The 115,343-nt window shown below is 40.4% G+C and carries 101 protein-coding genes, 7 tRNA genes, 1 other RNA gene and 2 pseudogenes (1 of these 111 running past the window's edge); 68 read left to right on the top strand and 43 right to left on the bottom strand.

Annotated features, from left to right (window positions below; genetic code table 11):
- The 7 genes from E4T92_RS04460 to rpoH all read left to right on the top strand — a co-directional run.
- Window positions 1–543, top strand: partial view of a DeoR family transcriptional regulator gene (locus tag E4T92_RS04460; protein ID WP_135093605.1) — the 3' portion only. The gene continues 231 nt to the left of window position 1, outside the view; only the last 543 of its 774 coding nucleotides appear in the window; its start codon lies off the left edge, out of view; the stop codon is at window positions 541–543.
- A 56-nt stretch (window positions 544–599) separates the two neighbouring features.
- Window positions 600–2,432, top strand: a complete 1,833-nt coding sequence (gene glmS / locus E4T92_RS04455; protein WP_135093604.1) for a glutamine--fructose-6-phosphate transaminase (isomerizing) — start codon at window positions 600–602, stop codon at window positions 2,430–2,432.
- A 183-nt stretch (window positions 2,433–2,615) separates the two neighbouring features.
- On the top strand, window positions 2,616–3,833 hold the full coding sequence (locus E4T92_RS04450) for an MFS transporter (protein ID WP_135093603.1): 1,218 nt from the start codon (window positions 2,616–2,618) through the stop codon (window positions 3,831–3,833).
- A gap of 122 nt (window positions 3,834–3,955) precedes the next feature.
- Window positions 3,956–5,659, top strand: a complete 1,704-nt coding sequence (gene narQ / locus E4T92_RS04445) for a nitrate/nitrite two-component system sensor histidine kinase NarQ (protein ID WP_135093704.1) — start codon at window positions 3,956–3,958, stop codon at window positions 5,657–5,659.
- A 9-nt stretch (window positions 5,660–5,668) separates the two neighbouring features.
- Window positions 5,669–6,694, top strand: a complete 1,026-nt coding sequence (murB, locus tag E4T92_RS04440; protein WP_077542482.1) for a UDP-N-acetylmuramate dehydrogenase — start codon at window positions 5,669–5,671, stop codon at window positions 6,692–6,694.
- A gap of 68 nt (window positions 6,695–6,762) precedes the next feature.
- Window positions 6,763–7,077: a DUF2322 family protein gene (locus tag E4T92_RS04435; protein ID WP_135093602.1), complete on the top strand. Its 315-nt coding sequence runs from the start codon at window positions 6,763–6,765 to the stop codon at window positions 7,075–7,077.
- A 122-nt stretch (window positions 7,078–7,199) separates the two neighbouring features.
- Window positions 7,200–8,045, top strand: coding sequence for an RNA polymerase sigma factor RpoH (gene rpoH, locus E4T92_RS04430; RefSeq protein ID WP_135093601.1), 846 nt, complete (start codon window positions 7,200–7,202; stop codon window positions 8,043–8,045).
- Between the two features lie 38 nt (window positions 8,046–8,083).
- On the opposite strand, the gene plsY is transcribed toward rpoH, so the two are convergent.
- Entirely contained in the window at window positions 8,084–8,683 is a 600-nt protein-coding gene (gene plsY / locus E4T92_RS04425; RefSeq protein ID WP_135093600.1) for a glycerol-3-phosphate 1-O-acyltransferase PlsY, read from the bottom strand.
- Between the two features lie 86 nt (window positions 8,684–8,769).
- On the opposite strand from plsY, the gene folB reads away from it, so the two are divergent.
- Window positions 8,770–9,138, top strand: coding sequence for a dihydroneopterin aldolase (folB, locus tag E4T92_RS04420; RefSeq protein ID WP_135093599.1), 369 nt, complete (start codon window positions 8,770–8,772; stop codon window positions 9,136–9,138).
- Between the two features lie 59 nt (window positions 9,139–9,197).
- On the opposite strand, the gene cpxA is transcribed toward folB, so the two are convergent.
- From cpxA to yejK, 4 genes are all read right to left on the bottom strand, one after another.
- Complete coding sequence (cpxA, locus tag E4T92_RS04415) at window positions 9,198–10,619, bottom strand: envelope stress sensor histidine kinase CpxA (protein WP_135093598.1); 1,422 nt, start codon at window positions 10,617–10,619, stop codon at window positions 9,198–9,200.
- 5 nt (window positions 10,620–10,624) lie between these two features.
- Window positions 10,625–11,335, bottom strand: a complete 711-nt coding sequence (locus tag E4T92_RS04410; protein ID WP_135093597.1) for a response regulator — start codon at window positions 11,333–11,335, stop codon at window positions 10,625–10,627.
- 70 nt (window positions 11,336–11,405) lie between these two features.
- The gene (bamE, locus tag E4T92_RS04405) at window positions 11,406–11,819 is read right to left on the bottom strand and encodes an outer membrane protein assembly factor BamE (RefSeq protein WP_077542475.1); all 414 of its coding nucleotides are present in this window, start codon (window positions 11,817–11,819) and stop codon (window positions 11,406–11,408) included.
- A 63-nt stretch (window positions 11,820–11,882) separates the two neighbouring features.
- Complete coding sequence (gene yejK, locus E4T92_RS04400) at window positions 11,883–12,899, bottom strand: nucleoid-associated protein YejK (protein ID WP_135093596.1); 1,017 nt, start codon at window positions 12,897–12,899, stop codon at window positions 11,883–11,885.
- Window positions 12,900–13,032: 133 nt separating this feature from the next.
- Between yejK and E4T92_RS04395 the strand changes: the two genes are divergently transcribed.
- The 3 genes from E4T92_RS04395 (at window position 13,033) to E4T92_RS04385 (ending at window position 16,178) form a co-directional block, all read left to right on the top strand.
- Window positions 13,033–13,251: a YejL family protein gene (locus tag E4T92_RS04395; RefSeq protein ID WP_077542473.1), complete on the top strand. Its 219-nt coding sequence runs from the start codon at window positions 13,033–13,035 to the stop codon at window positions 13,249–13,251.
- Between the two features lie 3 nt (window positions 13,252–13,254).
- Window positions 13,255–15,003, top strand: a complete 1,749-nt coding sequence (locus tag E4T92_RS04390) for a DUF3413 domain-containing protein (RefSeq protein ID WP_135093595.1) — start codon at window positions 13,255–13,257, stop codon at window positions 15,001–15,003.
- A 182-nt stretch (window positions 15,004–15,185) separates the two neighbouring features.
- Window positions 15,186–16,178 (top strand): amidohydrolase family protein, encoded by a 993-nt coding sequence (locus E4T92_RS04385; RefSeq protein WP_077420279.1) that lies wholly within the window; start codon window positions 15,186–15,188, stop codon window positions 16,176–16,178.
- Window positions 16,179–16,278: 100 nt separating this feature from the next.
- Here the strand turns inward: E4T92_RS04385 and E4T92_RS04380 are convergent.
- The 4 genes from E4T92_RS04380 to E4T92_RS04365 form a co-directional block, all read right to left on the bottom strand.
- Window positions 16,279–16,354, bottom strand: a tRNA-Val gene (locus tag E4T92_RS04380).
- 54 nt (window positions 16,355–16,408) lie between these two features.
- Window positions 16,409–16,484: transfer RNA gene (locus E4T92_RS04375), tRNA-Val, on the bottom strand.
- Window positions 16,485–16,547: 63 nt separating this feature from the next.
- A tRNA-Val gene (locus E4T92_RS04370) sits at window positions 16,548–16,623 on the bottom strand.
- A gap of 41 nt (window positions 16,624–16,664) precedes the next feature.
- A tRNA-Val gene (locus E4T92_RS04365) sits at window positions 16,665–16,740 on the bottom strand.
- 169 nt (window positions 16,741–16,909) lie between these two features.
- Here E4T92_RS04365 and gltX point away from each other — a divergent pair.
- The 10 genes from gltX (at window position 16,910) to E4T92_RS04315 (ending at window position 25,973) form a co-directional block, all read left to right on the top strand.
- Entirely contained in the window at window positions 16,910–18,352 is a 1,443-nt protein-coding gene (gene gltX, locus E4T92_RS04360; protein ID WP_135093594.1) for a glutamate--tRNA ligase, read from the top strand.
- A gap of 78 nt (window positions 18,353–18,430) precedes the next feature.
- A tRNA-Ala gene (locus tag E4T92_RS04355) sits at window positions 18,431–18,506 on the top strand.
- A 175-nt stretch (window positions 18,507–18,681) separates the two neighbouring features.
- A complete protein-coding gene (locus tag E4T92_RS04350; RefSeq protein WP_135093593.1) occupies window positions 18,682–19,896 on the top strand; it encodes an integrase arm-type DNA-binding domain-containing protein in 1,215 nt (404 codons plus the stop codon).
- A 739-nt stretch (window positions 19,897–20,635) separates the two neighbouring features.
- Window positions 20,636–20,818 (top strand): helix-turn-helix domain-containing protein, encoded by a 183-nt coding sequence (locus E4T92_RS04345; protein WP_077542469.1) that lies wholly within the window; start codon window positions 20,636–20,638, stop codon window positions 20,816–20,818.
- Window positions 20,815–21,438, top strand: coding sequence for a host cell division inhibitor Icd-like protein (locus tag E4T92_RS04340; RefSeq protein WP_228063549.1), 624 nt, complete (start codon window positions 20,815–20,817; stop codon window positions 21,436–21,438). The genes E4T92_RS04345 and E4T92_RS04340 overlap by 4 nt, the downstream gene beginning before the upstream one ends.
- Entirely contained in the window at window positions 21,431–21,739 is a 309-nt protein-coding gene (locus tag E4T92_RS04335; RefSeq protein ID WP_135093592.1) for a hypothetical protein, read from the top strand. Before E4T92_RS04340 ends, E4T92_RS04335 begins: the two co-directional genes overlap by 8 nt.
- Window positions 21,736–23,556 carry a DUF5906 domain-containing protein gene (locus E4T92_RS04330; protein ID WP_135093591.1) on the top strand — a complete coding sequence of 607 codons (1,821 nt, stop codon included), beginning with the start codon at window positions 21,736–21,738 and terminating at the stop codon, window positions 23,554–23,556. The genes E4T92_RS04335 and E4T92_RS04330 overlap by 4 nt, the downstream gene beginning before the upstream one ends.
- 288 nt (window positions 23,557–23,844) lie before the next feature.
- Entirely contained in the window at window positions 23,845–24,174 is a 330-nt protein-coding gene (locus E4T92_RS04325) for a Mor transcription activator family protein (RefSeq protein ID WP_135093590.1), read from the top strand.
- Window positions 24,171–25,034: a peptidase gene (locus tag E4T92_RS04320; protein ID WP_135093589.1), complete on the top strand. Its 864-nt coding sequence runs from the start codon at window positions 24,171–24,173 to the stop codon at window positions 25,032–25,034. Before E4T92_RS04325 ends, E4T92_RS04320 begins: the two co-directional genes overlap by 4 nt.
- A gap of 15 nt (window positions 25,035–25,049) precedes the next feature.
- Window positions 25,050–25,973 (top strand): inorganic pyrophosphatase, encoded by a 924-nt coding sequence (locus tag E4T92_RS04315; RefSeq protein ID WP_135093588.1) that lies wholly within the window; start codon window positions 25,050–25,052, stop codon window positions 25,971–25,973.
- A gap of 327 nt (window positions 25,974–26,300) precedes the next feature.
- On the opposite strand, the gene psiE is transcribed toward E4T92_RS04315, so the two are convergent.
- The 3 genes from psiE to ispB all read right to left on the bottom strand — a co-directional run bounded on the left by psiE (window position 26,301) and on the right by ispB (window position 28,548).
- A complete protein-coding gene (gene psiE, locus E4T92_RS04310; protein ID WP_135093587.1) occupies window positions 26,301–26,717 on the bottom strand; it encodes a phosphate-starvation-inducible protein PsiE in 417 nt (138 codons plus the stop codon).
- Between the two features lie 82 nt (window positions 26,718–26,799).
- Window positions 26,800–27,510, bottom strand: coding sequence for an epoxyqueuosine reductase QueH (locus tag E4T92_RS04305; protein ID WP_135093586.1), 711 nt, complete (start codon window positions 27,508–27,510; stop codon window positions 26,800–26,802).
- Window positions 27,511–27,558: 48 nt separating this feature from the next.
- Window positions 27,559–28,548, bottom strand: coding sequence for an octaprenyl diphosphate synthase (gene ispB / locus E4T92_RS04300; RefSeq protein WP_135093585.1), 990 nt, complete (start codon window positions 28,546–28,548; stop codon window positions 27,559–27,561).
- A 216-nt stretch (window positions 28,549–28,764) separates the two neighbouring features.
- Between ispB and rplU the strand changes: the two genes are divergently transcribed.
- The 4 genes from rplU to cgtA all read left to right on the top strand — a co-directional run bounded on the left by rplU (window position 28,765) and on the right by cgtA (window position 31,562).
- Window positions 28,765–29,076, top strand: coding sequence for a 50S ribosomal protein L21 (gene rplU / locus E4T92_RS04295; protein WP_077542461.1), 312 nt, complete (start codon window positions 28,765–28,767; stop codon window positions 29,074–29,076).
- A 19-nt stretch (window positions 29,077–29,095) separates the two neighbouring features.
- Window positions 29,096–29,353 (top strand): 50S ribosomal protein L27, encoded by a 258-nt coding sequence (gene rpmA, locus E4T92_RS04290; RefSeq protein WP_077414656.1) that lies wholly within the window; start codon window positions 29,096–29,098, stop codon window positions 29,351–29,353.
- Window positions 29,354–29,432: 79 nt separating this feature from the next.
- Window positions 29,433–30,356 (top strand): DMT family transporter, encoded by a 924-nt coding sequence (locus E4T92_RS04285; RefSeq protein ID WP_077542459.1) that lies wholly within the window; start codon window positions 29,433–29,435, stop codon window positions 30,354–30,356.
- A gap of 33 nt (window positions 30,357–30,389) precedes the next feature.
- Complete coding sequence (cgtA, locus tag E4T92_RS04280; RefSeq protein WP_135093584.1) at window positions 30,390–31,562, top strand: Obg family GTPase CgtA; 1,173 nt, start codon at window positions 30,390–30,392, stop codon at window positions 31,560–31,562.
- A 68-nt stretch (window positions 31,563–31,630) separates the two neighbouring features.
- On the opposite strand, the gene smpB is transcribed toward cgtA, so the two are convergent.
- Both smpB and rpmE read right to left on the bottom strand, forming a co-directional pair.
- Window positions 31,631–32,113, bottom strand: coding sequence for an SsrA-binding protein SmpB (smpB, locus tag E4T92_RS04275; protein ID WP_135093583.1), 483 nt, complete (start codon window positions 32,111–32,113; stop codon window positions 31,631–31,633).
- A 332-nt stretch (window positions 32,114–32,445) separates the two neighbouring features.
- Window positions 32,446–32,658, bottom strand: a complete 213-nt coding sequence (gene rpmE, locus E4T92_RS04270; protein WP_005625828.1) for a 50S ribosomal protein L31 — start codon at window positions 32,656–32,658, stop codon at window positions 32,446–32,448.
- A 189-nt stretch (window positions 32,659–32,847) separates the two neighbouring features.
- Here rpmE and mutY point away from each other — a divergent pair, with 189 nt between their 5' ends.
- The 7 genes from mutY to E4T92_RS04235 all read left to right on the top strand — a co-directional run bounded on the left by mutY (window position 32,848) and on the right by E4T92_RS04235 (window position 37,151).
- On the top strand, window positions 32,848–33,966 hold the full coding sequence (gene mutY / locus E4T92_RS04265) for an A/G-specific adenine glycosylase (RefSeq protein ID WP_135093582.1): 1,119 nt from the start codon (window positions 32,848–32,850) through the stop codon (window positions 33,964–33,966).
- Window positions 33,959–34,231, top strand: a complete 273-nt coding sequence (locus E4T92_RS04260; RefSeq protein ID WP_135093581.1) for an oxidative damage protection protein — start codon at window positions 33,959–33,961, stop codon at window positions 34,229–34,231. The genes mutY and E4T92_RS04260 overlap by 8 nt, the downstream gene beginning before the upstream one ends.
- A gap of 13 nt (window positions 34,232–34,244) precedes the next feature.
- On the top strand, window positions 34,245–35,321 hold the full coding sequence (mltC, locus tag E4T92_RS04255) for a membrane-bound lytic murein transglycosylase MltC (RefSeq protein WP_135093580.1): 1,077 nt from the start codon (window positions 34,245–34,247) through the stop codon (window positions 35,319–35,321).
- 227 nt (window positions 35,322–35,548) lie between these two features.
- A tRNA-Phe gene (locus tag E4T92_RS04250) sits at window positions 35,549–35,624 on the top strand.
- A gap of 5 nt (window positions 35,625–35,629) precedes the next feature.
- Window positions 35,630–35,705 (top strand) — tRNA-Asn (locus tag E4T92_RS04245).
- A 112-nt stretch (window positions 35,706–35,817) separates the two neighbouring features.
- Complete coding sequence (locus E4T92_RS04240) at window positions 35,818–36,195, top strand: cytochrome b562 (RefSeq protein WP_135093579.1); 378 nt, start codon at window positions 35,818–35,820, stop codon at window positions 36,193–36,195.
- 128 nt (window positions 36,196–36,323) lie between these two features.
- On the top strand, window positions 36,324–37,151 hold the full coding sequence (locus E4T92_RS04235; protein ID WP_077542452.1) for a class II glutamine amidotransferase: 828 nt from the start codon (window positions 36,324–36,326) through the stop codon (window positions 37,149–37,151).
- A 109-nt stretch (window positions 37,152–37,260) separates the two neighbouring features.
- On the opposite strand, the gene E4T92_RS04230 is transcribed toward E4T92_RS04235, so the two are convergent.
- Window positions 37,261–37,764 carry a single-stranded DNA-binding protein gene (locus E4T92_RS04230; RefSeq protein WP_135093578.1) on the bottom strand — a complete coding sequence of 168 codons (504 nt, stop codon included), beginning with the start codon at window positions 37,762–37,764 and terminating at the stop codon, window positions 37,261–37,263.
- A 151-nt stretch (window positions 37,765–37,915) separates the two neighbouring features.
- On the opposite strand from E4T92_RS04230, the gene uvrA reads away from it, so the two are divergent.
- The gene (uvrA, locus tag E4T92_RS04225; protein ID WP_135093577.1) at window positions 37,916–40,747 is read left to right on the top strand and encodes an excinuclease ABC subunit UvrA; all 2,832 of its coding nucleotides are present in this window, start codon (window positions 37,916–37,918) and stop codon (window positions 40,745–40,747) included.
- Between the two features lie 101 nt (window positions 40,748–40,848).
- Here uvrA and E4T92_RS04220 read toward each other — a convergent pair whose 3' ends face one another.
- The 6 genes from E4T92_RS04220 to atoD all read right to left on the bottom strand — a co-directional run bounded on the left by E4T92_RS04220 (window position 40,849) and on the right by atoD (window position 46,948).
- Window positions 40,849–42,174 (bottom strand): GntP family permease, encoded by a 1,326-nt coding sequence (locus E4T92_RS04220; RefSeq protein ID WP_135093576.1) that lies wholly within the window; start codon window positions 42,172–42,174, stop codon window positions 40,849–40,851.
- 110 nt (window positions 42,175–42,284) lie between these two features.
- Complete coding sequence (locus tag E4T92_RS04215) at window positions 42,285–43,046, bottom strand: 3-hydroxybutyrate dehydrogenase (RefSeq protein WP_135093575.1); 762 nt, start codon at window positions 43,044–43,046, stop codon at window positions 42,285–42,287.
- Window positions 43,047–43,075: 29 nt separating this feature from the next.
- Window positions 43,076–44,257 (bottom strand): acetyl-CoA C-acetyltransferase, encoded by a 1,182-nt coding sequence (locus E4T92_RS04210; RefSeq protein WP_077551031.1) that lies wholly within the window; start codon window positions 44,255–44,257, stop codon window positions 43,076–43,078.
- A gap of 18 nt (window positions 44,258–44,275) precedes the next feature.
- Complete coding sequence (locus tag E4T92_RS04205; protein ID WP_135093574.1) at window positions 44,276–45,619, bottom strand: TIGR00366 family protein; 1,344 nt, start codon at window positions 45,617–45,619, stop codon at window positions 44,276–44,278.
- Complete coding sequence (locus tag E4T92_RS04200; protein ID WP_135093573.1) at window positions 45,616–46,287, bottom strand: 3-oxoacid CoA-transferase subunit B; 672 nt, start codon at window positions 46,285–46,287, stop codon at window positions 45,616–45,618. Before E4T92_RS04200 ends, E4T92_RS04205 begins: the two co-directional genes overlap by 4 nt.
- 10 nt (window positions 46,288–46,297) lie before the next feature.
- The gene (gene atoD, locus E4T92_RS04195; protein ID WP_135093572.1) at window positions 46,298–46,948 is read right to left on the bottom strand and encodes an acetate CoA-transferase subunit alpha; all 651 of its coding nucleotides are present in this window, start codon (window positions 46,946–46,948) and stop codon (window positions 46,298–46,300) included.
- A gap of 313 nt (window positions 46,949–47,261) precedes the next feature.
- Here atoD and E4T92_RS04190 point away from each other — a divergent pair, with 313 nt between their 5' ends.
- Window positions 47,262–48,161, top strand: coding sequence for a LysR family transcriptional regulator (locus tag E4T92_RS04190; protein WP_135093571.1), 900 nt, complete (start codon window positions 47,262–47,264; stop codon window positions 48,159–48,161).
- 49 nt (window positions 48,162–48,210) lie between these two features.
- Here the strand turns inward: E4T92_RS04190 and nhaA are convergent, their stop codons facing one another.
- Window positions 48,211–49,374 carry a Na+/H+ antiporter NhaA gene (nhaA, locus tag E4T92_RS04185; RefSeq protein WP_167754005.1) on the bottom strand — a complete coding sequence of 388 codons (1,164 nt, stop codon included), beginning with the start codon at window positions 49,372–49,374 and terminating at the stop codon, window positions 48,211–48,213.
- Window positions 49,375–49,604: 230 nt separating this feature from the next.
- On the opposite strand from nhaA, the gene brnQ reads away from it, so the two are divergent.
- On the top strand, window positions 49,605–50,903 hold the full coding sequence (brnQ, locus tag E4T92_RS04180) for a branched-chain amino acid transport system II carrier protein (protein ID WP_135093570.1): 1,299 nt from the start codon (window positions 49,605–49,607) through the stop codon (window positions 50,901–50,903).
- Window positions 50,904–50,990: 87 nt separating this feature from the next.
- Here the strand turns inward: brnQ and pgeF are convergent, their stop codons facing one another.
- Both pgeF and rluD read right to left on the bottom strand, forming a co-directional pair.
- Window positions 50,991–51,725, bottom strand: coding sequence for a peptidoglycan editing factor PgeF (gene pgeF / locus E4T92_RS04175; protein WP_135093569.1), 735 nt, complete (start codon window positions 51,723–51,725; stop codon window positions 50,991–50,993).
- 1 nt (window position 51,726) lies between these two features.
- Complete coding sequence (gene rluD, locus E4T92_RS04170; protein WP_135093568.1) at window positions 51,727–52,701, bottom strand: 23S rRNA pseudouridine(1911/1915/1917) synthase RluD; 975 nt, start codon at window positions 52,699–52,701, stop codon at window positions 51,727–51,729.
- A gap of 108 nt (window positions 52,702–52,809) precedes the next feature.
- Between rluD and E4T92_RS04165 the strand changes: the two genes are divergently transcribed.
- Window positions 52,810–53,601, top strand: a complete 792-nt coding sequence (locus E4T92_RS04165) for an outer membrane protein assembly factor BamD (protein WP_135093567.1) — start codon at window positions 52,810–52,812, stop codon at window positions 53,599–53,601.
- 57 nt (window positions 53,602–53,658) lie between these two features.
- Here E4T92_RS04165 and E4T92_RS11060 read toward each other — a convergent pair whose 3' ends face one another.
- The 5 genes from E4T92_RS11060 to pnp form a co-directional block, all read right to left on the bottom strand.
- Entirely contained in the window at window positions 53,659–53,808 is a 150-nt protein-coding gene (locus tag E4T92_RS11060) for a hypothetical protein (RefSeq protein ID WP_167366621.1), read from the bottom strand.
- A 19-nt stretch (window positions 53,809–53,827) separates the two neighbouring features.
- Complete coding sequence (mltF, locus tag E4T92_RS04160) at window positions 53,828–55,249, bottom strand: membrane-bound lytic murein transglycosylase MltF (RefSeq protein WP_135093566.1); 1,422 nt, start codon at window positions 55,247–55,249, stop codon at window positions 53,828–53,830.
- Between the two features lie 80 nt (window positions 55,250–55,329).
- Window positions 55,330–57,129, bottom strand: a complete 1,800-nt coding sequence (locus tag E4T92_RS04155; protein WP_135093565.1) for a DEAD/DEAH box helicase — start codon at window positions 57,127–57,129, stop codon at window positions 55,330–55,332.
- A gap of 69 nt (window positions 57,130–57,198) precedes the next feature.
- Window positions 57,199–58,143: a lipoprotein NlpI gene (nlpI, locus tag E4T92_RS04150; protein ID WP_077542436.1), complete on the bottom strand. Its 945-nt coding sequence runs from the start codon at window positions 58,141–58,143 to the stop codon at window positions 57,199–57,201.
- 81 nt (window positions 58,144–58,224) lie between these two features.
- A complete protein-coding gene (pnp, locus tag E4T92_RS04145) occupies window positions 58,225–60,354 on the bottom strand; it encodes a polyribonucleotide nucleotidyltransferase (protein ID WP_135093564.1) in 2,130 nt (709 codons plus the stop codon).
- Window positions 60,355–60,596: 242 nt separating this feature from the next.
- Between pnp and nanQ the strand changes: the two genes are divergently transcribed.
- Window positions 60,597–61,064, top strand: a complete 468-nt coding sequence (gene nanQ, locus E4T92_RS04140; protein ID WP_135093563.1) for an N-acetylneuraminate anomerase — start codon at window positions 60,597–60,599, stop codon at window positions 61,062–61,064.
- Window positions 61,065–61,305: 241 nt separating this feature from the next.
- On the opposite strand, the gene E4T92_RS04135 is transcribed toward nanQ, so the two are convergent.
- The 4 genes and pseudogenes from E4T92_RS04135 to polA form a co-directional block, all read right to left on the bottom strand.
- Window positions 61,306–61,527 carry a sulfurtransferase TusA family protein gene (locus E4T92_RS04135; protein WP_077414580.1) on the bottom strand — a complete coding sequence of 74 codons (222 nt, stop codon included), beginning with the start codon at window positions 61,525–61,527 and terminating at the stop codon, window positions 61,306–61,308.
- 15 nt (window positions 61,528–61,542) lie between these two features.
- A pseudogene (locus E4T92_RS04130) lies at window positions 61,543–62,584 on the bottom strand (YeeE/YedE family protein).
- Between the two features lie 256 nt (window positions 62,585–62,840).
- Window positions 62,841–64,145 (bottom strand): L-serine ammonia-lyase, iron-sulfur-dependent, subunit alpha, encoded by a 1,305-nt coding sequence (locus tag E4T92_RS04125; protein ID WP_135093562.1) that lies wholly within the window; start codon window positions 64,143–64,145, stop codon window positions 62,841–62,843.
- A 48-nt stretch (window positions 64,146–64,193) separates the two neighbouring features.
- The gene (gene polA, locus E4T92_RS04120; RefSeq protein ID WP_135093561.1) at window positions 64,194–66,992 is read right to left on the bottom strand and encodes a DNA polymerase I; all 2,799 of its coding nucleotides are present in this window, start codon (window positions 66,990–66,992) and stop codon (window positions 64,194–64,196) included.
- Between the two features lie 158 nt (window positions 66,993–67,150).
- Here polA and E4T92_RS04115 point away from each other — a divergent pair, with 158 nt between their 5' ends.
- From E4T92_RS04115 to clpB, 4 genes are all read left to right on the top strand, one after another.
- Window positions 67,151–67,447, top strand: coding sequence for a cell division protein ZapA (locus tag E4T92_RS04115; protein WP_135093560.1), 297 nt, complete (start codon window positions 67,151–67,153; stop codon window positions 67,445–67,447).
- A 76-nt stretch (window positions 67,448–67,523) separates the two neighbouring features.
- A non-coding RNA gene (ssrS, locus tag E4T92_RS04110) (6S RNA) lies at window positions 67,524–67,731 on the top strand.
- A 13-nt stretch (window positions 67,732–67,744) separates the two neighbouring features.
- Window positions 67,745–68,311, top strand: a complete 567-nt coding sequence (locus E4T92_RS04105) for a 5-formyltetrahydrofolate cyclo-ligase (protein ID WP_077494580.1) — start codon at window positions 67,745–67,747, stop codon at window positions 68,309–68,311.
- A gap of 138 nt (window positions 68,312–68,449) precedes the next feature.
- On the top strand, window positions 68,450–71,020 hold the full coding sequence (gene clpB / locus E4T92_RS04100) for an ATP-dependent chaperone ClpB (RefSeq protein WP_135093559.1): 2,571 nt from the start codon (window positions 68,450–68,452) through the stop codon (window positions 71,018–71,020).
- Between the two features lie 57 nt (window positions 71,021–71,077).
- Here the strand turns inward: clpB and E4T92_RS04095 are convergent, their stop codons facing one another.
- From E4T92_RS04095 to folA, 5 genes are all read right to left on the bottom strand, one after another.
- Entirely contained in the window at window positions 71,078–74,101 is a 3,024-nt protein-coding gene (locus E4T92_RS04095) for a DEAD/DEAH box helicase family protein (RefSeq protein WP_135093558.1), read from the bottom strand.
- Between the two features lie 119 nt (window positions 74,102–74,220).
- Window positions 74,221–75,501, bottom strand: coding sequence for a restriction endonuclease subunit S (locus E4T92_RS04090; protein WP_135093557.1), 1,281 nt, complete (start codon window positions 75,499–75,501; stop codon window positions 74,221–74,223).
- Window positions 75,502–75,589: 88 nt separating this feature from the next.
- Window positions 75,590–76,594 carry a virulence RhuM family protein gene (locus E4T92_RS04085; RefSeq protein WP_135093556.1) on the bottom strand — a complete coding sequence of 335 codons (1,005 nt, stop codon included), beginning with the start codon at window positions 76,592–76,594 and terminating at the stop codon, window positions 75,590–75,592.
- Between the two features lie 36 nt (window positions 76,595–76,630).
- Entirely contained in the window at window positions 76,631–78,988 is a 2,358-nt protein-coding gene (locus E4T92_RS04080; protein ID WP_135093555.1) for a class I SAM-dependent DNA methyltransferase, read from the bottom strand.
- 24 nt (window positions 78,989–79,012) lie between these two features.
- A complete protein-coding gene (folA, locus tag E4T92_RS04075) occupies window positions 79,013–79,495 on the bottom strand; it encodes a type 3 dihydrofolate reductase (protein ID WP_077544619.1) in 483 nt (160 codons plus the stop codon).
- 119 nt (window positions 79,496–79,614) lie between these two features.
- Between folA and proB the strand changes: the two genes are divergently transcribed.
- A complete protein-coding gene (proB, locus tag E4T92_RS04070) occupies window positions 79,615–80,715 on the top strand; it encodes a glutamate 5-kinase (protein WP_135093554.1) in 1,101 nt (366 codons plus the stop codon).
- Window positions 80,716–80,873: 158 nt separating this feature from the next.
- On the opposite strand, the gene arcA is transcribed toward proB, so the two are convergent.
- Window positions 80,874–81,587, bottom strand: coding sequence for a two-component system response regulator ArcA (gene arcA / locus E4T92_RS04065; protein ID WP_077542426.1), 714 nt, complete (start codon window positions 81,585–81,587; stop codon window positions 80,874–80,876).
- Between the two features lie 182 nt (window positions 81,588–81,769).
- On the opposite strand from arcA, the gene E4T92_RS04060 reads away from it, so the two are divergent.
- The 8 genes from E4T92_RS04060 to E4T92_RS04020 all read left to right on the top strand — a co-directional run bounded on the left by E4T92_RS04060 (window position 81,770) and on the right by E4T92_RS04020 (window position 93,182).
- Window positions 81,770–83,506: a protein-disulfide reductase DsbD gene (locus E4T92_RS04060; RefSeq protein ID WP_135093553.1), complete on the top strand. Its 1,737-nt coding sequence runs from the start codon at window positions 81,770–81,772 to the stop codon at window positions 83,504–83,506.
- Between the two features lie 112 nt (window positions 83,507–83,618).
- Complete coding sequence (locus E4T92_RS04055; protein WP_135093552.1) at window positions 83,619–84,020, top strand: DoxX family protein; 402 nt, start codon at window positions 83,619–83,621, stop codon at window positions 84,018–84,020.
- Between the two features lie 187 nt (window positions 84,021–84,207).
- Window positions 84,208–85,806 carry a bifunctional phosphoribosylaminoimidazolecarboxamide formyltransferase/IMP cyclohydrolase gene (gene purH, locus E4T92_RS04050; RefSeq protein ID WP_135093551.1) on the top strand — a complete coding sequence of 533 codons (1,599 nt, stop codon included), beginning with the start codon at window positions 84,208–84,210 and terminating at the stop codon, window positions 85,804–85,806.
- A gap of 574 nt (window positions 85,807–86,380) precedes the next feature.
- The gene (gene purD / locus E4T92_RS04040) at window positions 86,381–87,670 is read left to right on the top strand and encodes a phosphoribosylamine--glycine ligase (RefSeq protein WP_135093550.1); all 1,290 of its coding nucleotides are present in this window, start codon (window positions 86,381–86,383) and stop codon (window positions 87,668–87,670) included.
- A gap of 132 nt (window positions 87,671–87,802) precedes the next feature.
- Window positions 87,803–89,068, top strand: a complete 1,266-nt coding sequence (glyA, locus tag E4T92_RS04035) for a serine hydroxymethyltransferase (RefSeq protein WP_135093549.1) — start codon at window positions 87,803–87,805, stop codon at window positions 89,066–89,068.
- Window positions 89,069–89,304: 236 nt separating this feature from the next.
- Window positions 89,305–90,321 carry a Fe(3+) ABC transporter substrate-binding protein gene (locus E4T92_RS04030; protein WP_135093548.1) on the top strand — a complete coding sequence of 339 codons (1,017 nt, stop codon included), beginning with the start codon at window positions 89,305–89,307 and terminating at the stop codon, window positions 90,319–90,321.
- 182 nt (window positions 90,322–90,503) lie between these two features.
- The gene (locus tag E4T92_RS04025; RefSeq protein ID WP_135093547.1) at window positions 90,504–92,153 is read left to right on the top strand and encodes an iron ABC transporter permease; all 1,650 of its coding nucleotides are present in this window, start codon (window positions 90,504–90,506) and stop codon (window positions 92,151–92,153) included.
- Window positions 92,154–93,182 carry an ABC transporter ATP-binding protein gene (locus E4T92_RS04020; protein WP_135093546.1) on the top strand — a complete coding sequence of 343 codons (1,029 nt, stop codon included), beginning with the start codon at window positions 92,154–92,156 and terminating at the stop codon, window positions 93,180–93,182.
- Window positions 93,183–93,452: 270 nt separating this feature from the next.
- Here the strand turns inward: E4T92_RS04020 and E4T92_RS04015 are convergent, their stop codons facing one another.
- Both E4T92_RS04015 and asd read right to left on the bottom strand, forming a co-directional pair.
- Window positions 93,453–94,076, bottom strand: a complete 624-nt coding sequence (locus E4T92_RS04015) for an FKBP-type peptidyl-prolyl cis-trans isomerase (RefSeq protein ID WP_135093545.1) — start codon at window positions 94,074–94,076, stop codon at window positions 93,453–93,455.
- A gap of 20 nt (window positions 94,077–94,096) precedes the next feature.
- Window positions 94,097–94,966: an archaetidylserine decarboxylase gene (gene asd, locus E4T92_RS04010; protein WP_135093544.1), complete on the bottom strand. Its 870-nt coding sequence runs from the start codon at window positions 94,964–94,966 to the stop codon at window positions 94,097–94,099.
- Window positions 94,967–95,162: 196 nt separating this feature from the next.
- Here asd and tatA point away from each other — a divergent pair, with 196 nt between their 5' ends.
- The 13 genes from tatA to E4T92_RS03945 all read left to right on the top strand — a co-directional run bounded on the left by tatA (window position 95,163) and on the right by E4T92_RS03945 (window position 106,492).
- The gene (gene tatA, locus E4T92_RS04005) at window positions 95,163–95,393 is read left to right on the top strand and encodes a twin-arginine translocase TatA/TatE family subunit (protein WP_167754003.1); all 231 of its coding nucleotides are present in this window, start codon (window positions 95,163–95,165) and stop codon (window positions 95,391–95,393) included.
- 3 nt (window positions 95,394–95,396) lie between these two features.
- Window positions 95,397–95,951 (top strand): Sec-independent protein translocase protein TatB, encoded by a 555-nt coding sequence (tatB, locus tag E4T92_RS04000; RefSeq protein ID WP_135093543.1) that lies wholly within the window; start codon window positions 95,397–95,399, stop codon window positions 95,949–95,951.
- A gap of 9 nt (window positions 95,952–95,960) precedes the next feature.
- A complete protein-coding gene (tatC, locus tag E4T92_RS03995; RefSeq protein ID WP_135093542.1) occupies window positions 95,961–96,731 on the top strand; it encodes a twin-arginine translocase subunit TatC in 771 nt (256 codons plus the stop codon).
- A 55-nt stretch (window positions 96,732–96,786) separates the two neighbouring features.
- Window positions 96,787–97,809, top strand: coding sequence for a porphobilinogen synthase (gene hemB / locus E4T92_RS03990; protein ID WP_135093541.1), 1,023 nt, complete (start codon window positions 96,787–96,789; stop codon window positions 97,807–97,809).
- A gap of 223 nt (window positions 97,810–98,032) precedes the next feature.
- Window positions 98,033–99,382, top strand: a complete 1,350-nt coding sequence (gdhA, locus tag E4T92_RS03985; RefSeq protein WP_077542412.1) for an NADP-specific glutamate dehydrogenase — start codon at window positions 98,033–98,035, stop codon at window positions 99,380–99,382.
- Window positions 99,383–99,616: 234 nt separating this feature from the next.
- Window positions 99,617–99,865, top strand: a complete 249-nt coding sequence (gene rpsP / locus E4T92_RS03980; protein WP_018356451.1) for a 30S ribosomal protein S16 — start codon at window positions 99,617–99,619, stop codon at window positions 99,863–99,865.
- Between the two features lie 30 nt (window positions 99,866–99,895).
- Window positions 99,896–100,423 (top strand): ribosome maturation factor RimM, encoded by a 528-nt coding sequence (gene rimM / locus E4T92_RS03975; protein WP_077542411.1) that lies wholly within the window; start codon window positions 99,896–99,898, stop codon window positions 100,421–100,423.
- 55 nt (window positions 100,424–100,478) lie between these two features.
- Window positions 100,479–101,216: a tRNA (guanosine(37)-N1)-methyltransferase TrmD gene (trmD, locus tag E4T92_RS03970; protein ID WP_135093540.1), complete on the top strand. Its 738-nt coding sequence runs from the start codon at window positions 100,479–100,481 to the stop codon at window positions 101,214–101,216.
- Window positions 101,217–101,369: 153 nt separating this feature from the next.
- On the top strand, window positions 101,370–101,720 hold the full coding sequence (rplS, locus tag E4T92_RS03965) for a 50S ribosomal protein L19 (RefSeq protein ID WP_049358025.1): 351 nt from the start codon (window positions 101,370–101,372) through the stop codon (window positions 101,718–101,720).
- Between the two features lie 197 nt (window positions 101,721–101,917).
- The gene (gene focA, locus E4T92_RS03960) at window positions 101,918–102,769 is read left to right on the top strand and encodes a formate transporter FocA (protein WP_135093539.1); all 852 of its coding nucleotides are present in this window, start codon (window positions 101,918–101,920) and stop codon (window positions 102,767–102,769) included.
- 43 nt (window positions 102,770–102,812) lie between these two features.
- Window positions 102,813–105,125: a formate C-acetyltransferase gene (gene pflB / locus E4T92_RS03955; RefSeq protein WP_167754002.1), complete on the top strand. Its 2,313-nt coding sequence runs from the start codon at window positions 102,813–102,815 to the stop codon at window positions 105,123–105,125.
- A 120-nt stretch (window positions 105,126–105,245) separates the two neighbouring features.
- Window positions 105,246–105,986, top strand: coding sequence for a pyruvate formate lyase 1-activating protein (pflA, locus tag E4T92_RS03950; RefSeq protein WP_077542407.1), 741 nt, complete (start codon window positions 105,246–105,248; stop codon window positions 105,984–105,986).
- 38 nt (window positions 105,987–106,024) lie between these two features.
- Window positions 106,025–106,492: a surface-adhesin E family protein gene (locus E4T92_RS03945; RefSeq protein WP_135093537.1), complete on the top strand. Its 468-nt coding sequence runs from the start codon at window positions 106,025–106,027 to the stop codon at window positions 106,490–106,492.
- Window positions 106,493–106,533: 41 nt separating this feature from the next.
- Here the strand turns inward: E4T92_RS03945 and E4T92_RS03940 are convergent, their stop codons facing one another.
- Complete coding sequence (locus E4T92_RS03940; protein ID WP_077542405.1) at window positions 106,534–106,875, bottom strand: helix-hairpin-helix domain-containing protein; 342 nt, start codon at window positions 106,873–106,875, stop codon at window positions 106,534–106,536.
- Between the two features lie 186 nt (window positions 106,876–107,061).
- On the opposite strand from E4T92_RS03940, the gene E4T92_RS03935 reads away from it, so the two are divergent.
- The 3 genes from E4T92_RS03935 (at window position 107,062) to E4T92_RS03925 (ending at window position 109,650) form a co-directional block, all read left to right on the top strand.
- Window positions 107,062–107,862 (top strand): helical backbone metal receptor, encoded by an 801-nt coding sequence (locus tag E4T92_RS03935; protein ID WP_135093536.1) that lies wholly within the window; start codon window positions 107,062–107,064, stop codon window positions 107,860–107,862.
- 83 nt (window positions 107,863–107,945) lie between these two features.
- Window positions 107,946–108,920: an iron ABC transporter permease gene (locus E4T92_RS03930; protein ID WP_135093535.1), complete on the top strand. Its 975-nt coding sequence runs from the start codon at window positions 107,946–107,948 to the stop codon at window positions 108,918–108,920.
- Window positions 108,913–109,650 carry an ABC transporter ATP-binding protein gene (locus E4T92_RS03925; RefSeq protein WP_135093534.1) on the top strand — a complete coding sequence of 246 codons (738 nt, stop codon included), beginning with the start codon at window positions 108,913–108,915 and terminating at the stop codon, window positions 109,648–109,650. Before E4T92_RS03930 ends, E4T92_RS03925 begins: the two co-directional genes overlap by 8 nt.
- Window positions 109,651–109,733: 83 nt before the next feature.
- Here E4T92_RS03925 and E4T92_RS03920 read toward each other — a convergent pair whose 3' ends face one another.
- The gene (locus E4T92_RS03920; protein ID WP_135093533.1) at window positions 109,734–110,198 is read right to left on the bottom strand and encodes a hypothetical protein; all 465 of its coding nucleotides are present in this window, start codon (window positions 110,196–110,198) and stop codon (window positions 109,734–109,736) included.
- 596 nt (window positions 110,199–110,794) lie between these two features.
- Here E4T92_RS03920 and E4T92_RS03915 point away from each other — a divergent pair.
- Together E4T92_RS03915 and E4T92_RS03910 are read left to right on the top strand one after the other, a co-directional pair.
- A complete protein-coding gene (locus E4T92_RS03915; RefSeq protein ID WP_077542400.1) occupies window positions 110,795–111,676 on the top strand; it encodes an OmpA family protein in 882 nt (293 codons plus the stop codon).
- Between the two features lie 78 nt (window positions 111,677–111,754).
- Window positions 111,755–115,343, top strand: a pseudogene (locus E4T92_RS03910) (hypothetical protein); the annotation flags it as partial.

Genomic DNA, 115,343 nt, shown 5'->3' with positions numbered 1-115,343 from the left:
GAACTTTCGAAACGAAAGATAGTCATAGCCAAGGCAGCCGCAGAGCGTATTCGAGATCATAATCGTATTATTGTAGATAGTGGCAGCACCACGGCGGCATTAATTAAGCAACTGAATCGAAAACAAGGCTTGATTGTGATGACAAATTCCCTGTCGGTGGCAACGGAGCTTAGGGGGTTGGAAAATGAACCGACTCTACTGATGACGGGCGGGACTTGGGATACTCGTTCCGAATCATTTCAAGGCAATGTTGCGGAACAGGTGTTACGCTCCTACGATTTCGATCAGCTTTTTATTGGCGCAGACGGTATTGATCTCGAAAGAGGAACAACCACATTTAATGAATTGGTCAGGTTAAGCCAAGTGATGGCAGAAGTTTCACGCGAAGTGATTGTGATGGTGGAATCCCAAAAAATTGGTCGAAAAATGCCAAATCTAGAATTGAATTGGCAGCAAATTAATGTATTGATTACCGACAGTGGGTTGTCGGAACAAGATAAACAAGCAATTTTGGCACAGGGTGTAGAAGTAATCTGCGTTTAAAGTGCGGTCAAAATTATCATTATTTTTCAAAGTAGTTAGTCAAGTAAGGAAAACTTATGTGTGGTATTGTCGGTGCGGTAGCACAACGTGATGTAGCAGAAATTTTAATTAATGGATTACATCGTTTAGAGTATCGTGGTTATGATTCAGCCGGTGTAGCGGTGGTCAATGAACAGTGTGAATTACAACGTGTACGTTGCTTGGGCAAAGTTAAAGCATTGGATGAAGCGGTTGCAGTAAACCCGTTAATCGGCGGCACCGGTATTGCGCATACACGTTGGGCAACGCATGGTGAGCCATCAGAAGCCAATGCCCATCCTCATACTTCAGGCAATTTTGCGGTGGTACATAACGGTATTATCGAAAATCATGAAGAATTACGTGAATTATTAAAATCCCGTGGTTATGTGTTTCTTTCACAAACTGATACGGAAGTGATAGCCCATCTTGTGGAATGGGAAATGCGCAGTTCGGATTCCTTACTTGAAGCGGTACAAAAAGTCGTAAAACAGCTTACCGGTGCTTATGGTATGGTGGTGCTAGATCGCAATCATCCAGAACATTTGGTAGCAGCCCGTTCCGGTAGCCCATTAGTGATTGGTTTAGGAATTGGTGAAAATTTCTTAGCATCAGACCAGTTAGCATTATTGAGCGTAACCCGCCGTTTTATTTTCTTAGAAGAGGGTGATATTGCAGAAATCACCCGCCGTACTGTGGATATTTATGATATGCAGGGTAATAAGATTGAGCGTGAAGTGCATGAATCTAATCTTGAAAATGATGCGGCGGAGAAAGGCAAATTCCGTCACTTTATGCAAAAAGAAATTTTTGAACAACCGACTGCACTGATCAATACGATGGAGGGTCGTATTAATCATAATAACGTGATAGTGGAATCTATTGGCAATGGGGCGAAAGACATTTTAGAGAAAGTTCAGCACATACAAATTGTCGCTTGTGGTACATCTTACAATGCCGGTATGGTGGCACGTTATTGGTTTGAATCACTTGCCGGCGTAAGCTGTGATGTGGAAATTGCCTCTGAATTCCGTTATCGTAAATTCGTTACCCGCCCAAACAGTTTATTGCTCACCCTTTCCCAATCGGGTGAAACAGCGGACACTTTGGCAGCACTGCGTTTAGCGAAAGAAAAGGGCTATATGGCGGCAATGACAATTTGTAACGTAGCAGGTTCTTCTCTTGTGCGCGAATCCGACCTTGCCTTTATGACTCGTGCCGGCGTGGAAATTGGCGTGGCGTCAACAAAAGCTTTCACGACCCAATTAGCGGCAATGCTCATGTTGGTGACCGCAATTGGAAAACTCAATGGCAATATTTCTGATGAAAAAGAGAAAGAAATTGTTAAGGCATTGCATTCCCTTCCGGCAGATATTGAAAAAGGTTTATCATTTGATAAAGATATTGAATTTCTTGCGGAAGATTTTGCTGAAAAACATCATGCGCTATTTTTAGGTCGTGGCGAATATTATCCGATTGCTATGGAAGCCTCTTTGAAATTAAAGGAAATTTCTTATATTCATGCAGAAGCCTATGCCGCCGGGGAATTAAAACACGGTCCATTGGCACTCATTGATGCAGATATGCCGGTGATCGTGGTAGCGCCAACCAATGATTTATTAGAAAAAGTAAAATCTAACATTGAAGAAGTACGTGCTCGTGGGGGGCAATTATATGTCTTTGCGGATAAAGAGGCCGGTTTCACTGAAACGGAAGGGATGAAAATTATCACTATGCCAAAAGTAAACGAAATCATTGCGCCGATTTTTTATACGGTACCAATGCAGTTATTGGCATATCACGTGGCTTTAATCAAGGGGACAGATGTGGATCAGCCACGTAATCTTGCAAAAGCAGTAACCGTTGAATAAAGTGCGGTTGATTTAGCATAATTTTTTTAAAGCACAGTGTTTTGCCCCTGTGCTTTTTATTTGCTTAAAAGAAAAAGATTCTTTAAACTACGCCCCCGGTTTTGAGTCTGGATAGTTTTTGGCTCATCACATAACCCCTCTATCACTTTAAACACTACCTGTGAGTAGTAAAAGGACATCAATATGACAACTAAAGTCAATCAATACGGCTGGAAAGCCCTTATTGGCTCTGCCGTCGGCTATGCAATGGACGGTTTCGATTTACTTATTCTTGGTTTTATGCTCAGCGCGATTTCTGCCGATCTGAGTCTTACGCCTGCTCAGTCAGGATCGCTTGTTACTTGGACGCTAATCGGCGCCGTATTCGGTGGAATCGTATTCGGGGCATTAAGCGATAAATACGGTCGAGTACGTGTCCTGACTTGGACAATCGTATTATTTGCTGTTTTTACCGGTTTATGTGCATTAGCCCAAGGTTACTGGGATTTGCTTATTTACCGTACTATCGCCGGTATCGGTTTGGGCGGTGAGTTTGGCATCGGTATGGCACTTGCGATTGAGGCTTGGCCGGCACGCCATCGTGCTAGAGCCGCCTCTTATGTCGCTTTGGGCTGGCAAGTCGGCGTGTTAGGCGCGGCATTATTAACACCAATATTACTACCCCATATTGGTTGGCGTGGTATGTTTATTCTTGGTATTTTCCCTGCATTTGTGGCGTGGTATTTACGAGCCAGATTACACGAACCTGAAATTTTTACTCAAAAACAGACCGCACTTACCACACAAAAAAGATCAAAATTAGAATCCTTCAAACTATTAGTGAAGGATCAAGCAACCGCCAAAGTAAGCTTAGGCGTGGTCGTGCTCACCTCTGTTCAAAATTTTGGCTACTACGGCATTATGATCTGGATGCCTAATTTCCTTTCCAAACAACTCGGATTTAGTTTAACAAAATCAGGCATTTGGACGGCAGTTACCGTATGTGGCATGATGTTAGGGATTTGGGTTTTTGGTCGCCTTGCCGATAAATTAGGGCGAAAACCAAGTTTCTTATTATTCCAATTCGGTGCGGTTGTCAGCATTATTGCTTATTCTCAACTTACCGATCCTACTGTAATGCTTATTGCCGGTGCGTTTCTAGGGATGTTTGTGAACGGTATGATGGGAGGATATGGTGCCTTAATGGCGGAGGCTTACCCTACGGAAGCACGAGCTACCGCACAAAATGTCCTGTTCAACTTAGGGCGGGCAGTTGGAGGTTTCGGACCGGTTGTTGTGGGTGCGATCGTTTCTACCTACTCATTCAGCCTTGCCATTGCATTCTTAGCGATTATTTATGTGATTGATATGGTTGCCACAGTTTTTCTTATACCGGAATTAAAAGGCAAAGCATTACAATAAAGTGCGGTTGATTTTCGCCTAATTTTTCAAATCCACCTTATACTAATGGGTGGATTTGTATTTAAAATTCATCACATTTTCATGCTAAACTAATGTCAATTTTTTCTAGTAAAGGCATTGTCGTGCAGGCTACCCGTTCCGTTTCTTTACGTATTGCGAAATATCTTTCTCTTATCATTATTGTCGCAGGGGTGATCATTTCCTTGAGTTTGGCAATTATGGCAAGCAATAAATCCGATGCGGAAGCCATTAATGTTTCCGGATCTTTGCGGATGCAAAGTTATCGCCTGTTATATTTGATGGAAAAGCAACCGGACACGGTTGAAAAAAATCTGAGTTTTTATGAAAAAAGTCTCCGAGCGCCAAGTTTGGTTGATATTCAACATCAGCTTTTCACCCCTGATGGCGTCAAACAGTCCTATCAAACTATTCTTAAACGTTGGGCCGAAATGGAAAATTTTGCCCGCCAAAGCGATATTCAGCAATACAGCCTGAATCTGACGGATTATGTGAGTGAAGTAGATTATTTTGTGTTTGAATTGCAACGTTTTAGTGAACAAAAATGGTTTTTTGCCTTATCTGTCTTGTGTTTTTCCATGTTACTGATTGTAGGCATGGTATCTTATGTGATTTGGTTTACCCGACGTGAAGTGGTAAAACCCTTAAAGTTACTGACAAGGGCGAGTATGCAAGTACAAATGCGCCAGTTTAACCATATTCCATTGCATACAGAAAATGATAATGAGCTTGGTACTTTATCTCGAGTGTTTACGCAGATGTCAACAGAATTGGGTAAACTCTACTCGAGACTTGAAGATGCCGTAAACGAGCAAACCCAAAAATTGCGCCAAAGTAACCGCTCTTTAATGACGCTTTATCATAGTTCTCAATTACTTACGGTCAATTCAATTAATGAGACAACGCTTAGTCAGTTGTTGAATCACATATGTGTTAGTGAACATTTGCGCTATATTGAATTGGAAGTGTTGGGGGCAGAACATTGGGATATCCTTTTTGGTGAAAAACAGGCAGATCAAAGTTTACAAGTCGTTGAATTAAAAGTTGAAAATGAAACCTTAGGCGTGCTTTCTTGGCAAGCAGGGTTACCTTGCCCTGATCCTCGTATGATGCAAAATTTAGCTCAGATGCTAGCACGTGCACTTTTCTTTCACAAGAGCCAAAGACAACAAGAGCATCTTTTATTAATGGAAGAACGGTCAATTATCGCACGAGAATTACATGATTCTTTGGCTCAGGTATTATCGTTTTTACAAATCCAACTGACCTTATTGAAACATAATTTACAGAAAGAAGGTGAGCTTGCCAAACAGAAAAGTCTAACGATTATTGAGGATTTTGAACAAGCCCTTTCCAGTGGTTATGCTCAGTTACGTGAATTATTGGCGACATTCCGATTAACGGTACAAGAGGCGAACCTACAACTAGCATTAGAGCAAGTGATTGATTCCTTACGTCCACAAACATCAATGAAGATGACCGTTAGTAGTGAATTACCCTCACAAAGTTTAAATCCGCAACAACTTGTTCATTTATTGCAAATTGTAAGGGAAGCCACGCTGAATGCGATTAAACATTCAAAGGGGCAATTCATTGAAATTAGAGCTTATACGAATACCGAGGGTGAATATGAAATACTGATTCAAGACGATGGTATTGGTATTCCAAGCTTAGATGAACCAACGGGGCACTACGGTTTAAATATTATGGCGGAGCGGAGTCGCCAGCTTAATGCTGAATTAACCATTAATCACCGTCAACAAGGCGGTACGCAAGTCAAAATTACCTTGCCACAGACATTATCTTAAGGAAATACAATGCAAAGTTTACAACCATTTCATACTTTTCATATTCCGGTTGAGGCACATAAGATTATTGAAGTAAAAGCGCTCGAGGATCTAAAACAAACTTGGGCTGAAGCTCTTGCTCAAAATTTACCGATACTTTTTCTTGGCCAAGGTAGCAATATGCTATTTTTAGAAAATTTTAAGGGAGTGGTAATCATTAACCATTTGCTCGGCATTAGCTATAAGCAAGATGATGATTTCCATTATCTTCACGTTAATGCCGGTGAGAATTGGCATAATTTAGTGAAATGGTCTCTTGAACAAGGGATTTATGGTTTAGAGAATCTTGCTTTGATCCCGGGCTGTGCCGGTTCCGCACCGATTCAAAATATTGGGGCTTATGGTGTGGAATTTAAAGACTTCTGCAATTATGTAGAGGTGCTAAATTTGAATACCAATGAATTATGCCGTTTAAGTGCGGAAGATTGTGCATTTGGTTATCGTGAAAGTGTTTTTAAACATCATTATCAAACGGGGTATGTTATTACAGCGGTGGGATTAAAAGTTGCAAAAAATTGGCAACCTGTGTTGAAATACGGCTCACTTGTTAATTTTGATCCTAAAACAGTCACAGCAAAACAAATTTTTGATGAAGTTTGTCGGATTCGTCAAAATAAGTTACCGAATCCAAATGAATTGGGTAATGCCGGTAGTTTTTTTAAGAACCCAGTGGTGACTGCTGAACAGTTCGCTGAAATTCAAAAACAGGCTGAAAATGTACCGCACTTTCCACAAGCCGATGGTTCGGTCAAATTAGCTGCAGGTTGGTTAATAGATCAATGTCATCTCAAAGGTTTCCAAATTGGTGGGGCAGCGGTTCATGAAAAGCAGGCGCTGGTTTTGATTAATAAAGGGAATGCTACGGGAAAAGATGTTGTGAAATTAGCTCATTATGTGCGTAAAACCGTCGCGGAGAAATTCGGTGTATTTTTACAACCTGAAGTACGGTTTATAGGGAAAGATGGTGAAGTGGATAGTGAAAAAGCGATTTCTTAACTAGAAAAACTCACTCAAACATAATGGCATAAAGGTAGAAGAATCTTATAAATATAAAGGACAATAAAATGACTTTTAACGAAATTTTGAATGGACTTCCAACGATTGAGCATCTATCGGGATTAAATGTGAAACAGGGAGATGAGGTCGTTCATCATATTCCTGCAATACCGGGTAAACTTGGCTCGCTACGTCTCTATTATGGGCTTGCAGAGAAATTTAATGGAAAATTAGACCGCACTTCCGCACAGCAAGGTATAGAATGGTTTGCTGAACACGTTGAAGATGCTAGACAGAATCCGGGTAAACATCCGAACATTGATTTACTTTTCAATGTTATTGAGAAAGAGTTAGTACTACATCTTGAAGCATTAAAGAATTAATCAAAAATTTGAACTTTTGATTGGTAAAACCTGTCTTACCATACAAATTAGTTCAATAAAACCTTTTATTGTGCTATAACTAAAGGCATTAATTGGCAGATGCCAACGAAAAGAAGGAAAAGATGGATAAAGAAACACAAATGATGTTGGTTCCTCAGGGCAGTATTGAAGGCTATATTCGTGCAGCAAATGAATATCCAATGTTGACTGCTGAGGAAGAAAAAGAATTAGCAGAACGTTTGTATTATAACGGTGATATTGAGGCCGCTAAAAAATTAGTATTGTCCCATCTTCGTTTTGTTATTCACGTAGCACGTGGTTATTCCGGCTATGGTTTACCTCAAGCGGATTTGATCCAAGAGGGCAATATTGGCTTAATGAAGGCGGTTAAACGTTTTAATCCGGAAGTAGGCGTACGCTTAGTTTCATTTGCCGTACATTGGATTAAAGCTGAGATTCACGAGTATGTCTTACGAAACTGGCGCATCGTGAAAGTGGCAACGACAAAGGCACAGCGTAAATTATTTTTTAATTTACGTAAAACAAAACAGCGCTTAGGTTGGTTCAATGACAATGAAGTCGATATGGTCGCAAATGAACTAGGCGTATCTAAAGAAGATGTGATTGAAATGGAATCACGTATGACAGGTGCAGATGTGGGCTTTGACTTACCCGCAGATGATAGTGATTCAGAAACTTATTCACCATCGCTTTATTTAGAAGATAAAAGTTCTAATTTTGCAGCTGAACTTGAAAATGAAAATTTTGAAAGCCAAGCTGTAGAGCAGTTAAGCGTTGCATTGAAGAGCCTTGATGCTCGTAGTCAGGATATTATTAAAACCCGCTGGTTAGATGATGATAAAGCAACCTTACATGATTTAGCGGCAAAATATAATGTTTCTGCAGAGCGTATTCGACAACTAGAATCTAATGCATTGAAAAAACTGAAAAGTGCGGTCAGTTTTTAGGGATTTTTTAAAGTGTAAAACCTGCTGAGTAGCAGGTTTTATTTTTTCTTAAATTTTGACCACACTTTGTCTTCTTGCCCACGCCATAAACGTTGGATATTATCATGATGGCGATAAATTAATAAACAGCTTACTAATGCAACAGGAAAAGTAAATTCAGGTTTAAACCACCATACATAAAAAGGTGCGAGTAATGCGGTAATCACTGCACTTAAAGAAGAATAACCACTCACCAAGAAGATAATAAGCCAAGTACTAAAAATAGATCCGGCTACCGCCCATGCAATTGGCGCAATCGCACCGAATGCTGTAGCAACGCCTTTTCCTCCCCTAAATTGGAAAAAAATGGGAAAAATATGCCCTAAGCAAGTACCTAATGCCACCATTCCTAATTCAAATTGTGTAAGTCCAAGGTAATATCCGACCCAAACAGGAAACATTCCCTTTAAAATATCAAAAATCAGTACCCACAATGCTCCCCATCCGCCTCCAATGCGAAGTACGTTCGTCGCCCCGGGATTATGAGAACCATGCTGACGAGGATCGGGTAATCCCATCATTTTACAAATTAAGATAGCACTGGAAATTGAGCCTAAAAGATAGGCAAAAATCATATAAAGAATAGCAAATAGGCTCATTTTTTACCTCAGAACGATAAAATTGATTCGATATTCTACCTAAACTTGATAGCATACGCCTACAATAATTTTGAAGGAATCTAACCATGGATAAAGTTTTTATTGAAGAACTAACGGTATTTGCTCAAATTGGCGTTTATGATTGGGAGCAACAAATTAAGCAAAAGCTGATTTTTGATCTTGAAATGGCATGGGATTGCCGAAAAGCAGCAGAAACCGATGATGTACAACATTGCCTAAATTATGCGGAAGTGAGCCAATTTATCCTAGATTATGTACAGTCAAAACCTTTCTTATTGATTGAGAGAGTCGCTTATGAGGTGGCTGACCAGTTACTACAGCGTTTTGGCATTTTATGGCTACGATTAAAGATAAGCAAGCCTCAAGCGGTCGTTCAAGCCCACCGTGTTGGGATTATTGTTGAGAAAGAGGCTGTAAGTGCTAGTGAAAAGTGATCCTAAATGTAAGCATTTGTGTTCACCTCAGAATAATAATATTGTAAAAAGGGTAGTCACTACTTATTTAGCCAAAGTGGCAGAGCCACCGTCACGGCTAAGCCGCCGAGTTCACTTTTTTCAGCCCAAACTTTTCCTTGGTGTTCTTTAACTGTGTTTAAAACAATTGATAGACCTAATCCGGTGCCGCCGGTTGCACGTGTACGGGCTTCATCAACACGATAAAATGGGTCGAAGATTTTTTCAAATTCATCGGGATGTACACCGGATCCGTTATCATCGATGCGGATCCTGAGAAATTCTTCTTCTTCTTCTTCTTCTTCTTCTTCTTGGATAAAAATATTAATTTTGATCTTATCCTTTGTATATTTCAACGCATTTCTAACAATATTTTCGACCGCACTTTGCAATAAACTAATATTGCCGTTGAGGAAGACTTGTTTACCATCGTCTGGCAAACTGATATGTTGTTCAAACTTAATTTTTTTCTGAGTTGCTTCAAAGAGGGCATCCCGTATCACGTTGTTCCAAATATTTTCTGCAGGGAAAACATCTCGCTCAATGTGTGTATTCATTTTTTGACGGGAGATGAGTAATAATTCATTGATCATTTTATCCATTTGTTCAATTTCTTTTTCAATTCGTTTCACCGCAAGGCTATCACCCATTTGATGGCGAATAAGAGCTGTCGCTAATTGTAATCGGGTAAGCGGTGTTTTGAGTTCATGGGAAATAGAAGAAAGTAAGTTTTGATGATTTGAAATCAAATGATTGATCGATTTTGCCATTCGATTGAAACTTTGTCCTACTTGGCGAAGCTCTAGTGGTCCTTGTTTGGTTAATTGTGGGTCAACCTCAAAATTCCCGAGTGCAATAGAATTAGCGGCTTTTTGTAAATGTGAGATTGGTTTTACAATAGTATAGGTAAACCACCATAACAATGGGCTGGTAATGAAGACAGTGAGTAATAAAAGAATAATAGGGTGAGCAATCATATATACTAATATCTCTTGATATGGATTTATACAAGAGATAAACAAAAGTGAAAAGGGCTCATTAAGGTCATCTAAGTAAATTTGAAAAGGACCTGCAATCTGAATATCTTTAAACGTTTTTTTCATTGGGTGAGAAAATTCACTGACATTATCAATGAAGCGATAAATGTAGTCTTTTTCACCGCTAAATGCACCGCGGATTTCTTTTGTGTTAGGGTTGAATAGGACAGGATGTGCATTATCCGATTTATCAATGGGTAGCACAGGAACTTCAGACATCAGTGATTTAATTTTATTGCTACGAATTGATTCTTCAATTTTCTTTTGGTAGTAAGTAATTTCACTTTCCTTTAATGGAGAGTAAAGACTATTATCAAAATAGGGTAGCGCCACCACAAGCATCATCATTGCAAAGAAGCCGAGCCAAAATATGGTAAATGTTCGGATAGTGAGCTGATTTAGACTAAATTTATTTTGATATTGCATTGTTATTATTCTCGGATGAGGAGATATCCACGACCTCGTAAGGTTTTAAACCAAGGTAACCGATTTTCTCTTGGCGGTAATTTTTTGCGTAAATTTGACATGTGCATATCAATGGAGCGGTCAAAGGGGCTAAGCGGTTTACCTAATACATGCATACTAAGTGTTTCACGTGTAATAGGTTCGCCTTTAGAGAGAATAAGTGCTTCAAGCAGGGAATATTCTGAGGCTGTAAGGAAAAGCTCTTGTGTTTTGTAGAATGTCTGTTGGTGTACGGTGTGAAGCCTTAGTTCATCAAAATAGAGCCAATTGTCATCCTCTTTCTGTGCTGCGGTATTTTCAGCCGGCTCCGGATAATTACCTTCGCTTCTGCGTAAAATCGCTTTGATTCGAGCAACTAATTCGCGATCGTTAAACGGTTTAGGGAGATAGTCATCGGCTCCGAGTTCTAAGCCAAGTACTTTGTCAATGTCTTCTCCTCGAGCGGTGAGCATCATGACCGGAATATTGGATTGTTGGCGGATTTGCTTGAGCGTTTCAATACCGTTGAGTACAGGCATCATGACATCTAACAAAACGAGTGAGTAGCCTTGTTTGAGCTTATCAAGTGCTTCTTGTCCGTTATTGGCAATATCTACGCAAAAGCCCGACAACGAGAGTACTTCCGAAAGTAAGTGAGTGAGTTCGGTATCATCATCAACTAATAAAATCTTGGACATTATTTAGCCTCTTGAGATTATTCTTAATAAATCGGAAAGGAAAGTGCCTGCAGAGCAGGCGACAAAGGGATTACCAAAATTTCCACCAAGATTTTTTAGTTGTGTCACCCCTACGTTCAATAATCGTGTTATTTTCGTTTTGTGAAGCCACTTCCGGCAATGGTTTGTCGAGATTGGTTTCAGTGACTATACCTCGCTGGTCAAATTTCACTTTGAAAGTATATTGTTCCGGTGATTGGTAGGCTCGTTGTTGTAAGAATACATAATACCAAGTGGAATTGCTATAAGGATCAATTAAAACAGGGGTACCAAGCAAGTATTGGACTTGCTGAACGTTCATTCCTTGTTTGATTTGTGCGACATTAGAGGCTTCTAAATAGTTGCCTTGTGGCACATCAATACGATAAACCACTTTTTCAACGGTGGAACAGGCTGAAAGGCTTAATGCCAACACAGCTACGCTAAAAAGAGTTTTGAATTGCATTTTCTTTACCTTAATTTTTGCAAATTTAATCAAATAATACCCAAAGTTAATAAGCTTGCCAAACTAATTCTCTGATTTGAGGGATTTCTGTAATTGGTCTTTCAAATTAGGTGGTAAGCCTTTAATTGTGAGCTCATCAGCCATTGGATCCCAGTGAACACGAGTGTTGAGTAAATCCGCATCAAAACTTAATGTGACACCTTTACCGGAACCGGAAAATTTTGTGAGTGATTTTAATGTGGAACGCACGGGTGGGATATTTTCTTCCAACCCGTAATCTTGTGTTTCAGCAAAGGAAATAAAAGATTGTTCGTTTAGAGTTGGTAAGTTTGCAGAAAGTTCCGTTAATTCAATTTCTTCCCCCCCGGCAAGTTGTCCTTTGCAATACTCAAAAACTTGTTTTTTTATAGCTTGGGTCTGTATGTTGTTGAGTTCGCCTTGTTGGCAATAATCGCTGACGGCTTGTAACAAGCATTGATTTTGAAGTTGTGGATTTAACCCTTCTTCCGCACCTAAAAAATCCATAAAGAAATCACTGATTTTTCGTCCTACGCGACCTTTAATAAAAGTTAAATAGCGGTTGGAATTAGCATTCACCTGTAAATCCGTCAAATTCACCCGTGCTGCAATATCAAATTGTGTGATGTCGAGATATTCTGTTCGGCGAATGTCTAAATGTTCATCGACCAACATGCTGTGACGGCTATCCAACAATGCAATAAATAAGTAATCGGTAGCTAAGAAATTATATTGGCACAAAATCAGCGTACCGCTGTCAGCAAAATTATATTTGCTTAATTCATCGGCTAAGAGTTTCGTTGCATATTGGCTAAAGCCTAAAAATTCGATTTCCTGTTCCAGTAAACGGTTCAAATGTTGTGCAAATACCGAATTTTCTTGGAATATCCCAAACGCTTTGGCTTTATTTTGATAACCTTGGTGGAGCTGTAACATCATTTGTTCCGCTTCAGGTGTAACCATCAGCAATTCATCACGTAGAATGCTTTCCATTTTTGGATTTTCATCGTCAATTTGTTTGACTAATTGGTGCAGTACAATTTGATTTACAGTAATGCTCATTCTCATTCCCTCTTTTAAAAAACAAGGCAAATTATAACCGCACTTTTTCAGCAAGAAAAAAGAAATTGTTTAGGATCTCATAAATAATCAGGTATGATAGAGCAACTTTTTTCTTTATTTATTTTTTAACGAAATGGCTCAACATTCTAAGTATTCTGATGCGCAATTAAGCGCCATTGTCAATGATATGATTGCCGTATTAGAAAAGCATAAAGCACCGGTTGATTTATCTCTAATCGCATTAGGTAACATGGTCAGTAATTTACTTACCAGCAGTGTACCGCAAACTCAGCGTGAAGCCTTGGCGCAAGCTTTCTCCCATTCTTTAATTCACGCAGTAAAAACGCACTAAAATATGATGTGGTTTAAAAAAGGCACATTTAGTGGAAAACAATACCGTGATGAGACCTCACAAAAAATTTCGTGGGGACATTGGTTTGCCTTTTTTAATATTATTATCGCAATTCTTGTGGGGGCACGTTATGCTTTCCTGATTGATTGGCCCGATACACTTGGCGGAAAACTTTACTTTTTTGTCAGCTTGTTTGGGCATTTCAGCTTTAGTGTTTTTGCCATTTATTTGTTAGTGATTTTTCCGCTAAGTTTTATTGTGAAAAATCACCGCACTTTTCGCGGCTTAACCGTAATTCTATCCACTATCTGTACAACATTATTGCTCTTTGATACGGAAGTATTCCACCGATTTAATTTACATTTGTCGTCGGTGGTATGGAAACTATTAGTCAATCCGGAAAATGGTGAAATGTCTCGTGATTGGCAAATTTTCTTTGCACCAATGCCGATTATTCTCTTGGTGCAAATGCTGTTTTCCCGTTGGAGCTGGGAAAAACTTCGTAGTTTGGAACGCCAAAAATGGTTAAAAACGGTGGGGATTTTCTTCACTTTAACCTTTATTGCAACCCATCTTATTTATGCCTGGGCAGATGCGTATTTGTATCGCCCTATCACGATGCAACGTTCAAACTTCCCTCTTTCTTATCCAATGACCGCCCGTTCGTTCTTAGAGAGACACGGCTGGCTGGATGGGGAACAATATACACAAAAATTAGATCAGGAAGGGCGCTTAGATGCGTTGAAAATTGGTTATCCTAAAAATACGCTCAGTTTTGCATCAATGGTATCGAAACCGAATATTTTATTCATTACGATCTCAGGTTTGCGTTATGATGCGATTTCTAATGAAAAAATGCCCAAATTGGCGGAGTTTGCCACCAGTTCGACCCAATTTATCAATCATTATAGTAGTGGTAATACGAATAATGCGGGATTGGTTGGGCTGTTCTATGGATTAAACGCCACTTATATGGACAGCATTTTAAGTAATCATACGCCATCAGTGTTGATTGAAAAATTACGTGCGGAGAAATATCAATTTGGTTTGTTCTCCGCAACTCATTTTAAAGAGAGTCTTTTCCGCCAAGCATTATTCCGGGGAATGAAATTACCTCAAGGTAAATTGGGTAATGAAAGTGCGGTCAAAAATTTCAACGAATTTATTACGGCGAGAAAAACGAATGAAGCTTGGTTTGCTTACCTTGATCTTGAACTGAAAGCTAAAAATCAAATGGACTATGAAAGCGCTTTAGTACAAATCGATCAGCAACTTGAAAGTGTATTAACGAAGACACCGTTAGATAATACGATGGTCATTATCACCGCTGAGCATGGTTGGACGTTTAATGAAATGAGTGAAAAAGATCGGTTCAATTATTTTGGTCGAGATGAAGTTCAAGTGCCGTTGTTGATTTATTGGAAGGATTTACCGGTGGGGAGTGAAAAAGGGTTGACAAGCCATACAGATTTGCTCCCTGCATTGATGAAAAATGTGTTTAATGTTGAGAATCCTTTCAATGATTATTCACAAGGTCATAATTTGTTTGAGCGTAATGGTGATGATTGGGTGCTAGTATCTAATTATCGTTGGAATGTCTTGGTTCAGCCCGATGGCACGCAATATCACATTGATCGTAAAGGAAATTACAAAAAATTTGACCGCACTTATCAAGAGCTGTCTTCCGAACGCCCACCGTTAGGTTTGTTCTTGGAAATGTTTAAACGGGAAAATTCATTTTTTGAGAAATAATGAATAGCTTTTTGATATTTTACCCTTTATACTTGCGCCCCAGTTTAAGACTGAAAAGATGTTATTAATGAAAATCCGTGAGTTTTTCATAACATTATTACAATGCTTCTCGCCACGTTTGTCGTGCCTTTCAATTAATACGCTTCTCGTCTTTTTATCCTCATTCTTTTTATGGAGTTTGTATGAAAAGCCATGTTCGTAGTTTTAAAACTTATATCCGTGATGAAATCATTAAAAAAGGGGGCTGGGTCAATGCTCACGCTCACGCAGACCGCGCCTTTACGATGACACCGGAGAAAATCGGGATTTATCACAGCAGTAATTTGCAACAAAAATGGGATTTGGTCGATGAGGTAAAACGAACCTCTAGTGTGGATGACTATTATGCACGTTTCTGCCAATCCATTGAATTAATGATTTCGCAAGGGGTGACGGCATTCGGTACTTTTGTTGATATTGACCCGATTTGTGAGGATCGTGCGATTATCGCTGCTCATAAAGCCCGTGAAGTGTATAAACACGATATTATTCTTAAATTTGCGAATCAAACCTTAAAAGGCGTGATTGAACCGACGGCACGGAAATGGTTTGACATTGGTTCGGAAATGGTGGATATGATTGGCGGTCTTCCTTATCGTGATGAATTGGATTATGGGCGGGGTCTTGAAGCGATGGATATTTTACTCGATAAAGCCAAATCGCTCGGTATTATGTGTCATGTGCATGTGGATCAATTCAATAATCCAAGTGAAAAAGAAACGGAACAACTTTGCGATAAAACCATCGAACATGGAATGGAAGGACGGGTTGTGGGGATTCACGGCATTTCAATCGGCTCTCATTCAAAAGAATATCGCTATAAACTTTACGAAAAAATGCGTAAGGCAAAAATGATGATGATCGCCTGTCCAATGGCGTGGATTGATAGTAATCGTAAAGAAGATTTGATGCCATTTCATAATGCCTTAACCCCTGCAGATGAAATGATCCCTGAAGGGATTACTGTGGCGCTGGGAACGGATAATATTTGTGATTATATGGTGCCACTTTGTGAAGGTGATTTATGGCAGGAATTAAGTTTACTTGCGGCGGGTTGTCGTTTTCCACATTTGGACGCAATGGTGGATATTGCAAGTATTAATGGACGGAAAGTATTGGGGTTAGATCCGATTTAATTAATACTTTGTATAGCGCGATCATAAATGAAAACTTATGGTCGCTTTTTATCTTGTCAGAAAAAGCAAAAACGAGAAAAGGCATTTGAATAGTGAGAATTGGTGGGCGATACCGGTCTCGAACCAGTGACCCCCTCCTTGTAAGGGAGGTGCTCTCCCAACTGAGCTAATCGCCCGATAATATTAAGACTTGTGCCTTATATTTCGGTTTATTTAAACACTTGATTAAGTGGTGGGCGATACCGGTCTCGAACCAGTGACCCCCTCCTTGTAAGGGAGGTGCTCTCCCAACTGAGCTAATCGCCCACTTAAGATAGCGTTTAAATAAAAGGGAAGTTTGAGCGGAGAAGATACTTAAATTGAATTAAGTGGTGGGCGATACCGGTCTCGAACCAGTGACCCCCTCCTTGTAAGGGAGGTGCTCTCCCAACTGAGCTAATCGCCCGCTTGGTCAAACTCTACAACATTAAGATACTTTGGAAAAAGTGGTGGGCGATACCGGTCTCGAACCAGTGACCCCCTCCTTGTAAGGGAGGTGCTCTCCCAACTGAGCTAATCGCCCTTAACGTTGTGGCTTGGCATTATAGGGATAATGCATTTTCAGTCAATCATTTTTTATAAAATTTAACTTAATTGTCGTAAAAATAAACATAAAAATAGCTTTTTTATTCAGAACTGTGTCTAGTCGTAGTAGAATAGCGACTAATTTTTTATTGAATATAGGTTAGAAAATGAAATTAGATGCCCCTTTTGATTTAGATCCAAATGTAAAAGTACGCACACGTTTTGCTCCAAGCCCGACGGGCTATTTGCACGTAGGCGGTGCGCGTACCGCACTTTATTCTTGGCTATTTGCAAAACATAACCAAGGTGAATTTGTATTACGCATTGAAGATACGGATTTAGAGCGTTCAACACCGGAAGCAACCGCGGCGATTTTGGAAGGAATGGAATGGCTTAACCTTACTTGGGAACATGGTCCTTATTATCAAACCAAACGTTTTGATCGTTATAATCAAGTGATTGATGAAATGCTTGAACAAGGCTTGGCTTATCGTTGTTATTGTTCTAAAGAACGTTTGGAAGAGTTGCGTCATACGCAAGAACAAAATAAAGAAAAACCGCGTTATGATCGTCATTGTTTGCATGATCACGGTCATTCACCTGATGAGCCTCATGTTGTACGTTTTAAAAATCCAACAGAAGGGGCGGTTATATTTGATGATGCAGTGCGTGGGCGTATTGAAATCAGCAACAGCGAATTAGATGACTTAATTATTCGCCGAACTGATGGTTCTCCGACCTACAATTTCTGTGTGGTGGTGGATGATTGGGATATGGGCATTACTCATGTTGTGCGTGGTGAAGATCATATTAATAATACGCCACGTCAAATTAATATCTTAAAAGCCCTTGGGGCACCGATTCCGGTGTATGCCCACGTTTCTATGATCAACGGTGATGACGGTCAAAAACTTTCTAAACGTCATGGTGCAGTCAGTGTGATGCAATATCGTGATGAAGGGTATTTACCGGAAGCGTTAGTCAACTATCTTGTGCGTTTAGGTTGGGGACATGGCGATCAAGAGATTTTTAGTCGCGAAGAGATGATCAAATATTTTGAATTGGATCATGTGAGTAAGTCTGCCAGTGCATTCAATACTGATAAACTTTTGTGGTTAAACCATCATTATATTCGTGAATTAGCACCGGAATATGTCGCAAAACATCTCGAATGGCAATATCGGGATCTCGGCATTGATACAACCAATGGGCCTGCTTTAGCGGAAATTGTCAAAATGTTAGCTGATCGTTGTAAAACGCTACGGGAAATGGCACTTGCCAGTCGTTATTTCTTTGAAGAGTTTGAGACTTTTGATGAAGCTGCAGCGAAAAAACATTTCAAATCGGGGGCCGTTGAAGCACTAGAAAAAGTAAAAGAAAAATTGACCGCACTTTCTACTTGGGATTTACATTCTACCCATGAAGCGATTGAACAAAGTGCTGCGGAGCTTGAAGTGGGAATGGGGAAAGTAGGAATGCCGTTACGTGTGGCTGTGACAGGTTCCGGACAGTCACCCTCAATGGATGTGACTTTAGTGGGAATTGGTCGTGAACGTGTGCTTGCTCGGATTCAACGTGCGATTGATTTTATTCAAGCTCAAAATGCTTAATATTTAATCGTCTGATTTTTTCGAGACAATTTCATATTGACAGCGATAGCGGTAAAATTTAAGATACCGCCATCTTTTGGGGATATAGCTCAGTTGGGAGAGCGCTTGAATGGCATTCAAGAGGTCGTCGGTTCGATCCCGATTATCTCCACCAAATCAATAAAGCAAGGTAAATCACCTTGCTTTTTTTTCGTTTAAAATAAAGCATTTCAGGGCATTTTATCGTTTATTTTGATTCATTCTGAGTTATGTTGACCGTAATTTTTAGTAACACGTTTAGTAACATTATGATAAAGTAACACGAAATCTTGTTACTAAAAGGGGATTTTATGGCACGTGTTACCAAGCCTTTAACTAATACAGAGGTTGAAAGGGCAAGACCGAAAGAGAAAGAATATAACCTTGTAGATGGGCAAGGATTGAGCCTACGTGTTAAAACCACAGGGGCGAAAACGTGGATCTTTAATTACTATCACCCCACCACCAAAAAAAGAACAAATTTCACCATAGGCAACTACCCTGAAATCACCATTGCACAGGCACGGCAACAGCGAGAAGAATGGCGGGCTTTACTTGCACAAGGGATAGACCCACAAACGCATAAAGCACGCCTAGAGCGTGAACAAGAGCTTGCTGAAGCCAATACATTTTTAGCCGTTGCGGAAAAATGGCGGGCAAAGAAACAGGGCGAGATAGCTGATAAGACCCTTGCGAAATATTGGAGTAGTTTACGCCTTCATATATTCCCTTTTATTGGATCATACCCAATAGCCGAAATAGTCCCCACACTTGCCCTTATTCCATTACAAAGGGTTGAACAGCGTAATAAGACTGATATGGCAAACCGCCTAGCGGGCTATATCAACGAAATATTAAATTTTGCCGTGAATGGCGGGCTTATTCCGTTTAATCCTTGCTTGAAGATGAATAAAACCCTTAAACAGCACAAAAAAGAGAATAATCCGCACATAAATAGCGAAGAATTACCGGCATTTATGGATGCGTTAGCAAATGCCAAAATACAACCGCAAACCCGCTTTCTTGTTCAATTCCAAATGCTCACAATGACCCGCCCGAATGAAGCGAGCGGGGCACAATGGTCGGAAATTGATTTAGCCAAGAAATTATGGACAATACCGGCAGAGAGAATGAAAGCCCGTGAAGTGCATATTATTCCATTATCAAGCCAAGCCATTAAGATATTAGAGGAACTAGAGCCGATTACCGGGCGTTTTAAGTATATATTCCCGAAACGGGGCAACAACCACGAGCCAATGAACTCTTCAAGCGCAAATATGGCAATTAAACGCCTAGGATATGCCGGAAAGCAGACCGCCCACGGTTTAAGAGGGTTGGCCCGTACGCATTTAGCCGACACGAATGTGATTTATGAACACGCCGAAGCCTGTTTAGCTCATCGAACAGGGAGCAATGTCAGCCAATCCTACAACCACGCCACCTATATGAAGCAACGAAAGAAAATTATGCAAGATTGGGGCGACTATGTCGAACAATGTGCACAAGACACGGATTTATTCAAATAATCACCAATCATCATCACACCACAGGGCGAACAATCGCCCTATTTTTTCGTCCGCAGTTTTCCTTTCTCTATTTTCGTTTTAAAAGTTTTGAGATTTTTTTTCACTTTATCACTTATCTATTATTTTTTCTTTTTAAAATATTGAAATAAAAAGAAAAATAAAGAAGTGATAAAAATGAGAAAGAAAAGTGATTAAGTGAAAAAAATCCCGATTTAAGTGGGAAATGGAAAAAAGGGGTTTTGTTCCGTTTAAAGTGGGATTTTGGGAGCTGATGTAAAGATATGGTGATAAATGTAAAAAATATTATTGGCAGCTTGCCTAAAAAATAAGCAATCAGAATTTTTTTTCGTAAAAGTTAGTTTCTTTCAAGACTTCAAAAATTTAAAGAATTTTGAATTTCAAAAATTAAAATGGCGTTTAAATGCCGTTTAAGGAAATTTAAAGAATTTCTAAGTTTAAAAAAAAGTGACGTGAAATAGGGTGAAAATAGTCACTTTTTAACCCTCAAAAAAACACGTTCTCAACCAGTTTAACGAAATTTAACGAATTTTAAGTTTTTTTAAGCCATTTAAACGCATTTCTCACTTTTTGCGATTAAAGTCCGAATTAAGTGGGAAAAACCACTAAAAATGGGAAATTCGTGCATTTTAGCGACTATTGACAGCACGTTAGCGACAGATTAGGCTAATTGGCGCATATTGCACCACGTTAATTTAATCTAACCGAGAGGAGAGAAGAAATGAACACACAAACCAACGACAAGCATTACACCGTGCGCGAAATGGGCGAGCTTTTTGGCGTATCAAGAAGCAAATTAGACCGATTAGCCCGAGAGGGAAAAATCAAGAAAACGAAATTTGGCGCAACCACGCTTTACAAAGCGACAGAAGTCCAACGTTATTTAGCGAGTATCAACCAATGAAGACACAAAAACAGGTGGGGCTTTTCAGTGCGCCAACACCAAAAAGCCCCTTATCATCATTTAGCCAAGCGAGCAAAACAATGACTGATTCACATTCTAACAAAATATTTTCTTTTTTTGCCAAAAAGGCTTTACAAAGTGCGGTCAATTTTGGCATTATTCCTACGCAGTCGCAGAAAACGACCGCCGAGCCTCGAAACTCGAACTATCTATCACTGGCGCATAGCACGCCGAAAGCGTGTTTTTTTATGCGTGGTTTACACACACCTAAAGAACGCCTAGCGCGTCTATCTATGGTAGCGTGTAGCGGGAAAGGTTTCGCCCTTTGCTGTGTTCCAGTGATCGCAGTTTTCGAGCCCGTTACACGTTACCGCCAAAAAGCCTCGAAACTTAAAGCGGTAACTCTTGAAAAACGATTCACTGGAGTTACGCAAATGTATCAATTCATTTTTGCGGCAATACGTCGCACCGACTTAACCAATCATATTCAAAAAATCCGCATTAATGCCGACAGCGAATTACAAGCCCGTGCTGTTTTAGCCCGTGAATTTGTGCTTGTCCTTGCCGGCAAAATCAATCTTAAAAATGACCGCACTTTTTCGGAGGTGGTTTATGCTTGATACCCTACACCAAGCCATAGATGAATACATCGACAACCACCGCAATGATTTAGCAGAAATGCAAAATTTGAAGAAACAAAGCAGTGCACATATTTCTGACGGCATTATTGCCTTAAGAGTATTTGCTAAATCATTAGAGGATTTTGGGTTATCTTTAGATGCAACACAAGAACTACTGCCCGGCGTGGAACTTTATGGATTCGCTTTCGGTTTAACAACTCAAATCAAAATGTTAGAAATCGCCCAATATACGGAAACAACAGTAAGTGCTATTTGTGAATTGCAAAGAGGGCAACAATGAAAACTAAACGCAAAAACGCCCCTTATTTGGCGGATCAGGCACAAGACGGCGCGGAATTAATTGTTTTGATTGGTTCCGATGCGTGGAATGCGTGGGATAAAGGTAAGGGGCTAGAATGGAATTTACTGGCGCAAGCGATAAAAACCGACCCTAAACAACCGCCCGTGATTATTGGTCCGCCCCAATTAGCGGAAATCAACGGTTTAAATATTGCCGAAAATGACCGCACTTCCGTCCGTCTTTGTCAATTTGGAAAATTCTCACATTCTGAAGAACTGCCGGCGGTGGTGGCAAATTTAGCGAAAAATACCCAAGTTCAACAGCTCACCTTATGCGACAGTTTGGGCGCATTGCAAGAAAACGGGGATTTATCCGACTGGCTCAAACGCACCCGGGAACAGGCGGGCGACAGCGTGGCGGATATGTTGGCGGAAAAGCAGAATAAAAAAGCCGTGATGATTGATTTTTTAAGCGAGAAGCCAACACAAAAAGAAATCGCTGAAGCCTTTTTAGATTGGATTGATAAACCCCTAAGACGGGATATTAACGAGGGCAAACCGCTAGAATATAACGGCTTATATTGGGAGCCAATGCAAGACCACCATTTACAGCGCAAAGTGATGGATTTTTATGACGAATTTGGCGGAGATTATACCGCACGGCATTTAAAATCTATTGCGGATTTGATTGTCTTGAAAGCGGACGAAATTCCCGCCCAAAGTTCTGATTTTATCGGTTTTGAAAATGGCGTAATAAACAAGAAAACAGGTGAATTTTTAGCGCATAGTATCAGTCATTATTTACGTGGAGTTGAAAAATTTTCATGTAATATTCAGAGCGAAAATACACCGCACTTTGACGACTGGATAGAATTTGTCACCAATGGCAACATCAACAAAAAGAACGCCATTTTAGCCGGGCTTTATATGGTGCTGACCAACAGGCACGAATGGGGGCTATTTTTAGAGGCGACAGGCGTAGCGGGGGCAGGTAAGTCCGTATTCAGTCAAATTGCCTCAATCATTAACGGGGGAAGCAATACGGCTTACATCAGCTTGCAAGAATTGGAAATTGACAAAAAGCGGGCAATGCTAATCGGGAAAAGCCTGGCTATTTCACCCGACCAAAAGCCCTATAAAGGCAGTGCGGACGAATTGAAAGCTATTACCGGCGGGGATAGTATCACCGTTAAAATTAATTATGTGGGCGATTTTTCCACTAAGCTCACACCGGTTTTTATGTTGGTGACAAACTACCCACTCAATTTTATCGACCGAAACGGCGGAATAGGGCGCAGACGGATTATTATTCCTTTTGAACGCCCTATTCCAAAAGAGAAAAAAGACGTGCATTTTGCTGAAAAAGTACAAGCAGAAGTTTACGGCATAGTGAATAAACTTCTCGCCCTTTTTCCGGAACCGGATAAAGCGAGAGGCATTTTAGAAGATTATAAGGAATTGGACGAAGGGAAAAATATTAAACGGGAAGCCAATCATTTAATTGACTTCCTAGGGCATTTTGAAATCAGAGAGCACCGCACCGAAAAAGCCCTAAGAGTGGGCAAAGCTCAGGGCGGATTTATTCCCTACGGTGACAGAACCGGCAGACCAGATAGTATTTATTCCGCCTATTTGTATTTTTGCGAATGTAATGGATTAACGCCAATAAATCGCTTTAGCTTTAATAATTCAATCGCCGACGCCTTCAAAATACTAGGGGAAAAAATCCCCTATGAGGACAAAATGCACTACGGACACCCGACAACGAATGTTTATTGGAAAAATCGGGATTTATCAATAAGGCAGTGGGAAGGATAACCAACAAAAACAGAGCGGGCAACCGCTCTTTTTCTGTATAAAAAGGCCGTGTTTTATAAATTATCACTTGAAAAAGTGATTTTATTTTTCCTAGACAAAACAAGTTAAAGCCTTACGCCACAAGGCTTTAGTCTATTAAGTGAAAAAGTGAAAAAAATTTTCAAAACTTTTCTTACAACATTTTCAACAACGTTTTTTTCTCTCTTAATTCTTTAAAGTAGTTTAATAAGAGAATTGAATAAACCGCTTTAAAATTTCCGTTATTGAATCACAACCAAAAGGAAAACTATGGCAAGCAAAAGGGCGAAAGATGACTTAAGCGCATTTACAAAAAGTGTGCATAAGGCAGTTACCACAGCAACGAAAGAAAAGTTAGAAGGGGAAGCACTAAGCACAAGAATTATTTCACTACTTTACGAAGAAATAGGCGGGCTTGTTATCTATGTTCCAAGAGGTCATAGAGTCCTTACAAATGCGAGAAATCAGCTTATTGTAGAACGATACAATGGGAAAAACGTAAAAGAATTAGCGCATATGTTCGGATTATCCGAGCAATGGATTTACCAGATTTTATCAAAAGCATTAGAGCAAAAAATGCAAAGAGGAAAGAAAAAATGAAACCAATAGAAATTTTTAAAGCCGGAAAACGACCGGACGCCAGCGGGCAAATGATAGAAATTAAATTAAACGATTTAGTGCAAGCCGTAACTGCTTACAATCCCGAACTACACGAAGCCCCGGCAGTGATTGGACACCCGAAAGACAATGCGCCCGCCTATGCGTGGGTAAAAGGGCTGAACCTTGAGGGCGATACCTTAAAAGCCGAATTAGCCCAGATTGATCCGAATTTTGCCGAAATGGTGGAAACCGGGCGATTTAAAAAAGTATCCGCCTCATTCTATCTTGCAGACAGCCCACACAATCCAAAGCCCGGCTATTTGTATTTACGCCACGTGGGATTTTTAGGGGCAATGCCTCCGGCGGTGAAAGGCTTGCGTAATCCTGAATTTACCGACAATGAAAGCGGAGTTGTAAATTTTGCGGTTAATATTGAAGATGACGAAATCACCGCACTTAAAGCGGAAATTGCGCGGCTAAAAGCGGAATCTGCACAGAAAGACACGTTAGAGTTTACCGAGAGTTTAATTGATTCCGGCAGACTTGCTCCGGTTGTACGAGAAAAAGCCGTAGAAATCTTGAACTATGCGGAGGAATGTGACCAAGCGGGCGTGATTAATTTCAACGAAGGGGAAAGCCTTGCGCAAAAAGTGCGGGAGTTTTTAAGCCTTCAACCTCAAATCATTCAATTTGGGGAATTTGCCACAAAAGAACGTGCGGTAAGCGGGCAATCTAATGATTTAGTGGAGTATGCCGAAAATACCCCGGCGGATGTTATCGCACTTGACCAACAAATCCGCCAATGTATGAAAGAACACCACATTGATTATAAAACAGCGTTTAACCTTATTCATAAATAAACTAAGGAGCAATAAATGAGCTTAACAGAAAAACGAATTCAAGACCCTATTTTAACCGAATTGGCGCAAGGCTATCATAATGCCGAAATGGTATGCGAAAGCCTTTTCCCTGTGGTGGAAATTGAGAAAGAAGCGGGCAAAATCCCACAATTTGGGCGCTTGGCTTTCCGTCAACAATCCACCGTTCGCCAAGTATTGGGCGACAGTAACCGATTGACCCCGGAAGATGTCAGCGCAATCAATGTCGAGCTTGAAGAACACGATATTGAATACCCGATTGACTACCGAGAAGACAATGACGCCAGTTATCCATTGAAAAAATATGCGCTTTCAGTGGTGCAAGATTTGATCACCCTAGGGCGGGAGGTCGAAACAGCAAAACTTGCGCAAGATGAAGCCAATTATATCGAGCAGAACAAAATCACCTTATCCGGCAACGCAAAATTCAGCAATGCAAAATCAAATCCGTTAGAGGTGATTGATTCCGGTATTAATGCGATTTATTCCACCATTGGGCGAAAGCCTAACGTTTGCGTCATTTCCGCTGATGTTTGGGCCGTATTAAAGAAAAATGAAACTCTATTAGAGCGTATCAAATACACCCGCACCGGCATTCTTACACCGGCTGTATTTGCCGAGCTAATTGATGTTGAACAAGTAAAAATTGGTGCGTCTATGCAAGAAATAGAGGGAGAATTAAAACCAATTTGGACGGATTGCATAATTCTTGCTTATGTATCCACCAAAGCAAAAGGCAAAGACGGCAGCATTTTTGACCCGTCTTATGGCTACACTGTAAGACGCAAAGGCGGGCTATTTGTGGATACTTATCCGGAAAAAGGCGGAAAGGTTCAAATCATCCGCTGTACGGATATTCACAAACCGCACCTTGTTGGCAAGTCAGCCGGCTACTTAATCAAAGGTTGCATTAGTGCATAAAATCCCGCAGAATAGCCCCTAAAAAGGGCTATTTTTCATTTTTTGGCAAAAGCCCCGTTATTTGGGCTGAAAACAAAATAATGCGGGAATATGTTGGATTATGTTGAATTTGGCGGACGATAAAATAATTTAATGATGACTTTTGATTTTAGTAACACGTTTAGTAACACAATTAAACTGATGTTCAGAAATTATTTAATATAATCAATTAGTTGGATCATGGGTTTTGTTGTGATTATCTAAAGCAAGGTAAATCACCTTGCTTTTTTCGTATTTGATCATCTTGTTAAATTCAAGAAGCACTAATAAACACTGTGTATTTCAGCTCTAGAAATTCCTTAATTTATTGGAATAAAGCACTAAACAGAGTGCAAGTACCATAATCAAAATTGCACCGGCAAATAGAAGTGTATCTACGGCATTTTCATGGCTCACAATAATTAGTCGGAGCATCGCCGTTATACCGGCATAAATAAAATAACGTAATGGAAAATGATAGCCGCTTTTAAAATACTGAACAATTAAGCCGATGAAACCAAAATACAAGAAAAACATAACAGCCTGTTCCGCTAGTGCATAGGGCACAACAGTGGAAGGATTTATCACCATTAAAGCAAGAGAATAGGTGATTTTGGCTAAGGCAATAATCAAAACGATAGACAGTGCAATAAGCGCAGTACTTAAGACATATTTGAGTATATTAACGACAAATGCCGGTAATTTTTCTAGTTGGTTCTCTTCCATTTTTTCCTTCGTTTATTTTTCAGTAAAAATATTTACAGGCTAGTCGGTATTTGGAGAAAGTGCGGTCATTTTTTCGCGTATTTTAATCCGGTGAATAATAAAGTTTTCCGATTTCAATTTTTTGACGTCCTGTTTCTTCACGCCATTTATTGCTATCGCGTAAGGAATAGACACAGCCACAATATTCTTGTTGATAAAAACGTTCACGCTTGCTGATTTCGATCATTCGCTGCGAACCGCCTTCTTTACGCCAGTTATAATCCCAATAAATGACATCATCATATTTTTCTGCTGCTCGGTGGCCGCAACCGTTAATTTGGTTCATATCTTTCCAACGTGAAATGCCAAGACAACTGGTGAAGACAGGAAAACCGTGCTGGTGAGCATATTCAGCCGCTTTTTCAAAACGCATATCAAAACACATGGTGCAACGAATACCGCGCTCAGGTTCCCACTCCATCCCTTTCGCTCGATCGAACCAATTTTGGCGGTCGTAATCCGCATCAATAAATGGAATTCCAAATTTTTTGGCAAAACGAATATTTTCTTCTTTACGGATTAGGTATTCTTTGAGTGGATGAATATTGGGATTGTAGAAATAAATCGTAAATTCAATGCCTGAAGCAAGAATGGCTTCCATTACTTCCCCAGAACAAGGCGCACAACAAGAGTGAAGAAGAAGTTTATTGTGCCCATTCGGTAGCTCAAGTTTTTCGCGAATAAAGGGGGCATTAGGATCTTTCTTTAGTTTTTTTTTCGCCGTGCAAGTATTTTGTGATTTCGTGTTATTCATAAAGTGATCATTTAAAAGTAGAAAAAGATAAAATATTTCAAGTGTTAGTTAGTAGGTTCTATCAACAGACAAATATGCTAGAGAGACCAAAGCTTGTTTATATTCACTTTCCGGTAATATGGAAATAGCATCTACCGCTTTTTGTGCTTCTTGTTTTGCCTTCATCATTGCGTACTCCAGTGATTTATGTTCTGCCATAATAGCTAATATTTCATCAATGATTTCAAGTTTACCGCCTTGTTCAATCGCTTCACGAATCAATGCTGCCTGTTTTCCATTGCCGTGACGCATTGCATGAAGTAAAGGAAGAGTAGGTTTTCCTTCCATTAAATCATCACCTATATTTTTACCTAAATCTTGGGCGTTTGCACTGTAATCTAATACATCATCAACAAGCTGAAATGCCGTACCGAGATAGCGGCCATAATCTTGTAAGGCTTTTTCTTGTGGTTCCGTAGCATTTGCAACAATCGCCGCAGCTTGTCCCGCAACTTCAAACAACCGTGCCGTTTTACTGTAGATCACTCGCATATAATTGGCTTCGCTAGTCTCCGGATCGTTCACGTTCATTAATTGTTGTACCTCACCTTCCGCAAGGACATTAGTGGCATCCGCCATGATACGAAGAATTTTTAAGGACTCCAATTGGGCAACAAGTTGGAATGCGCGTGTATAAATAAAATCACCGACCAACACGCTTGCAGCATTACCAAATTCCGCATTTGCAGTGGCGCGACCTCGGCGCATATCTGATTCGTCTACTACATCATCATGTAATAAAGAAGCCGTATGAATAAATTCTACAAAAGTTGCGCAGGTGGTGACTTGCGATCCTTCAAATCCTAGCGAACGTGCGGCGAGAACAGCGATTAAAGGACGAATCCTTTTCCCACCACCTTGAACAATATAAAAGCCAAGTTGATTAATTAAGGCAACGTCGGAATTTAGCTGAGCAAGAATATTTTGATTAACTTTTTGCATATCCGAATCAGCTAATTGCTGAATGGTAGGCATATCCATTAAATCTTGTTTTTTCATCTTTTGTGATTGATTTTAAATAAAAGTGCGGTGCATTTTACCTGAATTTTTACACTTTCTAAAATTAATCAGAAAGAAAACGGAATTTTTTTGTTTTATCGTAAATAAATTCTTGCCATAAGATGGTTTTTTCCGTAGAATTTGCGACCTATTTATATGAATTTTGAAGTGTGGACTGCCGGTGAGGGCAGAAAAACACAGTTGAGCGGAGTATTTATGTACGCAGTTTTTCAAAGTGGCGGTAAACAGCACCGTGTAAGCGAAGGTCAAGTTGTTCGTTTAGAAAAACTTGAACTTTCAACTGGAGAAACAGTTGAATTCGATTCGGTGTTGATGGTCGTTAACGGTGAAGATGTTAAAATTGGTGCACCTGTTTTAGCCGGTGCTAAAGTTGTTGCTGAAGTAGTAGCACAAGGTCGTGGCGAGAAAGTGAAGATTGTTAAATTCCGTCGTCGCAAACATAGTCGTAAACAACAAGGTCATCGCCAGTGGTTCACTGAAGTGAAAATCACTGGGATTCAAGCATAATTCAGAGGAGAGCAAGTAGATGGCAACTAAAAAAGCTGGTGGTTCAACTCGTAATGGTCGCGATTCTGAAGCTAAACGCCTTGGGGTTAAACGTTTTGGTGGTGAATCTGTATTAGCAGGTAGTATTATTGTTCGCCAACGTGGTACTAAATTCCATGCGGGAACTAATGTAGGTATGGGTAGAGATCATACCTTATTCGCAACCGCTGATGGTAAAGTTAAATTTGAAGTAAAAGGCGAAAAAAGCCGTAAGTACGTAAGTATTGTTACTGAGTAATTTAAAATAGATTTAACTAAACGCCCCGCAAGATTGTGGGGCGTTTTTGTCTTTTTTAACTTTTATAAGTGAGAGAGATATGAAACAACAACCCCTATTAGGTTTTATTTTTGCACTGATTACAGCAATGGCTTGGGGATCATTGCCTATTGCATTGAAGCAAGTGGTGGCAATAATGAATGCTCAAACTATAGTCTGGTATCGTTTTGTTGTGGCTTCTCTCGCTTTGTTGTTTTTACTGGCTTATAAAAAGAAACTCCCCGAAGCAAGAAAAATCGGGCGGTATGGTTGGCTAGCAATAATCGGTGTATTTGGGCTTGCGGGTAATTTTTTACTATTTAGTTCCTCCCTTAATTATATTGAACCTTCAATAGCACAGATTTTTATCCACCTCTCTTCTTTTGGTATGCTAATTTTCGGTGTACTTATTTTCAAAGAGACATTAGGTTTACATCAAAAGATAGGAATCATACTTTTATTGAGCGGTTTAGGGCTATTTTTCAATGATCGTTTTGAGGCCTTCTCCGAACTTAACCAATATTCAACGGGTGTGATATTAAGTGTGAGTGCCGCGTTAGTATGGGTGGCGTACGGCATGGTACAAAAATTAATGCTGAGAAAATTTAGCTCACAACAAATTCTACTCATGATGTATTTCGGATGTGTAATAGTATTCACACCAATGGCAGAATTTTCCCAAGTAAATACCTTAACACCTTTAGCATTGATCTGTTTTATTTACTGCTGTTTAAATACATTGATTGGTTATGGCGCTTATGCAGAAGCTTTAAATCGTTGGGAGGTCTCAAAAGTTAGTGTTGTAGTGACATTAGTACCACTTTTTACCATTCTCTTTTCCCATATTGCTCATACTCTTAGCCCAGAACATTTTAGTGCACCGGAATTAAATAGCATTAGCTATATTGGGGCATTTATTGTAGTATGCGGAGCAATTTTATCTGCAATTGGACACAAATTATTACCATCGCATAGAGTAAAATAGCAAAAAAGTGCGGTTAAATTTTGGAGATTTTTAATGAAATTTATTGATGAATCTTTGATTCGAGTAGAAGCTGGAGATGGTGGAAATGGATGTGTAAGTTTCCGCCGTGAAAAATTTATTCCTAAAGGCGGACCTGATGGTGGCGATGGCGGTGATGGTGGTGATGTTTATTTAATCGCTGATGAAAATTTAAACACACTGATTGACTATCGATTTAACAAACGTTTTGCTGCAGAACGTGGTGAAAACGGTCGAAGCTCTGATTGTACCGGTCGCCGTGGTAAAGACATTATTTTGCCCGTTCCGGTTGGTACACGTGCCATTGATAATGATACAAAAGAAACCTTAGGCGATTTGACCAAACATGGGCAAAAAATGTTGGTGGCAAAAGGGGGATACCATGGCTTGGGGAACACCCGTTTTAAATCTTCAGTCAATCGTGCCCCACGCCAAAAAACGATGGGTACACCAGGGGAAAAGCGGGATTTATTATTGGAATTGATGTTACTTGCAGATGTCGGCATGTTGGGATTACCGAACGCCGGCAAATCAACCTTTATTCGTGCGGTATCCGCAGCAAAACCAAAAGTGGCAGATTATCCCTTTACCACGTTAGTGCCAAGCCTTGGAGTGGTGAAAATGGATGAGGCTAGAAGTTTTGTTGTTGCCGATATTCCTGGCTTGATTGAAGGGGCAGCAGAAGGTGCGGGTCTAGGTATTCGTTTCCTAAAACATTTAGAGCGCTGCCGAGTGTTAATTCATCTTGTGGATATTAATCCAATTGATGGTTCGGATCCGGCTGACAATGTTGCCGTCATTGAATCTGAATTGTTCCAATACAGTGAAAAATTAGCGGATAAACCGCGTTGGTTGGTATTCAATAAAATTGATACGATGACTGATGAGGAGGCTCATGAGTGTGCAAAAGACATTTCCGAACGTTTAGGATGGGATGAAGAGTATTACTTAATCTCAGCCGCGACAGGAAAAAATGTATCTTCATTATGTCGCGATATTATGGATTTTATTGAAGCTCATCCACGAGAAACGGAAGAGCCACAGCTCGCTCCGGAAGAGGTCAAATTTAAATGGGAAGATTATCATCAAGAGCAATTGGCGGAGCATCAATTAGAATATGAGGACGATTGGGATGATGATTGGACAGAAGAAGATGATGAAGGTGTAGAGTTTATTTACAAACCTTAGTCCATCTAAAAAAGTGCGGTTGATTTTATTGTTAAAATCGACCGCACTTTATTTTTTAGATAGAAAAATTATCCACGATTGGCATTTTTCATAATACGCTCTTTTGCTAATTTCCACTCACGATCTTTAATATCATCACGTTTATCGTGTTGTTTTTTCCCTTTGGCCAAACCGATTTTAATTTTCGCCCAAGCACCTTTCCAATAGAGAGAAAGGGCAACAATAGTAAAACCATCACGGCTAGATTTTCCAAATAGAGATTCTAATTCACGTCGATTGAGTAGAAGTTTCCGAGTTCGAGTAGGATCACATACGATATGTGTTGAAGCTAAGCTGAGTGGTTGGATTGTCGCACCAAATAAATAAGCTTCTCCATTTTTGAAAATAATGTAGCTGTCGCTAATATTGGCTTTACCTGCACGCATTGATTTAACTTCCCAACCTTGTAATTCAAGCCCTGCTTCGATTTCATCTTCAATAAAATAATCATGGCGAGCACGTTTATTTAAAGCAATCGTATTTGAACCTGGTTTTAGTTTTTTCTTTGTCATAATGTGCTACATTTTTAATTTATCAGTTAAGATGTTTTTTTTAGCCGGTCTTAAGGTAGCTTTTATAATTTCCACGTCAGGTAACGACATCAGACTGTTTGCAAATCGCAGTAGTGGAAGTTTTTATGATGGGCTAATAAAAGTTAGCTTAATAACTGGGTAGTTGAATTCATAAATTAAGTCAATAATATATTTTCTCTTATTTTTTGTGAATGTTAAAAATACTGAGATAGTTTAGAGTTTTAATACATTTTTATAGAAACTTTACACAAGATAGTAAGTAAAATAAAACCCTACTATTAAGTAAGCAGGGTTCAGAGAAAAATTCAAAATTATTTTGTACTTGGAATTTTGAAACGGCTGTTAAAGCGCTCAACACGACCGCCTGTATCTACAACACGTTGTTTACCGGTATAGAATGGGTGGCAGTTTCCACAAACATCAAGGTTGATGTCTTTGCCTAAAGTTGAACGAGTTTTGATCACATTGCCACAGGAACAAGTTGCTGTGATTTCTTTATATTCAGGATGAATACCTTGTTTCATAGAAAACCTCAAAATGAAGCCACGCCGCTATAAGAACTTTCTTCTTACACCGCGTGAGTGAATAATACGCCATATTTGGCACCAAAATAGGGTGCAAATTATACTGAAAAAATAGAGATAAACAAGCCCCATTTTAGTGTAGAATTGATGTTGTTTTTAACCGCACTTTAGATTCATTTTAGGAAAGTTATGTTAGCAAAATCTTCTCCACAGGCGCCTTTTGCCCAATCGGTATTGAAATGGTATGACCAATTTGGACGCAAACATTTACCTTGGCAGAGAAATAAAACGCTTTATGGCGTATGGCTTTCTGAGGTGATGCTTCAACAAACTCAAGTTGTGACTGTGATTCCTTATTTTGAACGATTTATTAAAACTTTTCCAAATGTAACCGAACTTGCTAATGCTTCACTAGATGAAGTGTTACATTTATGGACTGGATTAGGTTACTATGCGAGAGCTCGTAATTTACACAAAGCCGCACAGAAAGTGAGAGATGAATTTAATGGCATTTTCCCTACGAGTTTTGAACAAGTTTGGGCATTGCCGGGAGTGGGGCGTTCAACGGCAGGGGCAATTTTGTCTTCTGTGTTGAATCAGCCTTACCCCATTTTAGACGGTAATGTAAAGCGGGTGTTAGCTCGTTATTTTTCCATAGAAGGTTGGCCAGGTGAAAAAAAGGTGGAAAATCGCTTATGGCATCTAACGGAAGAGGTTACACCAACGCAGTACGTCGCAGATTTTAATCAGGGGATGATGGATATTGGGGCCGTGATTTGTACACGTACAAAACCAAAATGTGAGTTGTGTCCTCTGAAAAAAGATTGTTTAGCTTATAAGAATGGAAGTTGGGCGTTATTTCCCGGTAAAAAACCGAAAAAAATGCTACCGGAAAGAGAGACGTATTTTTTAATTCTGTCTAAAAATGGCAAAGTATGGTTGGAACAACGAGAAAATTCGGGCTTATGGGGAGGATTATTCTGTTTTCCTCAGTTTGAATCACGAGAAGATTTACTCACTTATTTGAGCAACGAAGGGATTTCGTATTATCAGAGCTGGCCGAGTTTTCGTCATACATTTAGCCATTTTCATTTAGATATTTATCCAATTTATGCTGAGCAAGATAATATTCAAATTGAGCAGGAGAATCGGGATTGGCGTAAAGTGATGGAAAAACCAAAAGAATACAAACCAAGTCTATCAAGTGCGGTCAAATATTGGTATGATCCGAAAAATCCCGAACAGATCGGGCTGGCGCAGCCTGTAAAAAATTTATTAATGCAATTTGTAAGGAATCATTATGGCTAAAACAGTGTTTTGTGAGTATCTCAAAAAAGAAGCGGAAGGCTTAGATTTCCAACTTTATCCGGGGGAATTGGGTAAGCGAATTTTTGATTCTATCAGCAAACAAGCTTGGGCGGAGTGGATAAAAAAACAAACGATGTTGGTGAATGAGAAAAAACTAAATATGATGAATCTGGAGCACCGCCAATTACTTGAACAAGAAATGGTAAGCTTCCTATTTGAAGGAAAAGATGTGCATATTGAAGGCTATGTTCCCCCATCTAAATAATTGGCATTAAATAATGAAAAAGTATTGGTTATTGGCATTATTGCCACTTTTATATGCGTGTAGTGATTCTCCCAATCGCCGTAGCATAAATTATGATGAAGTTTTTGCGAAAGATACGCAAGGTTTAGATATTCTCACCGGGCAATTTTCCCATAATATCGATCGCATTTGGGGAGTAAACGAGTTGCTTGTCGCGAGTCGTAAAGATTATGTGAAATATACTGATTCTTTTTATACTCGTAGTCATGTGAGTTTTGATGAAGGTAATATTATTATTGAAACTCAACAGGATCTTAATCGTTTACATAATGCGATAGTACATACTCTGTTAATGGGCTCTGATGCAAAAGGGATCGATTTATTCGCATCAGGTGATGTGCCGATCAGCTCAAGACCTTTTCTTCTTGGACAAGTGGTTGATAACAATGGTCAGCAAATTTCAAATCAGTTCATCGCAGGCAATTTTGCGACTTATTTAATTCAAAATAAATTGCAAACTCGCCGTTTACAAAATGGCAATATGGTGCAATTTGTGACAATCCCGATGATTGCCAACCATGTTGAAGTACGTGCTCAAAAATATTTACCATTGGTAAGAAAAGCGGCACAACGTTATGGTATTGATGAAAGTTTAATTTTGGGAATTATGCAAACTGAATCAAGTTTTAACCCTTATGCCATCAGTTATGCAAATGCTATTGGTTTAATGCAGGTAGTACCCCATACAGCTGGTCGCGATATTTTTGCTATGAAAGGAAAAAGCGGTCAGCCATCAACTCGTTATTTGTATGATCCGGCAAATAATATTGATGCAGGTGTTGCTTATTTATGGATCCTGCAAAATCAGTATTTAGATGGCATTACGAATCCTACCTCTAAACGTTTTACAATGATTTCTGCTTACAACAGTGGAGCTGGAGCTGTATTACGTGTATTTGATAACGATAAAGATGAGGCTATCTACAAAATCAATCAAATGTATCCAGAACAGGTTTATCGTATTTTAACAACGGCACATCCTTCATCTCAAGCCCGAAACTACTTGTTGAAAGTAGATAAAGCTCAGAAGAAATTCCGAGTAAGACGATAATCCCCATATTTAAAAAATGTCCGAACAAATTTCTTCGGACTTTTTTATAAATATAAAAAGTAGCTACTTTAAGTAAACTTACAAAATTCGGTTTTTTTATATACGTTTTGATTATTAACCACTCAAACAAACTTATTTTTCCACTTTTTTTAAATTTAGTTGTTGACCGAACACTGAAAAAATAGTTTAATACGCTCCGTTGTCAGGCAGTAGCCGATAGTGATAACGCCTCGATAGCTCAGTCGGTAGAGCAGGGGATTGAAAATCCCCGTGTCGGTGGTTCGATTCCGCCTCGAGGCACCATCAATTCCTCCTTAGTTCAGTCGGTAGAACGGTGGACTGTTAATCCATATGTCGCAGGTTCGAGTCCCGCAGGAGGAGCCAAATTCAAGAAGCCGCTAAAGAGATTTAGCGGCTTTTTACTTTCTAAAAAACTATTTGTCTTAAGAATAGAATTTCCCAACTACATAATAAATGAAGTTATAAGGAACCACCTATGAAAAAACTTTTCACATCATTTATCTTCTCTTTTTTTACCATTTCAATCCTTGCATCGGATCACATCAGTCTTCGTGATGAGATGATGGTTATGGCTCAGCGCTTGAATTTTGCTAATAGAGCTTATTCGGTTGATGAATTTCAAAACAACATGGATAAGTTTATTGAGGCAGCAGAAAAATCTAAAACCATTGTTCCATCTAAATGGAAAGGAGATATTTCACAATTTCCAGGTTATCAGCAAGGTTTACAGAACGTTATTGACGTAGCAAAGGAGGCCGTAGTCCTTTCTAATCAAAATAGGTTAAGTGAAGCAAAAGAAAAGCTTAGTGAGATGCCGGAATTAAGAAAGATGTACCATACCCTATATAAATAGTTTTTACTACTTTACGATGTATTTGAAACCAAAAATCTTATCTAACCTCTCTTGAAATTAACATTGTAATGGTGTTAAATCATCACTCATTATAAGGTTATTGATTAGTCGTATTTTAGAAGGGTTTTATGTGTCAATTACTTGGTATGAATTGTAATACGCCAACAGATATTGTCTTTTCTTTTGAGGGCTTTCGGCGTCGAGCTGGTTTAACAGATTGCCATTCTGACGGTTTTGGTATTGCTTTTTTTGAGGGGCGCGGCGTAAGAATTTTTCGAGATAATCGCCCGGCATCCCATTCACCTATCGCTGATTGTGTGAAACAGTATAATATCAAATCTCTTAATGTCATTGCACACATTCGTAAAGCAACTCAAGGTGAAGTAAATATTGAAAATACTCATCCCTTTATTCGTGAGATATGGGGTGAAAATTGGGTATTTGCACATAATGGTAATTTGAAAGACTTACCGGATATGTCTGAAAATTTTTGTCAACCGATTGGTTCTACAGATTCCGAGACTGCTTTCTGTTATATGGCTGAATATTTAAAAAACCGTTTTCGTAAAAAACCGACAGAAACGCAAATTTTTGAGGTGATTCAAGAGGTCACTAAAGAACTCGTTACCCATGGTACATTTAATTTTATTCTTTCTAATGGGGAATGGATGATAGCACACTGTTCGACTAACTTGCATTACTTAACCCGTAAGGCTCCTTTTGGTAAAGCACATCGTGTTGATGACGATGGTGTGATTGACTTTAATGATTATGCAAAAGAGGGGGATAAAGTGACTATTATCACGACTTTTCCACTAACCAAAGATGAATCTTGGACCAAAATGGAAAACGGTGGCTTTGTATTCTTTAAAGAAGGGGATAAGTTAGCTGAAGTTATTGGCGTAGCAAAGGAGATTGAAGATGACGGTACACTTGGGGTGAACAAAGCTAATTAGTTCTTAAATGATATCAGTATTTGATTTTAACCTGGATTATAAGTATAAAAATGTCTGTCACATGTAAACTTAAAAAGGAAGCGGTTGCTTCCTTTTGTTTTTTGGATTGTTAGAACGGAATATCATCATCAAAACCATCCATTGGCGGCTCTGGTTGCGGTTTTGGTTGTTGTGGAGCTGGACGAGATGATTGATAACTGCTGCTAGAGTTTGTTTGATAAGAAGGTTGTGGGCTACTTTGTCCCATGTCTGGCGCGCCGTAGCCACCAGCATTTTGGTTGCGGCTGCCTAACATTTGCATTACATCACCTTGAATTTCTGTCGTATAGCGATCCTGACCATTTTGATCTTGCCATTTGCGGGTGCGTAAACGACCCTCTACATAAACTTGTGAACCTTTGCGTAGGTATTCGCCACAAATTTCCGCTTGGCGACGATAGAACACGATACGATGCCATTCTGTGATCTCGCGACGCTCACCTGTGTTACGGTCATTCCAACTTTCGCTGGTGGCGACACTAATATTGGCAACGGCATCACCATTCGGCATTGTGCGAATTTCGGGATCATTGCCCAAATGGCCCACAATAATAACTTTATTTACTCCTGCCATAGAATCCTCATTTTTCATATTAAAAAAGTGCGGTTATTTTGCCTGAAATTTTTGAAAAGATCTATAAAATTTAACTGGATATTTGCACAGATGTTGAAATGTGCGATAATGCTCGCAATTTTGAAAAAATAATCATCAGAACGCATTATTTATGGAAAATATTGATATTCGCGGTGCGCGAACCCACAATCTTAAAAATATTAATTTAACCATTCCTCGGGATAAACTCATCGTGATCACCGGTCTTTCCGGCTCAGGCAAATCCTCATTAGCCTTTGATACCCTGTATGCGGAAGGGCAACGCCGTTACGTGGAATCGCTTTCTGCTTATGCTCGCCAGTTTTTATCTTTGATGGAAAAACCGGATGTGGATTCCATTGAAGGTTTGTCGCCGGCGATATCTATCGAACAAAAATCAACCTCCCATAACCCTCGTTCCACTGTGGGAACCATTACGGAAATTTACGATTATTTACGCCTCCTTTTTGCCCGTGTGGGTGAGCCGCGCTGTCCGAATCATGATGTGCCGCTTACGGCTCAAACTATCAGTCAAATGGTAGATAAAGTGTTAAGTTTGCCGGAAGAATCTAAAATGATGTTGCTCGCACCCGTGGTAAAAAATCGGAAAGGGGAGCACGTTAAAATCTTAGAAAATATTGCGGCACAGGGTTATATTCGAGCTCGGATTGATGGTGAAATTTGTGATCTGTCTGATCCGCCAAAACTTGAGCTACAGAAAAAACATACTATTGAAGTTGTTGTAGATCGTTTCAAAGTGCGGTCAGATTTAGCCACACGTTTAGCGGAATCTTTTGAAACGGCGTTAGAGCTTTCCGGCGGTACGGCGATTGTGGCGGATATGGATAATCCGAAAGCGGAAGAACTGGTCTTTTCTGCAAACTTTGCTTGTCCGCATTGTGGATATTCCGTACCGGAATTAGAACCCCGTTTGTTCTCTTTTAACAACCCAGCGGGAGCCTGTCCAACTTGTGATGGCTTGGGGGTTCAGCAATATTTTGATGAAGCACGCGTGGTGCAAAATCCGAGTATTTCCCTTTCAGGCGGAGCGGTAAAAGGCTGGGATCGTCGCAATTTCTATTATCATCAAATGCTTACCTCGCTTGCAAAACATTACGATTTTGATGTGGACGCCCCTTACGAAACCTTGCCGAAAAAAATTCAGCACATCATTATGCACGGTTCCGGCAAGGAAGATATTGAATTTCAATATATGAATGATCGCGGTGACGTGGTCATTCGTAAACATCCTTTTGAAGGCATTTTAAACAATATGGCGCGCCGTTATAAAGAAACGGAGTCAATCTCGGTGCGTGAAGAACTCGCCAAAAATATCAGCAATCGTCCTTGTGCCGATTGCGGTGGTTCACGTTTACGTCCGGAAGCACGTAATGTTTATATCGGGCCGACTAATTTACCGATGATTTCTGAAAAAAGCATTGGTGAAACGCTAAAGTTTTTTACCGCACTTTCATTAACAGGGCAAAAAGCTCAGATTGCTGAGAAAATTTTGAAAGAAATTCGTGAGCGTTTGCAGTTTTTGGTGAATGTGGGCTTGAACTACCTTTCTCTTTCCCGTTCAGCCGAAACCCTTTCGGGCGGTGAGGCGCAGAGGATTCGTCTTGCCAGTCAAATCGGTGCGGGTTTAGTGGGGGTGATGTATGTGTTGGACGAACCCTCGATCGGGCTGCATCAGCGTGATAATGAACGTTTATTGAACACATTGATTCACTTACGTAATCTTGGTAACACGGTGATTGTGGTAGAACATGACGAAGACGCCATTCGTGCGGCGGATCATATTATTGATATTGGGCCGGGGGCGGGTGTGCATGGCGGGCAAGTGATCGCACAAGGCAATGCGCAAGCCATTATGCAAAACCCAAACTCGATCACAGGGAAATTTTTATCGGGTGTTGAACAAATTGAAATTCCGAAAAAACGGACCGCACTTGATAAGAAAAAATGGTTGAAACTGAAAGGTGCATCAGGCAATAACCTAAAAAATGTGAATTTAGACATTCCGGTTGGTTTGTTCACTTGTATTACGGGGGTGTCGGGATCAGGCAAATCCACATTGATTAATGATACCCTGTTCCCGTTAGCACAAAATGCCCTAAATCGTGCGGATAAAACCGATTATGCCCCTTATAAATCCATTGAAGGGTTGGAACATTTCGATAAAGTCATCGACATCAACCAAAGCCCAATCGGGCGTACGCCACGTTCTAATCCTGCAACTTATACCGGTTTATTCACGCCTATTCGTGAACTTTTTGCCGGTGTGCCGGAAGCTCGGGCACGCGGTTATAATCCAGGACGTTTTAGTTTTAACGTGCGTGGTGGGCGTTGTGAAGCATGCCAAGGTGATGGGGTAATTAAAGTCGAAATGCACTTCCTACCGGATGTGTATGTCCCGTGCGATCAGTGTAAAGGCAAACGTTATAACCGTGAAACCTTAGAAATTCGCTATAAAGGAAAGACTATTCATCAAGTGTTGGATATGACAGTGGAAGAGGCACGCGAGTTTTTTGATGCGATTCCAATGATTGCCCGTAAACTGCAAACCTTGATGGATGTAGGTTTATCGTACATCCGTTTAGGGCAATCCTCCACGACACTTTCCGGCGGCGAAGCTCAGCGTGTCAAGTTGGCTACCGAACTTTCCAAACGGGATACGGGAAAAACCTTATATATTCTGGATGAGCCGACAACAGGCTTGCATTTTGCTGATATTAAACAATTACTTGAAGTGTTGCACCGCTTGCGTGATCAGGGCAATACCATTGTTGTCATTGAGCATAATTTAGATGTGATTAAAACCGCTGATTGGATTGTGGATCTCGGACCGGAAGGAGGGAGCGGAGGCGGTCAGATCATTGCCACCGGCACACCGGAAGAGGTGGCAAAAGTGGAAGGCTCTCATACGGCGAGATTCTTGAAACCGATTTTAGCAAAACCTTAGAAAAATTGACCGCACTTGGCGAGTGGTTGAGGTATAAAGTGCGGTCAATTTATAGAATGTTTTGGGCTGAATGTTTTGAGCCCAACAAGATAAGCGTTTTTTTAATAAATACCAAATAAACTAAACAGTAGGATGACAATGATTGTGGCTACAATCGGCATAATAAATGAGGTAACGGCAATCTCAAGATAAGAATCTTTGTGCGTCATACCTGTATTGCTGAGTAATGTTAAGACCGCACCATTATGCGGCATTGTATCCAAACCGCCGGAAGATAATGAGGCAATACGGTGAAACGCTTCAGGAGAAATACTTGCCTGTTTGGCTATCGCAAGATATTTTTCCCCTAAAGCCTCTAATGCGATCCCCATTCCGCCGGAAGCCGATCCCGTTGCACCGGCTAAAATATTGACCGCAACTGACAATGAAATCAGCGGGCTTCCCGGAATGTTTAAGATCATTGCGGTTAGATGTTCAAACCCCGGTGCCATTCTCACCACGCTACCAAAGCCGACTGCCGCTGCCGTATTAATAATTGCTCCTACCGCACCATTTGCACCCTTACCGATAGCCGGAATAAAGCGGCTGCGTTGTTTCAAATTGAGCAAAATCACTAAACTGATTCCCGCCAATAACGCCAGCACGATATTTTTCGGATCACCGTTTTTCAAGCCGATTAATGGTGGTACAAAATTTAACACGACAATCACACTGATCAGCGGAAGAATCGCCAGTAACGGGCTAGGCAGCCGTTCCTGCGGTTCTGTCGCAATCGTATTATCCGTTTCGATAAAATACTCACCGTTTGCCGCGTATTTTTTACGGCGATATTCGAGATACGCCACCCCACCGAAAAATAAAATGGCAGAGGCAGTTAAGCCCATTATCGGTGCTGCCATAGCGTTCGTACCAAAATATTGGGTCGGAATTAAGTTTTGAATTTGTGGTGACCCGGGCAATGCGGTCATTGTAAAGGTAAATGCCCCGCATGCAATGGTGCCGGGAATTAGTCGGCGGCTGATATTGGCTTCCTTAAAGACCGCTAACGCAAGGGGATAAACGGCAAACACCACCACAAATAAACTGACGCCACCGTAGGTCAATAATGCACAGCCTAACACAATAGAGGCGATCGCACTTTTCGATCCCATTACTTTCGTTAACCAAACCGCAATGGATTTGGCACCGCCGGTGACATCCATTAAGTTACCGAATATGGCACTCAATAGAAAAGCAGGGAACCAGGCTTTAACAAAACCGACCAAACCGTTCATATAACTGCCTAAATAGGCATCTAAAATATCCAGCCCACCGGTAAACGCAACAATGGCTGCACATAAAGGGGCAATCCAAACAATTGAATAGCCTCGAAAGGCTAAAAACATAAGTAACACTAATCCTACAAAAATGCCGATTAAACTGAGCATACAGTTCTCCTGATTTTTTTATGGTGAACGTTCGCCTGCCGCCCGTTCTTGATTGCAAAAAAAAGAGTACAACCAACCCACCGCTTGCCGTTGAGTTGTACAATGAGGTATTAGCCGGCAGTCCAGCCGCCATCCATCGGTAGGCAAGCCCCCGAAATAGAGGCGGCGGCATCGGAGCAGAGGAATTTAACAAATTCGCCAATCTCCGCCGGTTCAATTAACCGTTTAACCGCCGCTTTTTGCAGCATAATTTGGCTAATTACTTCTTGCTCAGAAATGCCATGATGTTTGGCTTGATCGGCAATTTGTTTATCGACTAACGGAGTTCTCACATAGGCAGGACAAATCGAATTCACCGTAATACCGTATGCCCCTCCTTCTAATGCCGCCGTCTTGGTCAAACCGGATAACCCGTGTTTGGCGGAAACATAGGCAGATTTAAACTCTGATGCGACTAAACCGTGAATGGAGTTTAAGTGGATAACCCGTCCCCAACCTTTGTTTTGCATATAAGGCCAGCTATATTTGGTGAGTAAAAACGGCGCGGTGAGCATCACATTTAGCATAAAATCCCAACGATCTTCAGGGAAATCCGCAATGGGTGAAACCGTTTGAATCCCCGCAACATTCACTAGAATATCCACCCGGCTAAACTCGGCAACTGCATAATCGACAACGGCTTTACATTCTGCCCGTTTGGATAAATCCGCCACAATATGTGCCGCTTGTAGTTTTTTGGCTTCCTGCTCTAAAAGGGCTTGATTGATGTCCGCCATCACCAGCTTGACCCCCGCTTGTGCCAGGCTTTGACTCACCGCTAAACCGATACCGCTTGCCGCACCGGTTACAATTGCAATTTTGTTAGTTAACATAGAGAGCTCCTATTTATAAAAATTGAGGTTTAAAGGCGTTCAACAATCATAGCAATGCCTTGCCCGCCGCCGATACAAAGTGTGGCTAAGCCTAATTTTTGGTTTCTAGCTTGCAACCCGTAGAGTAAGGTCACTAAAATTCTCGCACCACTTGCCCCAATTGGGTGACCTAATGCAATGGCACCGCCATTCAAATTGGTTTTGGTTAAATCCAAATTGAGTTCTTTGGCAACACCCAGTGCTTGAGCGGCAAATGCCTCATTCGCTTCAATTAAATCAATTTGGTCTAATGCTAAGTTTGCTTTTTTCAAGGCTTTTTTGACGGCGGGAACAGGCCCTAAGCCCATTACTTTCGGATCATTGCCTGAAGCGGCATAGCTGCGAATACGGGCTAACGGCGTTAAACCCAAGGATTTTGCTTTGCTTTCACTCATTAACAGCAATGCTGCCGCCCCGTCATTTAAACCGGACGCATTACCGGCAGTAACTGTGCCATCTTTAATAAATGCAGGACGAAGTTTGGCAAGGGTTTCGGCGGTAGTGTCAAAAGTTGGATGCTCATCTTGGCTAAACAGGGTTTCACCTTTACGGGTTTTCACACTCACCGGTACAATTTCTGCAGAAAACGCACCAGATTCAATCGCTTGTTTTGCTAAGGTTTGCGAACGAAGGGCAAATTGATCCTGCTCTTCTCGACTGAGCTGATATTGTTCCGCAATGTTTTCTGCCGTAATACCCATATGGTAATGATTGATCGCACAGGTTAAACCGTCTTCCACCATTGTATCTCTTAGGGTTAGGTTGCCCATTTTGGCACCGAAACGAACTTTACTGTCTAGCACATAGGGGGCTTGGCTCATATTCTCCATTCCGCCTACCACGATAGCCTCAGCATCACCTGTCGCAATGGCTTGTGCCCCAAGTACCACGGCTTTTAAGCCTGAACCGCACACTTTATTAATTGTAAAAGACGAAATATCTTCACCAATACCGGCTTTCAGTGCCGCTTGACGAGCCGGATTCTGCCCGAGACCGGCTTGCAGCACGTTGCCCATAATGACTTCATCGACTTTTGCCACATCTAGATTGGCACGTTTTAACACTTCATTAATGACAATAGCTCCCAAATCGACCGCACTTGTACTCGCCAATCCACCGCCAAAACGCCCGATAGCGGTTCGAGCCGCACTCACAATGACAATATTTTCCATTATGTTCTCCTTGTTGATTTATAAGAAATAGAGTCCGATGACAAAAATTGGGGTGGTAAAAATCAGGGCGGTCATACAATAGCCCATAATGTCCCTTACCCCGAGCCCTGCTATACCAAGTGCCGGCAACGCCCAAAACGGTTGTGCCATATTCGCCCACATATCGCCATAAGCAATCGCCATTACCGATTTACCTAAATCCGCTTCAAGTGAAAGTGCGGCGGGGATAACAAACGGCCCTTGCACAACCCAATGCCCGCCGCCCGACGGCACGGCAAAATTCACTAAAGCAGAGCTAAAGAAGGTTAAAAGCGGAAAGGTGTCTTTGCTGGAGATATTGACGAAAAACTCGGTAATCATGCCGCCTAATCCGGAATGTTCCATCATTAATTGCATACCGGCATAAAACGGGAATTGAATTAAAATGCCAGCGGTACTACGAGCGGCATTGGTAATTGCTCGAACATAGGCGGCAGGGGAGCCGTGCAATAAAATCCCTGTCATCAAGAAAATTAAATTGACCGAATTAATCGTCAAACTAAATCCGTTTTTGAAAAAAATGAGGGCGAGATAACTAAATCCGGTACCTGCAATCACATAGGCTAACAAACGGCTTTCTTCAATACGTTCGGCAAAGGTGGCGTTTTCGTCTAAGGTCTTACTGAAATCCGGATCCGCTTGTAATAATTTCGGATCAACATTGCGAACGTCTTCGCCCTTGGGATTCATCATCCGTGTAATAAAAGGCAAACTGACTAACAACATTAAGATGATAAAAATGTTATAGCCGGTGAATAAGGTTTGACTGACAGGTACGATACCTAAAGGATTGGATTCGGAACTAATAAGATGGGCAATAGGGTTATTCGGGGTGGCGGCTTGGAGTGGCATTGAACCGGAAAATCCACCGCCCCAGGTCATAAAGCCGATATAAGCACAGGCGATTAAGAGCGCATAATCCGTACCTCGAATACGTCTGGCGACTTCTTTGGCAAACATTGCCCCCACCACCAAACCAAATCCCCAGTTAATCGCACAGGCAAGGGCACTCATAAAGGTTACTAACATTACACCTTGGGCGGGCGTTTTAGCGATCGATGCCGTTATACCGAGAAAGCGGCGAATTTGTGGGGCGGAGGCAAGGGCATTGCCCGTCACCACGACCATTGCCATTTGCATACTGAATGAGAGCAAATTCCAAAAACCGTCTCCCCACATATTGACTAATTGCACGGGCGTATGATCAGTGAATCCCCACGCACAGAAAAAAATCACTATACTTAGCAGAACCGCTAAAACAAGCGGTTCTGGCATATAGCGGCTGACTAATGTTGTCATACAACGGGAAATTCGGTTAATCATAGGAGTAATCCTTTTTGACTGATCACCATCGGTTTAAAATCATCGGCAACGATAAAATCCGCTTCTGTTTTCTGTCTGATGGTGTCTAAATCCACATCCGGTGCATGTTCTTTTAACACAAGTTTGCCTTGTTCAAATTCAAACACCGCCAATTCGGTGACAATCATTTTGACTTTGTTTACCGCAGTTAAAGGTAGGCTGCATTGCTTGAGAATTTTTGAGCCGCCGGATTTTGCACAATGTTCCATTCCGATAATGATTTTTTTCGCTCCGGTCACTAAATCCATTGCGCCTCCCATACCCGGCACCATTTTCCCCGGTACCATCCAATTTGCCAGATTTGCCTGTTGATCCACTTCTAACCCGCCAAGCACGCAGGCATCAACGTGACCGCCACGAATGAGAGCGAATGAAAATGCACTGTCGAAAAATGCTCCACCGGCTTTAATGCCACAAGGTTGTCCACCGGCATTCACGATATTCGGATTATCGTTTTGCGGATCGTGAGCGGTTAAACCTAAAAAACCGTTTTCCGATTGCAGGGTAATATCAACATTATCGGGTAAATAGTTCGCGACTAAGGTTGGTAAGCCGATACCTAAATTCACGATATCGCCGTCTTTTAGTTCCATAGCAATACGGCGGGCAATCAATTCTTTTGCGTTCATAATGTTCTCCTTAATGGCTAGAAACAAGGTAATCAACCAACATTGCAGGGGTCATAATTTGATTGGGATCGAGCGTACCTGCTTTGACGATTTGCTCCGCTTCGACAATCACGGTTTTTGCCGCCAACGCCATTAGCGGATTAAAATTGCGTGCCGCACCGTTATAAATCAAATTGCCCGCTTCATCAGCAATATCGGCTTTTAGAATGGCAATATCCGCTTTCAATGGACGTTCTAACAAATAAGTCACGCCATCAAGTTCTATTTTTTGTTTACCTTCTTCCACCACCGTGCCGACACCAGTTGGCGTTAAAAAACCGCCTAATCCCGCACCACCGGCTCTAACCCGCTCTGCAAAGGTGCCTTGTGGAATTAACTCAACCTCAATTTCGCCGGCAATCATTTTTTTGCCAGTTTCAGGATTGGTGCCGATATGAGAAGCTGATACTTTCTTTACCCGATTATTCACAATCAACGGACCAACCCCATTATGGACTTGGGCGGTATCGCTACAAATGAGATGAATATTGCGAATCTCGCTCTCTAAAAGGGCTTGTACGATTTTTTCAGGCGTACCGACTCCCATAAAACCGCCCGACATCAACGCCATACCGTCAAAGAAATGTTTCTTTAATTCAGTAATGGGGATAATTTTTGACATAGTTTTTCTCCAAATTAATGTTTTAATCAAAAATTTTTATAATAAAGACGCTGTTCGTTTAAAATAAAACAAACAATATAACTTTCTATTTAGTGACGGCATAAATACTGGAAATGCAGCCTAACTTCAGGTATAAAGTAGGAAATAATTATTACACTAAGGTGTTTTTTCCTCCTGTTTACAAAACTTGCAAAGCAGAATATCAGAAGGTATTTAGCAGGAGAAATACAGATTTTTTAGAATGCTATAAATTTAATTTATACAAAATATAGAATCGGTTTATAAAGTTTGTCACCCTTACAGAGGACATCAAATGGATATTCGGCATTTACGCTATTTCATTGCGATTGTTGAAAATAACTTTAATTTGAGTAAAACGGCTCAAAATTTATATATTTCTCAACCTACGCTCAGTATGATGATTTCTGATTTTGAACAAAGAGAGGAAATTCAATTATTTAAACGTTCAAACGGAAAAATAATGGGGCTGACTTATATCGGTGAAAATTATTACCACGATGCGAAGGAAATTATTGCTAAATATAACGACATGCACCGCAATCTACATAACGAGAACACGGAACTGATTGGTAACATCACGATTGGCATTCCGCCTTTAATCTTATCCGTTGTCTTTTCCGATGTGATTCCTTCACTGATTCTGAATAACCCTAATATCAATATTACTGTAAAGGAGCAAGGCGCCTTTGCCTTAAAAAGCGAATTATTATTGGAGCAAGTCGATCTTGCCGTCTTGCTTTATCCGGAGGGGATCTCTAAAAATATCATTGATTCTTTTGCCATTCATCATTCGGAACTTTCTCTCTTTTTATCACCGAATCATCCGTTGGCAAATAAAGAAAAAATTGAATGGCGGGATTTAAATAAACAAAAAATGGCCATCTTTGATAAGAATTTTATGATCTCCCATCAATTGAAAGAACATTTTGAACGACATAACATTTATCCGAATATTGTGATTGAATCCGGCTCTTGGGACTTTATGCTCAATGCAGTAAAACTCAATCACGATCTATTAACAATCTTACCTTATCCCATCGCCGAACAATATCAATCGCCGGAATTTGTCTGTCGTAAAATTAACGAACCGATTTTATGGCGGGTCACACTTTGCCGATTGAAGAAAAATAATTATTCAACAGTAGAAAATTACATTTTTGATTTGTTATTGAAATTATTTAAAGTCAAATAGGAAGTAAAGTAAAAGTGCGGTCAAAATTAACCGCACTTTTTAGAAGATGTTATGCTTTTGTGGTTTGTTTTAAGAAGATATACCCAACGATGGCAGAGATTGTGGAACCGATTAGAATACCCAAACGGGAAAGGGTATTGACACTTTCACCGGCATTCGCCTCAAAAGCAAGGCTTGCCAGGAACATGGACATCGTGAATCCGATACCACATAGAATGGCGACGGCAAAAATTTGTTTAAAATTAATTCCTTCCGGTAACTTAGCGATCTTCAACTTCACCGAAAGATAACTGAAGACAAACACACCGACCGGTTTACCGATAATCAAACCTAAGGCAATGGCGAGTAATAACGGTGAGCTCAGCATAGAGAAATCCAACCCTTCAAAACTTACCCCCGCATTGGCAAAGGCAAATAACGGTAAAATAAGGAATGAAGTCCAAGGCGCAAGCAAATGCTCAAAATCTTCTAATGGTGTTTCGCCTTTTTCACCTTTGAGAGGAATACAGAAACCGATAATAACGCCGGCAAGTGTGGCATGTACGCCGGATTTTAAGACGGATGCCCATAAGATTGTGCCGACTACCATATAAGCGCAAAGTGCGGTGACTTTAAAGCGGTTTAAGGCAATGAGTAGAATGATTGCGATTGCCGAGAAAATAAGCGCTTGAAGACTTAATCCTTGGGAGAAGAATAACGCAATGACGACAATAGCGCCCAAATCATCAATGATCGCGAGCGCTAATAAAAAGACTTTTAAGGGCAGCGGCACTTGTTTGCTTAAAAGTGCCATAATGCCAAGGGCAAAAGCAATGTCTGTTGCCATTGGAATTGCCCAGCCATTGGCAAGTGTAGGATCTTGACGGGCAATAAAGACATAGACTAATGCGGGAATGACCATTCCGCCCACGGCAGCGAAAGCAGGGAAAATCGCTTGTTGATAGCTTGAAAGTGAGCCTTCCAATAGTTCTCGCTTTACCTCTAATCCCACTAGAACAAAAAACACCGCCATAAAACCGTCATTAATCCAATGAATGAGCGTTTTATTAATTGCGAAACTGCTGATTTGGATACTGACAGGAAGGTTCAAGAAGTCATGATAAGCACTATTTAAAGGTGAATTGGCAAACAAAATTGCAATAAGCGTAGCGAGAAGTAGCAAAATTCCACCGGCAGATTCCAGTTTAAAAAATCGTTGTAAAAGCTGTAACACTAAAGATCCTCCAAAAAATTTAAAATAAATATAACAAAAAAATAACGACAGCAAGGATACTACCACATTTTTATTTCTTGAGGAAAATATCGAGATAAGTGCGGTTATTTTTATTGATATTTTTAGGTGAGATTGACAATGTGACTGAGTTCACATTTCTGCGTCTGAGCGTTAGGGTTCTTCTATACTTTTGTAGTAGAATGATTTCCTTTTTATGAACTGAGAAGATTATGTTTACTCGTAAAGATATTATTGTTTTAGGTATGATGATTTTTGCGCTTTTTTTAGGCGCAGGAAATGTTATTTTTCCACCAATGGAAGGATTTACCGCCGGTACAAATTGGGCAACGGCTTCTTTTGGTTTTATATTAACCGGTGTATTTATGCCATTTATTACCTTGGTTGTTGTTGCGATGGTAGGGCGAGGTGAGGAACTTACCCGTGATTTGCCTAAATGGGCTGAGGTAGTTTTTTTAGCCACATTGTATTTAGTCATTGGTTCCTTATTTGCGATGCCGCGAGTGACTAACGTTGCCTATGAGATGGCGTGGTTACCGCTAAATATTGTGGAAGATAGCCCTTATACGCATTTTGTTTTCTCTTTTATTTTTAATATTGTCGGTATGCTTTTTATGCTTCGCCCAAATACGATTATTTCGACAGTGGGAAAATTTATGACGCCGGCATTATTAGTACTCTTAGTCGTCGTTACTGTGAATGTTGTTATTTCACCACTCTCTGATATTGTTGAACCAACTAAGGCTTATGCGACAAATTCTGCAATGACATCAGGGTTAATTAGTGGTTATCAAACAATGGATGTTTTAGCTGCAATTGCATTTGGGGGCATTGTGGCACGAGCGTTGGCTGTGAGAAATGTTTCTTCCACACAAAATGTGGTGAAATACACGATTTCTGCCGGTTTGATATCGGTATTTTTATTAGCAGCTTTATATTTTGCACTGTTTTACTTAGGCGCAACCAGTGCACAAGTTTCCGAAGGGGCGACGAATGGTGGACAAATTTTCTCTCGCTATGTTAATGCCTTATTTGGTGCTGGTGGCACTTGGATTATGTCAGGTATTATTATTTTGGCGAATCTCACAACGCTTGTAGGCGTCACCAGTGCTTGTGCTGATTATTTCTCTAAATTTCATGTTCGTTTGTCCTATTCATTTTGGGTAATGGTATTTACTGCTTTGACAATAACAGTGGCTCAGACCGGTTTAACGGAATTACTACGTATTACTATTCCTGCATTATTGTTAATTTATCCTGTTGCAATTATGTTGGTATTTTTGCAGATTATTCGTAATAAGTTACCTAATATCACCTTTAGCTACTATTTCACACTACTTGTCACAGTGAGCTTTAGTGCTTGTGATAGTTTAAAAAATATAGATTTATTACCTCAAGGGATTGAAACTATCTTAAATTATTTGCCGCTTTATGCAGAGGGAATGGGGTGGTTGATACCGGCTTTTATCGCACTAGTCTTATCATTATTTTTAGGGAAACGATCAGCCTAATTAATCCTTTTCAGTTTAGAAAGGTTATGAATGAAGACAGGGATGAAACAATATTTCCATCCCTGTTTTTTTTGAATCATTTATTTATTATTCAAACCAAATCACACTTGCCATTCTTCCCGTTTTTCCTTCTCGTCGATAAGAAAAGAACAGCTCTTTTTCGTAAAATGTACAGTGTTCTCCGCCGGAAATTTCTACGATTCCTAGTTTGTTTAGACGCTGTATAGCAATTTGGTAAAGATTTCCGAAGTATTTTCCTCGTTGGTTTGGATCTGGCTGGAAAGCATTTTCCGCATGAGGATCAAATTTCATAAATTGCTCAATGACATCTTTTTCTACTTGGAATGCTTTTGGGCCAATAGCCGGTCCGAGCCAAGCTATGATATTTTGTGGCTCGGTATGAAAATATTTCACTGTTTCCTCTAATATTCCATCGCATAGCCCCCGCCAACCTGCATGAGCCGCAGCCACTTCGTTGCCTTGTTTAGTCGTAAAAAGCACAGGCAAACAATCTGCTGTCATCACGGCACAGACTTGATTCGGTTGGTTGGTATAAACCGAATCAGCGTCAAAGTTATTGCCGGAATAAGGTAATTGGATGACATTAGTGCTATGGGTTTGAGTAAGAAATAAAGGAGAGTGGGGTAAATGGAACGATTCCACCAATAAAGTGCGGTTTGTTTTGACCGCACTTTTTTCATCTCCCACATGATCACCTAAATTAAAGCTTGCAAATGGAGCTTGGCTTACACCACCGGCTCGTGTTGTAGTAAAAGCATGAATATTGGACGGAGCCTGCCATTTGGGAAAAATTGCTTTCATATTAGTAATCCAATTCTTCTTTGTGTTCAATATAGTCTGCTTTTAATGCACTGATTAATTCAACAAAATCATCAGGCAGAGGGGCATACCATTCCATGATTTCACCGGTAATTGGGTGGGCTAAACGTAGCATAACAGCGTGTAGAGCTTGGCGTTTAAAATTACGCAATACTCCCATAAAGGTTTCACTGGCATTTTTTGGGGGACGGGGGCGACCGCCATAAGTTTGATCGCCTAATAAAGGATGGGCAATGTGTGCCATGTGAACACGGATTTGGTGGGTTCTGCCGGTTTCTAGACGTAAACGTAAACGTGTATAATTACGGAAGTTTTCCATAATGCGATAGTGCGTGACAGCCGGTTTCCCCATAGGGTGAACGGCCATAAGTGTCCGTTTGGTTGCATGACGAGCCATAGGTTGATCTACCGTGCCACCCTTTGTCATGATACCTGAAGCAACGGCTTCATACTCACGTGTAATTTTTCGCTTTTGTAAATCTCGCACTAATTTGGTTTGTGCAGGGATGGTTTTTGCGATAACCATGAGACCTGTTGTGTCTTTATCTAAACGGTGTACGATACCTGCCCTAGGTACTTCAGCAATAGACGGATAATGATAAAGAAGGGCATTCAATACCGTACCATTTGGATTACCGGCACCAGGGTGAACCACGAGATCTTTTGGTTTGTTAATAACGATAATGTCCTCATCTTCATACACAATATCCAATGGAATATTTTCTGGTTCAAAGCGGGTTTCATCTTCTACCTCAACGGTAATTTTAATTTGTTCACCACCGAGTAGTTTTTCTCGAGGGACATTGGCGATACGGTTATTAATTTTAACGAGATCTGCTTCAATCCATGTTTTGAGCCGTGAACGGGAATATTCGGGGAACAATTCGGCGAGAGTTTGGTCTAAACGCAGTCCTGCTTGTTCAGGCTGAACCTCAGCTGAAAGGGTAATTTGTGGCATAAAATTTGTCTCAATCGTTTTAAAAGTTGGTTTATTTACCAATGTTATATAGAATACTTGCCAATTGTATCTGATTTATTGGCTTTCGTAAAAATTAAGGAAAAAACAATGCGTAAAATAAAATCATTAGCGTTGATTGCGGCGGCTGCCTTTGTGGTGAGCTGTTCAAGTGGAAATAAAGAAGTAGAACAGGCAACAGTGGGTGAGCTTTATAACAAAGGTGCAACAGCTTTACAAGAAGGGAGTTATTCCGAAGCTATTCGTTATTTAAATGCGACAACCGAACGTTTTCCTGGAAGTATTTACCAAGAACAGGCAATGTTGGATTTGATGTATGCGAACTATAAATCTCAGGATTACACAGGTGTATTAGTTACTGTAGATAGTTTTTTAAACCAATTTCCACAAAGTCAAAATCGTGATTATGCCGTATATATGGCGGGTTTAACTAACGCTGCGACAGCAGATAATGCGATTCAAGATTTTTTTGGGATTGATCGTGCAACGCGAGAAACAAGCTCGTTAAAAACTGCATTTTCAAATTTCCAAAGTTTAGTACAGGCTTTTCCAGACAGCCCTTATTCACAAGATGCGTTAGCACGTATGGCTTATATTAAAGATTCCTTGGCTCGCCATGAATTAGAAATAGCCAAATTTTATGCAAAACGTAATGCAGATGTTGCCGTGGCGAATCGTGTTGTTGGGATGTTGCAATTATATCCCGACACTCTTGCCACTTATGAAGGTTTATTCCTAATGCGTGATGCCTATAAAAAAATGGGCTTAGAAAACTTAGCAAATCAAACCCAACAAATTATTGATGCAAATAAAGATAAGCAGTTTATGAAAGTGGAGAAACCGGAAGATCCTGAGCTGACCGTGCCAACCACAACGAAATAAATAGAGAAAAACCCCCGATAGTCTGTCGGGGTTTTATGTTTTTTGCGAAAGCTTTATTTAGCTACCAAATTCTTGTAGAACAAATTGCATTGTATGTCGTTCAAATTGTTTTTGTTTACGGTGTTTTAGCCGTCTGATACGTGAGTTACGGGAAACAGAAATATCGCGTGATTTTACTTTTTTCAGAAAGGTTTTACGTTTTAGCATATCTATTTTCTCCTTATTTTTATTCCTCTCTATTGTCTATTTCATTTTCAAGCCCAGTGCTATTTTGGTTGCTCTGAATCCGATGATAATTCACTATATTATTCATATAACGGCGGATATTTTCCACATATTGATAGGCTTCATAACCTCTAGCATAGCCATATTTTAGATTATTATAATGACGTTTTTCGGCTAATAATGGCAAGTTATTTTTTACATCAAGCCAATTATCCGGATTTCCACCTAATTTTTTTGTTAAACGACGAATATCCACGAGGTGGCCTAGTCCCATATTATAGGCGGCAAGCGCATACCAAATACGATCTTCTTGCGCAATACTATCAGGCATTTGTGAAACTAACCAATGTAAATATTCTGAACCTGCTTTTATACTTTGTTCGGGGTCTGTTCTATTGGTGATTTTCATACGCTCTGCGGTATCTTTGGTGAGCATCATCATTCCTCTTACACCGGTGGGAGACGTGGCATCAGGGTTCCAGTGGGATTCTTGGTAGGCAACGGCAGCTAATAAACGCCAGTCCAAGTTCCCTTTATATTTTTCAAAGAGAGGTTGATATTGTGGGAGAATTTTTTCAATAGCTTCCAAGTAAGCACGGCTATCGACATAATCAAATTGAGCAATATGGCGGAAATATTTTTCTTCAATACGATCAATCAGGCCGGTTTCTAAAGCATTATTCATAAAATCTAATAAGCCGGCTTGTAGCTCATTATAAGAATTATTAGCAAGATACCAATGCACACTGGATTCATCAGTTAAATCAAAGGCGATAGCAATATTCGGACGAATTTGCTGCACCATGGCGACATCTATAGAATTTGCGATAGTGTAGGGAATTTTGCCTTCAGCGACTTGTATGAGTAATTCTTCTTGTGTGAATTGTTTATTGTTTTTCCATTGTAACGTGGGAAATTTTTGTTGAAATTGTGAGAGCAATTCATCTAATTCCTGACCGCCTGAAATGACTATTTCCTGTTTTACCATGCTTAAATCTTTTGGTCTATTTTCCCCTTTTTTATAGACTAATTGCCAAGAAGCGGAGGTATAAGCGGGCCCAATTTGAAATTGTTCAGCGCGTTTAGGATGAAAAAGTAAATTGGCCGCAGCTAAATCAATTTGATTGTTTTCAAGTGAGCTAAAAAGGGAATCTGTATTTTCAAGCGTTTTTATTTCAAGTTCTACGCCTAAATAATCAGCAAAATTTTTTGTTAACTCATATTCCAAGCCTGATTCCCCTTTGGAATCAATGAAATAATAAATAGGGTTATTAATTGTGCCGACAATGAGCTTACCGCGTGATTGAATTGCAGCATAATGATTTTCTTCCGATTGCATGATTTTTTGCCAAGGAAAAACCATATCTATTGCCCAAAGGAGCAAAGCAAAAGCCGCGATAATGCGTAAAAATAAACCTTTCAAATACGTTTTCCTTATTTATAAAAGTTTGAAACGAATTTTTCGTGGCAAAGGGTAGGGGCTATCCCTACCCTCTATCTATATTAAGTGCGACGACCTCTTTGAGGTTTCTCGTTAAAAGTGCGGTTATTTTTTTCATTAAATTTACGCCCGCCACGATCACCATTATCGTTACCACGACCTCGCCGTTTTCCGGCGAAATCATCACGTTCACGTGAGTTTTCTGATTTTACCGCACCAAGGAATGACATTCTCATTTGCTTGTTTAGCACACGGGTTTTACCGAATTGTTGAAGTAATTCTTTTGGCATTCCTTGTGGCAATTCCACTGTGGAGTGATCATCATAAAGTTTGATATGACCGATATATCGGCTATTAATATCCCCCTCATTTGCAATTGCGCCAACAATGTGACGAACTTCAACGCCATCCATTCTGCCGATTTCAATACGGTATAAATCCATTGGTTGTGGGTTGCCGTAACCTTTTCGTTCTCCACGACGCTCTGCTGAACGAGGATTTTCACGACGTTCGGCACGATCATTACGGCGACGTTTTTCCATTGGCGGATCAGGTGGAAGGATTAATTTTTGCTTACCTTGAAGCAACATAAGCATTGCAGCCGCAATATCCTCCTGATCTTGATCAGCAGTGAATAAATCTTCTAATAGGCTACGATATTGTTCTAAATCGTGATGTTCAAGTTGTTTGGTGATTTTCGCCACGAATTTTTTACGGCGGCATTCTTGCAATATTAAGTGATTCGGTAGTTCTACCTCATTAATCGGTTTTTTCATCAGGTGTTCAATATTGCGGAGTAAACGGCGTTCACGTGGTTCTACAAACAACAATGCACGACCGGAGCGACCGGCACGACCGGTACGACCGATACGATGTACGTAAGATTCCGCGTCAAGCGGAATATCGTAGTTCACGACTAGGCTGATCCGTTCAATGTCAATACCACGTGCGGCAACATCTGTGGCGACAACAATATCAAGACTGCCGTTACGTAAGCGATCAAGGGTTTGTTCACGCAGTTGCTGGGTCATATCGCCGTTAAGTGCGGCAGAACGGAAACCGTTTTTCTCTAATAGCTCGGTAATATCCAATGTGCCTGTTTTAGTACGGGCAAAGATAATAGCGGCATCAAAATCTTCTACTTCTAAGAAACGAAGTAGTGCTTCATTTTTGCGTACACCATGGACATACCAACAATTTTGCTCAATATCCGGTGCATTTTCGTTATTGACTTTAATTTTCACTTCTTGCGGATCATTCATAAAACGCTTGGTGATTCGACGAATGGGTTCCGGCATTGTGGCGGAGAAAAGAGCGGTTTGATGATGCTCCGGTAATTCAGCCATGACCGTTTCCACATCGTCAATAAAGCCCATTCGTAACATTTCATCAGCTTCATCCAATACAATGAAACGAAGTTCGGATAAATCTAACGTGCCGCGACGAATATGATCAAGAATACGCCCCGGTGTGCCTACAACGACTTGTGCACCTTGTTTTAATGCGCGTAGTTGAATGTCATAACGTTGCCCACCGTAAAGGGTTACGATACGTACGCCTTGTGCGTGTTTGACAAATTGCTCGCAAGCGTCAGCTACTTGAATGGCAAGTTCACGGGTTGGTGCCATCACTAACATTTGAGGATATTTTTCGCTTGTATCAATTTGAGCTAATAATGGCAAGGAGAATGCCGCGGTTTTGCCACTACCGGTTTGAGCCATACCCAACACATCTTTGCCGTTGAGCAAGTGAGGGATACAGGCTTGTTGAATTGGAGAAGGGGTTTCAAAACCTAGGTCAGAAACTGCTTTTAAGATGAAGTCAGGTAAGCCTAAGTCATTAAAGGTGATTTTGTCAGTCATTAAAATACTCGAATATAAAAAGGAAAGCTCAAAGAGGGCTTTCGGTTTAACTTTTGAATAAAGTGCGGTCTAAAAATTTCCAGTTTTTGTTACCGCACTTTTTACTTCTTTTTCCTGTTCTGTTTGAGCAGGTTTTAGTTTCATTAGCTCAAAAGAGGCAAAACGATACTCAACAAAGTTATAAACCTGATTCGCCATAGCCAGTTTAAATAAAGCCGCCGCTTCATCAACCAGCCCTACATTGAGTTTTTGTTTTGCTAGATAAAAATAGGTTTCCGTAAGAATTTCAGCATATTGTTGTGCATTTTCAGCAAATTCGCCGGCACGCTGCTGTAATTCTTCCAAAGAAATGTGCCCTAAGTAGTATTGAACGATATTTGTACCCCAGAAGTCCTTTGATAGCCCTTTTGCTCGTTCAACAAGGTTTTTATGGGCATCTTGTGGTTTTAATTTTTGTTCATTCAAATACAGCCATAAGACACGATAAGGATCTTTTATATCGGCTTGGTAGAACTGTAAGAAATCTTGCTCGGCAAGATTATAGCGTCCTACATAATAAAAATTTAAACCACGATTAAGGTGGGTGTAGTCATAGCCTGGATCTAATTCAAACACAGCATTGAAACTTTCCAATGCCCCGTCGTAATCTTCCTCAAGCAATAAGTAAAGCCCTAGATAGTTATATACCGAAGCCATTTTAGGCTGTAGTGCTAGAGCTTGGATAAAATCATAACGTGCGAGTCCCCATAAACCGAGGGAATCATATAGAACACCACGTTCAAAATGTAATGACGCCCGTTCTTCGTTACTCATTTTTCCAACAAGTAATACTTGACTGATTCGTACAATCATCACTTCTTGTTCAAAGTGAACATTAGGATTTTGTTCAGCAAGTACTACAAAATTTTTAGACACAAAAGTACCATTGGATTGAATACAACCGGTAAGAAACAATATTGCACATAAGCTAAATAAATAGGCTAGACAACGGTGAAATAACCGAAAATACTGCATTTGCTTTCTTTTGTGTGACTAATTAAAAAATAACAAAACTTGATGGCGTTACACCACCAAGTTTTGATTAAGTTATCAAGATTATTCTAACTCTTCAGTAGATTCTTCTTGAATGTTTTCAGCATCTTGTTTTGGTGTAAGTTCTTTCATTGTCAGGCGAATACGACCTTGACGATCGATTTCGACGACTTTCACATCGACTTCTTGGCCTATTTGAAGATAATCACTCACTTTTTCCACACGCTCTTCCGCAATTTGTGAAATGTGAACTAATCCTTCTTTATTGCCAACGATAGCGACGAATGCACCAAAATCTGCTAAGCGTGTCACTTTACCTTTATAAACCGCACCCGCTTCGACTTCTGCCACAATTTCTTCAATACGTGCCATCACGTTTTTCGCTGCATTGTTATCAACTGCGGCGATTTTTACTGTGCCATCGTCATCAATATCAATTGACGTACCGGTTTCTTCGGTTAATGCACGGATAGTTGCTCCACCTTTACCAATCACATCTTTGATTTTTTTCGGATCGATTTTCATCGTATGAATACGTGGTGCATAGTCAGAAATATCAGCACGAGGTGCTGGAATAGCTTGTTCCATGACACCAAGAATGTGCATACGTGCGCTTTTCGCTTGATTTAAAGCGATTTGCATAATTTCAGGGGTAATTCCTTCAATTTTAATGTCCATTTGAAGTGCGGTTACACCCTCACGGGTACCGGCCACTTTAAAGTCCATATCGCCAAGATGATCTTCATCACCTAGAATATCGGAAAGAACAACGAATTTTTCTTCTTCTTTCACTAAACCCATTGCAATACCGGCTACTGCCGCTTTAATTGGTACACCGGCATCCATTAGGGCAAGAGACGCACCACATACGGAAGCCATAGAGGAAGAACCGTTAGATTCAGTGATTTCAGATACCACACGTACTACATAAGGGAACTCAGCAAGGCTTGGCATCACGGCTGCTACACCACGTTTTGCCAAACGACCATGACCAATTTCACGACGTTTTGGTGAGCCGATCATACCGGTTTCGCCGACAGAGTACGGCGGGAAGTTATAGTGGAATAAGAAATGATCGGAACGCTCACCGGTCAATTCATCAATAATTTGTGCATCACGCTCAGTACCTAACGTCGCCACGGCTAAGGCTTGAGTCTCACCACGGGTGAAAATTGCCGAACCATGAGTGCGAGGTAACACACCGGTGCAAATATCTAAAGCACGTACGGTATCTACGGTACGGCCATCAATGCGTGGTTCACCTGCAATGATACGACCACGGACGATTTGGCTTTCAAGGGCGGTGAAAATATCAACGATTTTACCTTCACTGATTTCCTCGTTTTCTGCCGTAATTTGTGCGATAACATCAGCCTTAATCGCATCAATTTGCTCATAGCGGGTTTGTTTTTCTGTAATACGATAGGCATCACCCAAACGCGCTTCTGCGATAGCTTTTACTTTATTGATTAAATCGGTATTTGGTTCAGGAGCGACCCAATTCCAACGAGGTTTACCGGCTTCTGCTGCAAATTCTTTGATCGCTTCAACCACAACTTGTTGTTGTTGATGGCCGAATACTACTGCAGATAACATTTGTTCTTCTGTTAAAATGTCTGCTTCGGATTCCACCATTAACACGGCTTTATCTGTTCCCGCCACGACTAAATCCAAACGGCTTTGTTTTTGTTCAGCCATAGTTGGGTTTAACACGAATTGATTATTGATAAAACCAACACGTGCCGCACCGATAGGACCGTTAAAAGGGACACCCGATAGCGATAAAGCCGCAGAAGCACCAATCATCGCCACTAAATCCGGGCTAATTTGTGGATTGACAGAAACAACGGTCGCCACCACTTGAATTTCATTGAAGAAACCTTCCGGGAATAATGGACGGATAGGGCGGTCGATTAAGCGGGCAATGAGGGTTTCGCCTTCGGAGGGGCGGCCTTCACGTTTGAAAAAACCACCGGGAATACGACCGGCAGCATAAGTACGTTCTTGATAATTAACGGTTAATGGGAAGAAATCTTGACCTTCTTTTACATCTTTTTTGGCTACAACGGTAACAAACACGCTGGTGTCATCCATACTTGCCATGACGGCGGCAGTAGCTTGACGGGCAATCGCACCGGTTTCTAATGTGACGGTGTGCTGACCATATTTAAATTGTTTAACAATTGGATTCACAATGTTTTCCTTTAATTTTGATATTAAAAACAATGCTTTATTTTCCAGATTGCGACTAGCAAAAGAAATTTCAAAGAAATGTAGGAATACATATATCAGAAAAATGTCTTTTGTTAGCCGCACGCTAATACAGAAAATAAAGCTTAGGCATTATACAGATGTTTTAATGTGATTGGTAACTTTATTTCATATCATCAACTTGTTATGATAGCTCAACTTTTATTCATTCATGAGGAGCGAAGATGATTATTAGCAGCCTAATCAACCCGAATTTTAAAGTGGGCTTACCGAAGGTGATCGCAGAAGTATGCGACTATCTTAATACATTAGATCTCAAGGCATTAGAAACAGGTCGCCACGATATTAACGATCAAATTTATATGAACGTGATGGAACCGGAAACTGCCGAATCAAGCAGCAAAAAAGCGGAATTGCACCATGACTATCTAGATATACAAGTATTAATCCAAGGAACGGAAAACATTGAAGTCGGCGTCACCTATCCGGATTTAACTCAATATGAAGATTATAATGAAGCCGATGACTATCAACTGACAGCGGATATTGAGAATAAATTTACCGTCACATTAACGCCTAAAATGTTTGCCGTATTCTACCCCTACGAACCGCACAAGCCATGTTGCGTGGTGAATGGAAAATCGGAAAAAATTAAAAAACTTGTGGTGAAAGTCCCTGTTTCATTAGTCTAGTTTTTTTACTTAAAGTGCGGTTAAAAATTTCGGTATTATTATGTAGTAAATGCACAAAAATAGACATTTCAACGATATGTAGGGACACACTGCGTGTGTCCGGATTTTAACATATTGAAATCATTTTGATTTTATAACGGACACACGCAGTGTGTCCCTACAAACCACCAAAAAAACAGATTTATGCAATTGCTACATAATACTGAAAAATTTCCTTGTTTTTTAACCGCACTTCATCGTGTTATTTCAAGACAGTAATTGTCCACTTTGCATCGCCGATTTGTTCAAAATTCGTCACTTCATAACCTTCCTCTGCTGCCCAAGCTGGGATTGCTTCTGTGGCTTGAGTACAATCGAATTCAATTTCAAGCCCATCGCCTTTATTGAGTTTTGCCATTTCGGCTTTTGCTTCCACTAAGGGGAAGGGACAAACTAAACCCAGTGTTGGTAATTTGACAATCATTTTTTTTCTCCTAATTTAAGCGTTTGCAGTTTTTAATCGTTGTGGACGGATGATGGTGAAGTTAGCGGCAAACCACAAGTGCCAAGTACCATTAATGGAAGGGATACCCAACCTTGCCATGAAAAATAAGCAGTGGCGACAAGGGCATTGCCTATTGAGCAACCACCGGCTAAGCTCGCACCTAACCCATTAACGAACCACCGAACGCACTACGTATCATGGTTTGAGTATCCGGTAGGCGGAGACGAAATTCGTTGCTGCCTTTTGCGGCAATGAATGAACCGATAAAGATCCCTAATACCAAGAATACGCCCCAATTGATGAATTTTGTCTCATTGGTGATGAGATATTGCATAATGTTTGCCGATGGCGTGGTGATACCTAAACCGCCAATTCGTCCGGTTGCCACACTTAACGGCCAAGCTGCAAATGCAATCAAACCGATTAATATGGCAGAAACAAAGGGATGCCAACGTTTTTCAAATAAAATATGGGCAATGCCGGTTTTCTTCGGTTTTAGTGTGGCGATTTTTACCTGTGGTTTTGCAAGGTGTTTATACGCATAATAGCCAGTGACAAGGGTTAGTAGTGCGACCAGCCACCATGCAGATATTCCAATACTTTCATAAATACTGCGTTCGTCTATTTTTACACTGCGTAATGTTTGGTTGAATTCACCAAGTGGACCCGTACGCATCATCGCACTAAACAGCATATACATGAACAACGCCACCCAGCTACCAATTAAACCTTCTGCCGCACGATACCAAGTTCCTGTTGCGCAGCCACCGGCATAAATAATACCGATACCAAATACAAAAGAGCCCACTATAACGGCAACAAATTCAAAATTTTTGGCAGGCTCAATATTCAGCCAGCCGACTTCTTTTAAAATAAAAAAACCGATAGATTGCACTGTGATGGCAATCAGCAAAGCAACAAACATTTTATTGCTTTTTGTCACATATAAATCACGGAATGCGCCGGTAATACAAAATCGCCCCCGTTGCATCACAAACCCAAGCAAAATACCACAGAATAACCCAGTCAAAAGCATAGACCCCCCTAAGATAATCTAGAAAAAGAATGAGTTATTTTTAATAAATTCAACGAGAATACGCCAAGAACTTTTAGTTAATTGATATGTAATTTGGGAATAAAAGTGCGGTCGAAAAATCCAGTATTATGTGGCAAATACACAAAAATAGAAATTTCAACGATATGTAGGGACACACTGCGTGTGTACGAAATAAAATTATTTCAATATATTATCATCAGACACACTCAGTGTGTCCCTACAAATAAACAAAAAACTAAGGACAAGGTTTGTTCACCATAATCTCAATGACTTGGCGATCGATATGTTGCATACTTTTTGAAGCGATGGCGCAGAGGTTGTCGATAGTGCGATCGAGATCGTGTTCAACGATGCCTTCATTGCCGGTAACGTGAGTTTCATCCATTGCCATAAGTACGGATTTATAACCTGATGCCACACTGGTAGAGACTTTCATTGCACAACTGTTTGCTGCACCATCACAAATAATGCCGCTGATATCGCCGATCATACTGCAAATGCCCATGCTGGCAGTTTCAAATTTCCCCGTTAATAAATAAGCAATGCCGGCACAGCTTCCCATAGAGGCGGTGGTGACGGCACAAAGTGCGGATAATTTCGGCAGTTTACTGTGAATATAAATCGCCATTAAATGTGATAAAAATAAGGCTCGGAGGCGTTTTTCTTCATCGACATTCAAATAATCGGCCACCACCACAACGGGCATAGTCGCCGCAATACCTTGATTTCCGGAGCCGGAATTACTCATGGCCGGCAAGGTAGCACCGCCCATTCTGGCATCGGAAGCCGCAGTGGTTTCGATCATAATTTTGCTGAGTAAATCGTCTGAAATTAAACCGCTCCCTACTTGTTTACGCAAGGTTCGCCCAATATGTAAGCCGTAATTCTCCCGTAATCCCTCGTTAGAAAGGGCTCGATTGAGTTCGGCGGCTTGTCCGATAAAGCGAATTTTATCTAAGGCAACCGCGCAGGAGAATTCAAAAATTTCACGAGCGGTGACCTGTTTGAAAATTTCATAAGGATCAGTATCGGCACATTCATTTTCGGTTTTTTCAAAGAGGATCTCGCCATTTTTTTCAATCAAAATCACATTGGTATGTTGATCTTGAATAGCGACTTTGACCCAATCCTTATCTGCGAAAAGCACGGCTTCGGAGTAGAGGATATGATCCGTTGGGTGAATATCGACACTCACCTGTTTTTGATCAAGCATGGCTTTTGCAGCTGAAACCTGTTGTACGGTGATCTGTTTTAACACTTCCAGCCCACCTTCAGGATCACCGCCCAAGGCGCCGATTGCCGCCGCAATGGGCAAGCCCATCATGCCTGTTCCCGGTACGGCAACACCTAAACCGTTTTTCATCAAATTGGCGGAAACTTTAGCTTCAATTTTGCTAGGCGTTTTACCTAAGTATTTTGCCGCTGTTGCACAAGCCAGGGCGAGAGAAATCGGTTCGGTACAGCCCAATGCCGGCACAACATCACGTTTGACGATATAAAGTAGTGGCTTTTCAATTTGCTGTAATCTTTCTTGGTTCATCATCTTTTTTAAAATTAAGTTATGAATAATTTATGCCTTTATTGAACATTAATGGGCTTCATCCCAATTTTTACCGATGCCCACATCCACAATGAGGGGAACGACCAATTCGGCGGCAGTTTCCATATTTTGTTTGATGAGTTCACTAAAAAATTCCACTTTTTCCGACCGAACTTCAAATACTAATTCATCGTGGACTTGCATAATCATATCAATATCAGGATCATGGCGAACAAGTTCATCGAGTTTAATCATTGCACGTTTAATAATATCTGCCGCCGTACCTTGCATTGGGGCGTTGATAGCAACCCGTTCCGCCCCTTTGCGGCGCATGGCGTTGCTGGAGTGAATATCCGGCAAATATAAACGGCGACCGAATAGGGTTTCCACATAGCCCTGTACTTTGGCTTTTTCTCGGATATCCTGCATAAAGGTTTGTACGCCCGGATAACGTTGGAAATATAAATCCATATATTTTTGTGCATCAGCACGTGGAATACCAAGCTGACGGGAAAGCCCAAAGGCAGACATACCATAAATCAGACCAAAGTTAATGGCTTTCGCATTGCGGCGTTGTTCACTTGTGACCTCATCCAATGGCACACCGAAGATTTCCGCAGCGGTGGATCGGTGAATATCTTTGCCTTGGGCAAAGGCGTTAATCAACCCTTGATCCTGAGATAAATGCGCCATAATGCGTAACTCAATTTGGGAATAGTCGGCAGCTACCACCGAATAACCTTCACGCGCAATAAAAGCCTGACGAATGCGGCGACCTTCTTCATTGCGGATCGGAATATTTTGTAAATTCGGATCGCTGGAGGATAAACGCCCTGTGGCAGTCACCGCTTGATGGTAGGAGGTATGGACACGCCCCGTGTTAGACTCCACCATTTGCGGCAATTTATCCGTATAGGTGGATTTGAGTTTACTCAACCCTCGATGTTCCACTAAAACTTTTGGTAATTCATGACTGTAAGCCAATTCTTCCAACACTTCCTCGTTTGTGGATGGGGCACCTTTCGGCGTTTTTTGTAAAACGGGTAAGCCCAACTTATCAAACAAAATCTCTTGTAATTGTTTGGTGGAGGCGAGATTGAAGGTTTGTCCGGCGAGTTCATAGGCTTGCGTTTCAAGTGCGGTCAATCTTGCGGAGATTTCATTGGATTGCATAAAAAGTGCATCACTGTCAATTAACACACCGGTTCGTTCCATGTTTGAAAGAACACTGAGTAATGGCAATTCAATATTTTCAAAAAGTGCGGTTAGGCTTGCTTCATTTTGTAATTTTTCCCATAAAACTTGGTGGAGTTTCATGGTGACATCGGCATCCTCGGCAGCGTATTCGGCGGCTTGTTCTAAGGGGATTTGATTGAAAGTCAGTTGATTTTTACCTTTGCCCGCAATGTCTTCAAAACTAATGGTTTGATGTCCTAAATAGCGTTTGGCAAGATCATCCATATTGTGGCGACCGGTGCTATCTAACACATAGGATTCCAACATGGTATCAAATGCCACACCCTGCACCTCAATGCCGTTACGTGCCAAGATAGTCAGATCGTATTTGATATTTTGTCCCACTTTTTTTATGTCGGCATTTTCAAGAATGGGTTTGAGGGCAGAAAGTGCGGTTGTTTTTTCAAGAGTTTTTGGCGCACCAAGATAATCTAATTGCAACGGAAGGTAAGCGGCTTCGCCATTTTCTAGGGCAAAAGAAAGCCCGACGAGATTCGCCGCCATATAATTGAGACTGTCGGTTTCCGTGTCTAGGGCGAATAAATTAGCCTTTGATAATTTATCAATCCAACGGCTTAAATCGGCTTCCGTCAGAAGGGTTTCATATTGGCTGCGATCAATTTGAAATTTAGGCTGATTTTCAACCGCACTTTCAGCAGAAACCGTTGGTGTAGCTTGATATGGGTTGATCTTAACTGCTTGGTCGTTAACCTGTGTGATAGAATCCGAACCGTTCATCACTTCACTCAGCCAGCGTTTAAATTCATAACGGCCAAAATATTCAATTAATCGGTCATTATCGCTTTCCCCAAGCAATAATTCATCAGGTGTGATACTTAATGCGACATCGGTTTTAATGGTCGCAAGGGTGTAAGACAAATCTGCATTTTGCTTTTCAGCCAATAATTTCTCGCCGAGTTTTTTCGCCCCACGAATCGGTAATTCGGCGACTTTGTCGAGATTAGCATAAATATCGGTCATACTACCAAGCCCTTGTAACAGCCCAAGTGCGGTTTTCTCACCCACACCGGCTACACCGGGAATGTTATCCGAACTATCGCCCATCAGTGCCAGATAATCAATAATGAGTTCCGGCGGAATACCGTATTTTTCAATGACACCTTCGCGATCTAATAAGCTATTGTTCATGGTATTGATGAGCATAATATTCTCATCAACCAACTGTGCCATATCTTTATCCCCCGTACTAATCAGCACATTTTTTCCCGCACGGGAGGCTTGTACGGCGAGGGTGCCGATCACATCATCCGCCTCTACGCCTTCTACCACTAAAAGCGGAATACCAAGGGCACGAATCATATCGTGGAGCGGTTGAATTTGTGTTCTGAGATCGTCCGGCATAGGCGGGCGGTGGGATTTATACTGTTCAAACAATTCATCACGGAAGGTTTTCCCTTTGGCATCAAACACCACCGCTATGTGGCTTGGTTGCACCTGAGATATCAGGCTTTTCAGCATATTTAACACACCGTACATCGCACCGGTTGGTTCACCGGCAGAATTGGTTAATGGGGGGAATGCGTGAAACGCGCGATATAAATAAGAAGAACCGTCCACTAAGACCAGTGGGTTTGCTGCGATTTGTGCCATAAAAATCTCGTTCAATATAATAAGATGGGCGCATTATAGCGTAAATTCAGAAAGGGCGCGAACGGATAGGATTAGTGATGATGAGCAAAATATATGACGGGAAAGTTTGCCTATGGCATAATATTTCGCACTCAAAAATATCACTTGAAGGGAATACCATGTCATTAAAATTGGTTGAAATTGTCGTATTAGGGCAAGTATTACGTTTAAATGTGCCTCAAGATCAAGAAGAGGCATTGCGCCAAGCCGCACGCCATTTAGATGCCTTGGTATCTGAAATGAAAGAAAAAACAGGATTGATTCAGCTTGATCGCGTACTGTCTATTGTCGCGTTGAATTTAAGTTTTGAGCTTACGCAGGAAAAGAATAAAAATGCACAAATTGAAGATGTTTTGAAAACGCGTATTCAGCAGTTGGATCATTCATTGGGGAGTATTCTCTCAACAAGAGAATAATTTGTGAGCAAGATCGCAGATTTCAAAAATAAAGTCTGGCAAAAATGCCTACTTTTCGCTAGTATAACCGCATAAAGATTTCCTGGAATGTTCGCTAATGGGTTATGTCCCTGAGCCGATACTTAAAATCTTATAAATCGGTTTCCCGTCATTGGTGTGTAGGCTTTGCCTTTATTTTCCTTCTGGATAATTAAAGGAATTAAGAAACCTGAAAATGACCTTATCGATTTCCTTGAACCATCGGGTTCAAGGACTGTCACCCACAACGGCATTCCGGGTTCTTTCTTGTTTACCCCTATGAATACTCAGCAACAACGCCAACAAATTCGTCGTCAAATCCGAAAAATTCGCGCAAATTTAACCGCTCTTCAACAGCAACAGGCGGAGCAAGCCGTTACAGGGCAAGCCCTTGATTTAATTGAACATCATCAGGCAATAAATATTGCGTTATATCTTTCTTTTGATGGTGAAATTTCGACCCAATCATTAATAAAAGCACTCTGGAAAAAAAATAATAAAGTGTTTTTGCCCGTTTTGCATCCCTTCGCAAAAAATCACTTACTTTTTTTACAATACTTACCCGATACCCCGATGGTGCAAAATCATTTTGGTATTTGGGAGCCAAAATTGAATGTTCAAAATGTATTGCCACTCAATGAGTTGGATATTCTTTTTACCCCCTTAGTTGCATTCGATAAACAAGGTAATCGTCTTGGAATGGGCGGAGGTTTTTATGATCGAACCTTGCAAAATTGGCAACAAAAATCCTTTCTTCCTATTGGTTTGGCTCACGCTTGTCAGCAAATTGACACATTGCCTATTGAACATTGGGATGTGCCTCTCTTTGATATTTTGGTTGGATAAATCTATCATTTCAATTTAATTGATAGGTAAAATCAAAAATATTTCATTTTTCCCCTTGAAATCATCTCAAATGATCTTACTTACTCGATGTGAATGACAAAAGCCAAATTGAATGTAAGTTAAGAGGGAAAAGAAAAAATGAACATAGAAAAATTTACCACAAAATTTCAACAAGCCTTGAGTGAGGCACAATCGCTTGCTCTTGGCAAAGATAATCAATTTATCGAACCGGTGCATTTATTGACCGCACTTTTAAACCAACAAGATGGCTCGGTTGCCCCGATTTTAACCGCAAGCGGGGTAAATGTTGCCTTATTGCGTAATGAGTTAAATAGCGAACTCAATAAATTGCCGCAAGTTTCCGGCAATGGGGGGGATGTGCAAATTTCCCGTCAATTACTTAACTTATTGAATTTATGCGATAAACTCGCCCAACAAAGACAGGATAAATTTATTTCAAGCGAATTGTTTTTGCTTGCTGCACTGGAAGAACTCGGTTCATTAAAAGACATTTTAACCAAGTGTGGGGCGAAAAAAGAACAAATTGCACAAGCGATTCAACAAATTCGTGGAGGACAAAGCGTGAACGATCAGAATGCAGAAGAAAGCAGACAAGCTCTTGAAAAATATACCATTGATTTAACCAAACGGGCAGAAAGCGGCAAACTTGATCCGGTGATCGGACGTGATGAAGAAATCCGTCGAACCATTCAAGTTTTACAACGCCGGACTAAAAATAACCCGGTTTTAATTGGTGAACCGGGTGTGGGAAAAACAGCCATTGTAGAAGGCTTGGCACAGCGTATTGTCAATGGGGAAGTACCGGAAGGATTGAAAAATAAACGTGTCCTTTCTTTAGATATGGGGGCGTTGATTGCCGGTGCAAAATATCGTGGTGAATTTGAGGAACGCTTGAAAGCGGTATTGAATGAATTAGCAAAAGAAGAAGGTCGAGTCATTCTGTTTATTGATGAAATTCATACTATGGTAGGTGCCGGTAAAACTGATGGTGCCATGGATGCCGGTAATTTGTTAAAACCGAGTTTGGCACGGGGGGAATTGCACTGTGTAGGGGCGACAACCTTAGATGAATATCGTCAATATATTGAAAAAGATGCGGCATTGGAGCGTCGTTTCCAAAAAGTGTTTGTGGACGAACCAAGCGTGGAAGATACTATCGCTATTTTACGTGGTTTAAAAGAACGCTATGAGATTCACCATCATGTCGATATTACCGATCCTGCGATTGTGGCGGCTGCGACACTTTCACATCGTTATATTTCCGATCGCCAATTGCCGGATAAAGCCATTGATTTAATTGACGAGGCGGCATCCAGTATTCGTATGGAAATTGACTCCAAACCGGAACCGCTTGATCGTCTTGAACGTCGCATTATCCAATTAAAATTGGAGCAACAAGCACTGAAAAAAGAAGAAGATGAGGCGAGCCGTAAACGTTTGGAAACCTTAGAAAAAGAACTTGCCGATAAAGAACGTGAATATGCGGAATTAGAGGAAGTATGGAAATCTGAAAAAGCCGCTCTTTCGGGTTCACAGCATATTAAACAAGCACTGGATGCGGCGAAAACCGAAATGGAGCAAGCACGCCGTGCCGGTGATTTAAGTAAAATGTCGGAACTACAATACGGTCGCATTCCTGAATTGGAAAAACAACTTGCTCAAGCCGAAACCAGCGAAGGCAAAGAAATGAGCTTATTGCGTTATCGTGTGACCGATGAAGAAATTGCGGAAGTGCTTTCCAAAGCCACAGGGATTCCGGTGTCCAAAATGATGGAGGGTGAAAAAGAAAAACTGTTGCGGATGGAAGAAGAATTGCACAAACGTGTGATAGGGCAGAACGAAGCGGTGGATGCCGTCGCCAATGCGATTCGCCGTAGCCGTGCCGGACTTTCCGATCCAAACCGCCCGATTGGTTCTTTCTTATTCTTAGGGCCGACCGGTGTAGGGAAAACGGAATTGTGTAAAACTTTGGCAAAATTCCTCTTTGACAGTGATGATGCCATGGTGCGTATTGATATGTCGGAGTTTATGGAAAAACACAGTGTTTCCCGTTTAGTTGGTGCCCCTCCGGGTTATGTGGGTTATGAAGAAGGCGGTTATTTAACCGAAGCAGTACGTCGTCGTCCCTATTCTGTGATTTTACTTGATGAAGTCGAGAAAGCGCACGCTGATGTATTCAATATTTTGTTACAAGTGTTGGATGACGGGCGTTTAACGGATGGACAAGGCAGAACGGTGGATTTCCGTAATACGGTGGTGATTATGACCTCAAACTTGGGTTCCCATTTAATTCAGGAACATCAAGGCGAAGGCTATGAGGAAATGAAAAATAGGGTGATGTCGGTGGTGGGGCAACATTTCCGTCCGGAATTTATCAACCGTATTGATGAAACCGTGGTGTTCCACCCGTTGGCGAAAGAGAATATCCGTGCCATTGCAAGCATTCAATTAGAACGTCTGGCAAAACGTATGGAAAGCCGTGGTTATGAAATTGTATTCAGCGAAGGACTCATTGATTTCATTGGTGAAGTAGGCTATGACCCGGTTTATGGCGCACGCCCGTTAAAACGTGCGATTCAGCAAGAGATCGAAAATCCATTGGCACAACAAATCCTTTCCGGTCAATTACTGCCAAGCAGTGTGGTGACTGTGGATTATGCTGATGGCAAGGTTGTCGCAAAACAATAAATCCAAAATACAAAAAGTGCGGTCATTTTTAACCGCACTTTTTTTGTTCTAAATTGATTAGCCCCCTAACGCCCGTTGTAAACTCTGCGTCCATGCCATTTTGAAAGCAGGATCTTTGGCGAAGAGTTTATAAAGTTCCAATTCATCACGATGTCGCTCACTCATCACATCACGCAAAATTTGCTCAAAAGCAAGTCCACGCGTGTGAATATCAGGGTTGTTTTTATATTTTTGCTCAAAGTCTTTATGCTTACGGATTCGTTCGGTGATGTTTATGAATTTCACCCGTTGTTCTTCCGGTGTTGCACTCCAGCCTTGAAACCAGCGTTCATTAAAGGTTTTAATAATTTCATCGATTGGATCTTTTTCTTCATCTTCAGTATATCCTCCTCGCGGATTTGGATTTTGTGGTGCAAGTTCAGATTCGCTATCATCTAATTTAATCCTGTAATTGAGTCGATTACGAGCCAGACCATAAGTGCTTAAATCTACCGCATTCAAGATTTCGTCAAATTCATCTTTTGGATCTTGCACTTTTAATTTCGGTACGAGAAATTTGAGGAACCAGTACAGTTTTTCCCAACCAATATTTTCAAAATTAATGATCGACGCCATTTGTCCGTAGATTTTTAAAAATTGTTTTGCCTTAACTTTAAAATCCACTTTATCGGCTTGTGCCAATCCTACATCCGAATCAAAGCGCTGAACGGCAACATCAATTATTGCGCTTAATTGATCGGACGGAAGATTGGCAAAATAACCTTCGGTAAATTCATTCACTTCCGCTTGTTCATACACGCCCGTTTCATCAAGTTGAGTTTTTAAATCGTGCAATACATTGACGTCGGTTTCTTCAGATAAGGTTGTTGAAGTATAAAATGGGTCGAAGGCCTTTTTAATATCATCAACGGAATTGAAAAAATCGAGTACAAACAAATCTTCCGAGCGTTTGCCAAGTTTATTGGCACTTCGATTCAGGCGTGACAAGGCTTGTACACAAAGTACGCCGGATAACTTTTTATCCACATACATCGCACATAATTTGGGCTGGTCAAAGCCCGTCAAATATTTATTCGCTACGACCAATAAACGGTATTCATCTTTATTAAAATAATCTTTGGTTTCATTTTCGGCAAAGCTATTCATTTCTGCTTCAGTATATTCCACACCGTCCACCATTTTACTGCCGGAAAAAGCAATAGCAATTTTGAACGGATTACCACGTATTGTTAGCAAATGGTTTAAGGCTTGAAAATAGCGAATCGCTGTTTCAATATTTTGCGTAACAACCATCCCTTTTGCCTTGCCTTTTAGTTTCTTACGGTTGAACACTTGTCCAATAAAGTGATCCAACATCACTTCCGCTTTGGTCTCAATAGTTTGTTTTGAACGTTCTACAAAAGCTCGTAAACGGCGTTGCGCATTTTTGCTGTCAAATTCCGGGTTGTCTTCAATGGATTTTTGGATTTCATAGAAACTCTGATAAGTGGTGTAGTTGGCGATCACATCTAAAATAAACCCCTCTTCAATTGCCTGCTTCATTGAATACAGATGGAAAGGTTTGAATTTTCCATCAGCTTGCTTTTCGCCAAATTTTTCTAATGTGCTATTTTTCGGTGTCGCTGTGAAAGCAAAATATGAAGCATTGCCGCGCATTTTACGGGATTGCATTGTTTGCAAAATTAAATCTTGAACATCTTCCGCATCAAGATCCGTCATTTTTCCCATCACCTTATTCATATTGTCGTGAGCTGAGCCTGATTGAGAGCTGTGCGCTTCATCAATAATTACGGCAAATTGCCTGTCATTTAAATCGGCAATGCCATCTACAATAAACGGGAATTTTTGAATGGTGGTAATAATAATTTTCTTGCCTTGTTCAAGGGATTGACGTAACTCGGCAGAACTCAATGCCGGTGCGATGATATTTTTTACCTCAGAAAAATCTTTGATATTGTCGCGTAACTGCTTATCTAACAAACGGCGATCCGTCACTACAATCACCGAGTCAAAAATTGGGCAATCAAGGGCACGCCCATTGGCAGCAGTATTATTTTGCGGATAAGTTTCAATTAATTGATATGCCAGCCACGTAATGGAATTAGATTTACCCGACCCCGCAGAATGTTGAATTAAATAACGCTTACCCACACCATGTTCACCCACATCAGCGATTAAACGGCGCACTACATCTAACTGATGATAACGTGGGAAAAAGAGCGTACGTTTTTCCAATGGATCTTTTGCTGAACCGTCCAGACGCATAAAATGTTGAATAATATTGGCAAGGCTTTGCTTGGTAAAAACTTGCTCCCACACATAAGCCGTGCGAAATCCATTTGGATTGGGCGGATTGCCTTTGCCAAAATTATTCCCTAAATTAAAAGGCAAAAAGAAAGTATCCGCACCGGCAAGTTTCGTTGTCATATAGGCTTCTTCGGTATCCATAGCAAAATGCGCTAAACAACGTCCAAATTGAAAGAGCGGTTGGTTTGTGTCACGTTTTTTATATTGTGCTTGCGCATCAAAATGTGCTGTTTGCCCTGTCCAGTGATTTTTTAATTCAATCGTAATGATCGGTAATCCATTGATAAATAATGCCATATCAACCGTTTCACCGGTGACACTTGAATAAGGCACTTGGCGCATACAGCTAAATAAATTTAGTGCAAAATTCGACCGCACTTTTTCGCCACTGCTAGCAAGCGGAACAGGATAAAGCAAATCAAAATGTGCATTATCAATATCCAAGCCTTTTTTCAACACATGCAATACGCCCAATTTTTTAATTTGGCGATCTAAGCGTTCTAAAATTTTACGCTGCCAATCATTGGGATTAAGCTCACGAAAACGCATCAACTCTTCTTTTTGGCTGTTTTGCAGAAATTGCCAAAATAAGCGGCGATCGATAGCAAATTGTGCATCGAAATCTTGCGAAAACGCCAATAAGAAGCCATGGTGTTTCGGTGAATAAAACGCACCGGGTTCATTGATCTGATTTTCTATATTTTCCCGCCAAGTACCGGTTAAGGCTTTTTCAATGGCGATTTCCAAATCTTTTTCCTTTGTTCCTGAAACCATGTTTTTACTCTTTTACAAACGATTTAAAGATGATGTTTTTGTTTAAAATCAATTTTGCTTGCACAGAATGGATTATTTTGAGTGAGTTTTGCATAAAATCGATTTATTGTGTTGTACAATCACACTCTCACCTTCCCTGTTACCACATCATTAATCAACACACTTTTGTATTCTTTGAGTTTTTCGATGTGTTGCTGTTTTAATGAAATCGCATGGTCGATTTTGGTAGTTTGTTCATCGAGGTATTGGGCGATTTTTTGTTGTTCAGGAATTGGGGGAAGAGCAATTTTTTGATTGCGATATTTATCCATATCAAGACTTGGAACAGCACCAGGATTAGTGAATCGGTCAAAATCTAAAGCGCAGTGTAAATAATAACCAAATAATAAATCTGATTTCTTTATTTCTATTCCTAAACAATTATTATCAATAATAGAATCTTCTAATAAGATTTTTCTATGATTTTTTCTTAATGCCTCTCCAATTTTAGCTGTGACAATAGAATTTTTAGGAACAATATTCCATTTTCTTAATTTAGTTACCTGATTACTAACAGCATTATTCCACTTCACTATATATTTATCTTGATTTTCAGAAAAATCACTCACTTTTAAGAAAGGTATATTTCCATTTTTACCTTGTGATTCAATTGGAAAACCATTTCCTGAATGTTCTTTTATAAGTTTTTTCATTGGAATAATTTCCCAATGATTTGGCACTTCCCCAATCCATTCCACGCCCGAATCTTTCATCTCCACATTAGAATCTAGCCCTTTTGTGACCGCACTTTGGATTAGAATTTGTTTGTGTTCTTTTAATAGCTCAATCTGTTTTTCAGCCAATGAAATCGCGTGATCGATTTTGGTGGTTTTATCGTCGAGGTATTGGGCGATTTTTTGTTGTTCTTCATCAGATGGAATTACAAATGGAATAAATTTCATTCGGCTTTTAGATAAATCCCATTGACCAATTCTCACGCCGTCCGATGCCATTCCGAAAAAAGAAACATAAATTTTGCTTCTTATTGCCCAGTGAAAAAATACTGGATTAACTGATTTAATAAAATCAAAAATATAATAAGCAGGGCTAACAATACCAGTAAAATTTGATACGCCATAAGAACCTTGCCAAGCCTTCATTTTATTCATTCCAAATTGACCTTTTTTTAAGACCTTATAATTGCTTAAATCATCAGGAATAAAATTATGATTGCTTTCTAGATCTTCTACATCACGTTTAATTACACCTAATTCTCTTGTTATAGATAATAAGGGCAAATCAGGACGATTTTTTTCTGATACAGGCAAAAGTATTTTTCCCAATGAACTAACCTCCCAATGACTTGGCACTTCTTCAATCCATTCCACACCCGAATCTTTATAACTTTCATATCGCTTCATTTGTAAAAATTCCTTAAAATCTGACCGCACTTTTGTCGTAAGATAAAACTTGTTGCATACCATGGCATAGATGCGTATAGCGTGATGTTTATCGTTTATCTTTTAATTGTTTTATCTCTTTTTGCCAATTTTCCAAGATTTTCAAATCTTCACTCTCAGTTTGGCGTAGTTTCTGTTGTTTTCTGGCTTGATCGAATAATGTGTATTGCTCATGGGTAAAGGTTTCCATTTGTTTTTTGGTTCGTTTACCGCTACCTTGTAGAATAGGAAATCCATTAAATTCTATCAAGTTATCTACATTGTTTCGCCAGAATGATAAAGTCAGATCTTTATTGTTTTTTACACGTAATTCTGCACTTTCTAAGAAAATCATCACTAATCGGTTCAGTGAATCTAATTCATCATTTGAGAGATAATTTTTGGCAATTACAATATCGCCTTTACGCACAACAGAACCTTTCCAGGCGGTTAATCCCATATTCGGCGAGTTTGCGTCAGCGCGTTTGCATATTAATTCAGCGGAAGTTTGCTTGGTGATGGCATAAATCAATTTATTTTGAGTTTCGGCAAAAAACATTTGGGTGTTTTTGTCGCTTTTATCGTAATCGCTTGATATGCTAAATAATTCTCGAATTTTTTGATAAAAACGCATTTCACTGGCTCGAATCTCGCGAATTTGTTCCAGTAATTCATCAAAATAATCTAATCGACCTTGAGGATTTTTTAACCGTTCTTTATCAACCAAAAAACCTTTTTCTAAATAACTGCGCAATTGCGTGTTTGCCCAACGTCGAAATTGCACGCCACGTGGACTACGCACCCGAAATCCAACTGCTAAAATCATATCAAGCGAGTAATGTTTCACTTGATATTGTTTGCTGTCCTGAGCAGTTATTAAATAATCCTTAATAACTGAATCTGCCTCTAACTCTTTGTCTTGTAATATATTTTTTATGTGGGTGGTTATATTTTGCACAGAGGTGTCAAAAAGTTCTGCCAATTGATTTTGTGTAAGCCAGGCTTCGTTTTCAATCACCAATAACGCTACATTAGCCTTGCCGTCATCGGTGTTATAAATAATTAAATCATTCATAGTTTTTATAAAATTCTTCAAAATCTGACCGCACTTTTAACCCAAAATTTCACAAATCAACCCATCCGTCTGCCTTTCTAAGGCTAAAATATCTTGCGCGACTTCAGAAAGGCTACGGAGCGGTTTGTGGCGGTAGAAATATTTATTGAAGCTGATTTCATAGCCGATTTTTATGCTGTCTAAATTGACCCAAGCCTCCGAGACATGGGGTTGTACCTCGGTTTTGAAGTAATGATGAATGGATTGTTTCAGCGGGATTGATTCACTGTCACGCAGTTCGCTTGCGCTTTCGTATTGGATAAATTCGCCTATTTTTTCTGTGGCGTAATAACCGAAATCGGCAAGTTCTTCAATCTTGCAGTCAAGGCGTTTACATAAGGCTTCGAGTTCTTGAGGTTTAAGTTTTAGGGTTTTAGCGATCACTTTTTCAGCATTTTCGTTATACCAACTGACAGCATTGAAAATCGCTTTTTTCTCTGTGGCGGATAGGCTGATTTTTTCTGCTTTTAGATATTTTTCCACTGTTTGTTTAAACAAGTTGAAATCATCAAATTGTTGCTCGCCAAAATGAGCGAATAATTTGTTCGCCGTGTTGAAAAGTGCGGTAGATTTTTCCCAAGTTTTTACATCAAGCAATTTGGCTTTTGCCTTGTTATTTAATGCAATGCCTTGTGCTTCACACCATGCGGTGATGTCTTGTTCTGCACTTGTCAAGGTTGTTTGATTGTAAATATTTTCACCATATTGTTGATAAAGATATTGCATAGGCTCAAACAAGGCTTTGTCAAATCTTAATGTGGCAATATTTTCCGCAGTGAATTTTGCGCTACGGCGTTCCGGGCGTTCAATAGTGACTTTGTAATAACCGAAATCTTGGTTATCAAAAATTTGTGAAGCCAAACCTTCTTCATTATTTCTACGGGAAAGTGCGGTGAAATTTAAGTAAGTTTTTGTGATTTCAGTGATGTGTTCCGGCGCAAACTCACAGTTTTTATCACCTAGATTTTTGCGTAGCTTCCTAAACAGCGAACTGGCATCAATGAGTTGTACTTTGCCTTGTCGATGTGCCGGTTTATTGTTGGAAAGCAACCAAATATAGGTGGTGATCCCGGTGTTGTAGAAAAGGTTATTCGGGAGTTGCACGATGGCATCAAGTAAGTCATTTTCAATAATAAAGCGGCGGATATTGCTTTCTCCCGATCCAGCATCGCCCGTAAAAAGGCTTGAGCCATTATGAACAGAAGCAACGCGACTACCAATTTTATTGTCTTTCGGTGATTTCATTTTACTCACCATTTCCATCAGGAAGAGCAACTGGCCATCGCTTGAACGTGGTGTAGCATCAAGGGATTCCTCTTTGCCCCAATAATCCGGCAAGGATACTTTAAAGCGACTATCAATTACACCGTTGCCATCTTTAATAAAGGCTTGATCGCCGCTCCAGCTTTTGCCATAAGGCGGGTTGGAAAGCATAAAATCAAAATAATGTCCGTGGAAAGTATCGGTGGCAAGCGTAGAACCCACTTTGATATTTTCAGGGTTGTCGCCTTTAATGAGCATATCGGATTTGCAAATAGCATAGGTTTCATCATTGATTTCTTTGCCAAACAGCAAGATGGAACGATCGCCTTGTGATGACGATAAAGGATATTTCTCTTCAATAAAATTTTGCGATTCAGTGAGCATTCCACCGCTGCCACATGCCGGATCGTAAATGGTAATAATTGCCGGAATTTGCCTTTTAAGCGGATCAAACACAAGGTGTGTCATAAGTTCGATCACTTCACGTGGAGTAAAGTGTTCGCCCGCTTCTTCATTGTTTTCTTCATTAAATTTGCGAATCAATTCTTCAAACACATAACCCATACCAAGATTGGTCAATGCAGGTAGTGTGTTGCCGTCGGGATCTTGTTGAGGATTTGGCGTAAGGTTGATATAAGGCGAAACAAATTTTTCTAGCACACCTAATAAGACGTTTTTGTTCGACATATGGCGGATTTGTTCACGTAATTTGAAGCAATTGATGATTTCCTGTACGTTGGCACTGAAACCATCTAAATATTCTTCAAAATTCGCCAACATATATTGCGGTGTATTGCTTGCGGTTTGATAAAGGGTTTTGAGTGTCCATTTTGAGGTGTTGTAAAACACATAACCGCTCGTTTTTTCAAGCTGTAGATGATCAAGTTCGGTAAAGCCTAGCTCTTCTTTCTGATAGTGTACCTCTTCTAGTACTGCGCCTTTGTTTGGTTCAAGTAGTGTATCTAAGCGACGCAATACAAACATCGGCAAAATCACATCGCGATATTTTCCTCGTACATATACATCACGTAGGCAGTCATCGGCAATACTCCAGATAAAAGAAACGAGTTTGTTGTGAACTGAATGATCCATAATATTTATCCTAAATTTTATTTGTTATTTTCTGTTTAAAACTAAAAACCGGCAAGCATAAGGATTATTCTCGTCTTTTTCGCAATACTCCTCAAATTCAATATGCCATTCATCCCAATTTAATTCAGGGAAAAAGGTATCGCCGTCAATTTCCGCTTGAATTTGGGTTAAATAGAGTTTATCCGCTTGGGGTAAATATTGTTTAAACAGTTCACCCCCGCCTATCAGCATAATTTCTTCAGAATCTTTGACAAAATCAACCGCACTTTCAAGGCTGTTTTTCCAGATGACGCCCTCGTGTTCAAAAGGTTTGCGCGAAAGCACAATATTCACCCGTTTGGGGAGAGGGCGACCAATACTCTCAAAGGTTTTACGCCCCATAATGACAGGTTTTCCGGTAGTATTTTTTCTAAACCAAGCAAGGTCAGCCGGTAGATGCCAAGGCATTTGATTGTCTTTGCCGATTACATGGTTAAGGGTTGTTGCGACAATTAAACTGAACGTCATAAAAGCTCCTTGTTGAATTGCTGAACAATATATCACAGCACAATATAAATTTAATGCTTTTTAATGAGTTTAGTGCTAACGTATGCGGCATTTTTTGATAATTAAAAAGGGTTAATAAAATGAATAAAACCATTGTTGTGAAGTTCGGTACCAGCACCTTAACCCAAGGTTCACCCAAATTAAATTCGCCACATATGATGGAAATTGTGCGACAAATTGCACAACTTCATCATGAGGGCTTTCGTATTGTGATTGTGACCTCCGGTGCCATTGCCGCAGGTCGCCATTATTTGAACCACCCGCAATTACCGCCAACCATTGCATCGAAACAATTACTTGCCGCTGTGGGTCAAAGCCAGCTCATTCAAGCGTGGGAAAAATTGTTTGCGATTTATGATATTCATATCGGTCAAATTTTACTGACTCGTGCGGATATTGAAGATCGCGAGCGTTTTCTTAATGCCCGTGATACGTTGCATGCGCTTTTGGATAATCACATTATCCCTGTCATTAATGAAAACGATGCGGTGGCAACGGCGGAAATTAAAGTCGGGGATAACGATAATTTGTCTGCGTTGGTGGCAATTTTGGTGCAAGCGGAACAACTTTATCTTTTAACAGATCAACAAGGTTTATTTGATAGCGATCCACGTAAAAATCCTAATGCAAAACTCATTCCGGTGGTGGATAAAATCACCGATCATATTCGTTCGATAGCCGGTGGCAGCGGTACGAATCTTGGTACGGGGGGGATGAGTACGAAAATCATCGCGGCAGATGTGGCAACACGTTCCGGTATTGAAACGATTATTGCGCCGGGTAACCGTTCAAATGTGATTGTAGATTTGGCTCATGAACAGGAGATTGGCACGAAGTTCACCGCCCATCATACCGATCGTTTGGAATGTCGTAAGCAATGGTTATTTGCTGCGCCTTCAGCCGGTGTGGTCACCATTGATGACGGTGCAGAGCAAGCCATGCTTGTGCAAAATAAATCGCTTTTGCCTGCTGGAATTGTGGCAGTGGAAGGTCGTTTTTCCCGTGGTGAAGTGGTGAAAATTCGTAATCAGGCAGGCAAAAATATTGCACTTGGTATGCCTCGCTATAACAGTGATGCGTTATTGTTAATCAAGGGAAAAAAATCTCAAGAAATTGAAGCGATTTTAGGCTATGAATATGGCGCGGTTGCCCTTCACCGTGACGATATGATTATTTTATAGCTCGTTTCCTGTTATGTTGGTTTTATGACAATAACAATCTTTGTTGAGTGAGTTACAGCAAACAGTTTGTTGTGTAATACCTGGGCTCTGTTATTTTATGCGAAATAAGGGCGAACTAAAAGCTCGCCCATTGGGGGTAGTAAGAATGGATGACCGTTTTATGATTCAATTTCCCCACAGAACCGATACCCCTCACCATGAACCGTCACAATAATTTCGGGGGTATTTGGGTGATCTTCAAAATGTTTACGAATACGGCGAATTGTGACGTCCACAGTACGATCTTGAGGCTTTAGCTCACGTCCTGTCATCTTTTTTAACAATTCTTGACGGCTTTGTAATTTTCCTGGGTTTTCACAGAAATGTAACATTGCCCGAAACTCGCTACGGGGGAGTTTGAATTCAGCACCTTCAGGGGTGATCAAACTATGGCTATTTAAATTGAGCATCCAACCATTGAATCGGTAAAATTCACGTTCTTTGTGGTTTTCTTTTTCAGTTTGTTGCATGACTCTATGTAACAAATTGCGTGCACGAATGGTTAATTCTCGAGGATTAAAAGGTTTCGTAAGGTAATCATCAGCCCCAATTTCTAACCCTAAAATTTTATCTACCTCATTGTCACGTCCGGTTAGGAAGATTAAAGGTAAATTGGCATATTCGCGTAATTCCCGAGCGAGTAAGAGCCCATTTTTACCGGGTAAATTAATATCCATGACGACTAGATTAACTATGTTATTTTTTAAAATCTCATGCATTTCAGCACCATTTTGTGCTTCAAGAACGCTGTAGCCTTCTGCTTCAAAAATGCCTTTTAAGGTATTACGGGTAACAGCTTCATCTTCAACGAGGAGAATTTGGGGCGTTGCCATATTTCAATCCTTTTAATTAATTTGAGAGATGGTTTATTTTATCTTTGTAACATTGTTGTAACAACGGAAAAGTTCGGTTATTTTTTATGATCTTTTTATTTTATGATCTAAATCATACTTTTTTAGTTTTTAGAATTTCTTTATGCTAGAATTTTTCCTTCTCTCAATTTACGTTTTCACCTATGAAAAAATACTTTCTTTTGCTTGTGTTGGTTTTTAGTGCATTTGCAAGCCAAGCCGGGTTATTCAATAATAAAGCGTCTTTTTTAAATGTTGATGACGCGTTTCCTCTTTCAGCTCAGATTTCACAAGATAAAAAACAACTTTCTATTCGTTGGGATATCGCAGAAGGCTACTACCTTTACCAAGATAAAATCAGCGCAAAAATAGGCTCTGAGCCTCAATCCCTTTCAATGAATTTCAACCAAAATGCAGAAATACACGAAGATCCTTATTTTGGAAGAGTCGCCGTTTTTACTAAGCCTTTAGTGGCTTACGTTTCCGGCGAAACCTTTAGGGATAATCAGAATATTGAGATTTCCTATCAGGGGTGTACGGAAGGATTTTGCTATCCGCCGGAAGTCAAAATCTTGAAAGTAGGGGATTTACCCATTGTTTCTGTGGAAGAAAAAACACCGCAAAATTCAACCGCACTTTTAGCGGAACAAGATCGTTTAGCGGCAGGCTTGTTCCAAAGTAAATATGCGGCATTCGGTTTTTTCTTACTTGGGCTGGGGCTAGCTTTTACTCCTTGTGTATTACCGATGTTGCCTTTGCTTTCCTCTATTGTCATTGGTCAGCAACAACGCCCAAATATGCTACGGGCTTTTTCTCTTAGTTTTCTTTATGTGCAAGGTATGGCGCTCACTTATACCTTGCTTGGGCTTGCTGTGGCTGCAATCGGACTACCGTTCCAAATTGCTTTGCAACATCCTTATGTGATGATTGGGCTTTCCGTGCTATTTATATTGCTTGCATTATCCATGTTTGGCGTATTTACCTTACAGTTGCCAAGCGCCTTACAAACCAAACTCAATGTATTGAGCCAAAAACAAACTTCCGGTGCGTTTGGTGGGGTTTTTTTAATGGGAATGATCGCTGGTTTGGTTGCTTCTCCTTGCACTTCGGCACCACTTTCCGGTGCATTGCTTTATGTGGCGCAAAGCGGTGATTTGGTGACGGGAGCAATCACGCTCTATTTGTTGGCGTTGGGCATGGGAATCCCGCTTATTCTTATCACCTTATTCGGTAATAAAATTTTGCCAAAATCAGGGGAGTGGATGAATACGGTTAAACACAGTTTTGGCTTTGTGATGCTCGCCTTGCCGGTATTTCTGCTTTCCCGTATTTTGCCTGAGGCGTGGGAACCTCGTTTATGGGCGTTATTAGCAAGTTCTTTCTTTGTTTGGTTTGCTTTGCAAATGCCTAAAAATGGTCTGGGTTATGCAGTGAAGGTACTTTCATTCGTTTGTGCCATGATGGCAGTACAGCCTTTGCAAAATCTCATCTGGCAAGAGCAATCCGGTCTGCAAAGTGCGGTCAATAATCCGGAAATTTCTCATATAAAATTTCAACGTATTCAAAATTTACAAGAATTAGATGAGGCATTAGCGAAAAATCCCCATAACATGGCCTTGCTGGATTTATATGCGGATTGGTGCGTAGCTTGTAAAGAGTTTGAACGTTATACCTTTAGCGATAAAAGGGTGCAGAATGCTTTTGAAAAAATTTTGTTACTGCAAGTAGATATGACAAAAAACAGCGCTGAAAATAAAGCTATTATGGAACGCTATCAGGTATTAGGTTTACCCACAATTTTATTTTTGGATCGTTCAGGGAAGGAAATTTCAGGTAGCCGCATAACCGGTTTTATGGATGCGGAGCACTTTTTGAATTGGATAAATCAAGTAGGGAATTAAGTTATTTTTAACCTAAAGTAAAAAGTCTTTTTCAAACTTTGCGCTTGTTTGATAAAACCTTAGTCGCTATGATTTGCGCAATTTTTCATTTATTTTTAAACAAGGAAACTTTATGAACAATCTTGAAAAATTTCGTCCTTATGCTTTGGCGTTATTACGTGTTGTTGCCGCTTATATGTTTATTCTGCATGGCACTGCTAAATTTTGGGAATTTCCTATTTCGATGACAGGTGGTAATGGTGCGGTTGCCGACCCACTAATGATTGTCGGAGGGGTGATTGAAATTGTCGGCGGTATTCTAGTGTTGTTAGGTCTATTTACCCGCCTTGCAGCCTTTATTTTATCTGGGCAAATGGCGTATGCTTACTTCTTTATGCATGCGGCGAAAGGGGGATTATTCTTCCCACTCGCAAATGGTGGCGAACTGGCGTTGCTTTATTCTGTTGTTTTCTTCTATTTTGTTTTTGCAGGTGCCGGAGCATTGGCATTAGACAATAAATTTAAGAAAAACTAATAGTTAGATTTTATCGTTTTCTTCCTCAGATTGCCCACGTAACGTGGGCTTTTCTCTAAAATGCTTTCTGTTTTGACCGCACTTTCTCTTTCAACTGATTTTCTTGAATCTTTTCTATATTTACGCAACCGTTTGCGTTATAATCTGCGCGCTTATTTTTTTAACCTATTTATGAAAGGAAAATGTAATGACAGATCGTCCTATTCGTCAGGCTTTATTAAGTGTTTCAGATAAAACCGGTATCGTGGAATTTGCCCAAGGGCTTGTGCAACGTGGCGTAAAATTGCTTTCAACCGGCGGTACGGCAAAACTCTTAGAACAAAATGGTTTGTCTGTGACGGAGGTCTCTGAGTATACGGGATTTCCTGAGATGATGGATGGTCGTGTGAAAACCTTGCATCCGAAAGTACATGGTGGAATTTTGGGGCGTCGTGGAACGGATGATGTCGTCATGCAACAGCATGGTATTGAAGGCATTGATATGGTGGTGGTCAATTTATATCCCTTTGCACAAACCGTTGCAAAGCCGGATTGCACGTTGGAAGATGCGGTGGAAAATATTGATATTGGCGGCCCGACTATGGTGCGTTCTGCTGCGAAAAACCACAAAGATGTTGCTATTGTTGTGAATAATAAGGATTTTAATGCAATCCTATCGGAAATGGATCAACATCAAAATAGCTTAACGCAGGAAACCCGTTTTGATCTTGCTATCAAAGCCTTTGAACATACCGCACAGTATGATTCAATGATTGCCAATTATTTCGGTCAGCTTGTTAAGCCTTATCATGTGGCAGCTGAAGAGGATTTAGAGGCGAAGTGCGGTCAATTTCCACGGACGTTAAACCTAAATTTTGTGCGAAAACAAACCATGCGATATGGTGAAAACGCTCACCAAAATGCGGCGTTTTATGTGGATCTTAACGTGAAAGAAGCGAGCGTAGCAACGGCGACACAATTACAAGGCAAGGCTCTTTCTTATAACAATATTGCTGATACTGATGCTGCCCTTGAATGTGTGAAAGAATTTGATGAGCCCGCTTGTGTGATTGTGAAACACGCTAATCCGTGTGGCGTGGCATTAGGAAAAGATATTTTGGAAGCTTACAATCGTGCTTATCAAACCGATCCGACTTCCGCTTTTGGTGGAATCATCGCCTTTAACCGTGAACTGGACGAAAAAACCGCGACTGAAATTGTAGAACGCCAATTTGTGGAAGTGATTATTGCACCGAAAGTATCAGCAGAAGCTATCGAGGTGGTAAAACGCAAGAAAAATGTTCGATTGCTTGAATGCGGAGAATGGCAAGAACGTACTCAGCGTTTAGACTTCAAACGTGTAAATGGCGGTTTATTGGTACAAGATGCGGATTTAGGCATGGTCGGTTTGGACGATTTAAAAGTAGTGAGCAAACGTCAACCGACGGAACAGGAACTCAAAGATTTATTATTCTGCTGGAAAGTAGCGAAGTTCGTGAAATCCAATGCGATTGTCTACGCCAAAAATAACCAAACCATCGGCATTGGCGCAGGCCAAATGAGCCGTGTTTATTCCGCTAAAATTGCAGGTATTAAAGCGCAGGACGAAGGGTTAGAAGTTTCAGGGTGTGTCATGGCATCCGATGCTTTCTTCCCATTCCGTGACGGCATTGATGCCGCGGCAAAAGTGGGAATCCAATGTGTGATCCATCCGGGTGGTTCAATGCGTGATCAGGAAGTGATTGATGCGGCGGATGAGCATGGGATGGTGATGGTGTTGACTGGGATGAGACATTTTAGGCACTAAATATGATGGTATTTCGCTCTTTCAATTTTTGAAAGAGCGAGTTCATTTTCTTTGCTTGCCCAAAGAAAACGAACCAAAAGAAAAGGCACCCCGCTTTTCCTTATTTCCTTTGCCTCATTGGATTTGCTTCACAGAAATTTTCTGAACTCGCTACGCTCAAACAGACGAAAATTTCCTACAAATTCAATTCAGCAAAGGCGGAAAAGAAGGGAACCGATTTGTTCTTTTTTGATTTAAAGTGCGGTTAAAATTTTAGATATTCTTATATCTTAAAAATATTGTCAAAACTAACCGCACTTTTCAAATGATGTGCCGATTAATTCGGGGCCCCATATAAATCGCCTTTGCGACTTGGCATTTTTAGCTAAATTTGTACTGTTTGAGCGTAGCGAGTTTACAAATTTAGCGTTAAGAAAATGACAATAAAGCAAAGATTAGTGATTTAACTGGGGCGTGTTTTCTTTGCCTACTTTCTTTTACAAGAGTAAAAGAAAGTAGGTCGCTTTCAGGCGAAACCCGAATAAAATCAAAAAACACTTTTGACAACCACAACATAAACATTATAAGGATCATCATGAATATTTTAATCATCGGAAACGGCGGTCGTGAACACGCGCTTGCTTGGAAAGCGGCTCAATCTCCACTAGCCAAAAAAGTTTTTGTCGCACCCGGCAACGCAGGAACGGCACTGGAAAGCAACATTGAAAACGTTAATATTGCTGTTACTGATATTCCGGCACTTGTTAAATTCGGGCAAGATAATCAAATCGACTTAACCATTGTTGGCCCTGAAGCACCCTTAGTTATTGGTGTGGTGGATGCATTTCGTGCCGCCGGATTAAAAATTTTCGGGCCAACACAAGCCGCAGCGCAATTAGAGGGGTCGAAAGCGTTTACTAAAGATTTCCTGGCTCGCCACAAAATCCCAACAGCAGAATATCAAAATTTCACAGAGGTAGAACAGGCATTAGCATATTTGAGGGAAAAAGGCGCGCCGATTGTCGTGAAAGCAGATGGTTTGGCTGCCGGTAAAGGCGTGATTGTCGCGATGACATTACAAGAAGCGGAAGCGGCGGTACGTGATATGTTATCGGGCAATGCCTTTGGTGAGGCGGGTAGCCGAGTAGTGATCGAAGAGTTTTTAGCGGGTGAAGAAGCCAGTTTTATTGTGATGGTGGATGGCAAAAATGTTGAACCGATGGCAACCAGTCAAGATCATAAACGCGTGGGTGAGAACGATACTGGGTTGAATACAGGTGGAATGGGCGCTTATTCACCTGCACCGGTGGTGACACCAGAGATTCACGATCGCATTATGCAGGAAGTCATTTATCCGACTGTGAACGGCATGGCGGCGGAAGGGAATGTTTACACCGGTTTCTTATATGCCGGTTTAATGATTATGCCGAACGGCCAACCGAAAGTGATCGAATTTAACTGCCGTTTTGGTGATCCGGAAACCCAACCAATTATGTTGCGTTTAGAGTCCGATCTGGTTGAGCTTTGTCTTAAAGCTTGTGAAGGCAAGTTAGATGAAATTCAATCCCAATGGAATCCAAAGGCTTCCTTGGGCATTGTATTAGCGGCGGAAGGCTATCCGGGTGATTATCGTAAAGGCGATGAAATTATCGGTTTGCCGCAAAGTGCGGTCGAAAATGAAAAAGTTTTCTTAGCTGGCGTAGAGGCCAAAGAGGGGAAATTACTGACCAATGGCGGTCGTGTATTATGTGCCACAGCCTTAGGCGATAGCGTATTTGAAGCACAACAAAAAGCCCTGAAAATCGCAGAACAAATCCAATGGATCGGTCGTTTTTATCGCCGTGATATTGGTTATCGTGCGGTTCAGCGTGAGCAGGAAAAATAAAAGGAAAATGACTGCACTTTTCTTATGAATCTTTTTCATTTCTTAGATGAAAAAATATGTACTAAATTTTAATTAAGTTTAAATCAATAAGCGGTTACACTATAGATCGCAATCACATAACAGGAGAACACAATGTTTACTAAAAATATGAATATCGCTGACTACGATCCGGTATTATGGCAAGCGATTCAAGATGAAAACCGCCGTCAGGAAGAACATATCGAATTAATTGCGTCTGAAAACTATGCTAGCCCGCGTGTCATGGAGGCGCAAGGGTGTCAATTTACCAATAAATATGCGGAAGGCTACCCGGGCAAGCGTTATTATGGCGGCTGTGAATATGCGGACATTGTGGAACAACTCGCTATTGATCGTGCAAAAGAGTTATTCGGTGCCGATTATGTGAATGTTCAACCGCACTCAGGCTCTCAAGCCAATGCGGCAGTGTACGGTGCATTAATTAATGCAGGCGATACTATCCTAGGAATGGACTTGGCTCATGGTGGTCATTTAACACACGGTGCAAAAGTGAGTTTCTCAGGTAAAATTTATAACTCGGTGCTTTACGGTATCACTGCGGATGGTTTGATTGATTACGAAGATGTGCGCCAAAAAGCATTGGAATCTAAACCAAAGATGATTGTAGCCGGTTTCTCTGCTTACTCTCAGGTAGTTGATTGGGCGAAGATGCGTGAAATTGCCGATGAAGTTGGGGCATATTTATTTGTGGATATGGCACACGTCGCAGGATTAGTTGCTGCGGGATTATATCCAAATCCATTACCGCACGCCCATGTCGTGACTACAACGACCCATAAAACCCTTGGCGGTCCACGTGGCGGTTTAATTCTTTCTTCTTGCGGTGATGAAGAAATCTATAAAAAATTACAATCCTCCGTATTCCCGGCGAATCAAGGTGGCCCGTTAGTTCACATAATTGCAGCAAAAGCGGTATGTTTTAAAGAAGCTTTAGAGCCGGAATACAAAGTGTATCAAGCCAATGTGTTGAAAAATGCGAAGGCAATGGTAGAAGTATTTAAACAACGTGGTTTTGATGTGGTATCAAAGGGTACGGAAAATCACTTGTTCTTGGTGAGTTTCATTAAACAAGGCTTAACCGGTAAAGCGGCTGATGCGGCATTAGGTAAAGCAAACATCACTGTGAATAAAAACTCGGTGCCAAATGATCCGCAAAAACCATTTGTGACTTCGGGGATTCGAGTGGGAACGCCATCAGTAACCCGTCGTGGCTTTAATGAACAAGATTGCCGTGATTTAGCCGGTTGGATGTGTGATATTTTAGATGTACTTGGCAAAGAAAACGAAGAACAAGTGATTGAAGCGACAAAAGAAAAAGTATTAGCAATTTGTAAACGTCTTCCGGTTTATCCTGCTTAATATTTATGGGACAGATGTATGCTAGCGGCGGTGAATATCGCCGCTTATTTTTTATATGGGGAAAGTAAGGGATAAATAATCGATTGTCGTACATTTTATATAAAGATACATCAATATCTTATAGGAAAAAAACATATCTACAAATAAGAATAATTATTATTGACGAGAAATGGATAACCTTTTAAAATCCCAACATCTCAATACTCTGTCAATCTCTTTCCTATGGAGGAAGCCTAATGAAAAAATCTTTTGCAACATTTGCCTTATCGCTTTCCGCAGTATTTTCTACTTCTGCATTTGCCACAAGTGAAGTGAATGTTTATTCTTACCGCCAACCGTACCTCATTGAACCAATGCTTAAGGATTTTGAAAAAGAAACCGGTATTAAGGTAAATGTGATTTTCGCTGATAAGGGTTTGGTTGAACGAGTCAAGCAGGAAGGTGAATTAAGTCCAGCTGATGTGTTATTGACAGTGGATATTTCACGCGTGATGCAAATTGTGAATGAAGGTTTAGCACAACCTTTTACCTCTAAGGTCTTAGATGAAAATATTCCTGCACAATATCGTGATTCTGATGGTAAATGGTATGGTTTAACGACTCGTGCACGAGTGATTTATTCATCTAAAGATCGGGTAGGGAAGTTACCTGGTGATTTTAACTATTTAGATTTAGCCAAACCTGAATTTAAAGGTAAAGTATGCGTACGTTCAGGCAAAAATTCCTATAATGTTTCGCTTTTTGCGTCAATGATTGAACATTACGGTGAAGAAAAAACTAAAGCCTTTTTAGAAGGTTTAAAAGCGAATCTTGCTCAAAAACCGCAAGGAGGTGACCGTGATCAAGTGAAAGCAATTAAAGAGGGTGTTTGCGATTATTCACTAGGTAACAGCTATTACTACGGTAAAATGTTAGATGATGAGAAACAAAAAGCTTGGGCAGAATCTGCAGTGATTAATTTCCCAGCAGGTAAACACGGTACGCATGTTAATATCAGCGGAGTTGCACTCGCAAAATATGCACCAAATAAAGAAAACGCAGTAAAACTTGTGGAGTATTTAAGCGGTGAAAAAGCTCAAAAACTTTATGCGCAGCTCAATCATGAGTATCCGGTAAAACCGGGTGTTGAACCTTCCGAATTGGTTAAAGGTTGGGGAACATTCACGCCGGATACCTTAAAATTGGAAACTATCGCAAAAAATTATGAGAAAGCCTTGAAATTAGTTGATGAAGTGAAATTTGATGAATTTTAATTATTAGGTTTTCTTGATTAAATAGAACGAGCTTTTAACAAAGAATAAGGAATCATCCAAAGCTTTGTTACAGCTCGTTTTTAATGTCTAAAATAATTATTCTCAATAAAATATAGTTTTGATGTGCGAATTATGTTATCTCGGATGATTAAATCTACGGCTTGTATGGGAAAAGAGTTTAAATGACCCGTAACTTACTTTGGAAATTTTTTGCGATTTTGACCGCACTTTTTATCCTATTACCGTTGTTGGCAATTGCTTACCATGCGATGGACGGTAAGACAGATAATCTTATTCATCTTTGGAACACCATGCTCGGTCACTATGTGACTAACTCTATATTATTAGTACTTGGTACTGTCGCATTGGCATTATTTTTTGCTCTTCCCTCAGCATGGTTGGTGGCAAATTTTCAGTTTTGGGGACAACGTTCATTACAGTGGTTGCTTTGCTTGCCTCTTGCCATGCCTGCTTACTTAATCGCTTATCTTTATACGGATTTACTTGATTATTCGGGGGCGTTTCAGTCATTATTACGCAATCTTTTCGGCTGGCAAACGCCACAGGACTATTGGTTTCCTCAAATTAGGACGCTTTACGGTGCTTGTTTTGTTCTTGCCTTAGTGCTATATCCTTATATTTTTCTCCTTGTGCGGGTCGCGTTTTTAGAGCAATCAGAAAATTTGCAGCATAGTGCTAAAATGCTTGGTGCATCACCTTTCCAAATTTTTCGTCGCGTGACTTTTCCACTTATTCGTCCAGCCATTGCGGTAGGAATGGCATTGGTCGCCATGGAAACCTTGGGAGATTTTGGTACTGTCGCCTATTTTGCTCTCCCTACGTTGACAACCGCAATCTACGATTCATGGCTGAGTTTTCACGATCTTGGTACGGCAAGCCGTATCTCAATCTTTATGTTGCTGATGATTTTTCTGTTTATCAGCCTTGAACAATATAGTCGTCGAAAGCAGAAAAGCTATCAACGTGGTTATGAAAAGAAAACCCATTTTAGAACGCTGACAGGATGGCGTTGTGGCTTAGCGTTGGTATGGTGCTGGAGTCTATTGGCGATGGCATTTTTTATTCCGTTTGGACGATTGATTTTTTGGTCGATAGACTATTTTGAACAGTCGTGGAATTTAGATTTTGTCAAGTTTGCCTTAAATAGTTTAAAGGTATCCTCTATTGCGGCTATGGCTACGGTATGTATAGCTCTTTTGTTGCACTTTGCTCATCGACTATCTCGAAATACGCCATTTTTTGGCAAAATGACTCAGCTTTCACTTGCCCTATCCAGCTTTGGCTATGCTATTCCCGGTACAGTGTTGGCTATTGGTTTGCTTTCTCCTCTTACTTTTGCTGATCATCAACTACATAGTCTACTCAAATCTTTGGAACTAAAACCTGTTGGACTGATTTTCTCCGGTTCGGTATTTGCGTTAGTGTTGGCTTATACTATTCGTTTTTTAGCCATGGCAATCGGGAGTCTAGGGGCTTGCTTAGAAAGAATTTCTCCCACACTAGATATGGCAAGCCAAACAATGGGTAAAAGTGGGGTGATAATGTTTAAGCGTATTCATATTCCATTGATTTTTAAGGGAATGATTACGGCAACTTTAATGGTCTTTATTGAAAGCATGAAAGAGCTCAATGCCTCATTGTTACTTCGACCTTTCAATTTTGATACGCTTGCCACTTATGTGTTTACTTTTACTTCGGACGAGCAGTTAGAACGGGCAGCGATGCCTGCAATTGTCTTGGTATTGGTAGGGCTGATTCCTGTGATTTGGCTCACTCGTTCACTGATTTCTCAATCACAAAAAGAGCGTTAAATGAAATTACTTGAAGTGCAGCAACTGAGCTGCAAGTTTGAACAAAATCAGATTTTAAAATCTCTTAATCTTGATGTTGAAGAAAATGAGATTGTTTGTTTACTCGGTGCAAGCGGCTGTGGTAAGACAACCTTACTCAAAGCGATAGCCGGTTTAATTCCGACTTCCCAAGGCATGGTAAAACTGTCAGGTAAGGTGATTAACTCAATACCTGTGGAACAACGCAAAATCGGTTTAATTTTTCAAGATTATGCCCTTTTTCCACATTTAACTGTTGCGGAAAATATCCAATTTGGGTTGAGTCAATTGACAAAAAATGAACAGAAAAGCGTGACTCAACAAATGTTGAGCGTAGTGAAATTAGAAGGCTTTGAACAACGCTTCCCACACGAATTATCCGGTGGGCAGCAACAGCGGGTAGCTATCGCTAGAGCTTTAGCTTGCAAACCTGAATTGCTTTTGTTGGACGAGCCTTTTTCTAATATTGACAGCCAAACGCGCTATGCGATGATCCAAGAAATTAAGCAAATTTTGAGAAATCAAAAAGTACCGGCAATTTTTGTGACGCATAGTAAGGAAGAAGCTTTTGCTTTTGCGGATAAAATTGCCGTCATGGATCAAGGAAAAATTGTACAAATCGCTACGCCAACTCAGCTTTACCACAACCCTATCAACCACTTTGTCGCAGATTTTCTCGGGAGTACAAATTACCTTAATTGTGAAATTCAAGCTGACAGAAGCCTTAAAAGCCCGATTGGTACTTACCACCTTTTTCCTGAAATGGACTATACCGCAGGCTGTTATCAATGGTTACTTCGCCCAGAACAAATTTTGCTCAAACTTGAACAAACAGGGAAAGGAACAGTAATTGATAAACTTTTTTTAGGGCAGTACTACCGTTATCAAATTGCTATTAACGGCATTAGTCTTATTGCTTATGAAAGTACAGATTTGCCTTTACAATCTACCGTGAGTGTCACTTTTCAATGTCAGGAATTTGTATTTTTCCCATTCAATAGTGGGGAATAAGGGTTTTCTTTGTGCTAAAGTATAAAATTTATCTAGAAGATCATTCCGATAATGACTAACAATAAGGGACAAATATTTCTATAAACATGGGAATTTAATAGCGCTTATTTAAGCTTAACGAGGAATCAAGATTATCTGTTCATAATGGATTGATGAAGTATCATAAAACGATGTTTATTAAAGATTTTTTTAAATAAAAAATAGTTGATCGTAAATTCACGATCAACTATTTTGTTTACTATGTCAAGTATCAGTTGTAGTTTAACTAGACTAAAGAATATCTAATAATTCTACTTCAAATACAAGAGTAGAGAATGGAGGGATAGAAGCACCTGCGCCACGTTCACCGTAGGCTAATTCGTGTGGAATGGTGAGTTTCCATTTAGATCCTACCGGCATCATTTGTAATGCTTCAACCCAGCCGCGAATTACACCATTTACCGGAAATTCTGCAGGTTGACCACGTGATACGGAACTGTCGAATACAGTGCCGTTTGGTAATGTACCGGTATAGTGAACACGCACTTTATCGGTGGCTGACGGTTTTGCGCCCGTACCTTCCGTGATGATTTCATATTGAAGTCCGCTGTCCGTTACGGTTACACCGGCTTTTTTGGCATTTTCCGCTAAAAAGGCTTTGCCTTCTTCTTCAATCACTTTGAATTTAGCCTGTTGTGCTTGTGTCGCTTGTTGTTGAAGTTGTTGTACGGAAAGCATCAACTCGTTGATATCCAAGGCTGGTTGATTATGATTTAACGCATCGAAAATCCCTTTTGCGACTGCTTCAACGGCAATTTCCATTTGGCTGTCTAATAATTGTTGACCGATTTGTAAACCGATACCATAACTGCCTTTTTCAGAAAGACTTTCTAGTTTAATTTGTTCAAAATTCATGCTGTTTTCCTTTGTTAAAATTACTTTTTGTATGCCAAAATTTCACCCATACGAACCGGCTCGCCGACACTGAGATGATCTGCCAATCGTACTTGATTTTCTTGGAATAAATTGATTACGGTAGAGCCAAGTTGGAACCAACCCATTTCTTGACCTTTGGTGAGTTTCACCGCACTTTCACCTTCATAAGTCCAGGTTTTCACTTCATTATGACGTGGCGGATTAATTACTCCCGCCCAAGTTGTCCCAATACTTGCAGTGACAGTGGCGCCGACTAAAATTTGTACCATCGTGCCAAATTCCGTATCAAACACACAAATCACCCGCTCGTTACGGGCAAATAAATTCGGCACGTGTTGGGCTAAAAACGGATTGACCGAAAATAAATCGCCGGGAACATAAATCATTTTACGGAGTGTACCATCGCAAGGCATATGCACACGGTGATAATCTCTGGGTGAAAGATAGGTGGTGGTAAACTCGCCATTTTTAAAGGTTTCGATTAATTCTTTATCCTCTGCCAATAAATCCTCTAAACGGAAAAAATGCCCTTTGGCTTGTAATAAACGGTCATCATCAATATAACCACATTCACTAATACGGCCGTCTGCCGGTAGGCAAAGTGTGGTCGGATTTTGGTTAATTGGGCGAGCGTTGTCTTTTAACGGACGAATAAAAAATTCGTTGAAACTTTCATATTCATTAAATTGCTCTTTTTGCGCAATACTCATATCAATGTTGTATTTTTTCGCAAAGACTTTGATAGCAAGATGAGTGATTTTGCCCCATTTTTGCTTCGCAAACCAACCGGCAAACTGGGTTAAATAAAGTTGAGGCATCACGTATTGAAAAGCAACTTTTAAACGTTGCCAATAAGAAATTGAATGCATATTTATCTTTCCTTATAAAATTGAGCGCTGATTATAACAATTTTTCTCATTCTTCCAACTTTTAAATTCTTATATAAAATCCACCGCACTTGCTATTTTGCGTGAGAAAATAATTCGCTTTGGCTATTGTTCAATGAGGTCAAAAAGAGTATATTCAGCCCAAATTTTTTATTCTTATTAGAAAGGGAGTTTTATTATGTTTGGTTTATCTCCGGCACAAATGATTATCTTGTTAGTGGTGATTTTATTGGTTTTTGGTACGAAAAAATTGAGAAATGCAGGGGCTGATCTTGGTGCGGCAGTAAAAGGTTTCAAAAAGGCGATGCAAGATGATGAGCCAAAAGCCAAAGATGCGGAATTTAAATCTATTGATAATAATAGCGAAACGGTGAAAACTGAAACAACAAAAGAAAAAGAACAGGCATAAACCGTGTTTGATATTGGTTTTTCCGAACTTGTTTTGTTAATGATAGTAGGCTTAGTGGTGCTAGGCCCTAAACGTTTGCCGCTTGCAATCAGAACCGTGATGGGGTGGGTGAAGACCATCCGCGGGTTAGCTGCCAATGTTCAAAATGAATTAAAACAAGAACTAAAATTGCAAGAATTACAGGATAGCATTAAGAAAGCGGAATCCCTGAATTTACAGACTCTTTCGCCTGAGTTAAGTAAAACCGTTGAAGAGTTAAAGGCGCAGGCAGATAAAATGCGTAGCGAGTTAGAGTCAAAAGCTGCAGCCGCGGGGACAACGGTGGAAGAACAGATCAAAGAGCTAAAAAGTGCGGCTGAAAATATTAAGCCGGACGAAAATACGGTTTCAAGAGATATGTTAACAAAGAATGAATGCGTAGAAACTGATGAAAAAACGCTTTCAGATCTGACCGCACTTGAACCTCATGAACAAGCAGAATTAACCGAGCGCTTGTCTGATTATTATCCACCGGATGATACGGACGATGTTGCCCCGGCACCAAAATCCCAATCATAGAGAGTTTTTATGAATCACGTGGATGAATCTCAACCTCTTATTACCCATCTCGTTGAACTAAGAAACCGCTTATTGCGTTGTGTGATTTGTATTGCGGTGATCTTTGTTGGTTTGGTGTATTTTTCTAATGATATTTATCATTTCGTTGCTTCTCCCTTAACAGAGGTGATGCCGAAAGGTGCAACGATGATTGCAACGAATATTCAAACCCCTTTTTTCACACCGATTAAATTGACGGCAATTGTTTCTGTGTTTATTTCGGTACCTTATTTGCTTTATCAAATTTGGGCATTTGTTGCTCCAGCGCTGTATCAACATGAAAAGCGAATGATTTATCCTCTGCTGTTTTCCAGTACAATTTTATTTTACTGCGGTGTGGCATTTGCCTACTATGTAGTGTTTCCCTTTGTTTTCGGTTTCTTCACACAAACTGCCCCGGAAGGCGTGGCGATCGCAACAGATATTAGTAGCTACCTCGATTTTGCTTTAGCTTTATTTCTTGCCTTTGGGGTATGTTTTGAAGTACCGATTGCAATTATTTTGCTTTGTTGGACGGGGGTTACTACAGTAAAAGCCCTTGCAGAAAAACGCCCTTATATTATTGTCGCCGCATTTTTTATCGGAATGATTCTGACACCGCCTGATGTGTTTTCTCAAACATTACTTGCAGTGCCAATGTGGTTATTGTTTGAAGTGGGTTTATTAGTTGCACGTTTCTATCAACCAAAGGATGATTCTGAAGAAAGTGCGGTTAAAAATTCGAAAGAAAAAACGGAATAACAAATGGGGCATAGGCCCCTTTCTCGTCATAAATAGTCAGTAAAAGGATAACAATATGACCCAACAAATTTTTACAGGATTTCCAACCCGTCGTTTACGCCGTTTACGTAAACATGATTTCAGTCGCCGCTTGGTCGCTGAAAACAAACTTACAGCGGATGATTTAATTTATCCGGTGTTTATTTTAGAAGGTGAAAATTATCGTGAAGCGGTTCCTTCTATGCCGGGCGTGGAACGTTTAACTATTGATCAATTATTAATTGAAGCCGAACTTTTGGTGAAATATGGTGTGCCGGTGATTTCGCTTTTTCCTGTGATTGAACAAAACAAGAAAACCTTAATGGCAGAAGAAGCCTATAATCCGAACGGTTTGGTGCAACGTGCTGTAAAAGCCTTAAAAGCGGCGTATCCGGAATTAGGTGTGCTAACGGATGTGGCACTTGATCCTTATACTATTCATGGGCAAGACGGTATTATTGATGAACAAGGTTATGTGTTAAATGACATGACAACCGATGTTTTGGTGAAGCAGGCACTTTCTCATGCGGAGGCTGGGGCTGATATTGTTGCACCAAGTGATATGATGGACGGACGTATTGGGCGTATTCGTCAAGCATTAGAAGAAAAAGGTTTCATTAACACACAAATTATAGCGTATTCCGCAAAATATGCTTCAAATTACTATGGGCCTTTCCGTGATGCTGTAGGATCTTCAGGTAATCTCAAAGGCGGTGATAAGAAAACCTACCAACTTGATCCGGCAAATGGCGATGAAGGCTTGCAAGAAGTAGCGCTTGATTTACAGGAAGGGGCGGATATGGTGATGGTAAAACCGGGAATGCCTTACTTGGATATGGTTTATCGTGTGAAAAAATATTTCGGCGTGCCAACCTTTGCTTATCAAGTATCCGGTGAATATGCCATGCATATGGCGGCAATTCAAAATGGTTGGTTAAAAGAAAGGGAATGTATTATGGAATCCCTTCTTTGTTTTAAACGAGCCGGTGCAGATGGTATTTTGACTTATTTTGCCAAACAAGTGGCAGAGTGGCTGTACTTGGAAAGTAAAAATAAATAGTTTTTTATGTAAAAATGGGATTTTATCACTAAAATTAAATTTTATTTAATAAAATCGAGAGAATATTAGATATTTTCTCGATTTTTGTTTTTTATTCATTTTTTCCTTAAAAAAATCATTGCAATATTAAACGAGTCATTGCATATTGTGTGCCAACCGTTAGCAAACGGTTGCTCATAATAAAACAAACACATAAACATCAAAATTAAGAAGGAAACACAGTATGTCAGCAGTCTCATCTTTAGACGAGTTTTTAGCAAAAGTCGCACAGCGTGATGGTCATCAACCTGAATTTTTACAAGCGGTTCGTGAAGTTTTCACTTCTATTTGGCCGTTTTTGGAAGCCAATCCAAAATATCGTTCTGAAGCTTTATTAGAACGTTTAGTCGAACCGGAGCGTGCATTTCAATTCCGTGTAGCTTGGGTGGATGACAAGGGGCAAGTCCAAGTAAACCGTGCATTCCGTGTACAATTTAATAGTGCGATTGGGCCATACAAAGGAGGGATGCGTTTTCACCCGTCCGTGAACCTTTCAATCTTAAAATTTTTAGGCTTTGAACAAATTTTCAAAAATGCGCTAACTACCTTACCGATGGGGGGAGGCAAAGGCGGATCGGATTTTGATCCTAAAGGGAAATCTGATGCAGAAGTGATGCGTTTCTGTCAGGCATTAATGGCGGAATTATATCGTCATATCGGGGCGGATACGGATGTACCGGCCGGTGATATCGGTGTGGGCGGTCGTGAAGTGGGTTACCTTGCCGGTTATATGAAAAAATTATCAAATCAAGCCGCCTGTGTTTTCACCGGTCGTGGCTTATCTTTCGGAGGGAGTTTAATCCGTCCGGAAGCGACAGGTTACGGATTGGTTTACTTTGCACAAGCGATGTTAGCCGAAAAAGGGGATAGTTTCGCAGGTAAAGTGGTTTCTGTTTCAGGCTCAGGAAATGTGGCGCAGTATGCTATCGAAAAAGCCCTTGCTTTAGGTGCTAAGGTCGTTACTTGTTCCGATTCTTCTGGCTATGTTTACGATCCTGAAGGTTTTACATCTGAAAAATTAGCCGCACTTTTAGACATTAAAAACGTTAAACGTGGTCGCGTAAAAGATTATGCGGCACTGTTTGGTTTGCAATATGTAGAAGGTAAACGCCCTTGGGAAGTGAAAGTGGATATTGCTCTTCCTTGTGCTACTCAAAACGAACTTGAGATCGATGATGCAAAAGCATTGATTGCAAATGGCGTTAAATTAGTCGCAGAGGGGGCGAATATGCCAACTTCTATTGAAGCAACCGATGCGTTTTTAGAAGCCGGTGTATTATTCGGCCCGGGTAAAGCGGCGAATGCAGGTGGGGTAGCGACTTCAGGTTTAGAAATGGCACAGAGCTCACAACGTTTATATTGGACAGCGGAAGAAGTGGATGCAAAATTGCATCGCATTATGTTGGATATTCACGCAAACTGTAAAAAATATGGCACGGTAGAAGGTCAAGAGAACATCAATTATGTGGTAGGGGCAAATGTTGCCGGTTTCGTGAAAGTAGCTGATGCGATGTTGGCACAAGGCGTTTATTAATTTCTATTTTTAAAAACATTGAATAAATTGACCGCACTTTTTATTAAAGTGCGGTCAATTTGTCTGCAAAATTTCCTCTTTTCCTAACGCTGTTTTATCTTGCCTTTTTGTTCAAAAAGTGTAAAATCTTCGGGCTTTTTGTCTATATATACAGAGAAAAAAGTAAGCTATATTTTTAAGTGACTTTCGAGCTTAGAAATATTCTTTTAGTAATCAAATAATTAGAGGAAGGTTATGGTAACCATTCGTTTATCTCGTGGCGGAGCTAAAAAACGCCCTTTTTATCAAATCGTCGTCGCTGACAGCCGTTCACCACGTGACGGTCGTTTTATTGAGCGTGTAGGCTTTTTCAATCCAATTGCACAGGGTAATGCTGAACGTCTTCGCATTGACTTAGACCGTGTAAATCACTGGGTAGGTCAAGGTGCTTCACTCTCTGATCGCGTTGCCTGTTTGGTAAAAGAAGCTCAAAAAGCCGCTTAATTCGCTTTTGAGTAGAGATAGGTGAAGAATATGGAACAACAACGTATTGAAGTTGTGGGCAAATTGGGCTCAACCTATGGTATCCGTGGGTGGTTACGTATTTATTCATCAACCGAATATGCTGAAAGCATTTTTGACTACCAACCTTGGTTTTTAAAAATCAAAGGTGAATGGCAACCAATAGAACTTGAAAATTGGCGTCATCATAATCACGAGCTGATTGTAAAGCTAAAAGGTACGGATGATCGTGAAGCAGCCCAAGTTTTAGCAAATGTTGAGATTGGTGTGGATCTCTCCGTATTTCCTGAATTGGAAGAAGGCGATTATTACTGGCATGATTTAATTGGTTGCTCAGTGGTCAATCTTCAAGGCTATACGATGGGAACAGTCACTGAAATGATGGAAACCGGTTCAAATGATGTGTTGGTCGTCAAAGCTGGTAGCAAAGATGCTTTTGGAAAACAAGAGCGGTTAATTCCGTTTTTGTATGAACAAGTAGTTAAAAGAGTCGATCTCACCACAAAAACCATTGAAGTGGATTGGGACGCTGGTTTCTAATCTCAGGTATGCTCGAACGTAATGTCGTCGGTTTTAAACAAAGTAAGGCTGAATTATGCAGATCGGAATAATTACGTTATTCCCCGAAATGTTTAAAGCAATTACGGAATTTGGGGTAACCGGTAGAGCCGTAAAACAAAATCTCTTGCAAGTGCAATGTTGGAATCCTCGTGATTTTACACGAGATAAGCATAAAACGGTCGATGATCGCCCTTATGGTGGTGGGCCGGGAATGCTAATGATGGTGCAGCCTTTACGGGATGCCATTCACGCAGCAAAAGCGGTTGTAGGAGAAGGTGCAAAGGTGATTTATCTTTCACCGCAAGGACGTAAACTCGATCAATCCGGTGTCGTAGAGTTGGCACAGAATCAAAAATTGGTTTTAGTGTGTGGGCGGTATGAAGGGATTGATGAACGATTGATTCAAACTGAAATTGATGAAGAATGGTCAATCGGTGATTACGTTTTAACCGGAGGCGAATTGCCGGCAATGACATTAATTGATGCCGTTGCGCGGTTTATTCCCGGTGTATTAGGCAAACAAGCTTCCGCAGAAGAAGATTCTTTTGTAGGCGGTTTATTAGATTGTCCACATTACACTAGACCGGAAGTTTTAGAAGGCTTAACTGTACCACCTGTGCTGATGTCGGGGAATCACGAAGAAATTCGCAAATGGCGGTTAAAACAATCGCTTGAGAGAACGTGGCTCCGTCGCCCTGAGCTATTGGAAGGCCTAGCTCTGACTGACGAACAATGTAAGCTGTTGAAAGAAGTGAAAGCGGAACAACAGTAGAGTTTTGCAAAATAGTTTAGTTAAGATGTAAGTGATAAGCTGAAGACAGTACATGAGTACAGAAAAGCAAAGCCACGTAGCAGATTAATTACAATATGTAGCAAAACAAATCAGTTAATTCTAGGATCATTAGATCAATGTAAGGATCAAAAAATGTCTAACATTATTAAACAACTTGAACAAGAACAATTAAAACAAAACGTACCTAGCTTCCGCCCAGGTGATACTTTAGAAGTTAAAGTATGGGTAGTAGAAGGAAGTAAACGTCGCTTGCAAGCATTCGAAGGCGTGGTTATTGCAATTCGTAACCGTGGTTTGCACTCTGCATTTACTTTACGTAAAGTGTCAAATGGTGTGGGTGTTGAGCGTGTATTCCAAACTCACTCACCAGTGGTGGATTCCATCACAGTTAAACGTAAAGGTGCAGTACGTAAGGCGAAACTTTACTACTTACGTGAGCGTTCGGGTAAATCTGCTCGTATTAAAGAGCGTTTGGGCGAATAATTTCGCAAAGAGAGATGTATATAAGGCTTGGGTTTTCCAAGCCTTTTTTGTTATCAAAATTAGAAAAACTTAACAAAACTTGCAAAATATCAAATTTTGTTTAAATAGCTATGGGGAGTATCTTGCAAAGCATACCTAAGAGAGTAGAATACCCACAATTGTAGTACTAAAAAAGAATCATCATATTTAGGAGTTTTATGTCGGATGTTAAAAACTCTTCCACGGTAGCATTAACACCGGTTGAAGCAACAGATTTCGCAGAAAATGCGGCTGTTTATAAAGCGAAGAAGCGTCCGTTTCTTTCTTTTATGTCCGGTATTAACGCAGGTGCGTGTATTGCATTAGCATTTGTTTTTTATACCACGACACAAACGGCATCTGCAGGTGCGCCATGGGGAATGACTAAATTAGTTGGTGGCTTAGTGTTTTCTATCGGGGTGATAATGGTAGTGTTGTTAGGATCTGAACTTTTTACTTCATCAACACTCACATTTATTGCTAGGGTTGGAGGAAAGATTACCACATGGCAAATGCTTCGTAACTGGATTGCTGTCTATTTAGGTAATTTTGTTGGCGGTCTGATAATTGTCGCACTTATTTGGTTTGGTGGACAAACGATGGCGGTAAATGGGCAATGGGGGTTGACTATCCTTAATACGGCACAGCATAAGATTCACCATACTTGGTTTGAAGCATTTAATTTAGGCATTTTATGTAACATCATGGTGTGTTTAGCCGTCTGGTTATCTTATTCTGGTAAAACCGTTGTAGATAAAGCATTTATTATGATTATGCCGATAGGTTTATTCGTTGCATCCGGTTTTGAGCACTGTGTTGCGAATATGTTTATGATTCCAATGGGAATCATTACTGCACATTATAGTAGTCCGGAATTTTGGCAACAGTTAGGTATTGAAGCGAGTCGATATGCTGATTTAGATGTTTATCATTTTATTGTCAAGAATTTAATCCCAGTCACGTTGGGGAATATTGTGGGCGGTGCAATTTGTATCGGTTTATTCCAACGTTACTTAACAAAATCCCACTAACATTGAAACAAATTATTTTTATTAATTAACAAAGGAAATGACTATGTCAGAACTTAATGAATCGCAAAAAGTTGCGTGGGCCGGCTTCACCGGCGGTGATTGGCAAGAAAATGTCAATGTGCGTGATTTTATTCAAAAAAACTACACGCCTTATGAGGGTGATGATTCTTTCTTAGCAGGACCGACCGAGGCAACCACTAAACTTTGGGAATCGGTGATGGAAGGAATTAAAATCGAAAACCGCACACATGCGCCATTAGATTTTGATGAATTCACGCCATCAACTATTACTTCTCACGCACCGGGTTATATCAACAAAGATTTAGAAAAAATCGTTGGTCTTCAAACCGATGCTCCTCTAAAACGTGCCATTATGCCATTCGGTGGTATCAAAATGGTGGAAGGTTCATGTAAAGTTTATGGACGTGAGCTTGATCCTGAAGTGAAGAAAATCTTTACTGAATATCGTAAAACCCATAACCAAGGGGTATTTGATGTTTATACACCGGATATTTTACGTTGCCGTAAATCAGGTGTATTGACCGGTTTACCGGATGCTTATGGTCGTGGTCGTATCATTGGGGATTATCGCCGTGTTGCACTTTATGGTGTTGATTTCTTAATGAAAGATAAATTCGCTCAATTCTCCTCTTTACAAGATAACCTTGAGAACGGTGTCGATCTTGAAGCCACGATCCGCTTACGTGAAGAAATTGCGGAACAGCACCGTGCCCTTGCTCAAATGAAACAAATGGCAGCAAGTTATGGTTACGATATTTCTAATCCTGCCACGAATGCACAAGAAGCGATCCAATGGATGTATTTCGCTTATTTAGCTGCGATCAAATCACAAAATGGTGCAGCAATGTCATTTGGTCGTACTGCGACTTTCATTGATATTTATATCGAGCGTGATCTAAAAGCAGGTAAAATCACCGAAGTAGAGGCACAAGAATTAGTCGATCACTTAGTGATGAAATTACGTATGGTTCGTTTCTTACGTACACCTGAATATGATCAATTATTCTCAGGTGACCCAATGTGGGCAACGGAAACTATTGCGGGAATGGGAATTGACGGTCGTACATTAGTCACCAAAAATACCTTCCGTATTTTACATACGCTTTATAATATGGGCACTTCTCCGGAGCCAAACTTAACGATCTTATGGTCTGAACAGTTACCGGAAAACTTTAAGCGTTATTGTGCCAAAGTGTCTATTGATACATCATCAGTTCAATATGAAAATGACGATTTAATGCGTCCGGATTTCAACAATGATGATTATGCTATTGCATGTTGCGTATCACCGATGGTGGTTGGTAAACAAATGCAATTCTTTGGTGCCCGTGCGAACTTAGCAAAAACCTTGTTATATGCAATCAATGGCGGTATTGATGAAAAATTAGGTATGCAAGTTGGTCCTAAAACTGCACCAATTACAGATGAAGTATTAGATTTTGATACGGTAATGACTCGTATGGATAGCTTTATGGACTGGTTAGCAAAACAGTATGTTACTGCGCTAAACATTATCCACTATATGCATGATAAATATTCATATGAAGCGGCACTAATGGCATTACATGATCGTGATGTGTACCGCACAATGGCGTGTGGTATTGCAGGTCTTTCTGTGGCGGCAGACTCACTTTCAGCCATCAAGTATGCGAAAGTGAAACCAATTCGTGGTGACATTAAAGATAAAGAAGGCAATGTGGTTGCGTCTAATGTTGCCATCGACTTTGAAATCGAAGGTGAATACCCACAATATGGTAATAATGACAATCGTGTAGACGATATTGCCTGTGATCTAGTTGAACGTTTTATGAAGAAAATTCAAAAACTCAAAACTTATCGCAATGCTGTACCTACTCAATCAGTACTAACGATTACATCTAACGTAGTATATGGTAAGAAAACAGGGAATACACCGGATGGTCGTCGTGCCGGTGCACCATTTGGACCTGGGGCAAACCCAATGCACGGCCGTGATCAAAAAGGTGCAGTAGCTTCATTAACCTCTGTGGCTAAACTTCCGTTTGCTTATGCGAAAGATGGTATTTCTTATACGTTCTCAATCGTACCAAACGCATTAGGTAAAGATGCTGAAGCACAACGTCGTAACCTTGCCGGCTTAATGGATGGCTATTTCCATCACGAAGCAACCATTGAAGGTGGCCAACACTTAAACGTCAACGTGTTGAACCGTGAAATGTTGTTAGATGCTATGGAAAATCCGGATAAGTATCCACAATTAACGATTCGTGTATCGGGTTATGCCGTGCGTTTTAACTCTTTAACTAAAGAGCAGCAACAAGATGTGATTACCCGTACTTTCACGGAATTCATGTAAAACGTTAAAAAATTAACCGCACTTTAGCGGAAAAATAGTGAGCCTGAATAAAATCAGGCTCATTCTTTATCATCAGATGTGTTGATAAAATTTAGCTATATTTTAAATTGTGAGTTTATTATGTCTGTTTTAGGAAGAATCCATTCATTTGAATCTTGCGGTACTGTTGATGGGCCGGGCATTCGTTTTATTTTATTTATGCAGGGTTGCCTTATGCGTTGTAAATACTGTCATAACCGTGATACGTGGGATTTAGATGGCGGTAGAGAAATCAGTGTTGATGAACTAATGAAAGAAGTAGTGAGTTATCGCCATTTTATGAATGCAACAGGCGGAGGGGTAACTGCATCCGGGGGGGAGGCAATTCTTCAGGCGGAATTTGTTCGAGATTGGTTTAGTGCTTGTAAAAAAGAAGGGATTAATACTTGCCTTGATACCAATGGTTTTGTTCGCCATTATGATCATATTATTGATGAATTACTGGATGTAACCGATCTCGTATTACTTGATTTAAAAGAATTAAATGATCAGGTTCACCAAAATTTGATCGGTGTACCCAATAAACGAACGCTTGAGTTTGCAAAATATTTACAAAAGCGTAATCAAAGAACATGGATTCGTTATGTGGTCGTACCGGGCTACACAGATAGCGATCATGATGTCCATCTACTCGGACAATTTATTGAGGGAATGGAAAATATCGAAAAAGTTGAGTTATTACCCTATCACCGACTTGGTGCGCATAAATGGAAAACTCTCGGGTTTGATTATGAACTTGAAGATGTGATGCCGCCAACACGAGAATCGTTAGAGCATATAAAATCTATTTTGGAAGGATACGGACATACCGTTAAATTCTAATCAACAGCAGAGGCTAATATTAGGCTAAGGAGTCAATAATGAAAAAGCTGATTTTAATCTTTCCTGTCATTTTGCTTGTCGCCTGCTCTGTTCCGACACAAAAAAATATTGAACATCAAGATGTTAAGTTAACTCCTCCAAAACAAGATCGTAAAGGTTATGTTCGCTTAGTTAAAGATGTTAATTATTATATTGATACAGACTCAATCTGGGTTGATAACGAAGAACTCCAAGAAGTACATTTTGATGCCATTGTGAATTTATCACAGGGTTTATATGTTTACCCAAAAGAATCGAAACGCTATGCACGTTCTGTTCGCCAATATAAGATTTTGAATTGTAAAAATTATCGCCTAACACAAGTTCGTACTGATTTCTATGATGAATTTTGGGGAGAAGGCCTACGTGCAGCACCTAAAAAACAAGAGAAGTACAGTATTCGTTTAACGCCTCATACCACACTTTATAATGCCGCACAGATTATTTGTGTGAATTATAGTAAATAGTTTATGGAGAGAGTAAAAGGTCGCTCATTGCGACCTTTGAATTAAAAAACTAAGCGATCTCGGTTTTTCTCAAGGGTGGCTTTGCCAATACCTTGTACTTCAAGGAGTTGCTCGGCTGTGGTGAAATTCCCGTGCTTTTCGCGATATTGCACAATGGCTTCTGCTTTTTTGGCACCAATACCGGTTAAGGATTTTTGAATTTCACTTGCCGTTGCGGTATTGATATTCAGCTTATCACTAATATTTTGTGCCGGCACATTTTCGCTGACCGAAGTTTGTGTGCCTATAGAGGCTACGGATTTATCTTCTGCAAGTGATGAACCTGCGCTAAATAACGTACTTCCTAAAATGATTGAGCTAATTAAGGTTTTAATTAATTTCATAGTCTTTCCTTGTTAATGGTGAGAATGTTGATAAAATCAACGCCAACATTTTTCTATTTCTATGAAAATAAACAAGAAATCGACCGCACTTTTGCGATCTGGCTCGAAAAAATTCAGGTTTTATGAAGTAAAAACGGAAGTTTATGAAATAATATTGCGATTGATGTGGTATCAGAATTATAGGTTATGTTTAAATTTTTTGTTTTTTTTACCGCACTTTTTCTTTCTTTTTCCTCTTCTGGCGAACAATTTATATCTCTGACGCTATGCAGTGATCGGCTTTTGGCAGAATTAACCCGTCCTGAACAAATCGTTGCACAATCATCTTATTCCAAAAATCCACTGATGATGTTAGATAAAGTCAATACCGATAAACCGGCGATTGAACCGCAACTCACCGCATTATTACCTTATTTAGATAAAACCATACTTATCAATGAAACATTTTATCCTCAGCTTCTGGAAGAACTGAAAAAACTGGGGGCAAAGGTGATTCCCATTAACGATGATCCACAAACCCCTGATGAACTCTTTGCACTGATATTGAAACTGGGAAAAATCACAGACAATGCAATTCATGCTGAGCATTTGGTGAAAACCTTGAAATCGCAAAATTTCAAGCTAAATCAATCCCTCACAGATACTTTAATGCTGTCAGATACAGGTGTCGTGGAAAGCGGTTTTCCACAATATTCCGCTTTGCTTAATCTGCTTGGACTAACCCCATTGAAAATCCCCTTTACCGCACAAAATTTTTCCCTCGAAAAAATGTTGCTTACCCAACCGAATCTACTGATTGAAATCTCAGACAAACGAAGTTATAACGAACAGACGGAGTTGCTCAATCATCCGATTTTAAAAAAACTTTTTAAAAACCGACCGCACTTTCGTATTCCAATGAAATACACTTATTGCTTTGATCATGGTGTGTGGAAAGGGGCGGAATTAATTTATCAACAATACCATCGCCTGGGTCAGGTTAATTAAAAATATGATATTTAGAGAATTGCTGTATGATGTGAAAAAGTGGATATTCGCCCATAAACATGAAGGAAAATGACCGCACTTTTATGAAAAAATATCTTAACTTATTGCTTTTTCTATCCTTAACATTGATTGTTGCATGGGCACTTTACCACCAACTCAGTGATTTTGCTCGGCTAAAAAATGCAGATGGCGTACTGACGGATATGCGTTCCCTTGTGCTTTGGGATATTCGCCTGCCTCGCCTATTACTGGCTGTACTGACAGGCGCAAGCTTAGCACTTGCCGGTAATGCGATGCAGGCGATTTTCCAAAATCCCCTTGCTAGCCCGGGATTGCTCGGGAGTGCGAGTGGAGCAACCACTGTTAGCGTCTTTTTACTCTACTATTTTTCCCTTCCGGCAAGCTTGTTGTTATTCGGTGGTGTTCTTGGGGCATTAGCCAGTTTTGCTTTAGTCTATCTCATTGCCTATAAACGAGGCACAATGGTAATGATTTTAAGTGGCGTGGCGGTGAATATGCTACTCGGCTCGGCGATCGCACTTTTACTTTCCAACGCCGAAAGTCCGTGGGCATTGGCGGAACTCTATCGCTGGCTGCAAGGCTCGTTAGTGTGGGCAAAAATGGATACGATACTTTTATCTCTCCCGATTCTATTGCTCGGTTGCTTTTGCCTTTTTCAGCAACGGCGTTATATCGACTTTCTCACCTTTGGCGAAGAAACCGCCATCACGATGGGCATTGACCCCAAACGGAGTTTTTTTATCACCGCATTTGGCGTGGCATTGCTGGTTGGTGCAACCATCCCGCAAACGGGAACGATAGGCTTTATCGGCTTAATTGCCCCTCATTTTTCTCGCATGTTACTCAAAAAACGCCCGTCTCAGCTTTATGTGAGCAGTGCGTTAATCGGTGCTTTATTGTTGGTCATCTCTGATCTTAGTGTGCAATATCTCCCGCTTTTCTCACACATCTACATCGGCACACTTACCGCTATGATTGGCGCACCTGTTCTGGTTTGGATTTTACTCACGCAGCAACGGAGGCTTGCCCGTGATTAACATTGAAAAGGTAAGCCAGCCCTATGGCTTAAGCAATGTCAGTTGCCATATTCCACAAGGAAAATTAGTCGGCATCATGGGAGCAAATGGTGCGGGGAAATCGACCTTGTTGAAAAGTATTGCAGGAATCTTACCCCTTGCAAGCGGTCAAATTTGGGTAAATACTTGTAAATTAAGCGAAATGACCGCCCATCAAAAAAGCGAACAGTTGGCGTATTTAGCCCAAAATACAATGATTCAATGGGATCTCTCTACCTACGAAGTGATCGCCTTAGGTTTACTTTATCCCCTTAATCGTGCAAAAGAGCAAGAAAAAGTGCGGTCGGTTTCAGACCGATTTTCTGTTTCTGCCTTATTGGATAAACCCTTTCAGCAACTTTCAGGCGGTGAAAAAGCTCGTGTACAACTGGCCCGTTGTTGTATCAAAAATACACCATTATTGCTTGCCGATGAGCCAATTGCGCCGCTTGATCCTTATTACCAAATTGATATCATGGAACAGCTTAAATCCCTCACGCCCAAACAGACGTGTGTAGTGGCAATCCATCATTTATCACTGGCGTATAAATTTTGTGATGAAGTGATTTTGCTTGATAAAGGCAAAGTGCTGGCCTATGGTGAAACACAAGCAGTGCTGAATGATGAAAATCTTGCAAAAGCCTTTAGGGTACGTGCCGAATTTGATTTAGTGAGAAAAGAGGTGTTGGGTGTAGAGAAGTTGGATAGCTAATTCCAACTTCTTAGATTATTGGGAAAATTGGGGAGTAATCTTCCTAAAAATCAACTAGTTCAGTGCTTTTTTCCTTCCATTATTCAACTTTCTTTACAACTTAACCACTGTACTTGTGTTCCCTGATAATTTTTGTAGTAAATGCTGTTATGTTGGCGTGCGATTAAATCAACAAAGTTTCCCTCTATTGGCTGATAAGATCGATAAATCACTTCAAATCTTGAGGCTCGAGCATTTAAGGCTCGGTTTTCAATATGATCAAATAGCACAGCTTTCCCCCCGTCTAACTGAAAATAAATCCCAAAATTCCCTTGTATTCGGCTTTCTCGTGAAAGGGGAAAATAGGTGGTTAAATAAGAGGTAGATTGAGTTTCAGTATTTTTACAAACGTAGTAATAACGTTTATAAGCTGTCGGATCATTTAGCTCTGTTTGTGTGATATTTGCCTTTAAGAAATGGGTTTTAATAGGGGGATTAGGGGATTTCGCTGTGCAAGCGAATAGAATTGATACTGTAGCAAAAAGGAAAATTAGCTTGAATTTATCCATAATCAACAAAGTAGTAGGGAATAAAATGAGACATAATAGCGAAAATTCGAGGAAGTGCAATTTTTTGAATTGCTTGAGGAAATGTCCGGTATCTTTTATCTTTTGCTAGGAAGGAATATAACTTGCTATGAAGTTTCCTAAAGGAAAGATTTCACTGATTCTTGCTATCATCCATTTATCAATATACCTTAACAAGAGTTACTTGGAATTAAAATATTAAGTCTTGAAAAAGTGTTAAGTTCAGGAAAAATTGAACTAGAATACAATTTTCTTGTCTGAGATTCGCTCTTTTGAACAGGCTATTATTCTTAATTTCGATTGTGGATTATAACAGCATATTTGGTATGTATTTTGAACGATAATAAGGTTTTTTATTGATATATTCGTATATTGATATATCATATTATATGCTGTCCTTAACTCTTAGGTTAGATCCAGTGAACAATTGATAAGTGAGGATGAAGTGTTAGATGGTCTCCTATTTACATTTTTAATCGTTGCTGGCTAAATCTAAAGGTTTATAGGAATCTTAAAATAGGCTACGGTAGTTATACTGTGTCTTATGGAACTTAGAATAGTAACGGAGGTTAGTACAAATGAAAAAACCACTACTAGGTTTAGCTGTCGTATTGGCAGTAACTGGCTGCGCTACTCAACGGGGAGATAATCAACCGTTAGAAGTATGGCAGAATTTTAGCGAGAGCAAAATTAATGCGTCTCAAATTAATGAGGATAAATCATTAGCGGTATTTTATCGCCAAAATGATGTAAATGGTCCTGCCGTAAATATTTATGTTAACGGAGATTATCAGGCATCATTATTACCAAATGCTTACACTTCAACAATGGTGTGTGCTGGGAAATCTTTATTCTCTTCTTCTTTTACATCTAGTAGCAAATTTGGTAATCGTACCGCTGGTATGCAGTATAACTTACCTGCTACAAAAGTTAGTTATATTAAAGTTGGTCAAGCGGCTAATGGTAAACTGACTTTCACACAAATGGATGCTGCAATTGCTGAACAAGAAATTGCAAAATTACCAAGAGAAAATCAAACTCTTTCTCGCGTTGCGACTAAAGATTGTAACCAACCTAAGTTACTTGAAACTGCAGTATTAGATGCAGATGCGTTATTTGCTTTTAACAAATCTGAATACAAAGATATGTTGCCGAAAAGCAAACAACGTATTTCGGAATTCGCTCAGAAAGTAAATCAGATGCCAGGTGTAGCGAGTATGACAGTTATTGGTCATGCAGACCCGGTTGGTTCAGCGGCATACAACAAAACATTGTCCCAAAAACGTGCTGAAAGTGTGAAACTAAGCCTTCAAAGATCAGGTGTTAAAGTTCCAATTAGCGCAGAGGGATATGGTTCATCCGCTCCAATTGTGACAAATTGTGATCAATTTAAAGGTGCTGAACGTAATAAATGTAACTTACCGAACCGTCGTGTAGAAATCGCAGTATACGGCAATTAATAACGGATAGTTAATAAATTTTAACGGCTTTGAGATTATTGGAATCTTAAAGTAATAACAATTGATATAGGGGAATTTATGTCAACTACATTAAAAGTTTTAAGTGCTAAAAAAGTTGTTTCAGTCCATAAGATTGAAAATGGCGAAAAACTTGTTCTGCAAGCCAGAGAGAATAGCAATTATCAATTAATTGACGATTCAACAGGTCTTGGTCCACAGAATATCATTACCAAGCGTGTAGGAAAAAATTTAGAGATTAGCTTGGAAAATGGTGATCAACTACCTGATATCATTATCGAGAATTATTATGAAGATAATGGTGAAGAAACCACCAATCTGATTGTTGGTCAACACGAAAATGGCAATATTTATGCCTATATTCCGGAATCCGGCGTGCAATCTGATGCAGTAAGTTTATTAGCGGATCAATCTGCTGCAGCTCAAGCATTAGGTGGTGAAGAGCTAGCTACTGCATTTTGGGCATTTAACCCTTGGTGGTTATTGGCTTTAGCTCCATTGGCGATTGCCGGTGCCGCTATCGGCGGAGGTAGCAGTGGCGGTGGTAGCGGCAGTGGCAACAGCGTCCCTGATAACGTGAAAAACTTGGTAAAAGCAGCAGAAGACGCAGAAAAAGCAGCAGAAAAAGCACTTGAAGATGCGAAAGCTGACGGTGTGATCACGGCTGAAGAGAAAAAAGCCATTGAAGATGCAAACGCTGCGGTTGAAAAAGCAAAAGACGATGCACAAAAAGCCATCGATAGTTTGCCAAATAGCAAAGATAAAGACGATTTACAAGGTCGTTTAGACGAAGTAAATCCGGTGGAAGTACCAAAAGTGACAGATACCTCTGATGCAAACAACAACGGTATCCCGGATGATGTTGAAGATGCTGTCAATGACTTGGTGAAAGCCGCAGAAGATGCAGAAAAAGCAGCAGAAAAAGCACTTGAAGATGCGAAAGCTGATGGTGTGATCACGGCTGAAGAGAAAAAAGCGATTGAAGAGGCGAACAGTGCCGTTGAAAAAGCAAAAGACGACGCACAAAAAGCCATCGACAACTTGCCGGACAGCAAAGGTAAAGAGGAATTACAAGGTCGTTTAGATGAAGTAAATCCGGTAGAAGTACCAAAAGTGACAGATACCTCAGATGCAAACAACAACGGTATCCCGGATGATGTTGAAGATGCTGTCAATGACTTGGTGAAAGCCGCAGAAGATGCAGAAAAAGCGGCAGAAAAAGCGCTTGAAGATGCAAAAGCTGACGGTGTGATCACGGCTGAAGAGAAAAAAGCGATTGAAGAGGCGAACAGTGCCGTTGAAAAAGCAAAAGACGACGCACAAAAAGCCATCGACAACTTGCCGGACAGCAAAGGTAAAGAGGAATTACAAGGTCGTTTAGATGAAGTAAATCCGGTAGAAGTACCAAAAGTGACGGATACCTCTGATGCAAACAACAACGGTATCCCGGATGATGTTGAAGATACTGTCAATGACTTGGTGAAAGCCGCAGAGGATGCAGAAAAAGCGGCAGAAAAAGCGCTTGAAGATGCGAAAGCTGACGGTGTGATCACGGCTGAAGAGAAAAAAGCGATTGAAGATGCAAACGCTGCGGTTGAAAAAGCAAAAGATGATGCACAAAAAGCTATCGACAACTTGCCGGAAAGCAAAGGTAAAGACGATTTACAAGGTCGTTTAGACGAAGTAAATCCGGTAGAAGTACCAAAAGTGACAGATACCTCTGATGCAAACAACAACGGTATCCCGGATGATGTTGAGGATGCTGTCAATGACTTAGTGAAAGCAGCAGAAGATGCAGAAAAAGCAGCAGAAAAAGCACTTGAAGATGCAAAAGCTGACGGTGTGATCACGCCGGAAGAGAAAAAAGCGATTGAAGATGCAAACGCTGGGGTTGAAAAAGCGAAAGACGACGCACAAAAAGCCATTGACAACTTGCCGGACAGCAAGGGTAAGGAGGACTTACAAGGTCGTTTAGACGAAGTAAATCCGGTAGAGGTTCCTGATGTTACTGATGCTAACAGCAATGGTATTCCGGATGAGCAAGAAAAAGCATTAGATGACTTAGTGAAAGCAGCGGAAGACGCAGAAAAAGCGGCAGAAAAAGCACTTGAAGATGCGAAATCTGATGGTGTGATCACGGCTGATGAGAAAAAAGCGATTGAAGATGCAAACGCTGCGGTTGAAAAAGCAAAAGATGATGCACAAAAAGCTATCGACAACTTGCCGGACAGCAAAGGTAAAGAGGAATTACAAGGTCGTTTAGATGAAGTAAATCCGGTAGAAGTACCAAAAGTGACAGATACCTCTGATGCAAACAACAACGGTATCCCGGATGATGTTGAGGATGCTGTCAATGACTTAGTGAAAGCAGCAGAAGATGCAGAAAAAGCGGCAGAAAAAGCACTTGAAGATGCGAAAGCTGATGGTGTGATCACACCGGAAGAGAAAAAAGCGATTGAAGATGCAAACGCTGCGGTTGAAAAAGCGAAAGACGACGCACAAAAAGCCATTGACAACTTGCCGGAAAGCAAAGGTAAAGAGGAATTACAAGGTCGTTTAGACGAAGTAAATCCGGTAGAGGTTCCTGATGTTACTGATGCTAACGGCAACGGTATCCCGGATGATCAAGAAAAAGCATTGGAAGATGTGGTGAAAGCCGCAGAAGACGCAGAAAAAGCAGCAGAAAAAGCACTTGAAGATGCGAAAGCTGACGGTGTGATCACGGCTGATGAGAAAAAAGCGATTGAAGATGCAAATGCTGCGGTTGAAAAAGCAAAAGATGATGCACAAAAAGCTATCGACAACTTGCCGGAAAGCAAAGGTAAAGAGGAATTACAAGGTCGTTTAGACGAAGTAAATCCGGTAGAAGTACCAGAAGTGACAGATACCTCTGATACAAACAACAACGGTATCCCGGATGATCAAGAAAAAGCATTAGAAGATGTGGTGAAAGCCGCAGAAGACGCAGAAAAAGCGGCAGAAAAAGCGCTTGAAGATGCGAAAGCTGATGGTGTGATCACCCCTGAAGAGAAAAAAGCGATTGAAGATGCAAACGCTGAGGTTGAAAAAGCGAAAGACGACGCACAAAAAGCCATTGACAACTTGCCGGACAGCACAGGTAAAGACGCATTACAAGATCGTTTAGATGATGTCAATACCGTGGAAGTCCCTGATGTTACTGATGCTAACGGCAATGGTATCCCGGATGATCAAGAAAAAGCATTGGAAGATGTGGTGAAAGCCGCAGAAGACGCAGAAAAAGCAGCAGAAAAAGCGCTTGAAGATGCGAAATCTGATGGTGTGATCACGGCTGATGAGAAAAAAGCGATTGAAGATGCAAATGCTGCGGTTGAAAAAGCAAAAGATGACGCGCAAAAAGCACTTGATAATTTACCGGACAGCAAAGGTAAAGAGGAATTACAAGGTCGTTTAGACGAAGTAAATCCGGTAGAAGTACCAGAAGTGACAGATACCTCTGATGCAAACAACAACGGTATCCCGGATGATCAAGAAAAAGCATTGGAAGATGTGGTGAAAGCCGCAGAAGACGCAGAAAAAGCAGCAGAAAAAGCGCTTGAAGATGCGAAAGCTGATGGTGTGATCACACCTGAAGAGAAGAAAGCGGTTGAAGATGCAAATGCTGCGGTTG

Origin of the sequence: Pasteurella sp. WM03 (assembly GCF_004570945.1) — a bacterium.
In the GTDB taxonomy this organism is placed as follows: domain Bacteria; phylum Pseudomonadota; class Gammaproteobacteria; order Enterobacterales; family Pasteurellaceae; genus Rodentibacter.
This window is presented reverse-complemented; position numbering and strand designations above follow the sequence as displayed.

Bases quoted from the DNA above. Each gene is read 5' to 3' on its own strand.
- tatC (WP_135093542.1), top strand. From the start codon at position 95,961: ATGAATCACGTGGATGAATCTCAACCTCTTATTACCCATCTCGTTGAA.
- E4T92_RS03920 (WP_135093533.1), bottom strand. From the start codon at position 110,198: ATGGATAAATTCAAGCTAATTTTCCTTTTTGCTACAGTATCAATTCTA.
- E4T92_RS04315 (WP_135093588.1), top strand. From the start codon at position 25,050: ATGAGCTTAACAGAAAAACGAATTCAAGACCCTATTTTAACCGAATTG.
- E4T92_RS04395 (WP_077542473.1), top strand. From the start codon at position 13,033: ATGGCTCAACATTCTAAGTATTCTGATGCGCAATTAAGCGCCATTGTC.
- E4T92_RS03930 (WP_135093535.1), top strand. From the start codon at position 107,946: ATGAAAAAATATCTTAACTTATTGCTTTTTCTATCCTTAACATTGATT.
- smpB (WP_135093583.1), bottom strand. From the start codon at position 32,113: ATGACAAAGAAAAAACTAAAACCAGGTTCAAATACGATTGCTTTAAAT.
- E4T92_RS04020 (WP_135093546.1), top strand. From the start codon at position 92,154: ATGAAATTACTTGAAGTGCAGCAACTGAGCTGCAAGTTTGAACAAAAT.
- E4T92_RS04030 (WP_135093548.1), top strand. From the start codon at position 89,305: ATGAAAAAATCTTTTGCAACATTTGCCTTATCGCTTTCCGCAGTATTT.
- rplU (WP_077542461.1), top strand. From the start codon at position 28,765: ATGTACGCAGTTTTTCAAAGTGGCGGTAAACAGCACCGTGTAAGCGAA.
- E4T92_RS04215 (WP_135093575.1), bottom strand. From the start codon at position 43,046: ATGTTAACTAACAAAATTGCAATTGTAACCGGTGCGGCAAGCGGTATC.
- hemB (WP_135093541.1), top strand. From the start codon at position 96,787: ATGACCCAACAAATTTTTACAGGATTTCCAACCCGTCGTTTACGCCGT.
- E4T92_RS04115 (WP_135093560.1), top strand. From the start codon at position 67,151: ATGTCATTAAAATTGGTTGAAATTGTCGTATTAGGGCAAGTATTACGT.
- E4T92_RS04165 (WP_135093567.1), top strand. From the start codon at position 52,810: ATGCGTAAAATAAAATCATTAGCGTTGATTGCGGCGGCTGCCTTTGTG.
- E4T92_RS04025 (WP_135093547.1), top strand. From the start codon at position 90,504: ATGACCCGTAACTTACTTTGGAAATTTTTTGCGATTTTGACCGCACTT.
- E4T92_RS04325 (WP_135093590.1), top strand. From the start codon at position 23,845: ATGGCAAGCAAAAGGGCGAAAGATGACTTAAGCGCATTTACAAAAAGT.
- E4T92_RS04205 (WP_135093574.1), bottom strand. From the start codon at position 45,619: ATGATTAACCGAATTTCCCGTTGTATGACAACATTAGTCAGCCGCTAT.
- glmS (WP_135093604.1), top strand. From the start codon at position 600: ATGTGTGGTATTGTCGGTGCGGTAGCACAACGTGATGTAGCAGAAATT.
- rpoH (WP_135093601.1), top strand. From the start codon at position 7,200: ATGGATAAAGAAACACAAATGATGTTGGTTCCTCAGGGCAGTATTGAA.
- E4T92_RS04090 (WP_135093557.1), bottom strand. From the start codon at position 75,501: ATGAAGCGATATGAAAGTTATAAAGATTCGGGTGTGGAATGGATTGAA.
- nlpI (WP_077542436.1), bottom strand. From the start codon at position 58,143: ATGCAGTATTTTCGGTTATTTCACCGTTGTCTAGCCTATTTATTTAGC.
- E4T92_RS04260 (WP_135093581.1), top strand. From the start codon at position 33,959: ATGGCTAAAACAGTGTTTTGTGAGTATCTCAAAAAAGAAGCGGAAGGC.
- pflB (WP_167754002.1), top strand. From the start codon at position 102,813: ATGTCAGAACTTAATGAATCGCAAAAAGTTGCGTGGGCCGGCTTCACC.
- folB (WP_135093599.1), top strand. From the start codon at position 8,770: ATGGATAAAGTTTTTATTGAAGAACTAACGGTATTTGCTCAAATTGGC.
- murB (WP_077542482.1), top strand. From the start codon at position 5,669: ATGCAAAGTTTACAACCATTTCATACTTTTCATATTCCGGTTGAGGCA.
- E4T92_RS04230 (WP_135093578.1), bottom strand. From the start codon at position 37,764: ATGGCAGGAGTAAATAAAGTTATTATTGTGGGCCATTTGGGCAATGAT.
- E4T92_RS04350 (WP_135093593.1), top strand. From the start codon at position 18,682: ATGGCACGTGTTACCAAGCCTTTAACTAATACAGAGGTTGAAAGGGCA.
- E4T92_RS04155 (WP_135093565.1), bottom strand. From the start codon at position 57,129: ATGACTGACAAAATCACCTTTAATGACTTAGGCTTACCTGACTTCATC.
- purH (WP_135093551.1), top strand. From the start codon at position 84,208: ATGACAGATCGTCCTATTCGTCAGGCTTTATTAAGTGTTTCAGATAAA.
- E4T92_RS04390 (WP_135093595.1), top strand. From the start codon at position 13,255: ATGATGTGGTTTAAAAAAGGCACATTTAGTGGAAAACAATACCGTGAT.
- E4T92_RS04345 (WP_077542469.1), top strand. From the start codon at position 20,636: ATGAACACACAAACCAACGACAAGCATTACACCGTGCGCGAAATGGGC.
- cgtA (WP_135093584.1), top strand. From the start codon at position 30,390: ATGAAATTTATTGATGAATCTTTGATTCGAGTAGAAGCTGGAGATGGT.
- E4T92_RS04095 (WP_135093558.1), bottom strand. From the start codon at position 74,101: ATGGTTTCAGGAACAAAGGAAAAAGATTTGGAAATCGCCATTGAAAAA.
- E4T92_RS04125 (WP_135093562.1), bottom strand. From the start codon at position 64,145: ATGAACCAAGAAAGATTACAGCAAATTGAAAAGCCACTACTTTATATC.
- E4T92_RS03945 (WP_135093537.1), top strand. From the start codon at position 106,025: ATGAAAAAGCTGATTTTAATCTTTCCTGTCATTTTGCTTGTCGCCTGC.
- E4T92_RS03935 (WP_135093536.1), top strand. From the start codon at position 107,062: ATGTTTAAATTTTTTGTTTTTTTTACCGCACTTTTTCTTTCTTTTTCC.
- yejK (WP_135093596.1), bottom strand. From the start codon at position 12,899: ATGAGCATTACTGTAAATCAAATTGTACTGCACCAATTAGTCAAACAA.
- E4T92_RS04240 (WP_135093579.1), top strand. From the start codon at position 35,818: ATGAAAAAACTTTTCACATCATTTATCTTCTCTTTTTTTACCATTTCA.
- E4T92_RS04235 (WP_077542452.1), top strand. From the start codon at position 36,324: ATGTGTCAATTACTTGGTATGAATTGTAATACGCCAACAGATATTGTC.
- plsY (WP_135093600.1), bottom strand. From the start codon at position 8,683: ATGAGCCTATTTGCTATTCTTTATATGATTTTTGCCTATCTTTTAGGC.
- bamE (WP_077542475.1), bottom strand. From the start codon at position 11,819: ATGCAATTCAAAACTCTTTTTAGCGTAGCTGTGTTGGCATTAAGCCTT.
- tatA (WP_167754003.1), top strand. From the start codon at position 95,163: ATGTTTGGTTTATCTCCGGCACAAATGATTATCTTGTTAGTGGTGATT.
- E4T92_RS03940 (WP_077542405.1), bottom strand. From the start codon at position 106,875: ATGAAATTAATTAAAACCTTAATTAGCTCAATCATTTTAGGAAGTACG.
- uvrA (WP_135093577.1), top strand. From the start codon at position 37,916: ATGGAAAATATTGATATTCGCGGTGCGCGAACCCACAATCTTAAAAAT.
- pgeF (WP_135093569.1), bottom strand. From the start codon at position 51,725: ATGAAAGCAATTTTTCCCAAATGGCAGGCTCCGTCCAATATTCATGCT.
- E4T92_RS04450 (WP_135093603.1), top strand. From the start codon at position 2,616: ATGACAACTAAAGTCAATCAATACGGCTGGAAAGCCCTTATTGGCTCT.
- E4T92_RS03915 (WP_077542400.1), top strand. From the start codon at position 110,795: ATGAAAAAACCACTACTAGGTTTAGCTGTCGTATTGGCAGTAACTGGC.
- E4T92_RS04105 (WP_077494580.1), top strand. From the start codon at position 67,745: ATGAATACTCAGCAACAACGCCAACAAATTCGTCGTCAAATCCGAAAA.
- E4T92_RS04085 (WP_135093556.1), bottom strand. From the start codon at position 76,594: ATGAATGATTTAATTATTTATAACACCGATGACGGCAAGGCTAATGTA.
- focA (WP_135093539.1), top strand. From the start codon at position 101,918: ATGTCGGATGTTAAAAACTCTTCCACGGTAGCATTAACACCGGTTGAA.
- psiE (WP_135093587.1), bottom strand. From the start codon at position 26,717: ATGGAAGAGAACCAACTAGAAAAATTACCGGCATTTGTCGTTAATATA.
- clpB (WP_135093559.1), top strand. From the start codon at position 68,450: ATGAACATAGAAAAATTTACCACAAAATTTCAACAAGCCTTGAGTGAG.
- proB (WP_135093554.1), top strand. From the start codon at position 79,615: ATGAATAAAACCATTGTTGTGAAGTTCGGTACCAGCACCTTAACCCAA.
- pflA (WP_077542407.1), top strand. From the start codon at position 105,246: ATGTCTGTTTTAGGAAGAATCCATTCATTTGAATCTTGCGGTACTGTT.
- E4T92_RS11060 (WP_167366621.1), bottom strand. From the start codon at position 53,808: ATGCTAAAACGTAAAACCTTTCTGAAAAAAGTAAAATCACGCGATATT.
- polA (WP_135093561.1), bottom strand. From the start codon at position 66,992: ATGGCACAAATCGCAGCAAACCCACTGGTCTTAGTGGACGGTTCTTCT.
- E4T92_RS04330 (WP_135093591.1), top strand. From the start codon at position 21,736: ATGAAAACTAAACGCAAAAACGCCCCTTATTTGGCGGATCAGGCACAA.
- trmD (WP_135093540.1), top strand. From the start codon at position 100,479: ATGCAGATCGGAATAATTACGTTATTCCCCGAAATGTTTAAAGCAATT.
- E4T92_RS04015 (WP_135093545.1), bottom strand. From the start codon at position 94,076: ATGAATTTTGAACAAATTAAACTAGAAAGTCTTTCTGAAAAAGGCAGT.
- folA (WP_077544619.1), bottom strand. From the start codon at position 79,495: ATGACGTTCAGTTTAATTGTCGCAACAACCCTTAACCATGTAATCGGC.
- E4T92_RS04190 (WP_135093571.1), top strand. From the start codon at position 47,262: ATGGATATTCGGCATTTACGCTATTTCATTGCGATTGTTGAAAATAAC.
- mltC (WP_135093580.1), top strand. From the start codon at position 34,245: ATGAAAAAGTATTGGTTATTGGCATTATTGCCACTTTTATATGCGTGT.
- E4T92_RS04335 (WP_135093592.1), top strand. From the start codon at position 21,431: ATGCTTGATACCCTACACCAAGCCATAGATGAATACATCGACAACCAC.
- ispB (WP_135093585.1), bottom strand. From the start codon at position 28,548: ATGAAAAAACAAGATTTAATGGATATGCCTACCATTCAGCAATTAGCT.
- mutY (WP_135093582.1), top strand. From the start codon at position 32,848: ATGTTAGCAAAATCTTCTCCACAGGCGCCTTTTGCCCAATCGGTATTG.
- E4T92_RS04220 (WP_135093576.1), bottom strand. From the start codon at position 42,174: ATGCTCAGTTTAATCGGCATTTTTGTAGGATTAGTGTTACTTATGTTT.
- arcA (WP_077542426.1), bottom strand. From the start codon at position 81,587: ATGGCAACGCCCCAAATTCTCCTCGTTGAAGATGAAGCTGTTACCCGT.
- E4T92_RS04055 (WP_135093552.1), top strand. From the start codon at position 83,619: ATGAACAATCTTGAAAAATTTCGTCCTTATGCTTTGGCGTTATTACGT.
- atoD (WP_135093572.1), bottom strand. From the start codon at position 46,948: ATGTCAAAAATTATCCCCATTACTGAATTAAAGAAACATTTCTTTGAC.
- E4T92_RS04080 (WP_135093555.1), bottom strand. From the start codon at position 78,988: ATGGATCATTCAGTTCACAACAAACTCGTTTCTTTTATCTGGAGTATT.
- E4T92_RS04385 (WP_077420279.1), top strand. From the start codon at position 15,186: ATGAAAAGCCATGTTCGTAGTTTTAAAACTTATATCCGTGATGAAATC.
- rimM (WP_077542411.1), top strand. From the start codon at position 99,896: ATGGAACAACAACGTATTGAAGTTGTGGGCAAATTGGGCTCAACCTAT.
- E4T92_RS04135 (WP_077414580.1), bottom strand. From the start codon at position 61,527: ATGATTGTCAAATTACCAACACTGGGTTTAGTTTGTCCCTTCCCCTTA.
- E4T92_RS04285 (WP_077542459.1), top strand. From the start codon at position 29,433: ATGAAACAACAACCCCTATTAGGTTTTATTTTTGCACTGATTACAGCA.
- rpmA (WP_077414656.1), top strand. From the start codon at position 29,096: ATGGCAACTAAAAAAGCTGGTGGTTCAACTCGTAATGGTCGCGATTCT.
- rpmE (WP_005625828.1), bottom strand. From the start codon at position 32,658: ATGAAACAAGGTATTCATCCTGAATATAAAGAAATCACAGCAACTTGT.
- rpsP (WP_018356451.1), top strand. From the start codon at position 99,617: ATGGTAACCATTCGTTTATCTCGTGGCGGAGCTAAAAAACGCCCTTTT.
- E4T92_RS04060 (WP_135093553.1), top strand. From the start codon at position 81,770: ATGAAAAAATACTTTCTTTTGCTTGTGTTGGTTTTTAGTGCATTTGCA.
- brnQ (WP_135093570.1), top strand. From the start codon at position 49,605: ATGTTTACTCGTAAAGATATTATTGTTTTAGGTATGATGATTTTTGCG.
- gltX (WP_135093594.1), top strand. From the start codon at position 16,910: ATGAAATTAGATGCCCCTTTTGATTTAGATCCAAATGTAAAAGTACGC.
- E4T92_RS04200 (WP_135093573.1), bottom strand. From the start codon at position 46,287: ATGAACGCAAAAGAATTGATTGCCCGCCGTATTGCTATGGAACTAAAA.
- E4T92_RS04435 (WP_135093602.1), top strand. From the start codon at position 6,763: ATGACTTTTAACGAAATTTTGAATGGACTTCCAACGATTGAGCATCTA.
- nanQ (WP_135093563.1), top strand. From the start codon at position 60,597: ATGATTATTAGCAGCCTAATCAACCCGAATTTTAAAGTGGGCTTACCG.
- glyA (WP_135093549.1), top strand. From the start codon at position 87,803: ATGTTTACTAAAAATATGAATATCGCTGACTACGATCCGGTATTATGG.
- purD (WP_135093550.1), top strand. From the start codon at position 86,381: ATGAATATTTTAATCATCGGAAACGGCGGTCGTGAACACGCGCTTGCT.
- rplS (WP_049358025.1), top strand. From the start codon at position 101,370: ATGTCTAACATTATTAAACAACTTGAACAAGAACAATTAAAACAAAAC.
- E4T92_RS04340 (WP_228063549.1), top strand. From the start codon at position 20,815: ATGAAGACACAAAAACAGGTGGGGCTTTTCAGTGCGCCAACACCAAAA.
- gdhA (WP_077542412.1), top strand. From the start codon at position 98,033: ATGTCAGCAGTCTCATCTTTAGACGAGTTTTTAGCAAAAGTCGCACAG.
- E4T92_RS04210 (WP_077551031.1), bottom strand. From the start codon at position 44,257: ATGGAAAATATTGTCATTGTGAGTGCGGCTCGAACCGCTATCGGGCGT.
- rluD (WP_135093568.1), bottom strand. From the start codon at position 52,701: ATGCCACAAATTACCCTTTCAGCTGAGGTTCAGCCTGAACAAGCAGGA.
- cpxA (WP_135093598.1), bottom strand. From the start codon at position 10,619: ATGCAATATCAAAATAAATTTAGTCTAAATCAGCTCACTATCCGAACA.
- asd (WP_135093544.1), bottom strand. From the start codon at position 94,966: ATGCATTCAATTTCTTATTGGCAACGTTTAAAAGTTGCTTTTCAATAC.
- E4T92_RS04410 (WP_135093597.1), bottom strand. From the start codon at position 11,335: ATGTCCAAGATTTTATTAGTTGATGATGATACCGAACTCACTCACTTA.
- E4T92_RS04320 (WP_135093589.1), top strand. From the start codon at position 24,171: ATGAAACCAATAGAAATTTTTAAAGCCGGAAAACGACCGGACGCCAGC.
- E4T92_RS04305 (WP_135093586.1), bottom strand. From the start codon at position 27,510: ATGAATAACACGAAATCACAAAATACTTGCACGGCGAAAAAAAAACTA.